The following is a 113066-nucleotide window of genomic DNA, read 5'->3' as shown; positions in this document are numbered from 1 at the left end:
TGACCACGATCGCACGTCTCTATCAGGTACCCACCGACGAGGCCCTGGTACAGGCCACCGCTCTGCGCGACCTGTTCATGGACCTGTTTCTCCGTCTGCAGGAACGTCTGCTGCCGCGCGTGAGTAGCCCAACACGGCACTACATCGAAAACCTTGGCTTCGGAATCCGGGGCGATCTGGAGTGGGGAGCCCGTTCCGCTCGCTACGCCGTGCTCACCCCGCGCGACCAACCCCCACCCGCAGAGTTCACGCCGATCACGCTGAACTTCGCCGAACGACCCGCGCCCGCAATTGTGGATCATCGCAGCCTGCCGTCGTTGTCGTGGTGGTGGAACCACCTTACTCCCCAATGACTTTGTCCAGCAGCTATGACACCATCCATCGCGATACCCCGGAGAGAGAGGGGCCGGAGTCCCCGGTAGAAGAACGCTCGCCAAAGTGATCTTCGCCCGAACGACTCCACGTGATCGCCTTTCGTGCCACGCTCGACGTGCCGCGCGCACTTGCCCAGTACCTCAGCCGGCTGCTGAACGCCGAGCGTCGCGGGCGCGGCACCCGCAGGGACAGCAGGGTGTTGACCTGCTTTCGGCAGGCAGTGTTCGCGCTGGCGCGGGACTGCGGCATCCGGAAATCCGGATGCGTGCGACGCGGACGCATCGCTAGGGTCGCCAGCATGACATTCTTCTTCCGACTCTGACGCGACCGCTGGCGGGTTGTGGACATCCCCTCGCCGGCGATGCGGAGCGGCTGCCTGCCGCCCGGGTCGCGACGTGGGAGAAGATCGGTGGTTCTTCCGGTATCGGCGCGTTCGCGCGCCGAGGATGCCTTACGTCCTGATGCCGTCCGTGCACCGTGAGGGCCGCGCGCCTCATGGCGCGGACGGTGCGGGGCATCGAGCCTCTGGTGGTACAGGAAATCCAGGAGAAGGGGCTCGGCCAGGTTGTTCACATCGGCCACCGCGAGGTGTGGTTCCGATGTGCCGAGCCGGGGCCTGCGCTGCTCGGCCTGCGTTGCGCGGACGACGTGTTCGTCATCGGTGCGGTGGTCACGGGTGTCGGGCGTGAGCGGGCGAGTCTGCATCGGCTGGCGCGGGCGGCGATGGACGTGCCGTTGCGGTCATTGCTCTCCGTGCGGCAACGCTGCGGCGCCACCGGCACCGTGAGCGCGGTGGAGGTCTCGGCGTCGTTTCTCGGTCGCCGCAACTACAACCGCTATGACATCGAGGACGCCGTCGGTGAGCCGCTCGCCGCGGCGCTCGGTGTTCCGTACCACTCGCGCAGAGGTGATGCCGCGCCACTTCCCGGCGGGCTCGGCTGGCGTGTCACGGTGGAGTCCGGTCGCGCGGTCCTCGCACTGCGTCTTGGTGAGTGTCCCCTTCATCGCCGAACGTATCGCCGCTTGACGCGCCCAGGGAGCCTGCATCCGCCGCTGGCCGCCGCGCTGGTGCGGCTGGCCCGGCCCGCCGTGGGTGCGACGCTGCTCGATCCCTGCTGCGGATCGGGCACGGTGCCGATCGAGGCGGCGCTGTCGTCTCCCGCGGTGTCCGTCGTGGGCTGTGACCGCGATCCGCACGCGATCCAGGTCGCGGTGATCAACGGCGAGGTGGCCCCGGTGCGCTGGACGGTTGCCGACGCGGGCGAGCTGCCCCTGCGTAGCGCAGGCGTGGACGTGATCGTGAGCAACCCGCCCTGGGGGCGGCAGGTCCGCCCCCAGGGCACTCTCGCGAATGGTGCGCTGCCGCTGTGGCGGGAGCTGCACCGCGTGCTGCGTCCCGGCGGTCGCGCGGTTCTGTTGTTACCGGCGGCCGAGGTAGCACAGGCTCTTGCGGCTGGGCTGGCGCTGCGGGATCGGCGTCCGGTCAGCATCGCGGGAACCCACGCCGAGGTCATCACCCTTCAGCGCAGTTGAGACCGGTCAGCCCATGCTCTTGGCGCCGTCCAGTGACTCGCGGATGATGTCGGCGTGGCCCGCGTGCTGGGCGGTCTCGGCGATGATGTGTAGCAGCACCCGCCGGGCCGACCAGTGCGAGTCGGCCTCGAACCAGGGGGCCTTCGGCAACGGCTGGGTCGCGTCGAGGTCGGGCAGGGTGGCGACCAGCTCGTCGGTCCGGCGGGCCACATCGGCGTAGTCGGCGAGCACACCGGCCAACGTCTCACCGGGCAGCAACCGGAGCTCGTCGGCCCGCCGGGCCCAGTCGTCCTCCGTCATGGCGGTGAAGTCACCCATGGTGGAAGGGCCGCTCAGGATGAAGTCCATCCAGTTCCGCTCGGCTGATGTGACGTGCTTGATCAGGCCGCCAAGGCACAGCTCGCTCACGGTGGTCCGCCGCGCGGCCTGCTCGTCGGTGAGGTCGCGGGTGGTGAAGCGCAGGAAGTACCTGTGCTTGGCCAGCATCGCCAGCAGGTCGGCACGTTCGCCGGTGGCAACCGGTGCAGCCACTTCGTTGGTGGTCATGGTTTTCGCTTCCTGTTGTGGTGATCTGTCGGCTATCACCAACGCTAGGAGGCTTACCGGTCACTTCCTGACCTGAATTGCGCGAACTGCGTACGAGCTGGCCGCCGAGACCTAGCGGCTGACCGAGTACGAGTGTGCGCCGGTGCCGGCGAGGGCGCCTGCGTCGATGATGAGGTACTCGTCGCGGATCGGCGTGCCGGCGAGCCACGATTCGAGGATCTCCCGCGTGCCGGCGGCGTAGCGGGCCTGCGCCGACAGCGAGCTGCCGGAAATGTGCGGGGTCATGCCGTGGTGCGGCATCGCGCGCCACGGGTGGTCGGCAGGCGCGGGCTGCGGGAACCACACGTCACCGGCGTATCCGGCCAGCTGACCGGTCTCCAGTGCGCGGACCACGGCGTCGCGGTCGCAGATCCGCGCCCGTGCCGTGTTGATCAGGTAGGCACCGCGCTTCATGGTGGCGATCAGCTGATCGTCGAACAGCCCCTCCGTCTCCGGATGCAGTGGGGCGTTGATGGTCACCACGTCGCAGGCAGGCACCATGTCCGCCGCGCTCGGGTGGTAGGTCAGGTTCAGCTCCCGTTCGACGGCCTCGGGCAGCCGGTGCCGGTCGGTGTAGTGCAGGTGCACATCGAACGGCGCGAGGCGGCGCAGCACGGCGAGGCCGATCCGCCCGGCAGCGACAGTGCCGACGTGCATCCCCTCCACGTCGTAGGAGCGCATGACGCTGTCGGCGATGTTCCAACCCCCGTCGAGCACCCATCGGTGCGCCGGCAGATAGTTGCGGACCAGTGACAAGATCATCATTACCACGTGCTCGGCGACGCTGATGCTGTTGCAGTAGGTCACCTCCGCCACCGTGACGCCATGGTCGATCGCGGCGTCGAGGTCGACATGGTCCGAACCGATACCCGCGGTGATGGCCAGCTTCAGCTTGGGGGCGGCCGCGAACCGTTCCGCGGAGAGGTACGCGGGCCAGAACGGTTGCGAGATCACCACATCCGCATCGGCCAGCTCGCGGTCGAACGTCGAGCCGGCGCGGTCCTTGTCCGAGGTGACCACCAGCGTGTGCCCGCCGGCTTCGAGGAACCGGCGCAGTCCGAGCTCACCGGACACACTGCCGAGCAGCTGTCCCGGCGTGAAGTCGGTGGCGCTCGGTGTCGGCAGGAGCTGACCGTCCGGATAACGCTCGATGTGGGGCAGGTCATCGCGTGCGTAGGAAGTCGGGTAGCCGTCGCGGGGATCGTCGTACAGCACACACAGCACCTTTGCCATGGCAGTCTCCCGAAAGTTGTTGCCAGCAGGTGCCTTTGACGATGCTCCCCGCGAGTGCGCGAGGCAAAGCGAAAGTTCCTATCCCGCGATAGCCGGTTCCTATCGGGTGTCCAGGTGATCGTGCAGCACGCGATCCAGAGTGCTCCGCACATCGAGGTCCCGGGTGAGATCCAGCAACGCGCGCGCGAGAATCGGCTGGGGTTCACGATCGGCGATCACCAGGCCGATCTGTGGTGCACGTGCGGGATTCTCCAGGCGTACCACCCGCATCCCTTCTGGCGTACCGAACATGTGCAGCCAGGCATGTGCGACCACACTGGACCACCGGTGGGTCGCGACGTGCGCGTAGAGTGCGGACACGGTGTCCGTCTCGATCGCGGGCACCGCGGTGACACCCGCCGCCGCGAAGATCTCGTCGAGAATGCGGCGATGACGCATCCGCTGAGCCAGCAGGCAGAGCGGCAACGTGGCGACCTCCGCCCAGCGCACGACAGCACGCTCGGCGAACTCGCCGTCGTTCGGGGTCAGCAGCAGATAGCGCTCCTCGTACAGGGGCGTCACGCGAACCTCGCCGAGCTCGTCATCGTCCACATAGGTCATTGCGACGTCGAGCTCGAAATCTCCGAGCTTGCGCATGATCTCGCGTGAGGACAACGACTCCAGTGAGATCCTGGTGTGCGGGTGCCGCTCGCAGAACGGTGTCGTCAGCAACGGCGCCGCGGTGAGCGCCGTCGGGATCGCACCGACTCGCAGCACACCCGACAGGCTTGCCCGCATCGTCGACAGATCATGGCGCAGGGCGTCGCATTCGGCGAGGATTCGGTGTGCCCACAGCAGCACCCGTTCCCCCTCCGGCGTCAACCCGGCGAACCGGTTGCCCCGCCGGACGATCGGCACGCCCAGTTCCCGCTCCAGCTTGCGGATGGCCGCCGACAACGACGGCTGGGACACGTGGCATGCCTCGGCCGCGCGTGCGAAATGCCGTTCGCGAGCCAGCGCGGCGAGGTACTCCAACTGACGCAACAGCACGGCACGACCTCCGTTACGGCCGGGCGCGCGCTGGGGAAGGCCGCGAGCCCGGCGGGGCTCATCAGCCACAGTAACTGGTCGATACCGCCGTCGAGCAGGGCTTCAGTTGGTTCCGAGTGCCTTGCGCAGGTCGTGGACGGCGTACTCGATGGCGGCCGTCGTGGCCGCGGTACCGCGGACCGGGTTGAGCATCATGAAGTCGTGGAGGATGCCGTTGTAGCGGACGCTCGTGGTACGGACGCCTGCCGCGGTGAGTTTTCTGGCGTAGGCCTCGCCCTCGTCGCGGAGCACGTCATTCTCGTCCACGATCACCAAAGCCTCGGGCAGTCCAGCCAGAGCCGCGACGTCCGCACGCAGCGGAGACGCTGTGATGTCGGCTCGCCTTGCGGTGTCGGGCAGGTAGGCGTCCCAGAACCAGGCCATCGCCTTGGCGGTAAGGTACGGGCCGTCGGCGAACTCGCGGTAGCTGGCGGTGTCCTGCGCGGCGTCGGTCACCGGGTAGTAGAGCGACTGGTGCACGAAGGTGACGTCGCCGCGCCGCTTCGCGAGGATGGCGAGGACGGCGGACATGTTGCCACCGACCGAATCGCCGGCGACAGCGAGACGTGAGCTGTCGAGCCCCTCGGTGACGCCGTGTTGTGTGATCCACTGTGCGGTGGCGTAGGCCTGCTCGATCGCGACCGGGTACTGGGCTTCGGGGGAGCGGTCGTACTCCACGAACGCCACGGCGGCGCCGACCCCGACGGCGAGTTCGCGGACGAGCCGGTCATGTGTGCCGGCGTTGCCGAGAATCCAGCCTCCGCCGTGTACGTAGAGGATCGCCGGAAGTGTGCCCGTCGCCCCTACCGGTTTGACGATGCGGACTCCGACGTCACCGACCTCCGCCGGCACGGTGATCCACTTGTCGTCGACGTCGGGCTTGTCGATGGGCGCTGCCTGGATGTCGTCGAGTACTTTGCGAGCGCCGTCAGCGCCCAGCTGGTAGAGGAACGGTGGCTTGGCCGTCGCGTTCGCGATCTCCTGTGCGGCCGGTTCGAGGATGTGATCGGTCATCGGATTTCCTTTTCATGCGCGACCTGATCCGGCACCTACAACTCGACTATGGCACGAAGCCGCCTCTGGTCAAGCCGGAGCAAGGAGGCCTTTCGCCTCTAGCTCGCAGGCTGGGATGCCGGACGCTGAAGGTGTAGGCGCGACAAGGAGGTCGTCATGGCTGGTCTGACCAAGATGAGCATGGACTCGCCGGACGAGGTGCGTCCGTTCGAACACAACTCCGGGCAGCTCGAGGTGGTGAATCTCCCAGGCGGTGCGGTCGGCCGCGCCACCTTCCGCCCCGGCTGGCAATGGTCCAAGGACGTCAAGCCCATCGCGGGAACCGAGAGCTGCCAGGCGGCACACACCGGTTACGTCCTTTCTGGACGGATGGTCATCCGCATGGACGACGGCGAGGAAACCCAGTTCGGTCCTGGCGATGTCATGGTCTGCCCGCCGGGGCACGACGCATGGATCGTCGGCGACGAGCCCTGCGTGGTGATCGACTGGCAGGGCTTCACCGACTACGCGAAGCGATGAGGTGCCAACATGGCGAAGTATGCGGTGTTTTTCAGTTACACGCCCGAGTCGTGGGCGCGCATGATCGCGAACCCCAGCGACAGGATGGCGGCGGTCAAGGCGTCGACGGAGTCCGTCGGCGGTTCCGTCGAGACGATGTACTTCATGTTCGGTGAGCGGGACGGCTTCGTGGTGGTCGACCTGCCCGACAGTGAAGCCGCGGCGGCCATGTCGGTGGCGGTCAGCAGCACCGGTGCCTTCCGTTCGGTACAGACACATGAGCTGATCGCGCCGGCCCACCTTCCTCAGGTGCTCGAAAGGGCGCGCACGACGGCGGCGAGCTACCGCCCGCCGGGAACCTAGTGGTGGGCTACGGCTTGCTCTCCGCTTGCTGACCCTCCTTGGCGCCGCGGATCAGGTTCCTGACATCGCTCTGGGCCAACCGCTCGGCGACGTAGGTGCCCGCGCCGATCACGATCGCGACCGGCCACTCGATCACCTCGAACGCGGCCAGCACGGCCAGGCCACCCAGCCACAGCAGCCGTTTCGGCTCCACCGGGCCCAGTCCTGGCACGCGCACGGGGCCTGGCCTGCCTGCCCGCTCCTTGGGCTGTGCCTCTTTCTGTTCGGCCGCAGCACGACCGGTCTCCTTCGGCTTCGTCTTCGAGGCCGAAGGCCTGCTAGCAGTCATGGCTCCTCCATCCGCGGATCAGCCGGGCATACCCGGGCTCGTAGCTGCTCAAACAGCGTCGGCTGGTTTCGCCACGTGCGTGGTGGCAACCCTTCCGACGGGTTCGTCGTCAGGAGGTGGGTGCGTATGGTGAGGCTCCTGGACCGCGTGCACATGGGCGGGCAGCAGATTGAGCTACCGGCACTCGGGACCGTGCACGTGCCGGCACCCGAGCACATCGTCTACTACGCCGGACTGGGGTTGCTGGCGGCGCTGGGCTTCATCGAATGGCCGGTCGCTGTCGTGATCGGCGCAGGCCACCTGCTGGCTGACCAGCATTGGTCCCACGTCGTCACCGGGATCGGTGAGGTACTGGAGGAGGCGTAACCGCACCGGCCTTGACTCTGCTCGGGCTCGCACTCGTACTCGCGGTCGGACTGGCCGGCCCGTTACTCGCGGCGCCCGCGCACGCCCGGATCCCGGTGGTTGTCGGCGAGGTACTGGCCGGGGTGGTGATTGGCCGAACCGGTCTGGGGTGGGTGAACCCGGACGAACCCGTGCTGTCCTTTCTCGCTTCGGCGGGGTTCGCGCTCGTGATGCTGGTCGCGGGCAGTCACGTGCCGCTGCGCCGCATAGCCATGGGCACCGGTCTTCGGCGTGGGGCGTTGCTGGCCGCGGCAGCCGGGTTGCTCGCGGTTCCTGTCGGGCTGGGTGTCGCCGCGCTGGTCGGTAGCGGCCACGGCGCGCTCTACGCCGTGCTGATGGCGTCGAGCTCGGCGGCCCTGGTGATGCCGGTGATCGACGAGGCCGGTCTGCGCGCGGCGCCTGTGGTCGCGACGATCGTGCAGGTCGCCATCGCGGACATCGTCTGCATCGTCGCGCTGCCGCTGGTGCTGGACCCGCGCAAGGCGGGCACGGCGGCGATCGGCGCGCTGGTGGTCGTGGCCGCGGGCGCTGCGATTTTCCTGGTAGTGCGGTGGTTCCGCGGCCGGGGCCTGCTCGACCGCATGCGCAGGGTCAGCGTCGCCCGCGGTTTCGGGCTCGAACTGCGTACCCAGCTGATCCTGCTCTTCGCCTTGGCGGGGCTGGCTCAGGTCGTCGGAATCTCGGTGCTGCTCGCCGGGTTCGTCAGCGGGCTCGCGCTGGCGGCCGAGGGAGAGCCGAGGCGGCTGGCCGGTCAGCTGTTCGCCGTGACAGACGGGTTCCTCGGCCCGGTGTTCTTCGTGTGGCTGGGCGCATCGCTCGACCTGCGCGCGCTGGTCACGCAGCCGAGCCTGCTGGTGCTGGCTGCGTTGCTGGCGCTGGGCGCGATCGCAGTGCACGCCGCCGCGTGGTTGCTGCGTCAGCCGCTTGCGCTGGCAGTGCTGGCGAGCGCCCAGCTCGGCGTGCCGATCGCGGCCGTCACCATCGGGACTCGCGAGCAGCTCCTGCGCCCTGGCGAAGGCGGAGCCATCATCGGCGCCGCACTGATCAGCGTGGTGGTGACCGGGCTGGCCGCACGAGCGGCTCAGCGTTCGCAGACCTGGTCCGAAAAACCGTGACCTCATAGGGAACGCGGCATGGGGGATGGGCGTCCTACGAGCCGGCGCCCGTCAGCGGTGCCTTGCTCATAACGGAAAGGCACAGTCGATGACCTATCCACCGCAACCGGGACAGCAGCCCTACGGCCAGCAGCCGGGCGCCTTCGGCCATGGCTATCCGCAGCCGTACGGCCAGTACCCAGCGAGCGGCGGGTACCCCCAGCACGGTCCCTACGCGCAGGGCGGGCAGTACCCACCTGGCGCGCCGTACGGTGGCGGCTTCGCGCCGCAACCGCCGAAGAAGAGGACCGGTCTGTGGGTCGGCATCGGCGCCGCCGTGGTCGTCGTCGCCACCTTCGCCGTCGCGGCCTTCGTCGCGCCGGGGTTCCTGCTCCGTGAGGAGCAGAACACCACCGCTGGTGGCGACAGCGACGCGGCCGGGCTGGCGCAGCAGATCGCGCAGGGGTTCACCGACCACGATGAAGCGGGCCTGAACCAGTTCGTCTGTGCCGGCGCCGGACCCGCCACCGGCGGCTACATCGAGGAGGCGTCGGTGGTCCGGGAGTTCACGATCCAGGGCGAGGTCACGGAGAGCGGCGACACGGCGACGGCGACTGCGCACGTCGTCGTCGAGCAGCGGGGCGAGACGGTGCAGGGCGGGCTTTCCCTCGAATTCGCCAACGAGGGCGGCCGCTGGTGCTGGAAGGACGTCGAACAGGTGGGCTGACCTCACGCGGTGAGCTGCACGATGCCCTGGACCGTCATGACGGCACCGACGGCGAAGAACAGCAGCGCGGCGCCGATCTGGATGGCCCGCTCGGGCAGCCTCTTGCCCAGCAGCCTGCCGAGCAGCACCGCGATACCGTCGGCGAGGACCATGCCCAGCGTGGAACCGACCCACACCGCCAGCCAGCCCAGCTGGGCGTTCGCGTAGTTCGTGCCCACGGTGATGGTCGCGAGCATCGTCTTGTCGCCCAGTTCGGCGAGGAAGAAGATCGTGGCCACGGTCATGAACGCCGACCGGTTGCGCCGCGCGCCGGCACGCTGCTCGTCCTGATCGGTCAGCGTGTCACCGCGCAGCGTCCAGGCGCCGAAGAACAGGAACGCCACACCTGCGATGAGCGTGATCCAGTCGGTCGGAATGGCCAGGCCCAGCACCTCGGCGATGAGCACGCTCACGCCGTGCACTGCGACGGTCGCCGCTGTGATACCGGCCATGACGGTGAGTGCACGGTAGCGGGTCGCCAGTGACAGGGCGACGAGCTGCGTCTTGTCGCCCATCTCGGCCACGAAAATGGCGCCCGTGCTGACGGCGAAAGCGGTGAGCAACTCCACGAAAGAATCTGCCTCTCGGTCAGGTCTTTCGGGCAAAAGAAAGGCGAACGCTTCACTTCGGCCCGTGTCCGGAAATACGAGCCGAAGGTCTCGTCCGCCTGCTGCAGGCTCGCGGGGCCGGGCTACCACAAGATGCTGTGGAATCCAGTATGTCGACCCCGCGGATTGAGGACTACTCCCCTCCGGGCAAGACTGAGAATAGCAGACCTGGTTCGAATTGCAATTATTTGCCATACCGCGCGACAATTCGCTGGGCGTTCACAAAAAATGATTCGGCGCATCGAAAACAATGGTGTGGGTGCTCGTAATGCCGGCTACGGTGATGCGATCATGAAGCCATGGATGAGATCGGGCTGATCAGGTCACCGCGTGCGCAGCGGTTCTTCCGTCCCGAGCCGGTGAGCGCGGCCGACATCGAGGCGATCATCGAGGTGGCTCGCCGGACCGGCTCCGCACGCAACCGGCAGCCGTGGCGTTTCGTGTGCGTGACCGATCCCGCGCGCAGGCGCGAACTGGCGGCGCTCGGGCAGTACGCCCAGGTGCTGGCCGGCGCGCCTGCCGTGCTGCTTCTGCTCTCCGACCCCGATGCCGGGCGGGACACCGAGTTCGACCTCGGCCGGGTGTGCCAGTCGATCCTGCTCGCCGCGCACGCCAGGGACCTCGGCAGCTGTCCGGTCTCGCTCTACCCGCACGAGCACGCGGTCACGGCGGCGAGGCTGGCGGGCTCGCCGTGGCCGTGGCCTGCCCACCACGCCGTCGCGCTGGGACGGCCTGCCGAGACGCCGGCGGGCCGGTCGGCGATCCCGGCCGGACGCAAGGCCGTGTCCGAACTGTTGTGGCACGCCGACGGTTAACTACGCGCGCGAATGCCGACTCGGTCGTGCGCCAGCCGTTCCCGGCGCAATTCAGTCACTTCGGGTAGCTCCAGTGGACGCGGCGGCGTGCCGAGCACCCAGCTCAGCAACAGGTCCGCCAGCGCCGGGTTGCGCGCGAGCACCGGGCCGTGCAGGTAGGTGCCGATGACCCGCCCGGACAGGGCTCCCTCGGTGCCGTCACCGTTGCCGACGCCACGGGTGACCCTGCCCAGCGGCCGGCCATCGGGGCCCAGCTCGGTATGCCCCTGGTGGTTCTCGAACCCGGTGAGCGGCTGACCGCCGAGGGTGGCATCGACATGTGCGACCACCTCACCGACCGCGCGCCGCGTTCCCGGCACGGTCGCGGCGTCCAGTAGCTCCAGCCCGGTGTGCTCGACCCGGTCGGAGGTGGTGAACCGGCGGCCGAGGATCTGGAACCCGGCGCAGATACCGAGCACCACACTGCCCCGCGCGGTCGCCTTCCGCAGACCGGGGGAGGCGCGTAGCCGCGCTGCCGCGAGCGCCTGCGCGTCGTCCTCGCCACCGCCGAGCATGTACAGGTCCAGGGACGCGGGGACCGGCTCGCCGAGCCGCACCGGTACGACGGTGGTCGCGACACCGCGCCATTCCAGTCGTTTGGCCAGCACCGTCGCGTTGCCCGAATCGCTGTAGGTGCCGAGCACATCGGGCAGCAGCAGGCCGATACGGACGGCGGAGGTGTCAGAGCGCGTCTGAGAACCATCGCGTACCGGCTGCGCGGCGCCCAGATGGCGCCTCGCTGCGTTGTCGTCAGTCACCATGACTCCGTCATGCCTCCCCCGCCGCCTTGCTGATCCCGGGTGCGGGTGTCCCGCAAGACACATCCATCTGGATCACCGCTCGCACGGAGGACGGTCCCAGACGCGCTCTCAGGCATCGCGCAGCCTTCCGATGACGTCACGGAACGCGGTGTAGTTGCCGACCAGGTCCACCGACTCCGTGTCGAGTTCCCTGACCGCGCGCAGCGGATCGTGCTCGATCGTGTGCTCGACCTCCGCGTAGGACAGCCGGACCGCGAGGTCGGTTGCCCGCTCACCGGCAGCCACGACATGCCGCCCGCGTAGCACCTCGAACGGCACATCCCACAGCCAGGACATGTCCCTGCCGTCGGGTTCCCGGCTGTTGACGGCGATCACCACCGCGCGATTTCCGTTGAGCAGCGGCAAAGTCTCACCCCACCCGGCCGGGTTCTTGGCCAGCAGCACGCGCACCGTGTGCCCGGCATAGCTCACCTCGCGGTAGCGTCCCCCGACGTTGTCGATGGCGCGCAACGTTCCCGCGGCGAGGGTGGGTGACACCCCGAGCTGTGCTGCGGCGGCCACCGCGATCGCCGCGTTGGCCGCATTCGCCCTGCCGGGCAGTCGCAGGTCCAGCGGCACCTGGAGATTTCCCGGCCCGGCCAGCGTGCGGTCGTTCAGCGTCCATTCCGGCTCAGGGCGCGCCAGTCCGCAGACGCAGCTCCAGGAGTCGCTGTCGCGCCGGATCGCCTGGCCGCAGCGGGCACAGGCGGTGCCGTCGTCGTGCCAGAGCTGGCCGGCACCCACCCAAACCGGTTGTGCCGCATCGCGTGCGGCGGAGGTGACCAGTGGGTCGTCGCAGTTGGCCACGACGAACGTGTCGGGCAGCGTGCTGACCGCGGCACGCAGGTCGCGTTCGGTCATGCGCACCTCACCGGCCCTGTCGAGCTGGTCCCGGCTCAGGTTGAGCAGCACGATCCCCGCGGGGCGGACCCGTTCTGCCACCAGCGGAACGTAGTACTCGTCGACCTCGAGCACAGCGTGCTCCGCGTGCGGCGCCGCCATCAGCGCGGCCAGTACCCCATCCGGCATGTTCGCACCGTCGCCGTTGGCGGCGACCGGGCCGAGCGTGCTGAGAATCCGGCTCAACATCAAGGAAGTCGTGGTCTTGCCGTTGGTTCCGGTGACGATCACGACCGTGCGGTTCGTGCCGAGGTGGCGCAACGCCTCCGGTGCCAACGCAAGCGCCGTGCGGCCGCCGATCATGCCGCCGCCACCGCGACCGGTACGGCGAGAAGCCGCGGCCGCGAACCTGCCCGCGGCGATGGCTGCCCTGGTGCGCAACGGCAACGACCGTGCGCCGGGATGGAGACTCCTGTCGACAGAGCCCTGCCTCGCCGCGTGATGGTTCACCATATCGGGGCACGCTCCTTCGTTCTCGCCGACGGCGGACCCCACCCGAGAGCTGTGAACGCTGTGCGCACCGCCCGGAGGGTGTGGTCGTTTCGCGTTCCTCATTGACTTTGCCGGCCACTGTCGCATTGAGACACTCGCGCCTCGATGCGGTTACGGCCGGCGCTTTTCAGAGTGCGCTGCGCCGTTGCCCATGTCCAGACCCCAGCGACCTCGCCCAGGTAGAACGGCTTAACGAGTCTTGGGAAGTTCTTTGCGTGGCTTGAAATACTGCCGCTAGTGCAGTGTGCTCGCGGCAGCCTCCCGTACGGCGTCGGCGACCAGGTCGAGGCTCGGCGAGCGCAACCGCCACTGCTGCCAGAACAGCTGTACGTCAACGTATCTGCGCGGGTCAAGCTCCACCAGTTCGCCCGTGCGCAGGTGCCGGGTCTGCAGGTCCGGCAGCATGCCCCAGCCGAGACCGAGGCAGACCGCCTCCACGAAGGCCGCTGAACCGGGTACGTACTGCCGGGGCGGGTCGAGGTGGCGGCGTGTGCGGCGCCGCGCATAGTCATCCTGTAAGCGGTCGTTCCGGTCGAAGACCACCATTGGGGCGCGGCTGAACTGCTCTGTCACCGTTCCGTCCGCGAACCAGCGTGCCGCGAAACCGGGAGAGGCCATCGGGCGGTAACGCATGGAACCGAGTCGGTCGACCGTACAGCCGGGTACGGCCTCGCCTGCCGCCGTCACCGCGGCCATGACGGTGCCGTGCCGCAACAGGTCGGCCGTCCGGTCCTGGTCGTCGCTGTGGAGGTCGAAGACCAGCGACGGCCCTGCCGCCACGAGAGCGGGCAGCAGCCAGGTGGCGAGGCTGTCGGCGTTGACGGCCAAGGGGATCACCGCTGGCTCTCGCGTCGCGTCCACGCCCCCGATCTCGCGTGCCACGTCGTCGGTGAGTGTGCCGATCTGCCGCGCAAGGCGCAGCAGCGCCTGCCCGGATTCGGTCGGCTGAACCGGTTTGGTGCGCGTCAACAGGACGCGGCCCACCGCGTTCTCCAGCGCCTTCACCCGCTGGCTGATCGCCGAGGGGGTGACGTGCAGAGTCTTCGCCGCGGCGTCGAACGTGCCCTCCGTGACCGCGGCGGCGAGCGCCTCCAGTTGCGCCAGATCGAGGTTCATCATCAGCAATACTAATGCAACTGAAGAATCTTTAGCTGGACGATCCGGGACGCGTGCGCTTAGCGTCGCGAACGTGTTGCTCTCCGCCGCCGGGACCGCGTTGCTTTCCGGCCTCGTGTTCGGCTTCTCGCTCATCGTCGCCATCGGAGCACAGAACGCTTACGTGCTGCGCCAGGGACTGCGCCGGGAGCACGTGCTGGTCGTCGTGGCGATCTGCGCCGTGTCCGACGTCGTTCTCATCGCCGCCGGTGTGGCGGGCACCGGGCTGCTCCTCGACGGGCGTCCCTGGCTCGTGTGGGCGGCGCGGATCGCAGGGGCTGTGTTCCTGTTCGGTTACGGCGTGCTCGCCGCGCGGCGGGCATTTCGCCCCGCTGCTCTGAGTATCGGCGCCGAGATGGCACCGGTGGCCCGGACCTCGGTAGCGGCGACGAGCCTCGCCTTCACGTGGCTGAATCCCGCCGTATATCTCGATACCGTCGTCCTGCTCGGGTCCGTGGCGAACACCCGGCCAGGACACGAATGGTGGTTCGGTGCCGGCGCCGCGGTCGCCAGCCTCGCGTGGTTCGCCGCGCTGGGTTTCGGTGCGCGGCTGCTCGCGCCGGTATTCGTCCGTCCCCGCGCGTGGCAGGTGCTCGATCTCGTCATCGCCGTCGTCATGGTGGCAATGGGTTTGCGGTTGCTGTTGCCGGTTCTCGCCTGACGCGGCTCGTCACCGCAGCAGCTCTTCCGGTCGGAGCGCTCCCCGGGCCAGCCGCTCGGCGACGACGCTGAGCCGCTGGCCGTGGTTGCGGCTGTAGCGGCGAAGCCGGTTGAACGCCTCGTCCATGGGCAGGCGCCCGGCATGCGCGAGTACACCCTTGGCCTGCTCGATGCTGATCCGGCTGTGCAGTGCGTACTGCAGTTGCTCGGTGAGGACCTCACCTCGGCGGATCGCGCGTTCCTGCAGGATGCCGATCGTGGCCGTGTCGGCCAGCGCTCGCGCGATCAGCAGGTTCTGCGGGGTGAGCGGCGCGCGGTGCTGGCCGAACAGGTCGAGCGCACCGATGACGTCCTCGCGCAGGCGCAGCGGCACGGCCTGCACGGACCGGTACCCTTCCCGCATCGCCTCGGCGGCGAAGGCAGGCCAGCGAGCCTGGTCCGCATTCAGGTTCTCGACTTCGACGGTCGTGCCGGAGCGGTAGGCCTCCAGGCAGGGGCCCGAGTTGTTCTGCAGCTGTAGCAACTCCAGCAGTCGAGTGCGCTCGTCGGACGTGGCCACCACCTGCAGGCCGCCGCGCTGGTCGGCCAGCAGGATGCCGGCGGCGGTGGCCCCGAGCAGCGTGACGCAGTACGTGCACAGTCGTTGTAACAGATCGACGACGTCGTAGTCGTCGACCAGTGTGTCCGCCATGTCCACGAACGCGCCGATCAGTTCTTCGTCGCTAACCGCAGCGGTAGGGGACGAATCATTCATAGCCGCCTCATCTGTCGCCTGCAGACGACAAATGCCACGTTTCGCCCCCTGCGAAACGTGATGCGTGTCCTGTCCCAAGGCCGTCACCAGCTGAGAACGTTCGGGTGCAGGCGGCCACCGACCATGTCCGTTGCGATGTCGTCCAGCCGCCGTCCGGAGCTGAAGGCGTAGCCCCGAAGCCGTGCCAGCGCCTGGTCGACCGGAATGCGGAACTCGGCGATGACCATCCCGGTGGCCTGGTGTACCACCGCGTGGTTGTGGATGAGGCCGTCGAGTGATGGCGGGTCGCCGTGGCCCGAGGCGGTGCTCAGTAGCACCGCGGTCGCGATGTCCGCGATTCGCACAGCGGTGGCGATGTCGCGTGTGGACAGCCAGCCGGGTCTGCGCCGGTACATGTCCAACCCGCCGAGCCGGGCCGCGCCTCTTCGCAGTGGGAATGCGAACAGCGCCCCGATGGGCTCCGTATGGATCTCCGCGGCGAACACCGGCCAGGCCGGGCTCGCATCCTGAGCCAGGTCCGGGACCAGAACCGGCCTGCCCGTGTCGAAGGCCTCGTAGCACGGACCCTCGCCGAGGCTGAACTGAACATCATCCGCGTGCGCGATCACCTTGTCCGTGGCGCAGAAGGTTTCCCGGCGACCAGGACTCGGTATCACCGACAGCGACGTGCCGTCCACCGGAAGCAAGGACACGCAGGCCTGGCACATCCGGTGCATCGGCTCGGCTGTGGTTCTGTTTTCCCGCAAGGCATCCAGCGCCGCCACCACCAGGCCGGACAGCGATTCCGGTTCGGGTTCGTCCACCGTGTCACCGCCTCCCACACCACCACGATGACCCCTCTGACGGCGAAGGGGTAGGACGGTGCTGGCGGCTGGAGTCAGCTGCGCCTGTCGGGGAACTCTGGTGAGCACGTCAGCGAGCGTGGAGGTGACGATGAGCGCACGACCCGACACGATGCCGGAGACCGACGTCATCGAACTGTTGTTGCACCAGCACCGGGAGATCCGGCGGCTGTTCACCCGCGTGCAGAAGGCCACGCCGCAGGATCGTGGCGAGGCTTTCGACCGGCTCCGCCGCTTTCTCGCCCTGCACGAGACGGCCGAGGAGATGGTCCTGCATCCGGACGCCAGAAAGGCTCTGGCCGACGGCGACCGGGTGATCGACGCCCGGCTGGCGGAGGAGAAGCACGCCGGAGAGATGGTGGCCGAGCTGGAGCAGCTCGGGCCGGACGACGAGGGTTTCCTGCCCGCTCTCGCCCAGCTGAAGAAGGCCCTGTTCGAACATGCAGGGCGTGAGGAGCGTACGGAGTTCCCCGAGATGCGCAAGGCACACGAAAAGGCGCGGTTGACGGAGCTGGGCAGGACGGTCAAGGCGGCCGAGGCCACCCCGCTGACCGGGTCGTATGCGGCAATGGTCGACCGGTCACGGGACGTCCTGCGGCAGGCGGCGCAACAGTTCTCGGACGGCGACTAGCACACTGGGCGACTGTTTCGATACTCTGGGTGATGTTGCTGATCCATCGTCTGGAGGTATTTCCGTCGTGCAGATGTCCTTGCGTGCCAAGGTTGTTCTCGTCTGTGCCGGTGTGGCCGGTGCGTTACTGTCGTCACCGGCGGTGAGTGCGGCGGAGCTGGAGCCGGCGCTCGTGCGCGCATCGGAGCAGAACGAGTGCAGGCTGAACGTCCGCACCGGCCCCGAGGTCAGCTCGCCAATACTCACCACACTGAGCTGTGTCAACTACACGACGTGCGTCAACGCGGAGTCGACGGACCTACCGTGCGGGCCCTATGTCGAGGGCGGGGAGTACAGCTGCGTCGGCGCGGACGGTGAACAGGTCACGGACAACCGCTGGGCCGACGTGGCCTGGCGTGCACCGCAACCGTCCTATGTGGCCGTTTCCTGCGCGACCTTCCGGTTCTGACGCCGGTTCACAGACCGAGGTGCAGGCGCAGCGCCTGGTCCAGCGCGTGGACGAGCTTCGGTGGCAGGCGCCCGAGCCGGGTGCCGAGGCGTTCGACGGCGATCGAGCGCACCTGCTCGGCCTGTGCCTTCGAGGGGCGGTCGAGTCCGGCTTCGCCGGCGGGCAGGAGCAGCTGGAAGGGGTACACCCTGGTGACGTTCGAGGTGACGGGCACGATCGTGACGACGCCGCGGCCGAGCCGGGAGGCGGTCGTGTTCGCGCCGTCATTGCTGACGATCACGACAGGTCGGCGCTTGTTGGTCTCGGCGCCTCTGGCCGGGTCCAGATCGGCGAGGTAGACGTCGCCGCGACGCATCAGTGCGTCAGGCCATCGGCAGTGGTGGGCTCCCAGTCGAGCGCGGCACCGGACTCGTTCCACTCGCGCCACGCATCGGCGTAGGCGTCGCCGAGCTCGCTGGTGCGCAGGAGTTCGACGGCCCGTTGCACGGCGGCCGAGCGGGAGCCGATGTCGTGGTCACGCGCGTAGGTGTCGAGGAACTCCACGTCCTCGACCGGCAGGCTGACGCTCATCTTCATACCTCGATACTACCCCCAGTGGGACTGCGGTAGTACCCCGTCGGAGAAGCCCATTGGTTACGTGCCCGTGGCCGCCGGTACGACGTGGCGGCCACGGGCACGAACTGCAGGTGAGCTCAGGAGGTCCAGACCACTGGGTCGCTGCGGTAGTCGTCCTCGTTGAACCTGGCTCCGCTGATGTCGGCACCTTCACGCCCGCCCTGCAGCTGGCACACCTCGTAGCTGGCGCCAGGCGTGGTGAAGTCCTCGGGTGTGCGGGAGTTCTCGCAGTCGGGCAGATCGCCGGTGAGCACCACTCCGGTCGTGCGACCCTCCGAGGTGATGGCGCTGAGGCGTGGCGGCAGCGTGTCCGCCAGGTCCGCGCCGTCGACGTTCTCCAGCGTGTAACGGATGTAGTACGGCACGACCCCGGCCCCGCGCTCGCCGTACTGGGCGTCGAACGCCGCCTGGTCGCCCTGCTCGACGGCGGTCACCGTGATGGCGACCGTGCCCGAGGCGCTGTAGCCCTCGAACGGGACGACGGCCCGCTCGCCGACCTTCAGCGTCGTTCCCGGCGGCGTCAGGCCGGCATCACCTGCCGGGCCTGTGTCGGCGGAACTGGTGTCCGCGGAACTGGTGGCGGAGGTGTCTGTCGCGTCGGCCGCCGTCGTCGCTGCCGCCGAGGAGGTCGGCTCGGCGGCGGCGTTTCCCGGCTCGGTACTACTGCAGGCGGCCGCCGTCACGGTCACAGCCCCCAGCAGACCCAGCACTGTGATGCGTGTGCGGTTGATGGGTCGGCTCCCTTCAGTATCTGAGTCTGACGCGGCAGCGTATCCCGGATCGACCGTTCCCGCTGGTGGGCCATGAATACGACAATGGGCCGTACCGGCAAAACGGTACGGCCCACCGCCGACAACCGATGCGCACGGTCGCCTCTCGGCGAATGGCGCGACGCGGCTCCAGCCGAACGGTATTCCGCGAGGGCGAATAGAGATGAGGCCCGGGGGACACTGTGCGCATCGGCAATCAATACAACAGCGGTCCGCCCGCCGATGTTCCCATGAGCCGGCTCACCCGTCCTCAGGCCGCATGCGGTTCGGCGGACCTGGTGTGGCGCCTGCGCACGAGCTCACGGCGCTCACGTTCCGTCATGCCACCGAAGATCCCGTGGTCGAGCCCATTGTCCAGTGCGTACCGCAGGCACTGCTCCCGTACCGGGCAGCGGGCGCAGACGGCCTTTGCCCGCGCCGTCTGCTGCGCACCGGGACCCAGATCGGTGACCGGGAAGAACAGCTCCGGATCCTCGTCACGGCAGGCGGCACGATGCCGCCAGTCGAACCTTTCCATCACGTGCCGCCTCCTTTCTGGCAGGATCGTTTATCGCCTCGGCACCAGGCAACCGAATTAAGAACGCCGACCGGCTCGGCGATATTCCATTCGCCGTCGAATACCTCGGCTACTTCGGTACGAAACCCTTCCGGTTCGGTGTGGCGGACCGCCGGTGCCGCTGGCCAGGGCGGCCGCTGGAGCACATACTGAAGCCGTGTCCACCCCGTCTACATCGGACTGGATCCTGCATGTGGATCTGGACCAGTTCATCGCCGCGGTCGAGATCGCACGGCATCCCGAGCTGCGGGGCAAGCCGGTGATCGTCGGTGGCCAGGGTGACCCGACGCAGCGCGCGGTGGTGGCGACGGCGTCCTACGAGGCGCGCGAGTTCGGCGTCCACTCGGGCATGCCGCTGCGCACAGCGGCAAAACGTTGCCCGGATGCCGTGTTCCTGCCCTCCGATGCACCCGCCTACGAGGCGGTGTCGGAGCAGGTGATGGCAACCCTGCGCGAGCTGCCCGTCGTCGTGGAGGTCATGGGCTGGGACGAGGCATTCCTCGGCGCCAGTACCGCCGATGCCGAGGCGCTCGCGGCGGAGGTCCGGCGGGCGGTGCTGGAGCGGACCGGCCTGTCGTGCTCGGTGGGGATCGGTGACAACAAGGCCCGCGCCAAGATCGCCACCGGCTTCGCCAAGCCGGCCGGCATCTACCGGCTCACCAGGCAGAACTGGGTGCCGGTGATGGCGCACCGCCCGCCGGATGCGTTGTGGGGCATCGGTGGCCGGACCACGAAGAAGCTCGCCGAGCTGGGCATCACCACCGTCGAGGAGCTGGCCGCTGCCGATCCCGAGCAGCTCGCCGAGCGGTTCGGCCCCACGATGGGACCGTACTTTCGCGCGCTCGCGCACGGGCTCGGCGACCGGGAGGTGACGGCCACCCCGTACGTGCCCCGCTCACGCAGCCGCGAGACGACCTTCCAGCAGAACCTCACCGACCGCGCCGACATCGAGGCGCAGGTCCGCGAGCTCGCCCGCCGGGTGAGCGACGACGTCGTCGCCGAGGGCAGGCCCGCCGTGCGGGTGGCGGTCAAGGTCCGCTTCGCGCCGTTCATCACGCAGACCAGGAGCGCTACCCTGGAGGCTCCGACGAGCGAAGCCACCGTGCTCGAACAGGCCGCACTGAGCGTGCTGGATCGCTTCGACCTGGGACGTCCTGTGCGGTTGCTCGGTGTCCGGGCCGAGTTCGACCGAGCGTGAGGCAGGTCACCGCGGGGCCGGTGCGACGCGAACGACGGACGTCACGCCGAAATGTCGGGACGGCCGGATACCCTGCACTACGGTGACTCGCTGGTCGAGCGGCGCATCGGCGCCGCCGTGCAGCACGATCCGGCTTGTTGAGATCTGGGAGAGAGCGACCCTGTGACTGCTTCTGCTGAGACCCTCTACGGGGCTGACGACCTGACCCATCTCGAGGGCCTGGAAGCGGTTCGTAAGCGGCCCGGCATGTACATCGGGTCGACTGACAGCCGCGGCGTCAACCACCTCTTCACCGAGATTGTCGACAACTCGACCGACGAGGGAGTGGCCGGTCACGCCGGCAGGGTCGTCGTGACCCTGCATGCCGACGGCAGCGTCGAGGTCGAGGACGACGGCCGCGGCATCCCGACCGGCGTGCACGCCAAGTCCGGCCTGTCCGGCGTCGAGCTCGTGCTCACCCGGCTGCACGCGGGTGGAAAGTTCGGCGGCTCGGGATACAAGACCTCCGGCGGTCTGCACGGGGTCGGCGCCTCGGCGGTCAACGCGCTGTCGCTTCGACTCGACGTGCTGGTGAAGCGTGCGGGCAAGGTGCACGAGATGTCGTTCGCGCGTGGCGTGCCCGGCGTCTTCGACGGCGCGGGCCCGAAAGCCAAGTTCACCTCGCAGTCGGGGCTGCGCCTTGTCCGCAAGATGAAGCGGGGCGAGTCCACCGGCACCACGATCCGCTACTGGTACGACGCCCGCTACTTCGAGACCGGCGCCGCGCTCGACGTGGAAGCGGTGCGCATGAAGCTGCGCAACACGGCGTTCCTGGTTCCCGGGGTCACCTACGTGCTCCGCACGGCAACGGGCGGCGCCATTGCCGAGGAGTCGTTCCACTACCCGAACGGCCTCACCGACATGGTCGAGTTCCTCGCCCCCGCCGGTGACAGGCCGGTGTGCGGGACGCTCGTGGTGAACGGCGCGGGTACCTACAAGGAGAACGCCGCCGACGAGAACGGCGTGATGAAGTCCAATGTGGAGCGCCATGCCGAGGTGGAGGTGGCGCTGCGCTGGGGCACCGGCTACGAGCGCACCGTCGAGTGCTTCACCAACACCATCCGCAATGTCCACGGTGGAACGCACCGGAGGGGCTTCGACCGCGCGCTGGTGAAAGCCTTGCAGGAAGCCATTTCCAAGACCCGTGGGCTGCTCAAGCCCAAGGAGGACCCGCCGGTTCTCGACGACGTCCTCGAGGGGATGACCGCCGTGATCCACGTGCGGATCCCGGAGCCGCAGTTCACGTCGCAGACCAAGGACGAGCTGTCCACCGCCGGCATCACCAGGGTGCTGCAGGGCATCATCGAGCAGCACGTCAGGGCGTGGGCCGACAACCGTAAGACCAAGGCCGAGGCCAAGGTCGTGCTCCAGAAGATCGTGGATGCCGGGCGTGTGCGGCTGGCGCAGAAGCAGCAGAAGGACGCGGCGCGGCGCAAGACCGCGCTCGAGGGCGCGGCGATGCCGCCGAAGCTCGTCGACTGCCGCAGCACCGGTGTGGCTCGCAGCGAGCTGTTCCTCGTCGAGGGTGACAGCGCGCTGGGTTCGGCTCGCATGGCGCGGGTCTCGGAGTACCAGGCGCTGCTTCCGTTGCGGGGCAAGATCCTCAACGTCCAGAAGGCCGGGCTCGGCGACGCGCTGAAGAACGCCGAGATCTCCTCGATCGTGCAGGTGCTCGGCGCAGGTACCGGCCGTACCTTCGATCTGTCGACCATGCGCTACGGCCGGGTCATTCTGATGGCCGACGCCGACGTGGACGGCTCGCACATCCGCACGCTGCTCATCACGTTGTTCGCGCGCTACATGCGCCCGGTGATCGAGGACGGCAGGCTCTACGCGGCCATGCCGCCTCTGCACAAGATCACCACCAGGGGCCGCAACCAGGAGACCTTCTACACCTTCAGCGCGCGCGAGATGGAGGCCAAGGTCGCCGAGCTGGAAACGGCGGGCAGGCAGGTCGTCAAGCCGGTGCCCCGGTTCAAGGGCCTCGGCGAGATGGACGCCGACGAGCTGTGGGAGACCACGATGAACCCGGCGACACGTTCGGTCCGGCGCATCACGATCGACGACGCCGAGGCCGCGGAGGCAGCGCTGGAACTGCTCATGGGCGAGAAGGTCGAGCCGCGCCGCAACTGGCTGGTCGCCTCCGCCGCGCGGGTGGACCAGGCCGCGATCGACATCTAGGGAGTTGGGTTAAGTCATGGCACGCCGCAAAGCCCCGAAGACGCGGGTCGATCCGGCCGCGTTCGACCAGGCCGGCGCCAACGTCTTCGACAACTCGGTGAAGACCGAGATCGAGGATTCCTACCTGGAGTACGCCTACTCCGTCATCCACTCGCGCGCGCTCCCGGACGCGCGCGACGGCCTCAAGCCGGTGCACCGCCGGATCCTGTTCTCGATGAACGAGAACGGCTACCGGCCGAGCCACGCGTATGTGAAGTCCTCCCGCGTCGTCGGTGATGTGATGGGCCGCTACCACCCGCACGGTGACACCGCCATCTACGACGCGATGGTGCGGCTGGCGCAGGACTTCTCGATGAACGTGCCGCTCATCGACGGGCACGGCAACTTCGGTTCGCCGGACGACGGGCCCGCCGCGTCCCGCTACACCGAGGCGCGCATGTCGCCGGAGGCCATGCTGCTGGTCGGTGAGCTCGGCGAGGAGACCGTCGACTTCCGGCTCAACTACGACGGTTCGCTGCAGGAGCCGTCGGTGCTGCCGGCGGCGTTCCCGAACCTGCTCGTCAACGGGACGTCCGGGATCGCGGTCGGTATGGCGACGAACATGATCCCGCACAACCTGCGCGAGGTCATCACCGCGGCGCGCTGGCTCATCAACCACCCGAACGCCACGCTCGACAAGCTCATGGAGTTCGTGCCGGGGCCGGACCTGCCGACCGGCGGTCTGCTGCTGGGCCTTGACGAGGTGCGCAAGGCGTACGAGACCGGGCGCGGTGTCGTACGGATGCGCGCGAAGGTCGAGACCGGCCCCATCGAGGGCAGCAGGCGCCAGGGCATCACGGTGACCGAACTGCCCTACGGTGTCGGGCCGGAGAAGGTGATCGAGCGCATCACCGACGAGGTCAACAAGTCCAAGCGCCTCACCGGAATCGCCGACGTCAAGGACCTCACCGACCGGGAGAACGGCACCCGGCTGGTCATCGAGTGCAAGGTGGGCGTCAACCCGCAGGCGCTGCTCGCCGACCTGTACCGGCTGACGCCGCTGGAGCAGTCGTTCGGCATCAACAACCTCGTGCTGGTGGACGGTCAGCCGCGCACTCTGGGGCTCAAGGCGCTGCTGGAGGTGTTCCTCGCGCACCGGTACGAGGTGGTGACGCGGCGGACGCGGTACCGCAAGCGCAAGCGGGAGGAGCGGCTGCACCTGGTCGAGGGCCTGCTGAAGGCCCTGCTCGACATCGACAAGGTGATCCGCCTGATCCGGCAGAGCGACAACGCGCAGGCCGCCAAGGACGGTTTGATGACGCGCTTCAAGCTCTCCGAGATCCAGGCGACCTACATCCTCGACACGCCGCTGCGCAGGCTCACCAAGTACGACAAGATCGAGCTGGAGGAGGAGCAGGACCGGCTGCGTGCGGAGATCGCGGAGCTGTCCACGATCCTCGACGACGACTCGGTGCTGAAGAAGCTCGTCTCCCAGGAGCTCGCCAAGATCGCCAAGGACTTCCCGACCGAACGGCGCACAGCACTGATCGACGGCGACCTCAAGGAGGTGCTCGCCGCGTCGAAGCCGGCGGGGCCGCTCGAGGTCGCCGACGACCCGTGCCAGGTGATCCTCTCGGCGACCGGGCTGGTCGCCAGGACCGCCGCCGAGTCGGAGGAGGTCACCGAGGGCAGGCGGCGCAGCGGGCGGGTGAAGCATGACGCCGTTGCCGCAATGGTTCACAGCACGGCGCGTGGTCAGGTGTTGCTGGTGACCAGTGCCGGGCGGGCGTTCAAAGTGGACGTTCTGCCGCTGCCGGTACTTCCCGAGCAGGCCGGGACGGTGTCGCTGCGTGGCGGGATGGCCGCGCGCGAGCTCGTGTCGCTCGCCAAGGGGGAGCGGGTGGTCGGCATCGCGCCGCTCGGCGAGCAGGGAGCCGGTTCGCCGGGGCTGGCGCTCGGTACCCGGCGTGGCGTGGTGAAGGTGGTCGCGCCGGAGTGGCCGGTGCGCGCGGAGGAGTTCGAGGTGATCACCCTCAAGGACGGGGACGAGGTGGTCGGCGCGACCTGGCTGGCGGATGGCGAGGAGGCGCTGGCGTTCGTGTCGTCGGCCGCGGCGTTGCTGCGGTTCCCGGTGTCGCTGGTGCGGCCGCAGGGCCTCAGGGGCGGCGGCATGGCGGGTGTCAACCTCGGTGCCGATGCCGAGGTGGTGTTCTTCGGCGCGATCCGGACCGACGATGTGGAACACGGCGAGCCGATGGTCGTCACTGCGACCGGTGCGACGGTGAAGATGACGCCGTTCGCGGAGTACCCAGCGAAGGGCCGGGCGACCGCGGGTGTCCGGGTGCACCGGTTCCTCAAGGGGGAGCAGGCGGTTGCCGTGGCGTGGATCGGTCCGCGGCCTGCGGCCGCCATGCGCAACGGTGACCCGGTCGAACTGCCGGAGCCGGATCCCCGCCGAGACGGCTCCGGAGCCGCCCACCCAGGACCAGACGTGGTAGGCCACAGAATCGAACGAGGCTAACGACACCCCGCCCGCCCGGGCGCGGGGGTGGGCCGGGGCGCGCGAGTCCCCCGCTCAGGCGCGTGAGTTGCCCGCTGGGGCGCGCGAGTCCCGCGCTCGGGCACACGAGTCCTGCACTCGGGCTGGCGAGTTGCCCGCTCGGGCGCGCGAGTCCCGCGCTCGGGCGCGCGAGTTGCGCGCTCGGGCACACGAGTCCTGCACTCGGGCTGGCGAGTCCCACGCTCGGGCGCGTGAGTTGCCCGCTGGGGCGCGCGAGTCCCTCGCTCGGGCTGGCGAGTTGCCCGCTGGGGCTGGCGAGTTGCGCGCTCAGGTGCGCGAGTCCCGCGCTCGGGCACGCGAGTTGCGCGCTTGGGCACGCGAGTTGCGCGCTCGGGCCGGCGAGTCCCGCGCTCGGGCACGCGAGTTGCGCGCTCGGGCACGCGAGTTGCGCGCTTGGGCACGCGAGTTGCGCGTTCCCGGTTCGGCGACTTCTTGACTGGGAGGTCTCGGCGGCCAGCCACACGATGCGTCCGCGCGGAAGGGGAGTCGTGCACCAGACCGGGGGACTCGCCGACCGGGGCGGGGGACTCGCGGACCGGGGCGGGGGACTCGCGGACCGGGGCGGGGGACTCGCGGACCGGTGCGGGGGACTCGCGGACCGGTGCGGGGGACTCGCGGACCGGTGCGGGGGACTCGCGCGGGGGTCAGGGGGCGGCAGCCCAGGTTTCGTAGGACGTCCAGGCTTGGAGGGTTGCCTTGCTCTCGAAACGGCGCCGTTCCCCGGAGATCGGGTCGGTGAACTCCAGCACCTTGGCTACCAGCTGGAGCGGCCGGCTGAAGTCGTCCAGCGCGGTTTCGGTCAGCACGGGATAGAACCGGTCGCCCAGAATCGGGACACCGAGCGTGGACATGTGCAGCCGGAGCTGGTGCGTCCGCCCGGTGGACGGCAGCAGCCGGTACCTGCCCAGCCCGTCGCGGTGCTCGACCAGCTCGACCCGCGTCTCGGCGTTCGCCTCGCCGGGCACCTCCTGCGCGGTCATGATGCCGCGTTCCTTGACGATGCGGCTGCGTACCGTCCGCGGTAGCGCCAGTTCCGGATCGTGGGGCGCGATCGCCTGGTACTCCTTGTGCACGAGGCGATCCCGGAACAACGTCTGGTAAGCACCGCGCAGCTGCCGGCTCGCCGTGAACATCACCAGGCCGGCGGTGACGCGGTCGAGCCGGTGCGCCGGGCTGAGTTCCGGCAGCCCGAGATCACGCCGCAGGCGCACCAGCGCGGTCTCGACCACGTGCTTGCCACGCGGGATGGTCGCCAGGAAATGCGGCTTGTCCACGACCACCAGACCCTCGTCGCGGTGCACGATGCCGATCTCGAACGGGACAGGCACCTCATCCGGCAGGTCGCGGTGGAACCAGATGAACGTCCCCGGCAGGTACGGGGTCTCCACGGTGATCGGTCCGTCGAGCCCGACGATCCGCTCCTCACGCAGCATGGCGTCGATGTAGGCCGGCTCGAGCCGGTGCAGCCGCTCGACGAGGTGATCCCGGACCGTCGCCCACGTCCCCTCCACCGGAAGCCGCAGCCGGGCGGCATCCAGACCGTGCCGCTGTGGCAGCGGGGACAGGGGACGCTTCATCGCCTCACACTGTAGCCGCCGGTTGCGTCAGTCCTGGTCGAGTAGCCGATGCAGGACGTCAGTGGCGGTTCTGATGCCCTCGCCGTCGAGCACCCGTCGGCCCCAGTCCAGCAGGGGCTGTCGCGTCGTGCGGATGTCGTGTGCGAGGCGGCGGCCCTTGGGCGTCAGGCCGACATGGACCTGGCGCCGATCGTCGGGCACCGCGTGGCGGCGGACCAGGCCGGAGGCGGTGAGGCGGTCGACCAGCCGGCTGGGGTTGCCTGCCTCGGCGACGACATGGGCGCCGAGGTCCTTGAGGCTGAGTGGTCCGGACTCGGCCAGCACGAGGAGGGCCTCGGCCTGCACGACCGTGACTCCCAACGGGCGCAGTGCCTCGCTGAACCTGCGGTTGATCTCCCGATGGGCCGCTTTGACCGCCAGCACGAATTCCAGCACCTCATCCACGGGCTCAGCCTAGATGATTCGATGACATGTCATGAATAATGTACGTCATGACATCAAACGACATGACACGCAACTCGACGGACGAGTCGATTCAGCACCGCGAGCTCACCGTCGAGAACTTCGGTGGGCCTGAGCGGCTGTGCCTCATCAGCACGGCCACGCCACCGGCGCCTGCGGGGCACGCGCGCGTCAGGGTCCTCGCGGTGGGCGTCGGTTTCACCGACTGCATGGCGCGTGGCGGCGACTATCTCCTGCAGCGCAAGCGGCCGTTCGTCCCCGGCTACGAGCTGGTCGGCGAGATCGTGGACTACTGCGCCGACCCGGGGCAGCCCGAACCGGCCTGGCTCGCCCCGGGCGTGCGGGTCGCCGCCTGCCTGCCCAAGATGGGCGCCTACACCGAGTACCGCGTGCTGCCGATCGGCATGCTGGTGCCGGTGCCCGATGGTCTCGACACCCGTACCGCCGCGGCGATCCCGCTGGACTACCTGACAGCGCTCAGCCTGCTCGAACGTCACGGTCACGTCCGGCCCGGTGACGCCGTGCTCATCCACGGCGCCACGGGCGGTGTCGGCGACGCGTTGTGCCAGCTCGGCACGTTGGCGCGTTTGCAGATGTACGGCACCGCCTCCGAGCGCAGCATTGCCCGGCTGGATCGCTACCCCATCACCCCGATCAACTACCGCACGCACGACATCGAGCACGTCGTCCGCGAGCACAAACCTGGTGGGGTGCAAGCCGTGTTCGACCATCTCGGCACCGGCATGCGCGCCAACCACCGCCTGCTCGCCGTCGGCGGCGTACTGGTCAGCTACGCGTTCGTCGGTCGGCCTGGGCGCATCCGAACCGGCACGGTGCTCGGTGCCGCCCGCAATCGGTTACTCGGCCTGTGGCCTGGTAGGCGCACGGCGATCTGTTCGCTGCCTCACGAGATCAGGACCGATCCGGCTTGGTATCGGGACAGCCTCGCCCGTCTGCTCGACCTCGCGGTCCGGCGCGCCATCGAGCCGACCGTCGGCGAGACCTATCCCCTCGCCGACGCGTCGGCCGCTCATGCGGCACTGGAAAGCCGCACCAGCAAAGGAAAGCTGCTCATGGTCACGGACTAGAAGGTGGCGGGTCGTGGAGGGGTTCGGCGTGGCTGGTGTAGGTGGCGCCGGAAGGTGTGGTGACGGTGACGGCGGCGGTATCGGGGTGCAGGTGGTAAGTCCACCCGGGCCGGTCTTTCAATCGGTGGTGCCGACGACAGTAAGTTGACCAAATTGGACGGTTCCGTTGATCCGTTGTGCTGCCAGGGAGTGTGGTGGTCGTTGTCGCCGAAAGGCGCGGGGCGGTGGCACGAGGGGAACCGGCATTCGCGATCCCGGACCCGCACGAAGTCGTCGGTGACGGCGGGCGGCTTGTACCTGCGCCGTCCCACGTCGATCGGAGCCCCGGTAAGCGGGTCGGTGACGATACGCCGCCAGGTCGAGGACCGCTGGTACGCGATCTGCCGGGCCACCGACGCCGCTATGAGCCCATATCCGGCCAATTGCGCGGGGTCGTTGTTCAGCCCGGTGAGGGTGTTCAGATCGACGTAGACGTGCACGTCGGCCTTCACCCCCGAACCGGCAGTGTTCGAACCGAGCAACAGCTCGGCCAGGACATCCGCCCGAAGTTGGTCGAGGGTACGGGATTCGTTGGTGCCGCGCAGGGTGCGGGCCACCCGATCCACCCGAGCGTAGCTCGCCGAGGCGACCTCGGCGAGCAGGGTGGACATCCCGTCCTCACCGTGCAGCAACTGCACTTTCCGCTCGGTTCGGCGTACCTCGGTCTGGCGGGCCGCTGCCTCGGGATCGATTTTGGTTGCCCAGTATTGCGCTACGTCATCGACAGCACCAAAGCCACCTCAGCCGGCACATCCGAGGCGCGCCCCCGAGCCTCGGCCAGCGCGTCGGCTTTCCGATGCATCAAGGCCTCAATACGCGCTTTCTGCCGAGCCGGGATCTCGAGCTGACTCAGAAGTTGTTGGTGTAACGAGGAATCCCTCATAACTCAATCATACCAAAAGGTGTAGCGCACTACAGGCAATCTGACCACGATACCCGAACCGTGGGGAACTGTCGCTAGTAGACAGTGAGACCAAGCCAACCCGAGGAGCGACAGTTTCACACGGCGCGCCGAAGGCGTGCTTGAAACCCAACAACACCAACAAAATCGCCTACTCCCGAGCAGCAGCAAGCTCCAGCGTTGCCGCCGCCGTCAAGGCATCGGTGATGAGGGTCGAAACCATGCCGGAGCGCAGCACGGCATCGATCGCCTCCGCCTTCGGCGTGGTGTAGCCGAGTGCGATCACCTCCGGTATCCCGCGCAGCTCCTCGTGGTTGATCGCGAGGACGTGATGAGCCAGTCCGGTGGACAACGCGTTGCCGTCGGCGTCGAACAACCGCGCGGCGACCTCGGCTTTCGCGCCGCGCTTACTGATGGCGTCGCGCTCCGCCGGCGTCAGCGAGTCGTAGACGGTCGACTCGCCGGGCTGCCATGCGCCGATGCTCACCACGGCCTTGGTGAGCTGACGGAACTGGCCGAACGTCTCGGCGATCCCCGGCTGGCGGCGCAGCGTCTCCGTGGTGCGCCGATCGGGTAGCACCAGCGGCGCGAAGATCGGGTACGCCTCCCCGCCGGACACCTGGGCGAGCCTGCTGACGGTCTCCACCGAGCGATCCCGCATGTCCATGCCTGCCTGCACGCCGCACAGTTGGACGATCGGACAACGCGGCAGCGAGTCGATCTGTTCGGTCATCACGTTCACCGACCTGGCCCACGCCAGCCCGATGACATCGTCTCTGGTCGCGGTCTCCGCCAGCAGCTGTGCCGCGATCGCCCCGATACGCCTACGGAGTTCGGAACGTGTCCCGCTGCTCTTCGCTCGTTCGAGCACGAGCACCCGATTCAGGTCGTAGGCCGAACGCAGCTCCTCGGACAGTCCGGGTTCGATCGGCGCCGGCAGCTCGAACTCCACCCTGACCAGGCCGGTCTCCCGTGCGGCATCGAGAATCCTGGCCACCTTGAAGCGGCTCAGCCCGAGGGCGTCCGCGATCTCCAGTTTGGACTCTCCCTGGACGTAGAACCGATGGGCGATCGCCGCGGCCTGTGCCGCGTCAGCCAATCCCCAAGGACGCCGCTGCCTGCTCATATGAGCACTCTAGCGCGAAATGCGGGCGAAAGGTTGACGTAACAGCCAGGTAAGTCCTTCAATGCCAGGCACGTGAGCAAAGCTGATAAGGCAATAAGTGCTCATGTGAGCACAATGCAGTGGAAGGTGGAGTTGCATGCGCGCCGCGATCGTCGACCGCCCTGGGGTCATCAGAGTCGGTGACGTACCCGACCCCACCCCCGGTGCCCGGCAGGTCGTGGTCAAGGTGGGGGCGTGCGGCATCTGCGGCACTGACCTGCACATCGCCGATGGGCACTTCCCACCGACGCCGTACCCGATCGTGCCAGGTCACGAGTTCGCCGGTGAGATCGTCGAGCTCGGCGCCGAGGTGCCGGGCGGCTGGCGGGTCGGCGACCGGGTGGCGGTCGATCCCTCGCTGTTCTGCGGATACTGCACCCCATGCCGCTCCGGCCATGGCAACCTCTGCGCGAACTGGGGCGCCACCGGGGACACCGTCGACGGCGCCTTCGCCGAGTACGTCGCCGTGCCGGCGGCGAACTGTTACCGGCTTCCCGACGAGCTGACCTGGCAACAGGGCGCGCTCGTGGAGCCCGTGTCGTGTGCGGTGCACGGTGTGCGTCGCATCGGGGTCGAGGCGGGGGAGCGGTTCCTGGTGATGGGTGCGGGCACGATGGGCCTCATCATGCAGCAGTTGCTGCAGCGTGCGGGCGCGTCCGTGACCGTCGTCGACCGCAACACCACCCGCCTGACCAGGGCCAAACAGCTCGGCGCTGTCGCCGTCGCCGGTTCCGCCGCCGAGCTGGACGGTGAGACGTTCGACGCCGCGGCCGACTGCACCGGTGCCGCACCCGCCATCGAAGCCGCGTTCGACGCGCTGCGCAGGGGCGGCAGGCTGCTGGTCTTCGGGGTCGCGCCCGAGCAGGCGCGCGTCGCGCTGTCGCCGTTTCGCATCTACAACGACGAGATCACCATCGTGGGCTCGATGGCGGTGCTGAACAGCTTCGGCGCGGCGCTGGCTCTGGTCGCCGCCGGGGCCGTCGACACCGACGCGCTGCTCACCGACACGCTGCCGCTCGAACGGTATCCCGACGCGCTCGCGCTCATGCGCAGCGGTGCCGGGCTGAAGGTCCAGGTGATTCCGGGAGGCGCCGACGATGCGTAAACCCTCCGGCAGCCGGCGGCATGGCCGGCTGCCCCTGCTCCTGCTCGCTGCACTGCTGACGCTCACCGGTTGCGCCGGCGCCGGTGCGCTCGGGGCCGGTGGGCAGACCCTGGTCATCGCGATCGTGGCGAACCCTCAGATGAACGACGCGATCGCGCTGTCCGACCGGTTCGAGCAGGAACACCCCGGTATCCAGCTCAAGTTCGTGTCGCTGCCGGAAAACCAGGCCCGCGCCAAGATCACGGCCTCGACCGCCACCCAGGGTGGCGAGTTCGACGTCGTCATGATCAGTAACTACGAGACGCCGCAGTGGGCGGCCAACGGCTGGCTGGAGAACCTGCAGCCCTACCTCGATGCCGATCCCGGCTATGACAGCGCCGACTTCATCCCCAGCATCCGTGAGTCGTTGTCCTATCAGGACTCGATGTATGCGGTGCCGTTCTACGGCGAATCGTCGTTCCTGGCCTACCGCAAGGATCTTTTCGACCAGGCAGGCCTGACCATGCCGGAACGTCCTACCTGGCAACAGATCGCCGAGTTCGCGGCCACATTGGATGACAAGGCGAACGGGGTGTCCGGGATCTGCCTGCGCGGTAAGCCGGGCTGGGGTGAGAGCCTCGCGCCGTTCACCACCGTCGTGAACACCTTCGGCGGCCGGTGGTTCGATCGGGACTGGAACGCGCAGCTGACCTCGCCGGAGTTCCGTGCCGCGGCCGAGTTCTACGTCCGCCTGGTGCGTGAGCACGGCGAGACGGGCGCCTCCAGCGCCGGGTTCTCCGAATGCGGCACTCGCTACGGGCAGGGGCAGGCCGCGATGTGGTACGACGCGACGGTTATGGCAGGCACCAATGAGGACCCGGACAGCAGCAAGGTCGTCGGCAAATCCGGTTACGTTGCCGCGCCGGTGGCCGAGACCCCCGCGAGTGGCTGGCTCTACACGTGGTCGCTGGCGATGCCCAAGGTCACCGAGCACAAACAGGCGGCATGGGACTTCATGAGCTGGATGACCGGTAAGGAGTTCGTGCAGACGGTCGGTGCGGAGTTCGGCTGGAACCGCGTACCGCCGGGCTGCCGTCAGTCCACTTACGACATCCCCGAGTACGCCCAAGCGGCGGCGGCCTACGCACAGCCGACGCTCGACGGGATCCGGCAGGCCGACCAGCAGCAGACGATGACCGAACCGGTGCCGTACCCGGGCATCCAGTTCGTCGGCATTCCCGAGTTCCAGGACCTGGGCACCCGGGTGAGTCAGCAGCTCTCCGCCGCCATCGCGGGCCAGATCACGGTCGATGAGGCATTGCGGCAGTCGCAGGAGTACGCCGAAACGGTCGGCAGGGCCTACCGGGAGACGCGATGACCACAACCACACGGCCCGCCCCGCCGGCCGGCACCACCGCGGCCGGGCCCGCGCGGCGCGCGATGACAGGCGCCTGGAAGCGGCGGGCGCCCCTGCTGCCCGCACTCGTGTTCACGATCGCGGTGACGCAGGTTCCCTTCCTGCTCACGGTGTTCTACTCGTTCCAGTCGTGGAACCTGGTGCGGCCCGGTTCGCAGCATTTCGTCGGCCTGAGCAACTACGTCGATGTGTTCGCCGACAGCGTGTTCCGCGGCGCGATGCTCAACACCGTGGTGCTCACGGTCGTGTGCGTGTTCGTCTCGATGCTGCTGGGGCTCGGTTTCGCGCTGCTGCTCGACCGCAAGTTCACCGGCCGCGGGGTGGTTCGCACACTGATCATCACGCCGTTCCTCATCCTTCCCGCAGCCGGGGCGTTGCTGTGGAAGACGACGATTTTCGACCCGGTGTACGGGCTACTCAACTTCGTTCTCGGCACGGACATCGACTGGCTGTCGGAGTTCCCCCTGACGTCGGTGATGACACAGGTGGTCTGGCAGTGGACGCCGTTCATGACACTGCTGATCCTCGCCGGGCTGCAGGCACAGTCCAAAGAGGTCCTCGAGGCCGCGCAGGTAGACGGTGCGGGGCGGTGGCGCACGTTCGCGTCCATCACACTGCCTCAGCTCACGAGGTACCTGCAGCTCGCGGCGCTGCTCGGCGCGATCTACATCGTGAACTCGTTCGACGCGATCTACCTGATGACGCAGGGCGGACCGGGCACCGCAAGCACCAACCTGCCGTTCTACATCTATCAGCGCGCGTTCGAGGGTTTCGACATCGGCCAGTCCTCCGCGATGGGGGTGGTGGTCGTCGTGCTGACGCTGATCGTGGCGACGTTCACGCTGCGCCTGATGTTCCGGGCCTTCGACGTGACCGGAGGTGTGAGATGAGGCTGGGCCGCATCGGGCTGACCGCCTTCACCTGGCTGGTCGCCATGCTGTTCGTGTTCCCGCTGGTGTGGATGGTGCTGACGGCCTTCAAACAGGAGGCCGACGCCTACACCGACCCTCCGCGGCTGTTCTTCACGCCGACGCTGGAGCAGTTCGCCGGCGTGTTCGAGCGCGGTTTCCTGCCGTACCTGGCCAACTCGGCGTTCGTGACGGTGATCTCGACGCTGGCCGTGCTGGTACTGGCGATCCCCGCGGCCTATGCGCTGTCGCTGGCGCCGGTGCGGGGCACGAGCAACGCGCTGGGCTTCTTCCTGTCCACGAAGATGCTGCCGATCGTCGCGGCGATCATCCCGCTCTACGTCATCTCGCAGAACGTGCAGCTACTGGACAACGTGTGGGCACTCAACATCCTTTACACCGCAATGAATCTGCCACTCGCGGTGTGGATGCTGCGCTCGTTCCTCCTCGAGGTGCCCAAGGAGATGATCGAGGCGGCGAGGGTGGACGGCGCCGGTCTGCCGACCCTGCTCTACCGCATCGTGTTGCCCGTCGTGGCGCCCGGCATCGCGGCGACCGCGCTGATCTGCGTGATCTTCTCCTGGACCGAGTTCTTCTACGCCGTCAACCTCACGGCAGCGCGGGCGGGCACGGTGCCGGTGTTCCTTTCCGGGTTCATCACCAGTGAGGGCCTGTACTGGGCCCAGCTCTCTGCGGCCGCGCTGCTCGCCTCGCTACCGGTCATGATCATCGGCTGGTTCGCGCAGAACCACTTGGTCCGTGGTCTGTCGATGGGTGCGGTGAAATAGCGTCCGAAGGGGTCACGCGCGGCGTTCGGCCACGGTGACCACGACCGCCCGCGCCGCCGCCAGCACCGGCACGGCGAAGAGCACACCCGCGATGCCGCCCTCGGCGCCGCCGATGACCAAGGCGATGAGGACGGCGGCGGGATGCAGGCGGGAGATGTTGCCCTGCAACACCGGTTGCAGCACGTGACCCTCCAGTTGCCCGACAGCCAGCACGACGCCGAGGATGATGAGCGCAGCGGCCAGGCCGTTGCTGACGAGCGTCACGGCCACCGCGAGAACCCCGGACACGATCGCGCCCGCATACGGTATGAAGCCGCCGAGGAACACCAAAGCGGCCAGCGGCACTGCGAGTGGCACCCCGACCAAGGCGAGACCGAGGCCGATGGCGAGCGCGTCGATGAAGGCCACCAGCGCCGTCACCCACACGTATACGACGACGCTGCGGAAGGCACGGCGGCCGGCCGTGTCCAGGAGGTCCCGGGTGCCGGTGCGGAACGGCCGGATCAGGAACTGCCACATTCGCGGGCCGTCATAGAGGAAAATCACCAGCAGCACAATGGACAGCAGCACGCCGACCACGATGCTCGTGACCGTGCCGAACGCGCCGAGGACGTCGGAGACCACCCGCTGCTGGTTGGCCCGCAGCCACGCGGAGGCCCGGTCGATCAACCCGCCGTGAAACTGCAGTGGGCTGCCGGCGAGCCAGCGTTGCAGCTGGTCGACGCTCTGGGACACCTGGGAGCGCAGCGCGTCGAAGTTGTTGATGACGGCCAACACCACGAACGTCACAATCCCGCCCGCCACCCCGATGCCCGCGACGAGCGCGGCCAGCACGGCTAGTGCCCGTGGCCACCGGTGCTTGGTCAGCCAGGCCACGAGCGGCTGCAGCAGGGCGGTGAGCAGGAGCGCGATCGCGACGGGGATCAGCACATAACTCAGGTGCTGGACGACACTGCGCAGCGCCCACAGTGCCAGGAACACCAGGAGGAGCTGCGCCGACACGATCGCAGCCCGGCTGAGGACGCCCGCGTTGAGCCGGACGCGCGGGTTGGCCATGTCGTGCGGGTATCCACTGGCAGCCGACTGAAACTGCCTGTTCGCGGGCTCGCGGCGGACTGGACCGCGGCTCCTACGCCGTGGTGGACTGCCAGGTGGTGCCGGTGATGCGCTCGTAGACCTCGGTGTAGCGGGCGCGGGTGGCCGCCACGATGTCGGGCGGGACGGCCGGTCCCGGCGGTGTCTTGTCCCAGCCGGTGCTGGACGCCCAGTCGCGCACGAACTGCTTGTCGAAGGCGTACTGCGGCCTGCCCGGCTCCCACTGGTCGGCGGGCCAGAACCGCGACGAGTCCGACGTCAGAACCTCGTCACCGAGCGTGAGCGTGCCATCGGCGTCCCAGCCGAACTCGAACTTCGTGTCGGCGACGATGATGCCCTGTTCGGCGGCATGCTCGGCGCCCTCGCGGTAGATCTCGATCGTGAGATCGCGCAGCCGCTCCGCGGTCTCCCGGCCCTCCTGCTTCACCACGTCGTCGAAGGTGATGAACTCGTCGTGGCCGGCGTCGGCCTTCGTGGTCGGCGTGAAGATCGGTTCCGGAAGCCTGCTGCCCTCCACGAGGCCCGGCGGCAGCGGAACACCCGAGACGGTGCCGTACTTCTGGTACTCGCGCAGGCCGAGCCCGGCGAGGTAGCCGCGCGCGATGCACTCCACCTTCACCATGGTGAGCGGCTTGCAGCGGATGGCGCGGCGCGCGAACTCGGCAGGCACATCGGTCGCGGACACCACGTGGTTGGGGACGAGGTCGCCGAAACGCTCGAACCACCACATCGAGAGCTGTGTGAGCAGAGCGCCCTTCTCCGGGATCGGCGTGGGCAGTGTCACGTCGTAGACGGAGATGCGGTCGGACGCGACCAGCAGGATGTCTCCGCCGTCCTCGTAGAGATCCCTGACCTTGCCCGCGTGGATGTGCTTCACGGTGGCCATCGTACGGATGGGCCGGTAGCGCCTGGTTCTAGTGGGCATGGGGAGCGGCGGTAGCGTGTCACCAACGCTGTCTGACGCGGCATAGCGCGTTACATTGTGGACAGACGCGAAGAGCTTGTTGTGTTGGTATTTCTCGAAAAACTTCGCCGACGTGCCGAGAGATTGCTGGCCCCTGATCGTCCGCTGAGCCCCCATTCGCAGTAGGATTTGGTCCCCTGTGTGGCGGAAGATCGTCAGGTTCGGCCGGTTCGTGAGCTGAGGAGGCGCACCCGAGTGGCTCTTCCTGTGGAAACCGAGGGGCGAAGCATGTCAGACCAGCCCAGCATCGCGCGCATTCGCGACTACTGGATGGGCGGTACACACCACAACACCGTTGATCGCGAGCTTGGCGAGCAGATCACGGTGTGCGCCCCGCACCTCCCTTATCTGGTGCGTGCCCAGCGTGCCTGGATGGCCCGGCTTGTGCAGTACCTCGTCGAGCAGGGCGTCCGGCAGTTTCTCGACCTGGGTTCCGGTGTCCCAGTCGAGGGCCACGTCCACGAGATCGCGCAGGATGCCGCGCCGGAGTCGCGGGTCGTGTACGTGGACATCGACCCGGCCATTGTGGGCGAGGCCCGCGAGATCCTCGTCGGTAACGTGGGGACCGCTTATGTCAATGCGGACATCCGTGACGTGTCCACGGTCCTCGCCGCACCCGCGCTGACGAACCTGCTCGACCTGAGTCAGCCGGTCGCGGTGCTGTTCATCGACACACTCATTCATGTGAACGACGTCCATGATCCGGCCGGCATCGTCGCGAAGTACATGGAGGCGATGAGCCGGGGTAGCTTCGTCGCTGTGTCGCACTTCAGCGAGAGCGACCAACTGAACGAGGGCCTTGGCATGTTCTCCCGGATCTACGGCACGCCGCCGACCGTGACGTTGCGAGAACCCGATCGGATCGAGACGTTCTTCGCCGGGGTCGAACTCGTCGAGCCGGGAGTGGTGCCGGTTCCGCTCTGGCGGCCCACCTCCGAACACGACCTCGGTCGCAACCCCGAGCTGGCGCAGGTGCATGCTGGCCTTGGCCTCAAGGCCTGATTCAGGCTGCGAGTGGCACGACCACGAGCGCGACCTCGCCCAGCATGACGACGGGCAGGCCGCGTTTCAGTAGTACCGTCGCGCTCGGGAACCGCCCACGGCGGGCCAGGACGAACTGGCCAGCCACCCCGGTGAGGAAACCGAGGTGCACCACGGTTCCCACGATGGCCCAAAGGGGACCGAAACTCCACCACAGACCCCAACCGAGCAAGAGGAGCCCGGCCAGCAAGACCACGCAGGCCATCGCCAGCGTGCCGGCGTGGCCGTAGCGGACCGACGGCGTGGTGATGCCGGTGGCCATGTCGGCCGCGCGGTCGGGAACCGACCACCACACCGTCCGTCCGGCGGTCAGCAGTGCGACGCCTGCGGCCACCGGCCAGATCCATGCCTCAACATCCGGTCGCGCGGCAGTGTAGGAGAGCAGGCACGGCATTCCGACCAGAGCGACCCCGAATACCAGTGGACCGGCGAGACCGTGGCGCTTCAGCCGGATCGGTTCGAGGTTGTAGAGCAGCGTCGCCGTGATGGTAACCACGGCGATGGCTACGGGAGCCCAACGCCCCGCCGTGTATCCGATCGCGACGCACAGTCCGATTGCGACGGTGAGTTCGTGCCAGGCCCAGCGCAGGGCCCGCCTGACGCCGACGCGGTTTGTCGCGGTCGCCAGGTATTGCTTCTCGCTGTGCCGCTGGTCGGTGCGGACATCGACGACGTTGTTGAGTACGAGCCCACCCACGATCAAGAGCAGGTTGGCCATGATCGCCGCGAGCACCCTGAGATCGGCCAGGCCGGCCGCCTCGGGGACGGCGAAGCACGCCCCCCACGCCGCGTAACAGACGTAGGTGACCGGCAGCGGAAACTGGAGCCGGTGCAGCACCAGCAGGTCGTGCGCGCTGACCGCGTGGCCGGCTACCCGCGGCACGCGGTCACCTCGACCCGCCACCGGTCGGCCGGTGCCATGGTGTGGCCGCGCAGTTGGGGCACGCCGCGCCGGGGGTTGACGCTGTGCAGGTCCCGGCGCCGGAGTAGGGCGGCGACGATCATCCGCACCTCGACCTGGCTGAGCTGGCTGCCGAGGCAGTAGCGGGTGCCGCCGCCGAACGGCAGATACCGGCTCGCCTGGGCCCTGGTGCTGAGGAAGCGGTGTGGGTCGAACCGCATCGGCCGGGAGAAGTAGTCCGGCTGCCGGTGGGCCAGGTACACGCTCGGGGAGAGCGTGGTCCCCGCACGAACTCGCCGGCCGAACAGCTCGGCGTCCTCGACCAGCACGCGGTTTCCTGCGGCTGGCACGGGCGGGGTCAACCGTAGGGCTTCCTGAACCACAGCCTGGAGCAGAGGCACGCGGGTCGCGTCGGACCCGTCGTCCGAGGTCGCCGCGAGCTCGTCGGCGACGTCGCGCCGGATGCCGGGGTTGCGATCGAGCCAGTACAGCGTCCAGGCTGTCGCCGACGCCGTTGTCTCGTGACCGGCGAAGAGCAGTGAGACGAGCTGGTCGCGCAGCTCGGCGTCCGAGATCCTGGCCAGCGGTCCGCCGTAGGCCAGCAGCAGGCCGACCAGAGTGTGTGGGTGTGTGGCGGCAGCGTCCCGCGCCGTCCGCACCAGCATCGCTTCGAGCCGGTCGCCCGACGACGGAAGGCCACCCCTGAGGAACCGGTAGGCGAGAGTGCGTGAGCGGGAGCCCAGGGCGTGGTCGATCCATGCAGCGAACGGCCCCAGCACGGTGGTGCCCTGCGGGCCGAGCATGATGCGCGCAATGATGCGCAGGGCCAGTTCGCGCGTCCACGCGGTCAGGGGCAGCACGGTGCCCGGCGTGAGCCGGTCTATCGCGGCGTCGACTGTGTCGGCGATGACGGCGCGGTAGCCCAGCACTGCGCGGCCACGCAGCGCGGGACCGAGCACTCGGCGATACGCGGCGTGCTGTGAGCCATCGCCCCACAGCATGGATGTCTTGCCCAGCAATGGAATCAGCGACCGGCTGCCCGGGTGACGCAGGTCCGTGTCCGAGCGGAAGAGCCACTCGATCACCTCCGGATGCCACACCAGGAGCTTCGGCGCCGGTTCCCGTGTCAGCTCCACATAGCGCCCCGGCAGGTGGGCATGCGCGTCCAGGAAGTGCAGTGGACGCAATGCCAGGTGCAGTCCGGCGTGCTTCATCGCGCGTCGACCCGTGCGACCTGGTCGGCGACCAGCGAAGCCAGGCGCGGGTTGGTGTCGGCCAGGTACCTGGCCACCAGCACCTCGGTCTCGACGATCCGCAGTGGTGTGTAGAGGTCCTTGTCGTGCCACAGCGGCGGATGCTCGGCACCATCAGCGGCTGCCAGATAGGCGCTGCCGCGGGCGGCGGCCAGGTCGGCCGCCTCGCTCGGCGCGGATACGGTGGCGCGCAGCAGGGTTCGCACGGCGTAGGCGGTTTCCTCCACTGTGCTCTGCCAGTGCCCCCACGAGCCGTCCGCCCGCTGCGTTGCCAATAGCCAGTCGACAGCGCGGTGCACTGCCCGCGCTCCGTGCTCGCCGCCGTACTCGGCCAGCGCGGTCGCGCAACACGCGGTGGCGTAGTAGGGCGAGGCATGCCACTTGTCGCGCCAGCTGCCATCGGGTTCCTGTTGCCCGGCAAGCCAGCCGGCGATGATCCCGGCGTAGCGGGTCCTGTCCGGCAGATCTGGTGCGAGCGAGGCGCCGATCGCCTGCAGCACATGGGCATTGGTGCTCGTCGACGGTGTTCGCTCCTCGGGGAAGCAGCTGAAGTGATCCCCGGTGAAGTAGTCCCGCAGGCACTCCGGTGACCGCGGGCTGCCCAGCAACGCCAGCGCGTGCAGTGCGGTGCCGGTGTCGTCGGCATCCGGCGGCAGGCCGTGGCCACCGGCCGCACCGTCCGCGCCGAACGCCGCGTGCAGGCTGTTCACCAGCTCCCGCGGCACCCGCACATCGATGCCGGCACTGGCGAGTGTGGACAGTACCCACGCCCGCTCGAACAGCGCGAGCGGTGCGGCGACGGGGATTCCGCCACCGGAGCCCTGCACCGCGAGGAGGTAACGCACACTTGGCTGCTGCTCATCGCGTACGCCCTCGTCGCCGAGCCAGGCGGCGGTGGCAGCGGGGGAGCAGCCGACGATGCCGCCGTGCACCGGCCGCACGAACGACGCTGCCCGCGCGGGCTCACCGATCACTTCCAGCGAGTGCAGCAGTTTCTCCGGCAGTGCGTGGCCCTGTGCGACCGCGGTGCGCAGGTGCGCAAGCAGGTCGTCGTAGCAGCCCGCGGGCGTGGGCAACGGGGACCTGCCATGCCGCTCCAGGTGGGCGTTGAGGTCGGCGACGAGGCCGGGGACCATGATCTCCACCGCGACGGTGTCGGGCAGGGAACCGTTGGGGCGCAAGCGTTTCGCGAGCGCCTGTAGCCCGCGCTCGGCTGCGACGGCGGCCCCTGGGTCGCCGCCGGGCCTGCGCGATTCCCTCATAAGGGCCTCGGTGGCGGACAGGGTTGGGACGATGTCGTAGTTACCGGGGCCACCCCATCTGCCGTCAGGTTGTTGCTGCCGGAGCAGGAACGTGACGCGCTCCGTGTGACCTGACAGCGACGGGGTGAACGAGACGAGCCGGCCGGTCTCGTAGACCGATGGTGAGAACTGACCCCAGGGATCAGCCGCCATCTCCGAGACCAGCGCGGTTGCCTTCCCCAGCAAGGCATCCTGCGAGCCCATGTGTACTCCTTGACGGCCAAGCGCGGTTGCTCCGCCCGGGTAACGCGAGGAATACTCACGGTAGCACTCGTGATCAGCGTAAACAGTAGGTTTGGTCCAAATGGAGCAACTGTGGCGTTGGTCAACTGGACGCGGTGAACTGATTGGTTGTACCGGTGTCCCCAAGGGCCCCTTGGTTGCATTGAACGCGACCAAGGTGGCCTTGGGGGACACTTGTCAGCGGGTGTGGAGGTACTCCAACAGCAGTGCGGTCAGGGTTTCCGGTACCTCCTCGGGCACCCAGTGCGTCACGTCCTCCAGCATCTGGAACTCGTACGGTCCGGTCACCCAGTTCTCGGTGTCGAGTGCCGCCGTGGATCCGAACGCGACGTCCTCTGTGCTCCAGATGTAGAGCACCGGCACACTGACCGTGCCGATCCGGTCGCTGGGCCTGCCGGCGCGGTACCAGTTCAGCGCCGCGGTCAGCGCACCCGGCTCCGACAGCCGCCGCACGTACTCCTCGACCCGGCTCGGCGGCACCTTCCACTCGTACATGCGCCGCAACGCCTCGGCGTTGTTCGCAAGCATCCGCTGCTCGGTGGTACCGGACTGGCGCCAGTCCCGCATGTACTGCGAGCGCATGGCCTGGTCCTCATCGGTGCGGATGGCCTCGCCCAGCGCACCGGGGTGTGGTGTCGAGACGACGGCGAGCGACCGCAGGCGCTCCGGGTGCCGGTCGGCGGTCCACCACGCCACCGCGCCGCCCCAGTCGTGACCCACCAGGTCGAACCGCTGCCACCCCAGTGCATCGGCGATGGCGACGACATCGCCGGCCAGTTGGTCCAGTCCATACTCGGCGACGTCCACTGGGCGCACGCCGGGGGAGTAGCCCCGCTGGTCCGGCGCGACGGCACGGAAGCCGGCCCGGCCGAGCGCGGCGACCTGGTGCTCCCACTCGATGGCAGCCTCGGGGAAACCGTGCAGCAGCAGGATCGGGCGGCCGTCCGTGGGACCAGCCGCGATCGCGTCGAACGAACCGGCCGGGGTGGGGATGCTCAGATGCTCGGTCACGCCACGAACACTACTGCGCGGTTCACACACCCCAGTCGGGTCGCAGCGGCATCGCCGCGTTGCCCGCGGCGTCGACTTTGACGCCGAGCACCTGCTGCAGCTCGATCTTGTGCCGTTCGAACCCCAGCCTGGAGGCCGTCATGTAGAGCGCCCACACCCGCGCCCTGCGGACCCCCGCCTCGGCTACCGCGGCCGTCCAGTTCGACTCCAGGTTGGCGCACCAGCCTGCGAGGGTGCGTGCGTAGTGCTCCCGGAGGTTCTCCGAGTGCCGGACCTCGAAACCGTTGTCCTGCATGGCGGAGACGATCGAGCCGACGCCCTCGAGCTCCCCGTCCGGGAAGACGTAGCGGTCGATGAACGGCCCGGTGTGGTTGGTCTCCTTTGTGGTCGGCCGGGTGATGCAGTGGTTCAGCAGGCGCCCGTTGTCCCGCAGTTTCGAGGCGAGGAACTGGAAGTAGAACGGCAGGTTGCGCGCTCCGATGTGCTCGGTGAGCCCGATCGAGGAGATCGCGTCGAAGCCGGTCTCGGCGACGTCCCGGTAGTCGAGGTGGCGCACCTCCGCCCGGTCGGCGAGTCCCCTGGCGGCGATGTCCTGTTGCGCCCACGCCGCCTGCTCCCTGGACAGCGTGACGCCCAGTGCGCGCACGCCGTAGTGCTCGGCGGCGTGCGCGACCATCCCGCCCCAGCCGCACCCGACGTCCAGCAGCCGCATGCCCGGCGCGAGGCCGAGCTTGCGGCACACCAGGTCGAACTTGTGGAACTGCGCTTGTTCGAGCGTGGCGTCGGGTTCGGGGAAGCAGGCACAGGTGTAGGCCATCGAAGGGCCGAGCACCAGCTCGTAGAACCGGTTGGACACGTCGTAGTGCTGGGAGATCGCCGCGCTGTCGCGGGCCTTCGAGTGCCGCAGCCCGAGCAGACCGCGGCGCACCCGGCTGGGGGCTTCTTCGGGGGGCACGGGCACCGGGCGCAGGTACCGCGTGCCGAGCCTGCGCATGATCCACATCTTGTCGGCGACGCTGAGACCGTCGATGACGGCGGTCAGCGCGCGCAGCACGGTGTAGAGGTCGCCGGTGACGCCGAGATGCCCGGTGACGTAGGCACGCGCGAGGCCGAGCTCGCCGGGTGCGGAGAACACGTAGCTCATTGCCAGGGGCGTGCGCACGTCGATGCGGTTCGGGGCGTCGGCATCGCCTGCGACGCTGCCGTCGTAGGCGGTGACCGCCACCGGTGCGTCCGCGTCGATGAACCGGCCGAAGACGTGGCCCAGTTCGCCTTGTGCTGGAAGGGTACGTAGTGCCATGGATGCCATCACCTCGCTTTGACGCACTTGTCGTACAGGTCGAGCAGCCTCCGCTCGCGGTCGTAGGAGTCCTTCAGCCCGCGGTACGTGGGTCCGTTGTAGAGCCGCCAGAACGTGTCCTCGTCGTAGAAGCTCTCCGAGTACAGGGACTTGCGGCCGCCGAGTTCGGTCACCGTCCGCTCGATCAGCCGGTTGCGGGTGCCGTCCGGTTCGCCCTGAGCCAGCGGAACAGTCGACCAGAACCCGAAGTTGACGTAGAGCGTGTCCGGGTCCAGCTCGTACAACGGCCAGTGGCGGCGGTCCCGCTGCTGGATGGGGCACACCCAGATCGGGCTGATCGGGATCTCCCGCTGGAAGAAGTGCAGGAACTTCGCGGCCTGGTCCACCCCGACCTCGATGTCCTGGACCACCGACTCCCGCGGCGGCCTGCCCAGTGTGCCTTCTACCCTGGCGAGTAACCGGTGCTTGCGCTCGAAGGCCACGACCTTCCAGTACACATCGGAGCGCAGCCGGCGCGGCCCCACCAGCAGTCGTGCCAACCGGTTCTGCACGCCGAGCGCGCGGGAACACCAGAACCAGTCGGTGTCCCAGCGCCATAGGTAGTCGCGCACCGGCAGGTAGTCGACAGTGCGTGTGCGGATGGACTTGTAGTAGATGTCCAGCCAGGTGTAGTCGCTCGTCTGTGGCGCGTCACCGGTGAAGGTGGCCAGCGTCAGGTACATCTCGTGGGGGCCGAAGATCGTGCCGTCGACGAAGTCGGCCGCGCGCTCGCGGCAGGCGCGCGCCAGCGCGGCGAAGTAGGTGTCCGGGTCGTTGTAACGCACGTGGTGCAGGCGCACGTAGGGCCGCACCGGCTCCAGCTCGATACGCAGCCGCAGCGCGTAGCCGAGCGTGCCGTAGGAGTTGGGAAAGCCGAAGAAGAGGTCGCGATGCTCGTTGTCGGGGCGCGCCAGCACGATGTCGCCGTTGCCGGTCAGCACGTCCATGTCCAGCACCGACTCGTGCGGCATGCCGTTGCGGAACGACGAGGACTCGATGCCGAGTCCGGTCACCGCGCCGCCGAGTGTGATGGTCTTGAGCTGCGGGACGACCAGCGGCATCAGACGGTGCGGAAGGGTGGCGTCGACGAGCTGCTCGTAGGTGACCATGCCCTCGACGTCGGCGGTCCTCGCGTCCGGGTCGACGTGCAGCACGTGGGTGAAGCGGGAGACGTCGAGGCCTGGCGAGCCCGTGCTCGCACGCGGCCGGAACAGGTTCGACGTGCGTTTGGCCAGGCGTACCGGTTCGCCCGGCGGTTGTGCGGCGAGCTGGGCTCGCAGTGCCGCAACGCGCGTGTCGTACCCCCCATGACCAAGCGCCATACATCCATGATCGCTCGATCAGGCCGGCTCTGCCAGCGACAAACGACCCTTCCGGGCCAGTTTTGTCCGTTCAGTCCGGAAAACGGCTCGTTGTCGACTCGAACATGCCTTGTCCCGGGGTCAGCACGCCGGCGGGATCGTAGCGCCGCTTCGCCGACTCCAGCGTGTCCCAGGCGTCGCCGAAGTGGTCCTGCCAATCCTTCACCGTCATGGGCAGCGCGTTGACGGGATACACCGTGCCGCCGCTCGCCTTGACGCGGGCGAAGAGGTCGGCGTTGAGCTGCATCATCCGTGCGACGCCTGCCGGGTCGTAGGGCTTGCCGGTGCGCAGGATGGCGAACAGCCACACGATGTCGCCCGCGGGCAGCCGCAGCAGTGGCGTCGTCATCCGGTCACGCCGCAGGGGGTACAGCATCACGAGCCCGGAGTCGCCGAGGTCTGCACCAGTGACCCCGGCCAGCGCCTCGGCGACAACGGATTCGACCTCCTCGTCGGGCACGAACACGTTCAGCCACGGGTGTGGGTGGAACCAGCTGCCCGCTTCCCGCAACACCGTCTCGCCCTCGGCCATCCGGTCGAGGAACCCGTGATAGGTGGTGTCCTCGGTCTCGACGGTGTCCTGGTCGAACGACAGATCGCCGAGCAGGGCCTGCTCGTCCGGTTCGTCGGGCAGCGAGAAGTACGTCGTGGCTTCCAGCAGGTACCGCCACTTCCCGGTCTCGTCGTCCAGGACGAGCTGGCCCTCCAGGTAGTCGAAGCGGCCCTCGGTGACGGCGCTGCGCTGGTCGGTGAGGAAGTCACCGAGCGCGTCGTAGTACAGCTTCCAGCGGCGCGCGCGCTGCCGCGCGGGCTGCAGCCGCACCGTGGCGCGCGTGACGATGCCGCACTGGCCGAGACCGGCACGGACGGCGTCGAACAGCTCGCGGTTGTCCTCGGTGGAGCAACGGACCAGCTCGCCGGTGCCGGTGACGACTTCCAGTTCGGTGACGGTGTCGGTCTGCGCGCCGTGGTGGTGGCTGGCGCCGCCGACACCGCCGACGGCGAGCGTGCCGCCCACGGTCAGTTCCAGGTAGTCGGTCAGCACGGGCGGGGTCAGCCCGTGCGGGAGCGTCGCGGCGAGCACCTGCTGCCACCGCGCCCCCGCGTCGACCACCAGCGCGTTGCCGCTGCCCGCGTGCACGTGAGCCAGCGAGGTCATGTCGAGCACGATGCCGCCTGCCGCCTGCCCCTGCCCGAACGGGGAATGGCCCGCACCGCGTGCGGTCACCGGAATGTCGTGTTCCGCCGCGAACGACACGACGGCCGCGACGTCGGCCGCGCTCGCGGGCCGCACCACGGCGACCGGCCGTGCCTGCACGATGTGGCCCCAGTCCTGCGCCGCGGCCGCGAGGTGGGCCTCGCTGGTGAGTACCTCGCCGTCGATGGCGGGCAGGGCGGCGGCAAACAGCGACTGCGGCATCTGCGGGACTCTAGCGGCTACCCTGAACGACATGGCAGCGGATGTGCTACCGGCTGCGGGTACTCCCTTCGGTGACCGGGTCCGCCGCAGGCTGCGTGAGGAGCAGGTCCTGTGGTTCACCACCGTTGGCGCCGACGGAACCCCCCAGCCCAACCCCGTGTGGTTCCTCTGGGATGACGGGAGCCTGCTCATCTACAACCGGGCACAGGCGAACCGGCTCGTCCATGTTCGTCACCGGCCCCACGTGTCCCTGCACTTCGACGGTGACGGTCACGGCGGGGACATCGTGGTGTTCACCGGTGTCGCGAGCCTCGCCGAGGACGAGCCGGCGCCCGCGGACCACCCGGCGTACCTGAAGAAGTACGCCGAGGGCATTCGTCAGGTGGTCGGCAGCGTTGAGCGTTTCAGCGAGGAGTATCCGGTGGCGCTGCGGGTGCGGCTGGAGCGCGTACGGGGCTACTGATCACCACGTGGCCCGCAGCCCCGTCAGTAGTGCGCGGATGACGGGCTCGGGGTCGAAAGCCGGGTCGGGCGTGGTGCACTCGTGTACCAGCAGACCGTCGAGCAACGCCAGCACCGCCCGCAGGTCCTGCACTGGCCGGGGCGAGCCGAGCCGGCCGAACCAGCCGGCGCCCCACGACTCGATCTCCGCGCGGCGCTTGGAGATCTGCCGGCGCAACTCGTCGTGAACGGAGGCCTCGGCGAAGATCGCATGCCGGGCGAGTGTGACCGTCCGGCCTCCGTCGGCCAGTTCGCGGGCGAAGCGCCCCACAGCGTGGGCGAAGGTCTCGACGGTGGGGTCGGTCAGCTGTGCGGTGAGGTGCTGCCAGCTCGCCCGTTCCAGCTCGCTCAGCCGTTGTAGTACGCCCGCGAGAAGGGCTTCGCGCGTGCGGAAGTGGTTCGACGTCGACCCGGCTGGTAAGCCCGCCTCGGTGTCGACCGCGCGGTGGGTGAGCGCGCGCGATCCGTGCGTGCCGAGCACCCGGATCGCCGCGTCCAGTGCCTGTTCTCGCCGTGTCCCCACGCCGTGACACTACTGTCGTGGCCCCTCCGCGCTCGCGTGCGGCGCCGCCGGGTTCGCGGCACGGCGCATGGGTACCCGACCTGGCGTACGTGGTCGACCTACGCGGGCCGGCAGGAGGTGTGTCCCGTGTCGAAACGGATCGTGATCATCGGCGGCGGCTATGTCGGCCTGTACGCCGCCCTGCGGCTCCAGCGGCGGCTTCGCCGGGGGGAGGCCGTGGTGACCATGGTCAATCCGGAGAACTTCATGGTGTACCGGCCGTTGCTGCCCGAGGTGGCCTCCGGGAGCCTCGAACCCCGGCATGCCGTCGTACCGCTGCGCGCCGTGCTGCGTCGTACCCGGTTCGTCGCGGGCAGGCTGACCGGCCTCGACCTCGAGCGCCGGGTCGCGGTCGTCGAGCCGGAAGCGGGCCCGTCGCTGGAGCTTCCCTATGACCAGCTCGTACTCGGGCTCGGCGCCGTGGCGCGCATCCTGCCCGTTCCCGGGCTCGCCGAATACGGCATCGGGTTCAACTCACTCGCCGAGGCCGCGCACCTGCGCGACCAGGTACTACGCCAGCTGGAGATCGCCTCGGCCAACACCGATCCCGAGCTGCGCCGGTACGCGCTGACGTTCGTGTTCGTCGGCGGCGGCTACACCGGCGTCGAGGCGATGGCCGAACTGCAGGACATGGCCATCGACGTGCTCGCCGGCTATCCCGGCGTGGACCCCGCGGAAATGCGCTGGGTGCTCATCGAGGCGACGGACCACATCCTCACCATGGTCAGCAGGGAACTGTCCGCGTGGGCGGTCACCGAGCTGACCGCTCGCGGCATCGACATCCGGCTCGGCACCCTGCTGGAGTCCGCCGAGGACGGGTTGCTGAAGCTTTCGGACGGCTCGAAGTTCCGCGCGGGAACCCTGGTCTGGGTGGCGGGTACGAGACCGCCGCCGCTGCTCGCCGAGCTGGGCCTGCCGGTGGATCAACGCGGCAGCCTTGTCGTGGACGAGACCCTGAGCGTCGAGGGCCACCCCGGCATCTGGGCGGCGGGTGACAGCGCGGCGGTGCCCGATCTGGTGCAGGGTGGGCTGTGCCCGCCGACCGCGCAGTACGCGGTGCACCAGGGGCGCCGGATCGGCGACAACATCCTGGCCCGGTTGCGTGGCGGTCCACCGCAGGCGTTCCGCTACCGCAACCGCGGTGAGTTCGTGACGCTCGGCAAGAACAAGGCACTCGGCAACGTGTTCGGCTTCAAGATCGACGGTTTTGCGGCGTGGCTGCTCCGCCGCACCTACTACGCGACCCAGATTCCGACGTTGAACCGCAAGATCCGGGTACTCGGCGACTGGCTCGTCGGCATGCCGTTCGGGCATGACGTGGTCAACCTGGATTCACGCGAGGAGCCACGTGGCGCCTTCGAGGAGGCGGCGGAGGGACTTAGTTCTACAAAACATTGACGAAGGTGCGATGCTGCGTCGAAAATCGGTGAGGTGACCGCCATCGACGCCGTGGACACCGAGCACGCGAGGACGACCGTGTCGTTCGACCGCCACCCCCGTGCGTACCGGCACTGGCGGTTGCGGGTCGAGGAGCCGATCGCGTGGCTCGAGCTGGACGTCGACCCCGACGGCGGGCTGCTGCCCGGCTATGAGCTCAAGCTCAACTCCTACGACATCGGCGTGGACATCGAGCTGTACGACGCCACGCAGCGGTTGCGGTTCGAGCATCCCGGTGTGCGGGCGGTCGTTGTGACCAGCGCGAAGGACGATGTCTTCTGCGCCGGTGCGAACATCCGGATGCTCGCCGGCTCGTCGCACGAGTGGAAGGTGAACTTCTGCAAGTTCACCAACGAGACCCGCAACGGCATGGAGGACGCGACCGAGCACTCCGGGCAGGTCTACCTCGCCGCGGTCAACGGCTCCTGCGCCGGTGGCGGGTACGAGCTGGCGCTGGCGTGCGAGCACATCGTCCTGATCGACGACAACTCCTCCACCGTCGCGCTGCCCGAGGTGCCGCTGCTCGGGGTACTCCCGGGAACCGGTGGGCTGACGAGGATGGTGGACAAGCGGCGGGTGCGCAAGGACCGCGCGGATGTGTTCGCCACCCGCAGCGACGGCGTGAAAGGCAAGACGGCGGTGGAGTGGCGGCTGGTCGACGAGCTGGCTCCACGCCGGGAGTTCGCCGAGGTGGTGGCGGGCCGTGCGCGGGAGCTGGCCACTCGGAGCAGGCGACCCGCCGGCGTCGAGGGTATCGAGCTGACGCCGTTGGCCCGGACGGAATCCGCTGACGGGCTCACCTACGACCACCTCACCGTCCACTGTGACCGGACAGCAGGCATCGTCGAGCTGACCGTGCGCGGACCGGATACGTTGACACCCTCCGATGTGCACGCGCAGGGCGCGCGGTTCTGGCTGCTGGCCGTGACGCGGGAGCTGGACGATGCGATCCTGCGGTTGCGTACCAATGAACCCGAGCTGGGAACCTGGGTGTTCCGCACGGTCGGCGATCCCGCGGCGGTGCTGGCTCATGAGCGGCTCGTGCTCGCCAATGCCGCCGAGGACTGGCTGTGCAACGAGATCGTGCACTACTACAAGCGCACGCTGAAGCGGCTGGATGTGACCAGCCGTAGCCTGATCGCGCTGATCGAGCCCGGCAGCTGCTTCGCGGGTCTGCTGCTGGAGCTGGCGCTGGCCTGCGACCGGCAGTACATCTTGGACGGTCCGCCGATCGACGACGAGGACAGTGCTGAGCGTGCCTCGATCACGTTGTCCCAGGCCAATTTCGGATCGTTCCCGATGGGTAACGGTCTGTCCAGGATGGACTCCCGGTTCTACGGTGACGCCGGTCACGTGGCGCGGCTTGCCGGGGAACGGGACCGGGAGATCTCCGCGGCAGAGGCCGCTGAGCTGGGACTGGTCACCGACGCACCGGATGACATCGACTGGGAGGACGAGATCCGCCTGGTGATCGAGGGCCGCCGATCGCTGTCACCGGACGCACTCACCGGCATGGAGGCCAATCACCGTTTCGTCGGCGCGGAGACGATCGAGACCAAGATCTTCGGGCGGTTGTCCGCCTGGCAGAACTGGATCTTCAACCGGCCGAACGCCGCCGGCCAGGACGGTGCGTTGCGCCGCTATGGCACGGGTCGCAAGCCCGTGTACGACAGGAAGCGAGTCTGAAGCGATGCCGACCACAATCGACTACGACGCCAAGATCCCCAACAACGTCGAGCTGTCGTCGAACCGCAGGCTGCAGCGTGCGCTCGAAGGCTGGCAACCGCGGTTCATGAACTGGTGGGCCGAAATGGGGCCCACACTGGAAACGCATGGCGTCTACCTGCGCACTGCGGTGAGTGTCGGCCGCGAGGGCTGGGCGCATTTCGACCAGGTCGTCCCGGAGGACTACCGGTGGGGGATCTTCCTCGCCGAACGCGATCCCGACCGCACCATCGGTTTCGGTGAGCACAAAGGACAGTCGGTGTGGCAGCAGGTACCCGGTGAGTACCGGGCAGAGCTGCAACGCCTGATCGTGATCCAGGGTGATACGGAACCGGCGTCGGTCGAGCAACAACGTCTGCTGGGGCTGACCGCGCCGAGCCTGTACGACCTGCGCAACCTCTTCCAGGTCAATGTGGAGGAAGGCAGGCACCTGTGGGCGATGGTGTACCTGCTGCATGCCTACTTCGGCAAGGAGGGCAGGGAGGAGGCCGAGGCACTGCTCTACCGCAACTCCGGCAGCCCCGACTCACCGCGCATTCTCGGCGCGTTCAACGAGGAGACCGCCGACTGGCTGGCGTTCTACATGTTCACCTACTTCACCGACCGCGACGGCAAGTACCAGCTCGGCACGCTCAAGGAAAGCGCGTTCGATCCGCTGTCCCGTACCTGCGAGTTCATGCTCAAGGAGGAGGCGCACCACATGTTCGTCGGCACCACGGGTGTCGACCGGGTGGTGGCCCGCAGCGCCGAGCTGGTGCGCGAGCACGACACCCTCGACATCGGCGCGCACGGCGGGATTCCGCTGGATGTCATCCAGCGTTACATCAACTTCCACTACAGCGTCTCGCTGGACCTCTTCGGCAGCGAGACGTCCACCAACGCCGCCAACTACTACACGGCAGGGTTGAAGGGCAGGTGGCTGGAGACCCGCCGCCGGGACGACCACAAGCTCACCGACGACAGCGCCGTGCTGCAGCGCCCGCGGGACGACGGCACCTGGAGCCAGGACGAGCGGCAGGCCATCCTGCTGCTCAACCTGGACCTGCGCGGCGAGTACATCGCCGACTGCGGCAGTGGTGTCAAGCGCTGGAACAAGATCCTCGCCGAACGCGGCATCGGCTACCGGCTCCGCCTGCCGCATCCGGCGTTCAACCGCAGGGTGGGGATCAACGCGGGCTACCACGTCACCCCCGACGGCACTATCGTCGACGAGCAGACCTGGGAGGCCGGGATGAGGAAATGGTTGCCGACCACCGAAGATCTGACGTTCGTGCGTTCGTTGATGAAACCGGTCTACGAACGTGGCAAGATCGCGAGCTGGGTGGCACCCCCGGCCAATGGCATCAACGGCAAGCCCTTCGACTACGAATACGTCTACCTGACCTAAGGCGGGGCCCATGTCCGGCATCAGCACCTTCAACGCGGCCGAGTACCTGGTGGGCAGGCATGTCACCGCCGGAGACGGCGGGCGCACCGCCGTCGTGTCCAACACCCGGACCCTGTCGTATGCGGAGCTGGACGAGGAGGTCCGCCGGGTCGCAGGCGGGTTGCGCGCGCTCGGTGTGCGTCCCGAGGAGCGCGTCGTGATGTGCATGACCGACGAGGTCGAGCTCTTCACGGCGATCCTGGGCACGATGTACCTCGGTGCCGTGGCTGTGCCGTGTTCGACCATGCTCACCGGCGGTGAGCTGGGCACGCTGATCGCCGACTGCCGCACGCGCGTCGTGCTCGGCTCCAGCGAGTTCGCTGCGGTGGTGCGCGAGGCGGCTCCCGATGTCGAAACCGTGGTGCTCACCGATGACTGGCAGCGGCTGAGTGGCTGGCCCCCGGCCGCGCAGCCGTACCCGACCTGGGCGGACTCGCCCGCACTGTGGCTCTACACCTCGGGAACCACGGGCGCTCCCAAGGCGGCCATGCACCGGCACGCCGACGTTCGCTTCGTCGCCGAGAACTACGGGCAGCGGGTACTCGGCATCACCCGTGCGGACCGGTGCCTTTCGGTGGCGAAGCTGTTCTTCGCCTACGGCATCGGCAACTCCATGTTCTTCCCGCTGTCGGTCGGCGCTACCGCGCTGCTCGAAGCGGCGCGGCCGACTCCTCAGCTCATTGCGGCCCGGGCGAGGACCGACCGCGCGACGCTGTTGTTCGGCACGCCGAGCTTCTGGGGGCCGCTGCTCGCCGGCGACGTGCCGCGCGATGCGTTTTCCTCGGTGCGGCAAGGTGTTTCGGCCGGTGAGGCATTGCCGGCACGGATGTTCCACGGCATGCACGACGAGTTCGGCGTTGAGGTTCTCGACGGCATCGGCTCCACCGAGATGCTGCACATCTTCATCTCCAACAGGCCGGGCGAGGTCCGTCCCGCGTCATCCGGTACGCCGGTGCCAGGCTACGAGGTGGAGATCCGCGACGAGTGCGGCCGGGCGGTGGAGACCACCGCTACGGCGGGGGAGCTGTACGTCAAGGGGGACAGCGCGGCGACCGGCTACTGGTGCCGTGCGGCGACGTCGCGGATGGTGTTCCTGGGGGAGTGGATGCGCACGGGCGACACGTACGTGCGCAACGACGACGGTACGTTCTCCTGCCTCGGCCGGTTCAACGACATGATCAAGGCGGGCGGTATCTGGGTGACGCCGGGCGAGGTGGAGGAGCGGTTGCTCGAACACCCCGACGTCGCTGAGGCCGTGGTGGTCGCGGTGCCCGACTCCGACGAGCTCGACAAGCCGGTCGCGTGCGTCGTGCCCATGCCCGGGAAGCACGTGGACGCCGACGAGCTGATCCAGTGGTGCCGTGCGGGGCTCGCGGCGTTCAAACGGCCGCGTGCCGTGGTGGAGCTGAGCGAGCTGCCCAAGACCGCGACCGGCAAGATCCGCCGCAACGTCCTGCGGGACCTGGTGCGCACGGTGCACCCGGCAGCCCGGGCCACGGACGCCGTGGTGCCGCAGTGATCGACGGCTACCCGGTTGTCGATGCGCCCAGGCGCGAGTCCCCCGCCCAGCCCGGCGAGTCCCCCGCTCAGGCGCGCGAGTTGCCCGCTCAGGTCGGCGAGTTGCCCGCTCGGGTGTGCGAGTTGCCCGCTCGGGTGTGCGAGTTGCCCGCTCGGGCGCACGAAACCTGCGTCGTGGCAGACGAGTTGCGCGCTCCAGCGTTTGGCGCCCGCGTTCCGAAGTGTTGCCGAGCCACCTGCATTGAGGCACCTTCATCTGACTGGTGCGGGGGACTCGCGGGCTGGAGCGGGCAACTCGCCGACCGGAGCGGGGGACTCGCCGACCGGAATGGGGGACTCGCGGACCCGGGCGGGGGACTCGCGCTTTGTCAGGCCGCTTCCTGATCGGCTACGCGCTCATCCCAGCGCTGCTGGGCAGCCGGGCGCCATTCGGCATGCCTGCGGTGGAACAGTTCCGCCGCCTTGGCTCCTCTCCAGTTGGCCGGCAGCAGCGGTGCAGGCAGCTGGGGATCCAGAAACGGGAACCGGCGCCACTCGTGTACCAGCCGGGTCTGCGCGTCCAGTACCGCGTCGCCGCCGGCCGGCTCCAGCGCGCCGAACTCCGTGACGAACTCCTCGTACCGCTGCTCCAGGTCCCGCAGGTCCCATGCCCGCGCGACCATGGTGCCCTCCTCGCCGATCGCGCCGTACCGGCCGACGAACGACACCGCGTCAGCCAGGTCCAGTCCGGCGAGGATGGTCAGCGCCTCACTCTCCCGCGAGGCATGTGGTGTGATCCACACGCCCGGATCCGGCGAGCCGAAACCCGCCCACGTCAGCTTGGTCCGCAGCTGGTGCCGCAGATCCCGTTTCGCCTCCGGCACCGATACCAGCACCACCAGCCACGTCCCGTCCCAGGACCGTTCCGTGCTACCGAAGTCGTAGATCCGCTGCGCGCCCTCAGTCAGCAACGTCCGCCCCGGCGGCGTCAACGACCAGCGCACCCGCCTGCCCAGCCGTTCCGACTCCAGCCAGCCCTCGGCCGCGGTGCGGGCGAGCGCCTGGCGCGCCGATTTCTCCTCGACGTCGAACCGGGCCAGCGCGTCCACCAGCACGGAAGTCCACACGGGACGGTCACGCGGAAGCACGAACTCGCCGAGCAGCGTCATCAGCAGTGATCGCGCGCTCCTGTGGCTGACCTCGCGGCGCCGGCTGACCACCGGACCACCCTGCCGCCCATCCGCTGCTGTCATCGCGCCACCACCTCCGCCGCCGATCGTGCCTGTTCTGGCAGGGTAGCGTCACCGCGTGAGCCAGCCGCGTACGGCGGTGACCAGCGCATCGGCCCACGTCGCCAGCAGCGCCTCGCCCTCCTCTGCACTCGCACCGGACGGATCGCCGAGCACGCCGTTATCACTCACCGCTCGCACACCGCCGCGCACCAACTGCTCCATCAGGTCCGGCAGCGGCGTCGTGTTGCCTGCTTCGGCAGCGGTCAGCTCGACGTCGGCCGGGCGCAGCCGCAGCATGACCGACGTCTCCGTGCGCCCGGCGTGTGCGTCATCGGCACGGCCGCTCGGTGCCCACGCGAACACGGGCCTGCCCTCGGCACGCAGGAGCCGGACCGCGCGGCGCAGCGGCGCGAGATTGCCGCCGTGCCCGTTGACGAACACGATCCCGTCGAACTCCTCGGCCGAGCGAGCCAGCTCGACCACGACACGCTCGAATGCCTCCTGCCCGATGGAGAGGGTGCCGGGAAAACCCGCGTGCTCACCGCTGGAACCGAACGGCAGTGCGGGCGCCACGAGCACACCCGGAAGGCGTTCGGCGAGCCTGCGGCACAGCTCGGTTGCGACCGCCGTGTCCGTGTCGAGTGGCAGGTGCGGACCGTGCTGTTCGGTCGCGCCGAGTGGGACAGCGAGCACTGCCGGGCCGATCTCCGGCCACCGGCAGCGACCCAGGGAGGTCACCGCAACCCGCCCTCGGTGAACTGCGGCAGCAGCGGCGCCACGGTGCGCTCACGCACGCAGCCCGCCCAGACGCCCGCGCCGTAGGCGAGATCGTCGGCCACGCGCAGCGCGAACCACGCGGGGGAGTGGCCCAGTGACTCGGCCACGCACGGCACGAGCGCGACGAGGAGCACCCGGCGGCCACGTCTGGTCAGCAGCGCCAGTGGCCACCACGCACGTCGCACGGCCTCGGCGAGCAGCCGTCCCGCGCCGAGCTGGCCCAAAGCGGCCAGCCGGAGCGACTCGCCGACCGGCACACCACGTCCACGCAGCCTGCGCGGCAGCAATGCCGTGCTCGCAACGGCAACTGCCAGCGCCGACCGGGGCTTCCCTGCCGCCAGTAACGCCCACGCGGCGGCGCTCCACACCGACAGCCGGGCACAGCTGAGCCGCCCCCGGTGCCGTGCCGACAGCGGTGCCGCCGACGTGCCGTACTCGAAGCGCTGGCGCAGCCAGCGCCGCAAATCCGCACGCGGCTCATGGGCCACGACCGACGCCGGTTCGTAGCGCACGGCGCCGATGTCGAGCAGGCGCCACACCAGGTCGACGTCCTCACCGAACCGCAGCGTCGTGTCGAAGCCACCGACCGCCGCCAGCGCGGAGCGGCGCACCACGAGCGCCGCGCTCGGCACGTAGCTCACCCGGCTCATCGGCCGCACCGGTGCCGGATGCGGGCCGAGATCGAGACTCGACCGGTCCGCCTCGTAGCGGGCGAGCACGCTGTTGCCGGGCAGGCTGCGAATCCGGGGTGCCACGGCGACCACAGCCGGATCGGAGAACTGCGACAGCAGCGCATCCAGCCAGCCCGGTTCGGGAACCGTGTCGGAGTCGAGGAATGCCACCAGTTCCGTGCGCGCCAGACGCCAGCCGGCGTTCCGCGCCGCCGCGGGACCGGCCGGCTGGTCGTGCCGCACCCGGGCTCCGGGCAGCGGTTGCGGTGAGCCGTCGTCGACCACGATCCGCTCACGCAGACCGCCCGTTGCGGCCAGCACCCTTGCCGCGCCAGCGGCATTGTCCTTGACCGGCAACACAAGCGTGACGTCGGCGGGTGTCAGCTCAATGGGCGGGGCCGGGTGAACGAGCCCCGCATCGACCAGCCTCCGTGCGAGCCGCTGCTCGGGCGGGCCCGCACCGAGCGGTTCCCCCGCGAGCCAGCGGTCCAGCAGCCGGTCACCGGCCGTGCCAAGCCGCACCAGGCGCAGTGGTGAGCCACCGATCAGTAGCCTGCCCCGGCGGCGTACGGAGTCGTCGAGGGTGAGCCTGGTTCCTGGCTTCATGGCAGGAAACCACCATCGGCCTGCACGACGCTGCCCGTGATGGCCGAAGACTCCGGCGAGCACAGGAAGCAGACCACCGCTGCGATCTCGTCGGGTTCCAGCAGCCGTTCGACGAGCTGGTGCCGCGCGAACGCCGCCACGTCGGGTAGCTCGTACAGCTGCGCGGTCGCGGCGAGCAGGTCGGTGCGTGTCGACCCCGGTGACACGGCGCTCGCGCAGATGCCGGTGCCGCGTAGGTCCGCTGCGAGTCCCTTGATCAGCCCGACCACGGCGTGCTTGGCGGCGTTGTAGCCCGCGAGGTGCCAGAGTCCGTGGTGCGCGGCCGAGGAGGCCAGCGCGACGAACCGGCCGTGCCGGGGCTCGGGTCGGCGTAGCAGCGCCGGTATCGCGGCGCGGGCGAGGTTCGCCACGCCCACCACGCCGACGGAGAACAGGGCGTCCCATTCCTTGTCGCTGGTTTCCCACAGCGGCTGGCCGCCCGCCATGAGCGCAGCGCCGGCGACCGCGGCGTCGAGACCGCCGAAACGGTTCTCCGCCACCGCGACGGCATCCCGCAGCGCCGCGAGGTCCTGCACGTCGGCGACGACGTCGACCACCGAGTCCGGGTGTTCGGCGGCCAGTGCGGCCAGCTGCTCGCGGGAGGCCAGAGCGTACTGCACCCGCGGATCGTCGGCGCAGACGTCCACCGCCACGACCCGCCAGCCGCTGCCTGCGAGGCGGCGCACGACGGCGGCACCGATGCCACGCGCGGCGCCGGTGACGATCGCCGTGCCCGCGCTCATGTCAGGTGCCGCGGCGCGTCACGGGCGGAAACCCGCGAGCGGACTGGTGTCGCAGGCGCGGTCAGGAAGCTGGTCCGGCGCGGGTGGTCCCCAGCTGATGGCGACCGGGACCCGCTTGCGCCCCCGATGCGAATGGTCCTTGTCCGGCTTGGGTTTCTCGGCGCCGACGAGCGCGAGTGCACGTTCTCCGTTGCCTTTCACGCATTCCGGGTCCGGTCCATCGAGTGGGAGCCCGGTGAAGAACTTCGCGGCCATGCAACCGCCCTGACACGAGTCGTATGCCGAACACGACGTGCACGCGCCGCCGGTCTGCGGCGTCCGCAGCCGCGCGAACAGCTCCGACGTCCGCCACACCGAGGTGAACCCGCCCTCGTCGCGAACGTTGCCTGCCAGGAACTCGTCGTGGATCGCGAACGGGCACGCGTAGACGTCGCCGATCGGGTCGATCAGGCACACCACCCGGCCCGCGCCGCACAGGTTCAACCCCGGCAGTGGTGTGGAGCCAAGCGCGTTGAGATGGAAGAAGGAGTCGCCGGTGAGCACGTTGTCGCCATTGTCGAGCAGCCACTCGTAGAGCCGGAGCTGTTGGTCGGCCGTGGGATGCAGCTCGTCCCACGTGTCCGCGCCCCTGCCGGACGGCCGCAGTCGTGTGATCCGCAGCTGCGCACCATAGGTGTTGGCGATGCGCTTGAAGTCGTCCAGCTGGCCCACGTTGTGGCGGGTCATCACGACGCTGATCTTGAAGTCTCTGAAGCCCGCGTCCCGCAGGTTCTCCATGGCACGCATGGTGGTCTCGAACGAGCCAGGACCGCGCACGTGGTCGTTGACCTCGGCGGTGGCGCCGTCGAGTGAGAGCTGCACGTCGACGTAGTCGGTCCCGGCGAGCCAGCGGGCGCGTTCCGGTGTGATGCGCACGCCGTTGGTGGAGAACTTCACGCCGACCTGGTGGCGCACCGCGTACTCGACGAGCTCCCAGAAGTCCGGGCGGATCGTGGGCTCACCACCGCCGATGTTGACGTAGAAGACCTGCAGGCGCTGCATTTCGTCGATCACGGCCTTGCATTCCTCTGTGGACAGTTCCCGCGGGTCGCGGCGTCCGGAGGAGGAAAGGCAGTGCACGCACGACAGGTTGCAGGCGTAGGTCAGCTCCCAGGTGAGGCAGATCGGCGCATCGAGCCCGTGCTGGAAGTGCTCGGTCAGCTTGGTCATGCTTCCCCTCGTGCTTCGATCGTGCCCGCGGACTCCAGGCCCGCGAGCGCGTCGAGATAGCGCGCACGCTCGTGCTCGGGCACGTTGGCGGCGCTCAGGGCGGAGTGTGCGTCGGGCTGGTTCTCCAGCTCGCGGACGACGTCGACGAGCAGTTGTGTCTTGAGGAAGGAGAGTTTCCTCGTGGTGAAGTCGTAGGCCAGCGCCCCGAATGGTTCCGGCCGTAGGGCGACGCTGGAGCGGAGCCGGTACGGCCGGCCCGGTTCGAACCGGCGGCTAGTAGACACCGCACATGCCGTCGATCGAGACTTCCTCGACGAGCAGGTCTTCCTCGACGGTGACTTCCGTGGCTGTGGCCTCGTCCATGGCAAGCTACTCCTCGCTGAGCAGTTGTGTGATCGTGGACGAGAGATTAATGGCACCGGGTGTCAAATGGAAGGGCTGATGGCGGACAAGGCGGCAGAGCTACCCGTTCGGCCGGGTCGGCGCCGGTCGACCAGTCAGTACGAGCTGGAGCGGGTTGCCTTCGAGTTGTTCGAACGCGACGGCTTCGACGCGACCACGGTCGACGAGATCGCCAAGGGCGCCGGCATCGGCAGGCGGACCTTCTTCCGGTACTTCGAGTCGAAGAACGACGTGGTGTGGGGTTCGTTCACCGAGCAGCTCGACCAGATGCGCGAGCAGTTCCGCGGCAGGCTTGCGGACGAACCGCTGATGCAGGCCGTGCGCGCGGTGGTGGTCGAGTTCAACAAGGTGGAGCCCGCGGAGGTCGACCGGCACCGCAGGCGGATGGACCTGATCCTGCGGGTCCCCGCGTTGCAGGCCCACTCGACGCTGCGTTACGGCGACTGGCGTGCGGTGGTGGCCGAGTTCGCCGCTGAGCGGCTCGGCGAGGAGCCGGGCGCCCTGCGACCGCAGGCCATCGCGCATGCAGCGCTCGGCGTCGCGCTCGCCGCGTACGAGTACTGGCTCGAACACCCGGACGTACCGTTGTGCGATGTGCTCGACGAGGGACTGGCCGAGCTGGCACACGGCTTCGCGTGACCGTCGAAAAGCACCCAAGGCCACCATAGTTGCGTTGAACGCAACCAAGGTGGCCTTGGGGGAACGACGCAGTGAGGGCTGCGCTGACCGCGTTCGGCATCACCCCATCGCGGCGGAACGGGCAACTCGCGCGCCTGGGCGGGCAACTCGCGGGCCGGAACGGGCAACTCGCGGGCCTGGGCGGGGGACTCGCGGGCTTGGGCGGGGACTCGCGCGGGTTCAGGCCGGCGGCTTCAGTTGGACGATCTCCGCGGACGTCTCACCGGCCGGGGTGCGGTAGGTGATGGTGTCGCCCTTCTGACGTCCCGCGATGGCGCGGCCGAGTGGGCTGTCGGCGGTCAGCGTGGACGCGTCCTCCTCGGCCTCCTCGGCGATACCGACGACGACCATCTCCTCCACGCTGCCGTCGCTGAACCGCAGCGTGACCTGCGTACCCGACCGCAGCGACGACACCTGCTCGGTCATGGGACCGCCGTGCAGCAGGTCGTACACCTCGGCGATCCGGCGGTCGAGCCGTGACACGACCTCGGCCCGCTCCAGCAGGTCGGCCTGGTCCGCACTGTCACCAAGCGGGTCCTCCCCGAGCCGTGGCGCCAGGGACTCACGCTGCTCACGCAGCTGTTCGAGCTCACGCTCCAGCCGCCCACGGGTAGCCGGGCTCAAGCCTCCGGTCGACGTCATTGCACTATTGTCGGCCTTGGCTGCCCGGCTCGCCACGTCATCGCTGGGTGAAGCTTTACCTGCGGTAGCCGGCCTTTCGGAGCGCATCGGCCATCGCGCCGCCGGCCGGGGCACCGCGCTCGCGCTGCTGCCGGCCACCCTGCTGCCGCCCGCTGTTCTTGCGCTGGCCGCCACCACGGGCGCCCTGCGCCCGCTGGTCACCACCACTCGGCTTGGCCTCGTCGTCCAGCCGCAGGGTCAGCGAGATCCGCTTGCGCGGCACGTCGACGTCGAGCACCTTCACCCTGACGACGTCACCCGGCTTGACGACCTCACGCGGGTCCTTGACGAAGTTGTGCGACATCGCCGACACGTGCACCAATCCGTCCTGGTGCACACCGATGTCGACGAACGCGCCGAACGCCGCGACGTTGGTGACAACGCCCTCCAGCCGCATTCCCGGCTCGAGGTCGGCCATCGTCTCCACACCGTCGGCGAAGGTGGCGGTCTTGAACTCCGGGCGCGGGTCCCGGCCCGGCTTCTCGAGCTCGGCGATGATGTCGGTGACGGTCGGCAGGCCGAAGGTGTCGTCCACGAACGCATCCGGTCGCAGACCGCGCAGGGCCCGGGTGGCACCGATCAGCTCACGGATGCCGAGCTTCGTCTCGTCCAGGATGCGGCGCACCACCGGGTAGGACTCGGGGTGAACGCTGGAGGCGTCCAGCGGGTCGTCGCCGTCCGGGATGCGCAGGAAGCCGGCGCACTGCTCGAACGCCTTCGGGCCCAGTCGCGCCACCTCCTTGAGCGCGGTCCGGCTGCGGAACGGTCCGTTGCCGTCGCGGTGGGCGACGATGTTCTCGGCCAGTCCCGTTCCGATACCCGACACCCGGCTCAGCAGCGGAACCGACGCGGTGTTGAGGTCCACACCGACGGCGTTCACGCAGTCCTCGACCACGGCGTCGAGCGAGCGCGACAGTTTCGACTCCGCGAGGTCGTGCTGATACTGGCCGACACCGATCGACTTCGGGTCGATCTTGACCAGCTCAGCCAGCGGGTCCTGCAGCCGCCGCGCGATGGACACCGCACCGCGCAGGGACACGTCCAGCTCGGGCAGTTCCTGCGCCCCGTAGGCGGATGCCGAGTACACCGATGCGCCGGCCTCCGACACCACGATCTTGGTGAGCTCGGGACGCAGCTTCACCAGCTCGGCGGCGAGCTTGTCGGTCTCGCGTGAGGCCGTGCCATTGCCGATGGCGACGAGCTGCACCTCGTGCTCGCGGGCGAGCTTCTCCAGCTTGACGAGCGCGTCGTTCCACCGGCCGTGCGGCTTGTGCGGGTAGATGGTGTCGGTGGCGACGACCTTGCCTGTGCTGTCGACAACAGCCACCTTCACCCCGGTGCGGTAGCCGGGGTCGAGGCCCATCGTCGGCCGGGTTCCGGCAGGCGCGGCCAGCAGCAGGTCACGCAGGTTCGCGGCGAACACTCGCACGGCCTCGTCCTCGGCGGCCTGCCGTAGCCGCATCCGCAGGTCGATACCGAGGTGCAGCAGGATCTTGGTACGCCAGGCCCAGCGCACGGTGTCGGTGAGCCACTTGTCCGCCGGCCTGCCCTGGTCGGACACGCCGAAGCGCTCCGCGATGCGGGTCTCGTACTCGGTGGGGCCCGGCCGCGGCTCGTCCGTGGGCTCCGCCGGCTCGGTGGCCAGGTCGAGGATCTCCTCTTTTTCACCGCGGAACAACGCCAGGATGCGGTGCGATGGCAGCTTCGTGAAGGGTTCGGAGAAGTCGAAGTAGTCGGCGAACTTCGCGCCGTCGGTCTCCTTGCCCTGGCGGACCTTCGAGGTCACCCAGCCCTGTGACCACATGCGCTCGCGCAGCTCACCGATCAGGTCGGCGTCCTCGGCGAAACGCTCGACCAGGATGGCCCGCGCGCCGTCCAGTGCGGCGGCGGCGTCGGGCACGCCCTTGTCCGCGTCGACGAACAGCGCCGCGGCGGCCTGCGGGTCCTTCGCCGGGTCGCCCAGTAACCCGTCGGCCAGCGGTTCGAGCCCTGCCTCGCGCGCGATCTGGGCCTTGGTGCGCCGCTTCGGCTTGTACGGCAGGTAGATGTCCTCGAGCCGGGCCTTCGAATCCGCGGCCATGATGCGGGCTTCGAGCTCGTCGTCGAGCTTGCCCTGTGTCCGGACCGAGTCGAGGATCGCCGCGCGCCGCTCCTCCAGCTCACGCAGGTAGCGCAGGCGCTCCTCGAGCGTGCGCAGCTGCGTGTCGTCCAGCTCGCCGGTCACCTCCTTGCGGTACCGGGCGATGAACGGCACGGTCGCGCCGCCGTCGAGCAGCCCGACAGCGGCCTGTACCTGTCCGGGGCGGACGCCGAGCTCGTCGGCGATCTTCTGATCAATGGACACCATCTCAACCACGAAGGGCATTGTGCCTTGCGGTATCAGCTCGGATGATCGGGCCATGGCCGAACACAACCTGAAGCCCCGCAGCCGCGAGGTGACCGATGGGATCGAGCGCGCTGCCGCGCGCGGCATGCTCAGGGCGCTCGGCATGGGCGACGAGGACTTCGTCAAACCGCAGATCGGCATCGCGTCGTCGTGGAACGAGATCACGCCGTGCAACCTGTCGCTGCAGCGGCTTGCCGAGGCCAGTAAGCAGGGTGTGCACGCCGGCGGCGGGTTTCCCATGGAGTTCGGCACGATCTCGGTGAGCGACGGCATCTCGATGGGGCATGAGGGCATGCATTTCTCGCTGGTGTCGCGGGAGGTCATCGCCGACTCGGTGGAAACCGTCATGGAGGCCGAACGACTGGACGGCGCCGTGCTGCTGGCCGGCTGTGACAAGAGCCTGCCCGGAATGCTGATGGCCGCCGCGCGCATCGACGTGGCCGCCGTGTTCCTGTACGCGGGAACGATCCTGCCCGGCACGGTCGACGGCAGGGAGGTCACGATCATCGACGCGTTCGAGGCCGTCGGCGCCTGCGCCCGTGGCCTCATCGGCCGCGATGAGGTCGACCGGATCGAGCGGGCCATCTGCCCTGGTGAGGGGGCCTGCGGTGGGATGTACACGGCGAACACCATGGCCTGCGCCGCGGAGGCGCTCGGCATGTCACTGCCCGGTTCGGCCAGCCCACCGTCGGTGGACCGCCGCCGCGACCGGTTCGCCCGCGCCAGTGGGGAGGCGGTGGTCGGCATGCTCGCCAAGGGCAGCACGGCCCGTGACGTCCTCACCCGCGAGGCGTTCGAGAACGCGATCGCGGTGGTCATGGCACTGGGCGGCTCGACCAATGCGGTACTGCACCTGCTCGCGATCGCCCACGAGGCCGAGGTCGAGCTGACCCTCGACGACTTCGCCCGCATCGGTGACCGGGTGCCGCATCTGGCCGACGTCAAACCGTTCGGCAGACACGTGATGACGGCAGTCGACCGGGTCGGTGGCGTGCCGGTGGTGATGCAGGCCCTGCTCGACGCCGGGCTCCTGCACGGCGACTGCCTCACGGTCACCGGCAAGACCGTCGCCGAGAACCTCGCCGAGCTCGCCCCACCGCAGCTGGACGGTGAGGTGCTCCGCACGCTCGCCGACCCCATCCACCCGACGGGCGGGCTGACGATCCTGCACGGCAGCCTGGCTCCGGAGGGCGCGGTGGTGAAGAGCGCCGGTTTCGACTCCACCCGGTTCGAGGGGCGGGCGCGGGTCTTCGACGGGGAGCAGGCCGCCATGGCCGCGCTCGGCGAGCTCACGGCGGGCGACGTCGTGGTGATCCGCAACGAGGGCCCGCGCGGTGGGCCGGGCATGCGCGAGATGCTCGCGGTCACCGGTGCGATCAAGGGCGCCGGGCTCGGCAAGGACGTCCTGCTGCTCACCGACGGACGGTTCTCCGGCGGCACCACCGGACTGTGCATTGGGCACGTGGCACCGGAGGCCGCCCACGGCGGGCCGATCGCGTTCGTGCGCGACGGCGACCCGATCGTGCTCGACATGGTCGAGCGCACGCTCGATCTGGGCATCGACGAGGCCGAGCTGGCCCGCCGCAAGGAGGGGTGGCGGCAACCCGAGGTGCCGCGCCGGCACGGCGTGCTGGCCAAGTACGCGAGGCTGGTCGGTTCGGCGGCGCACGGGGCGGTGTGCTCATGAACAGGACAGCGCTCGTGACGGGCGGTACCGGTGGCCTCGGGGTCGCCGTCACCACGGCGTTGCTGGCCGAGGGCTGGCGTGTGGTCGTGCCATGGGTCGTCGAGGCGGAACGCGCGCGGCTCGAGCCCGCCGCGGGGCTGGAACTGCTGCGAGCCGACCTGTTCGAGCCCGCCGATGCCGCGCGCGCTGCCGGACAGGCCGCCGGTGAGCCGTCGGCTCCGCTGCGGGCGGTGGTGAACCTGGTCGGCGGGTTCGCGATGGGGGAGCGGGTGGCCGACACGCCGGTCGAGGAGTTCGAGCAGCAGCTGCGCCTGAACCTGCGGCCGACGTATCTGGTGTCGCAGGCGGCGATCCCGCACCTGCTCGCGGCCGGTGGCGGCGCCATCGTGTGCATGTCGAGCCGGGCGGCGTTGCATCCGTTTCCTGGCGCGGCCGGCTATGTGACATCGAAGGCGGCGGTGCTGGGTCTGGTGGGTGCGCTGGACGCCGAGTACTCACGGCGCGGAATCCGGGTCAACGCCGTGTTGCCCAACGTCATTGACACCCCGGCGAACCGCGCCAGCCAGCCCGACGCCGACCGCAGCGGCTGGGTGGCGCCGGAGGACATCGCCAGGGTGATCGCCTTCCTGTGTGGCGACGCTTCAGGCATCGTCAGCGGCGCTCAGGTGCCCGTTTACGGCTAGATTGGCTAGATTGTCGCGATGGGGCTCACCGTGGTGCGCAGCATTGCTGCTGAACGCGAAGTGGTGTGGGCAGCGTTGACCGATGTCGAACGCTGGCCCGACTGGTCGGACTCGATGACGTCGGTGCGCAGGCCGGACAGTGGTCCGTTTCAGGTCGGCAGCCGGGCGCGGGTCAAGCAGCCGAAGCTGGCGGCGCAGGTCTGGCAGGTCACCGAACTGACCGAAGGGTCGGGTTTCACCTGGGAGGCCAGGAGCCCCGGCAGCGCCGTGATTGCCGGGCACAGCCTCGATCCGGGGGAGAACGGCACGACGACGCTGACCCTGTCGCTGGAGCAGCGCGGCCCGCTCGGCGCGGTGCTCGGTGTCGTTCTGAGCGGGCTGACCCGGCGCTACGTCACGATGGAAGCCGACGGGCTCAAACGTTTCGTCGAGAAGGTGTGAGTGCGGGCAGACCGTCGATGCTGTGTGTGTTCTTGCGTTCCCGGTAGCGGTCGAGGTCGGCGTCGTTCTTGCGTTCGGTCCACCGCTGCAGCAGGTCGCGGTCGCCGGCGTACTCCAGCAACGGCACCGCGAAACCGCAGGAATCGCTCACCCGCTCCACCTGCACATCGATGATCGCCCGCACTCCACGCGGCAGTTCGTCCCCGAAATGACCCAGCAACACGCCGAAATCCGGGTCGCTGGGCAGCACCACGCGACCGTGGCCGTGTAGCCGCACGATGTTCGGCGGGCCGGCGAAGGCGCAGAACATCAGCACGATGCGGCCGTTGTCCCGCAGGTGCGCAATCGTTTCCGCGCCGCTGCCGGTGAAGTCGAGGTAGGCGACCCGATGCCCACCGAGCACCGCGAAAGTGCCTGCCATCCCCTTCGGCGACACGTTGACGTGCCCGTCCGCGGACGCGGGTGCCGTACCGACGAAGAACACCGGCTGGGTGAGGAGGAACTCACGCAGCCGCTCGTCGATCCGCTCGTGCAGCTTCATGGCTACTCGCCTTCGAGGTCACCTTCGATGCGCAGGTACACCTCACGCATCCGGTCGACCAGCTCCGGATCCGGTTCGGCCCACAGTCCGCGATCGGCGGCCTCGGTGAGCCGTTCGATGATGCCGCGCAGCGCCCACGGGTTGGCCTGCGCCAGGAACTCCTGGTTCTCCTTGTCCAGCACGTAGGACTCGGTGAGCTTGGCGTACATCCAGTCGTCTACCACGCCGGCGGTGGCGTCGAAACCAAACAGGTAGTCCACGGTGGCGGCCAGCTCGAACGCCCCCTTGTACCCGTGCCTGCGCATGGCTGCCAGCCAGCGCGGGTTCACCACGCGAGCCCGGAATACCCGTGCGGTCTCCTCGCCCAGCGTGCGGGTGCGTACGGCGTCCGGGCTGGTGCTGTCACCGACATACGACACCGGTGCCTGGCCGGTGAGCGCGCGCACGGTCGCGATCATGCCGCCGTGGTACTGGAAGTAGTCGTCGGAGTCGGCGATGTCGTGCTCGCGCGTGTCCGTGTTCTTCGCCGCCACGACGATCCGTCGGTACGAGCTCTCCATCTCCGCCCGCGCCGGTGCCCCGTCGAGGTCGCGGCCGTAGGCGTAACCACCCCACACCGCGTAGACCTCGGCGAGGTCGGAATCGTCGCGCCAGTTGCCGGAGTCGATGAGCTGCAGCAGCCCGGCGCCGTAGGTACCCGGCTTCGAACCGAAGATCCGGGTCGTGGCGCGCCGTTCGTCGCCGTGCGTGGCGAGATCGGCACGCACGTGTGCCCGCACGAAGTTCTCCGACTCGGGTTCGTCGAGCGCGGCGACCAGGCGCACGGCATCGTCCAACAGGTCGATCACATGCGGGAAGGCATCCCGGAAGAAGCCACTGATACGCACGGTCACGTCGATGCGCGGCCTGCCCAGCTCGGCCGGCGGGATCGCCTCCAGCCCGGTGACGCGCCGGGACGCCTCGTCCCACACCGGTTGCACACCGAGCAGCGCCAGCACCTCTGCCGCATCGTCACCGGAGGTGCGCATGGCGGAGGTGCCCCATACCGAGAGGCCCACCGAGCGCGGCCAGTCGCCGTTGTCCTCCCGGTAGCGCCGCACCAGCGACTCGGCCAGTGCCTGCCCGGTCTCCCACGCGAGCCTGCTCGGGATGGCCTTGGGGTCGACGGTGTAGAAGTTGCGCCCGGTCGGCAGGACGTTGACCAGCCCGCGCAACGGCGAGCCGCTCGGGCCGGCAGGGATGTAACCGCCGTCGAGGGCGTGCAAGACGGCGTCGAGCTCCCCGCTCGTTCCCGCCAGCCGCGGCACGATCTCCGTCGCGGCGAACCGGAGCACCTCGGCGACAGAACTGCCCCCAAGGTGGCCTTGGGGTAACTCTGCGCACACGGTGTCGACTGCGGCAACGGACCATTCGCGTTCCTCCATGGCCTCCACGAGTGCGCGGGCGGTGCGCTCCACCGCGTCCACCTCGGCGGTCGGCGCACCCTCGGCAAGGCCCAGCGCGGCCCGAAGTCCGGGCACCGCGCCCTGCTTGCCGCCCCACATCTGCTGCGCCCGCAGGATCGCCAGCACGAGGTTCACCCGCGCCGCGCCGGTCGGAGCCGCGCCGAGGATGTGCAGGCCATCGCGAATCTGCGCGTCCTTCACCTCGCACAGCCAGCCGTCGATATGCAGCAGGAAGTCGTCGAACTCCGCGTCGTGCGGGCGTTCCTCGATGCCGAGGTCGTGGTCGAGCTTCGCGGCCTGGATGAGCGTCCAGATCTGCTGCCGGATCGCAGGCAGCTTCGCCGGGTCCATCGCGGCGATGTTGGCGTGCTCGTCGAGCAGCTGCTCCAGCCGTGCCATGTCGCCGTAGCTCTCGGCCCGCGCCATCGGCGGGATCAGGTGGTCGACGATCGTCGCGTGCGCGCGGCGCTTGGCCTGCGCGCCCTCACCCGGATCGTTGATGAGGAACGGGTAGACCAGCGGCAGGTTCCCGAGCACGGCGTCCGGTGCACACGAGGCCGACAGCCCGGCCGTCTTGCCGGGCAGCCACTCCAGCGAACCGTGCTTGCCGAGGTGCACCACGGCGTGCGCACCGAACTCCTCCTCCAGCCAGCGATACGCGGCGAGGTAGTGATGACTGGGCGGCAGGTCCGGATTGTGGTAGATCGCCACCGGGTTCTCCCCGAACCCGCGAGGCGGCTGGATCATCAGCACCACGTTGCCGGCCTGCAGTGACGCGAGCACGATGTCGCCGCCCTCGACATAGAGCTCGCCCGGCGGCGGTCCCCAATGCTCCGCCATGGCCGCGCGCAGGTCGTCAGGCAGCGTGTCGAACCACTCCTGGTAACGCGCCGCTGGCACCCGGATCGGATTGCCCGAGAGCTGTTCCTCGGTCAGCCACTCCGGATCCTGACCGCCCGCGGCGATCAGCGCGTGGATCAGCGCGTCGCCGTCCGGCTGGTCGGTGCCGGTGGGCTCGACACCGGGGAAGGCGTCCGGGCCGAGGTCGTAACCGCGCTCGCGCATGCGCCGCAGCAGCTCCACCGCCGAAGCCGGGGTGTCCAGGCCGACAGCGTTGCCCACGCGCGAATGTTTGGTCGGGTATGCCGAGAGCACGATGGCGATCCGCCGCTCGGCGGGTGGCGTGTGGCGCAGCCGGGCGTGGGCGAGCGCGATCCGCGCCACCCGCGACGCCCGTTCGGTGTCGGCGACGTAGCGCGGCAGGCCGTCGGGATCGAGCTCCTTGAACGAGAACGGCACCGTGATGAGCCTGCCGTCGAACTCCGGCACCGCCATCTGGTTACCGGCGTCGAGCGGCGACAGCCCTTCGTCGTTGTCCTGCCACGTGGCGCGGTCGCTGGTGAGGCACAGCGCCTGCAGCGTCGGTACGTCCAGCGCGGCCAGTTCGGCCACGTCCCACGCCTCGTCATCGCCGCCCGCGCCTGCCTCGGCGGGCCGGGTACCACCGGCGGCGAGCACGGTGACCAGCAGCGCGTCTGCTTTGCGCAGCTCGGCCATCAGCTCCGGCGGGCGCGAGCGCAACGACGAACAGTAGATGGGCAGCGCCTGCCCGCCAGCCAGCTCGATCTGCTCGGCGAGTGCCTCCACGAACGCCGTGTTGCCGGCCAGGTGATGTGCGCGGTAATAGAGGATCGCCACGACAGGGCCCCCAGGGTGGCCTTGGGGGCCGTTACCCAGGACACCCCACGACGGCTGCTCGGCGGGTGGTTCGAACCCCTCACCCGACAACAGCAGCGTGTCCGACAGGAACCGCTGCAGTTCGGCGAGGTTCGCGGGTCCGCCGTGCGCGAGGTAGGCGTGCGCGTCGGTGGCGATGCCTGCAGGCACCGTCGACAACGCCATCAGCTCGGCGTCCGGTGCCTGCTCGCCGCCGAGCACCACGACGTGCGCACCGCTTTCCCGCACCTGGCGTAGCCCCTCCGCCCAGGTGCGTTCGGTGCCGAGGATGCGCACCACGACGATCGGCACGCCCTCCAGCAGCCCGGGCAACTCGGCGAGGTCGAGCCGGGCGGGGTTGGCAAGGCGGTAGTCGGCGCCGCTGGCGCGCGCGCTCAGCAGGTCGGTGTCCGACGTGGACAGCAGCAAGATCACAAGAAGCCTCCCGGTCCCACTCTCCGGGCCGCGCGGCAGCGGAGTCAAGGTGATCTGAGGCTTGCTCACTACAGTGATGGAGTGCCACCCATGACCCGCATGCGCGCTGATGCCTGCCCCGGCGCCGTCGCGACCCATGACGCCGCCGACGGCGCACTCGCCAGGGTCCGGTTGCCCGGTGGCGCCCTGAGCAGCGCGCAGGCACGGGTGGTCGCCGAGTGCGCGGACGAGCTCGGCGACGGCATGATCCATCTCACGTCGCGCGCGAACCTGCAGCTGCGGGCGGTGACCGATGTCGATGAGCTCGTCACCCGGCTGGCGAATGCCGGACTGCTGCCCGCGCCGACCCACGAACGCGTGCGGAACATCCTTGGCTCACCGCTTTCGGGGCTACACGGCGGGCTGGTGGACGCCCGGCCGCTGGTCACCGCGCTGGACCGGGCGGTGTGCGCCCGCCCCGAACTGGCCCGGCTGCCGGGCCGGTTCCTGTTCGCGCTGGACGACGGGCGCGGCGATGTGGCCGGCGAGGGAGCCGATGTGTGCTGGCGTGCACTGGACTCCGGCACCGGGGCGCTACTCCTGGACGGCGCGGACACCGGCCTGCGGATACCGGCGCGGGACGCGGTGACGGGACTGGTCGAGGCGGCCGTCGCGTTCGAGCGCAGCCGCGGCGCGGCCTGGCGCATCCGGGAAGCCGATCCAGCCCCGGTGCTCGACGGCGTGCGCCGCTGGGCCCACGCGGTGACGCCGGACGACCGGCTGGTCCGTGCCACGTCGGCCATCCAGGTTGGTCCGGTCGGCAACGGTGTGGTCGTGGCGGCGCCGGTGTTCGGGCAGCTGAGGGCGGATGTGCTTGCCACACTGGGCGATCTGGTCGTGACGCCGTGGCGGACGCTCGTGCTGACCGGCGCTGTGCCGGAGGGTGCCGGGCTGGTCACCGACCCCGCGGCACCCGAGCTCGGGATCAGCGCCTGCATTGGCAGGCCCGGCTGTGCCAAGGCGCGAGCGGATGTCCGGGCCGACGCACCGACCGCCATGATCAGCGGCGTCCGCGCGCACTTCTCCGGCTGCGAACGCCGTTGCGGCAGGCCGCGGGGAGCGCATGCCGACGTCGTCGCCGAGAACGCTGGTTACCGCGTGGACGGCACCCTGGTTTCCCCGGCCCAGTTGCTCGACACTCTGAGAGGACGCCAGTGATCGATTACATCCGCGACGGTGCGGAGATCTACCGCCACTCCTTCGCCACGATCCGCGACGAGGCCGACCTCGGGATACTGCCCGACGACATCGCGGGCGTTGCAGTGCGGATGATCCACTCCTGCGGGATGGTCGATCTCGTGGCCGATCTCGCCTACTCGCTCGAGGTCGTCGAGGCCGGGCGCGCGGCACTGGAAGCCGGCGCCCCCGTGCTGTGTGATGCCAACATGATCGCCAGCGGCGTCACCCGCAAACGCTTGCCAGCGCGCAACGACGTCCTGTGCACCCTCTCCGACGACCGCGTGCCCGCACTCGCGGAGCGGCTCGGCACCACCCGCTCGGCAGCCGCGCTCGAGCTGTGGCGGGACAGGCTCGCGGGTTCGGTCGTGGCGATCGGCAACGCACCGACGGCACTGTTCCGGCTGCTGGAACTGATCGACGAGGGTGCCGGCGTGCCCGCGGCGATCATCGGCGTACCGGTGGGCTTCGTGGGTGCCGCGGAATCCAAGGAGTTGCTGATCGAACGCGCACCCGCGCCGTACCTGGTGGTGCGGGGTCGCCGGGGCGGCAGCGCGCTGGCCGTCGGCGCGGTGAACGCGATCGCCTCGAAGGAGGAGGTGTGAGCACCGGCGTGCTGTACGGGGTCGGACTCGGCCCCGGCGACCCCGAGCTGCTCACCGTGCGCGCGGCCAGGCTGATCAGCGCGGCCGACGTGATCGCCTACCACTGCGCCCGGCACGGCCGCAGCATCGCGCGCTCGGTCGCCGAACCGTACCTGCACGAGGGGCAGCTCGAAGAACGCCTGATGTACCCGGTCACCACGGAGACCACGAACCACCCCGGCGGGTACGAAGGGGCGATCGCCGAGTTCTACGAGGTGTCGGCGAAACGGCTCGCCGAGCATCTCGACGCCGGGCGCGACGTGGTGCTGCTGTGCGAGGGCGATCCGTTCTTCTACGGCTCCTACATGTACATGCACGAACGCCTCGCCGATCGCTACGAGGCGCACGTCGTGCCAGGCGTGACCTCCGTGAGCGCCGCGGCGGCGGTGCTGGGCAGGCCGCTGGTGCAGCGCGACGAGGTGCTGACCGTGTTGCCGGGTACCTTGCCAGGGCCCGAACTGGCGCGCCGCCTCGCCGACACCGATGCGGCTGCGGTGGTCAAGCTCGGCCGCACGTTCGGCACGGTACGCGAGGCGCTCGCCGAGTCCGGCAAGCTCGACGAGGCGTTCTACGTCGAGCGCGCCACCTGGCAAACGCAGCGCGTGGAGCCGTTCGCCGAGGTCGATCCTTCGACCGTGCCGTACTTCTCGGTCGCCGTCGTGCCGAGCCCGGCCTACGCGGCACGCAAATCCGGCGCCGCAGAGCCCCCCGAACCGGTGGAGCCCGCACGCGGGGGAGAGGTGGTCGTGGTGGGTCTCGGCCCGGCGGGTCCACAGTGGCTCACCCCCGAGGCCGAGCAGGCGCTCGCCGAGGCCGAGCACCTCGTCGGCTACGGCCCGTACCTGGCGAAGGTCCCGCAGCGCGCCGGGCAGCGCAGGCACGCATCCGGTAACCGGGTCGAGGCCGACCGGGCCGCGGAGGCACTCGAATTGGCCAGCCACGGAGCGCGGGTCGCCGTCGTGTCCTCCGGTGACCCCGGGGTGTTCGCGATGGCCTCGGCCGTGCTGGAGCAGGCCGAGCGTCCGGAGTGGACGGACGTGTCGGTGCGGGTGCTGCCAGGGGTGACGGCCGCGCAGGCGGCGGCTTCCCGAGTGGGTGCCCCGCTGGGGCACGACTACTGCGTGCTGTCGTTGTCGGATCGGCTCAAGCCGTGGGAGATCATCGAAGCGAGGCTGGACGCCGCGGGAGCGGCCGACCTCGTCGTCGCCGTCTACAACCCGGCATCCCGCAGCCGCACCACGCAGCTCGCCACCGCGCGGGAGGTGCTGCTGCGGCACCGGGCGCCGGAGACGCCGGTGGTGATCGCACGGGACGTCGGCGGTCCCGAGGAGTCACTGCGCGTCGACACGCTCGGCACGTTCGACCCCGCGGTCGTCGACATGCGGTGCCTGCTCATCATCGGCTCGTCCCGCACCAGGGTCCGGCAACAGCCGGACGGAACCCGCCTGGTCTGGACCCCGCGCCGGTACGACTGAGAACACGTCAGCGGGTGGGTTGCTCGCCGTCGGGCTGCTGCGGGCCGGGACCCGGTGACCACCAGCCGGGGCGGACCTCCCTGCCGTGGATGACGGTCGGCTCGTTGCCGTCGCTGTACGGCTCCACCTGCTCGAGGGTGCCCCACACCTGGCCGGGCCCGCGCCGCAGGTAGCTCGGCACCTCCGGCTGGTCGGCGAGCTCCTCCAGGATGCCGTTGGGGCCGCCGGACCGGCTCTCCGCCCAGTCGCCCTCGGTCGCCAGCGAGCTGGCCGTGAGGTGGTAGGTGGGGACCTCGAAGACGCCGTCGCGCACCTTCATCGGGTTCAGGCAGGGGAACACCAGCGAGGTCGGCCAGTCGAGGTAGACCGGTGCGTCGCCGATCCGGTCGGTGAGGGTGGCGAACGTCGGCACCCTTGGCGCGGTCACGGCGACCCAGCCTTCCCTGGTGAGGTCATCGTCCACAGCGGACACCCGGACCATCTTGGCCGCTGCGGGAACGTCGTCGAGGTTGATCCGCACGTCGATCCACTCGTCCTCGCCGCCGGCCGACAGCAGTGCCGGCTTCTCCGCGATGACCTTGATGCCCTCGGGGCCCGGCTCGCCGAACTGGACCGCGACGCTGGTGGCCTTCTCGCTCGGTGCGTACACCGCGACCACCACCTGGCTCCTCTCGGACCGGAAGCTCAGGTCGTACCACACGGTGCGCAGCCGTCCTGTCGGGTTGGCCCTTTCGTTGTAGCTGCTCCACATCGGCACGGTGCTGGGGGTGAAGCCGTGCGGCGGCTGGGCCAGCGGGTCGCCTGCGGACAACGGCTCCTGGTGGAAGCCGGCCTGCGTCTGCCCGACGCCCTCCTCAGCGGAGGGCAACCCGCCGGGCCTCGCGACCTGTCCCTCGCTGGGTACGGTGTGCTGCTGGTCGGCGGGCAGGGGCGAAAGAACACTGGACACCGGATCGCGCTCGACCATCACGTAGTCGCCGAGGCCGCAGCTCGAGCCGGACAGGGCCGCGAAGTTGGCCGCGCCGAGGCTGTAGGTGTCCCGCTGCTTGTGGATGGCCTTGGCCATGCTGCCGAACTCGGCCATCGCGACCAGGCCACACACCACCACGAACGCCAGCGATCCTCGCCACAGCGCCAGCCCGCGCCGCTCCGGCAGCGGTGGTGGCAGACCCGGCCGCTGGGCACGGATGTTCTCGATGAACGCGATCACAGCGGCCACCGCCGCGGCGAGCAACAGCAGTGTCGACAAGGAAATGCCGAACAGCTCCGGTGGCATGTCCCACCACGGAACGCCCATCTGCGACACGTACCAGTAGGCGTTGGAGCCGGTCACGGCGAGCGCGGCGACCACGAGCAGTCCGGAGACGAAGGCGGCACGGTTGCGTTTGGAGCGAAGTACCGAGGAACTGGCAGCCAGCGCCGTCAACGCGGCCATTGCCGCGCCGACGGCGGCGAACGCTCCGAAGTGGTGGGTCCACTTCGTCGGCGTCAGTGCCATCATCGGGAAGAACAGGGCAACGGTGCCGATGAGCCTTCGGCTGGGGCCGAGTGCCGCGCCGGGGATCCGGCCGCGTCGCAGCAGCACCGCCAGGCAGGTTACGGTGCACAGCAACAGAAGCAGCACCGGGAACCGGCGCGATGCCGAACCGTCCACTGTGGAGCTGAACAGCTGCTGGTAGCGCAGCAGCTCCTGGAACCACGACAGGCTCGGGCCGACCTCGTTGCGCAGCCGGGTCGCCTCCATGACGGTGGCGTAGGTCTGGTCGGCGAACACCACGAACAGCACCAGCACACCGGAGGCCACGATGGGTGCGAGCACCTGCCACCAGCTGGACTCCCGCGCGCGCTGGCGCAGCAGCTGGAACAGCGGCCGGGCTGCCACCAGGAACGGAGCGACCGCGATCAGCCCGGTCGGCGTCGCGGCCAGTGTGAAGGCCGCGGCAAGCAATCCGAGGCACACGGGCAGCAGGCGGCGCGTCACCAGCGCGCGCTCGACAGCGCACAGGGCCAGCAGCGAGCCCACAGCCGCCACCGGCTCGGGCCGGGTGCCGTTGTTATAGGGCATCCACCAGACCAGGAACACCGTGGCGGCGGCCCAGCCCGCGGCCCGGCTGGACCGTACCGCCTTGCCGAGCCGGGGCATCACCTCGCGGCTGATGAGCAGCCAGCTGAGCACACCGAGCAGGAACGACGGCAGCCGTATCCACGGTGCGGCGACGCTGATGTGCGACATCAGCTCGTAGACGTGGTAGAACCAGCCGAACGGCGCCTCCGCCACCCCGAACCACCGGTGGTAGTTCGTCAGGTAGCCGGCGTCCTCGGTGACCCGCGCCATGGACAGGATGTAGCCGTCATCGGAGGTCAGCGGTCCAATGAAGACCCACGCCCCGAGCGCGATGATCACCGTGAGGTCGCGGCCGGTCAGTCGCCACCAGCCCACCGGTGCCCAGCGCGGGGCGCGGCGGGCGACACCGGTGTCGAGGCGGCTCACTGCGATGAGGCAGCCGATCAGCGCGAGCACACCGATGACGCCGATGGTGACCTTCAGCCCGGTCGGCGAGGACTGGTAGCGGGTGTCCGGCGTGATGGAGACGTTCAGCCCGTGGACAGGGTCCTGTGCGCCCTCGATCGCCGTGTAGATGCCGATGACGCGGGGACGTACGTCCCCGTCCTGGTCGTAGACCGGCGTGCCGCCCACCGACAACGTGGTCCGTGTGCCGTCGGAGGAGAACCGGACGTCGCAGCCCGGCTGGGGCAGCGGCTGGCGGGCCACCTGCTCGCCGCGGTTGTTGGCGATGAGTACCCCGTCGTCGATCCGCAGCTGCATGCCTGCGCCGTTGCCGATGCGGGCGGCGGGCACGGTGGAGAACAGCAGGGCGTCACCGGGTATGCGCGCGTCAACCGACCGCACGGTCTCGCACGGCAGGTCCACCTGCAGGTCCTGCGCCCAGTAGCCGGAAAGCGGTGCGTTGACCTGCGTCGTGTCGCCGGCGACGGGCCACACGATGCGCGCGGTGTCCTGCACGATCGGCAGAAACGGGAAGGCGAGCGCACACGCGGCGGAGATCAGGCCGAGCACGATGGCGAGCCGGCGCCAGAGGCGCGCACGGGCAGCCGGGGGTGCCTCGGGGGTGGTGGAGGCTTCCGGTTCCCTGGTAGGGGCTTGTGTGCGAACAGAAGTGGCGGGTCGCATCGGACGCCACGCTAGCGGGCAGCTCAGAGTAGGGACGCGTGGGGCTGGTGATCAGCTTTCTGTCACCCAGCCGAGTGTCCAGTCCACGGCGGTGGCCACCTCGGTCACTGTCGGCACAGCGGGCCGCGCCGGTCTGCGGATCACCACGACCGGTAGGCCGAGTCGCCTGGCGGCGATCAGCTTGGCCTCGGTCATCGAGCCACCGCTGTCCTTCGTGACGAGCACGTCGATCCGGTGCTCGCGCAGCAGCGCGGTCTCCTCCTCGACGTGGTATGGACCGCGGCTCAGCACCACCTCCAGCCGGGGCGGCAACGGTGGCGTCGGCGGGTCAACGCAGCGGGCCAGGAACCACAGGTCGCGCAGGCCGGCGAACGCGGCGAGCCCCTGCCGTCCGCTGGTGAGGAAAACCCTGGTGCCGAGCCGGGGCAGGACCGCCGCCGCATCGTCGAGTGTGTCCACCCAGTGCCAGCGGTCGCCGGGTGACTCCTGCCAGCCGGGGCGGTGCAGCCGCAGCAGCGGCACACCGGCGCGGGCAGTACCGGCAGCGGCCGAGGCGCTGATCCGTTGCGCGAACGGGTGTGTGGCGTCGACCACGGCGATGATGCCGTGCCGAGTGAGCCAGTCGGCGAGTCCGTCCGCACCGCCGAACCCGCCGATGCGGACCTCGCCCTCGGGTAGCCGCGGCGCGCTGACCCGCCCGGCGAGCGAGGACACCACCGGCACCCCGTGCGTCACGAGCTCCGCGGCCAGCGCGCGGGCCTCGGACGTGCCACCGAGGATCAACACGCGCGGGGCCATACTGCTCATGAACAGTGAGTGTGCCGCAGCAGCGAGAGCAGGACGACGGTGGCAGCCGAGCTTCGTTATGGGTGGACCACCGGCGCCTGCGCGACGGCGGCGACCACTGCTGCCTACACCGCGTTGCTGACCGGCCGGTTCCCCGATCCCGTCGAGGTCGTGCTGCCGAAGGACAAGCGGCCCGCCTTCGCGCTCGCCACCGAGGAGCTCGGCGACGGTTTCGCACGGGCCGGTGTGATCAAGGATGCCGGCGATGATCCGGATGTGACCCACGGTGCGCTCATCGTGTCCACGGTCACCGCGGGCGAGCCCGGCACCGGCGTGACGTTCCGCGCGGGGCCCGGCGTCGGCACGGTCACCCTTCCCGGTCTGCCACTGCCCGTTGGTGAGCCGGCGATCAACCCGGTGCCGCGGCGGCTGATGACCGAGGCGGTGCGACGGGTGGCGGACGCCTGTCGCACCCCTGGCGATGTCGTGGTGGAGATCTCCATCCCGCATGGCGAGGAGATGGCGCGGCACACCTGGAACCCGCGACTCGGCATCGTCGGCGGGCTGTCGGTGCTCGGCACGACCGGTGTGGTGGTGCCGTACTCGTGCTCGGCGTGGATCGACAGCATCCGGCGCGGGGTCGACGTCGCGAGGGCGCTGGGCCACCGGCACGTGGCGGGTGCGGTCGGCAGCACGTCGGAGCGGGTCGTCGCCGAGCTGTACGGCCTGCCGGATACGGCGCTGCTCGACATGGGCGACTTCGCCGGCGCCGTCCTCAAGTACCTGCGGAGCCATCCGGTGCCACGGCTGACGCTGGCCGGCGGGTTCGCGAAGCTGTCCAAACTCGCGGCCGGGCATCTCGACCTGCACTCGAAGCGGTCCCAGGTCGACCTCGCCCTGCTCGCCGAGCTGGTGGCCGAGGCTGGTCACTCCCAGCTCGCCGACCCGATCCGCGAGGCCAACACCGCACTGCACGCGCTCGAACTGTCCCGTGCTGAAGGCGTGGCGCTGGGTGAGCTGGTTGCCGAGCGCGCACGGCAGGTGGCCGCCGGGGTGCTCGCGGATGCCCCGGTGGCGGTCGACGTCGTCGCGGTCGACCGGGCCGGAACCATCGTCGGCAGGGCCGGTCCCTGACCTATTCGGCTCGGCGGGCTCGGCCGGTGGAGTACAGGAAGCTGTCCGGGAAGCTCTCCGCCGCAAGCACTTTGCCGACGAAGATGATCGCCGCGCGCGTGATGCCTGCCGCGCGCACCTGCGCGGCGATGTCGGCGAGCGTGCCACGCAGCACCCGCTCCTCCGGCTGGCTGGCCTGCGCGACCACCGCGACCGGGCAGTCGTTGCCATAGTGCGGCACCAGCTCGGCGACGACCTGCTCGATGCGGTTGATCGCCAGGTGCAGTGCCAATGTCGTACCGGAGGCGGCGAGCGTGGCCAGCTCCTCGCCCTCGGGCATCGCCGTCGACCGCGCCTGCGCCCGCGTGAGGATCAGACTCTGGCCCACCGTCGGCACGGTGAGCTCCCGGTTGAGCACCGCGGCCGCCGCGGCGAACGCGGGCACACCCGGCGTCACGTCGTAGGGGATGCCCACCGCGTCGAGCCGCCGCATCTGCTCAGCCACCGCGCTGTACACCGCCGGATCGCCGGAGCACAGCCGTGCGACATCGGCGCCCGCGTCGTGCGCGGCGACGAGCTCCGCCACGATCTCCTCGAGCGTCAGGTTCGCGGTGTCCACGAGCCGGGCGCCGGGCGGACAGTGGGCGAGCAGGTCGGTCGGCGTCAGGCTGCCCGGGTATAGGCAGACCGCGCAGCGGGCGAGCAATTGCTGGCCCCGCACGGTGATCAGGTCCGCGGCGCCCGGCCCGGCGCCGATGAAGTGCACGGTCATCGCGTCAAACTCCACTGGGTCACGGTGCGGGCCGGCGTCCAGCCGGTGAAACCACCGAGTGCCGCGGCATGCTCGACCGACAGCCTGGTCAGCTCACCGCCGTGTTCGGCGTAGGCCCGCGCGAGGGTCTGCTCGGCGTCCAGGGTGACGCCGTTGGCGACGAGCCTGCCGCCGGGACGCAACGCGGCAAGGCACGTCGCGAGGACCCCGGGCACGCTGAGGCCGCCGCCGACGAACACCGCGTCCGGCTCCGCAAGGCCCGCGAGCGCGTCCGGCGCCGACCCGGTGACGACCAGGACGTCCGGCACGCCGAGCCGTTCGGCGTTGCGGCCGATCCGCTCCGCCCGTTCCGGCCGGGACTCGATCGCGATCGCCCGGTTGGCCGGATGCGCCCGGCACCACTCGATCGCGATGCTGCCCGCACCTGCCCCCATGTCCCACAGCAGCTCGCCGGGTGCGGGCGCGAGCCGCGCCAGGCTGCTGGCCCGGATGTCCCGTTTGGTGAGCTGGCCGTCGTGCTCGAAGGCGTCGTCGGGCAGACCGGCCAGCAGCGGTAACGCACGCGGTCCGGCACCCTCGATCGCGAGCACGTTCAGCGCCGCGCCCTGTGGATGGGACCACTCCTGCGCGATGCCGTCGAGCCGCCGTTCGGCGGCCCCGCCCAGCTCCTCCAGGACCGTGAGCCTGCTCGCCCCGTAGCCGCGTTCGGTGAGCACCGCCGCCACCGCGGCCGGTGTCGTGGCGTCGGAGCTCAGCACCAGCACCCGCCTGCCGGGGCCGATGGCGCGCAGCACGCGGTGCACACTGCGCCCGACAGTGCTCACCACCTCGGTCTCCTCGGCGGGCCAGCCGAGCCGCGCCCTGGCCAACGCCACCGACGACACGCCAGGAAGGATGCGCACGCGCCCGGCGCCGAAGCGGCGCACCAGCGTGCTGCCGATGCCGGACAGCAGCGGGTCGCCACTGGCCAGTACACAGACCCGGCGATGCGACTGCCCCGCGAGCAGTGCGTCGAGTGCGGGCAGCAGCGGACTCGGCCACGGTGTCTTGGTGAAGTCCCCGTCCGGCACCAGATCCAGCTGTCGCCGGCCGCCGAACAACACGTCACAGCCGGCGATCTCGGCGCGGTACGGCTCGGGCAGGCCGGCCCAGCCGTCGGCGCCGATTCCCACCACGACGATCGTCACGATCGCCAACCGTAACTCCGCCTTGCGGGACACCCGCACCCGGTCGGGCGTCCTGATCTGGGCTTCGCAATTGTGATTCAGGACTCCCTCCGGCGAAGTATGCGATGATCGGCGGTGCGGTCGTTGTGGAACCCGGTGCGAATCCGGGACGGTCCCGCCACTGTGACTGGTCGCCAGCGGCCAGGAGTCAGAGCTTCGGCGCCCGCCTTTGTCGTACTGACGCTGTGGGCGAGGACACCCACCCGGTGCAAGGGAGTCTTGATGCGGCCGTACCCGTTCACCGCTGTCGTCGGCATGGAGCAGCTACGGCTGGCGCTGGTGCTGTCCGCGATCTCACCCGCCATCGGTGGCGTGCTGGTGCGCGGCGAGAAGGGCACCGCGAAGTCGACGATGGTGCGGGCGCTCGCGGGCCTGCTGCCCGATGTCGAGGTGGTGGACGGCTGCCGCTTCTCGTGCGATCCGGGCCGTCCGGACACGGCGTGCCCGGACGGCCCGCATCCCAGCGAGGAGGCCCGGCACCGGCGCCCCGCGCGTCTGGTCGAGCTGCCGGTCGGGGCCGCCGAGGACCGCGTGGTGGGTTCGCTGGACCTCGAACGCGCGCTACGCGACGGCGTCACCGACTACCAGCCCGGGCTGCTGGCCGGAGCGCATCGTGGGCTGCTCTACGTCGATGAGGTCAACCTGCTGCACGACCACCTCGTTGACACCCTGCTGGACGCCGCCGCGATGGGCAGGGTCACCGTCGAACGGGAAGGTGTCTCGGTCTCGCATGCCGCGCGGTTCGTGCTGATCGGCACCATGAACCCGGAGGAGGGCGAGCTCCGGCCGCAGCTACTCGACCGCTTCGGCCTGACCGTCGAGGTGGCATCCAGCCGTGAGGCCGCGCAGCGTGCCGAGGTGGTGCGCAGGCGACTGGCCTACGAGACCGATCCGGACGGCTTCGCCACAGGCTATGTCGATGCGGAGGCCCGGCTGGCCGCCGACATCGCGGCGGCGAGGGGACTCGTGGCGGCGGTGCGGCTGACCGACGACGCGCTGCTGCAGATCGCCGAGGTCTGCGCGGCGTTCGAGGTCGACGGGATGCGCGCCGATATCGTCACCGCGCGCACCGCGGCCGCGCACGCCGCGTGGTGCGGGCGCGCTGAAGTGTCCACTGAGGACATCCGGGTCGCCGCCCGGCTCGCCCTGCCGCATCGGCGGAGGCGTAACCCGTTCGACGCGCCGGGCATCGAGGAGGAGCAGCTCGAACAGGCTTTGCGGGACGCGGAGCCGCCGGAGGGCGGGCCGCCGGACGACGACGGCCCTGGTGCCGGCAGCGAGCCGCCCGGCGGGGACGGCGAACACGCCCCGGCCGACGATACGAGCGGCGACGCGGGTGGCAACGGCGGGCAGCACGGCAATGGTGAGCGCCAGGTCGGTGCCGGGACGCCGTACCGGGCACGGCTGTTCACCGTCGGCGGCACCGGAGCCGGGGCGCACGGACGGCGGTCGCGGGCGGTGACCGACAGCGGGCGCACGGTCGGTGTACGGCCGCCCGGCGTCCGCGAGGGCGGGCCGCACCTGCTGGCGACCGTCCGGGCAGCGGCACCACACCAGCGCGCACGGGGCCGCGTGGGCACGGGTCTTGTCCTGCGGGCGCACGATCTCCGCTATGCGTTGCGCGAGGGCAAGGAAGGCAACCTCGTACTGTTCTGTGTGGACGCATCGGGGTCGATGGGTGCCCGGTCGCGGATGGGGGAGGTGAAGGCGGCGGTGTTGTCGCTGCTGCTGGATGCCTACCAGCGGCGGGACAAGGTCGGCCTGGTGACGTTCCGCGCAGGCGTCGCCGAGCTGGCGTTGCCGCCGACGATCAGCGTCGAGGCCGCCGCGGCCAGGCTCGAAGCGTTGCCCACCGGCGGTCGCACCCCCCTCGCCGAGGGCCTGCTGCGCGCCGCCGAGGTGCTGCGGGTGGAGGCGCTGCGTGACCCGCGGCGGCGGCCACTGCTGGTCGTGGTGACCGATGGACGCGCCACGAGTGGGCAGGACGCGCTCGCCCGCGCACACGCGGCCGCCGCGCTGGTTGCCGGAACCGGCGTGACGAGTGTCGTGCTGGACTGCGAAAGCGGCCGGATGCGGCTCGGTCTCGCCGCCGAGCTGGCCACCCGGCTCGGCGCGGACCATGTGCCGCTGGGTGAGGTCGCGGCGGAAGCGCTGACCCGCGAGGTGAAACGGAGGGCGGCCTGATGCCGAAGGGCAAACCGGAGGTCGTACCCGACGACGGACTCAGCACGCGACAACGCCGCAACCGCCCGCTCCTGGCCGTCCACACGGGTGCGATGAAAGGTAAGTCGACGGCCGCATTCGGGATGGCGTTGCGGGCGTGGAACCAGGGCTGGTCGATCGGGGTGTTCCAGTTCGTCAAGTCCGCCAAATGGCGTGTCGGCGAGGAGACCGCGTTCCGCGCGCTCGGCGAGCTGCACGAGCAGAGCGGCCAGGGCGGGCCGGTCGAGTGGCACAAGATGGGCGCGGGCTGGAGCTGGTCGCGCAAGCAGGGCAGCGAGGAGGACCACGCGGCCAACGCACGTGAGGGCTGGGCGGAGATCGCGCGCCGGCTCGCCGTCGAGCAGCACGACTTCTACGTCCTGGACGAGTTCACCTATCCGCTGCACTGGGGCTGGCTCGACGTCGACGAGGTCGTGCGCACACTGCGGGAACGGCCGGGGCGCCAGCACGTCGTGATCACCGGTCGCAACGCGCCTGCCGCGCTGGTCGAGGCCGCCGATCTGGTGGCCGAGATGACTAAGGTGAAGCATCCGATGGACGCGGGGCAAAAGGGTCAGCGGGGCATCGAGTGGTAGCCAGGCTCGTCATCGCCGCACCCGGCTCCGGTCACGGCAAGACGACTGTCGCAACCGGACTGATGGCCGCGCTGCGGGCACGGGGCATCCGGGTGTCGGGCCACAAGGTCGGCCCTGACTTCATCGATCCGAGCTACCACGCGCTGGCCACCGGTCTGCCGCCACGTAACCTCGACCCGTTCCTGCAGGGCGAGGAGCGCGTCGTTCCGTTGCTGCTACACGGTTCCGCGACGGCGGAGATCGCCGTCATCGAGGGCGTGATGGGGCTCTTCGACGGTGCACTCGGCACCGAGGGGTACGCCTCCACCGCACACGTCGCGCGGTTGCTGCGCGCGCCCGTGGTGCTGGTGGTGGATGCGAGCGCGGCGAGCCGCAGCGTCGCGGCGACGGTGCTCGGTTTCGCTCACTACGACCCGCGGCTGGAGCTCGCCGGGGTGATCCTGAACAAGCTCGGCTCGCAGCGGCATGAGGACGAGATCCGCGCGGCGCTGGCGCCGACCGGTATCCCGGTGCTCGGCGCGTTGCGCCGCACCGACGACATCCACGCGCCCAGCAGGCACCTCGGTCTCGTACCGGCCACGGAGCGGGCCGCGGAGTCACAGCGCCTGCTGCCCCGGCTGGCGGACTGGATCACCGCGGGCGTCGACCTCGACGCCGTCCTGCGGGTGGGGCGCGGCGCGCCGCCGCTGGCCGGGACACCGTGGTCGCCGGGCGCCGCGCACAGCGGTCCACGTGCGGTGGTGGCCGCGGCGGCGGGCCAGGCGTTCACGTTCCGCTACACCGAGACCGTGGAGCTGCTGGCCGCGCACGGCGTCGACCTTGTCGAGGTGGATCCGTTGCGGGACAAGGCATTGCCCGACGGCTGCGCCGGGCTGTACTTCGGCGGCGGGTTCCCCGAGGTGCATGCCGGGGAGCTCTCGGCCAACGCACCACTGCGCGAGGAGCTGGCGCTGGTGGTGCGGCAGGGCATGCCCGTCGTCGCCGAGTGTGCCGGGCTGCTGTACCTGTGCCGGGAGCTGGACGGGTTGCCGATGGTCGGTGCACTGGACGCGACGGCGCGGATGACCCGGCGAGGTGCCCTCGGCTACCGCACGGCGACGGCTGGTCCGGCGAACCTGCTCGCCTCCGCGGGGCAGCGGGTCACCGGGCACGAGTTCCATCGCACGGTCGTCGAGCCCCGGTACGGAACGACTCCCGCGTGGCACTGGGACGACGAGCCTGAGGGGTTCGCGACGTCCACATTGCACGCCTCCTATTTGCACGTCCACTGGGCTGGGCATCCTGAGCTGGCACGGCGGTTCGCCGCGGCGGTCCACAATGGATGATCAGTACGATCTGCTCCACCATGGCGACCGCGAGGTGGGTGACGGCCTGGTCGACCTCGCCGTCAACGTGCGGGTGCCCGCGCCGCCGGACTGGCTGCGTCACGAGCTGGCCGCCTGCCTCGGCGAGCTGGCCGCGTACCCCGATGTGCGCGCGGCCACCGAGGCGATCGCCGCCCGCCACGGCAGGGAACCCGCCGACGTGCTGCCCACCGCGGGCGCTGCCGAAGCCTTCACCCTGCTCGCCGGCGCGTTCGGCGGGGGCGGTGCCGTCGTGGTGCACCCGCAGTTCACCGAGCCGGAGGCGGCGCTGCGGGCGGCAGGGCGGCCGGTACGCCGCGCGGTGTTGCGGGCCGCCGACGATTTCGTGCTGGACCCGGCTGCCGTGCCCGCCGACGCGGAACTGGTGTTCGTCGGCAACCCGACGAACCCGACCTCGGTGCTGCACCCGGCGGCGACACTGCGGCGGTTGTGCCGCCCCGGCAGGCTGGTCGTCGTCGACGAGGCGTTCCTCGACGCCGTGCCCGGTGAGCCGGAAAGCCTTGCCGGACAACGGTTGCCGGGCGTGGTGGTGGTGCGGAGCCTGACGAAGACGTGGGGGATCGCCGGGCTGCGCGCGGGGTACGTCCTCGCCGAGCCCGCGGTGGTCGAGCGGCTGCGGGCGCTGCAGCCCCCCTGGTCGGTGTCGACACCTGCCGCGGTCGCGATGGTGGCGTGCAGTCGTCCCGTGGCGCTGGCCGAGGCCGAGGCGCTCGCCGGGTCGGCCGAGCGGGACCGGGAGGTGCTGGTCGCCGGGCTGCGGGCACTGGGTGTCGACGTGGCCGGCACGCCGCGGGCGCCGTTCGTGCTGGTCCGGATTCCCGGGGCTGACCGGGTGCGGTTGGCCCTGCGGGAGGTGGGGTACGCGGTGCGCCGCGGCGACACCTTCCCCGGCCTCGGCCCGGACTGGCTGCGCATCGCGGTCCGTGCGGAGCTGGACGGCTTCCTCGACGCGCTCGGCACGGTACTGGCGCGCTGCGCCTGAACGGGCAACTCGCGTGCCTGAACGGGCAACTCGCGTGCAGGAGCGGGGGACTCGCGCGGTGTTAGGCGCTCAGCACCAGTAGTGCCGCTGCGGTGGCGGTCTCGACGCAGGCGCCCAGCACGTCGCCGGTAATCCCGCCGAGCCGGCGCACGCAGCGCGCCAGCAGCAGCGCGGCTGCGGCGTACCCGGCAAGCACCGCGAGCGGACCCTGCCACCACGGCACTCCCGGTGCCAGCACGGCCAACCCCATGAGTACCAGCGCCACGGGTACCGCCGCGGCGAGCGGCACCGCCCCGGCGACCGCCGCGCCCAGCCCCTCCGGGCGGGCCGCGGGAACCCCACGCACACAGCACAGCGGCAGCACCGCGCGTCCGGCTACCACCCCCACCACCGCAGCCGTCGCGCCCTGCCCCGCCGCGACCGCACCGGCCAGCGCCGCGCACTGCACGATCAACACGAGCACCAGGGTCGCGATGCCAGTGGGGCCCGAGTCGCCCTTGCGCATGATCGTCAGCGCCCGGTCGCGGTCGTAGGACGCACCGAGCCCGTCGGCGGTGTCCGCGAGCCCGTCCAGGTGCAGGCCCCGGCTCGCCAGCGCCACCGCACCCAGTGCGAGCGCCGCCACCGCCAGCGCGGGCAGGTTCGCCAGCTCGCCCAGCAGGACCACGCCGAGCGCGAGCGCGGCAAGCGGCAGCGCGGCCAGCGGCGCGAGCAGCATCGCGCGGCCGGCCACGCGCGGGCCGATCGTGCGCGGCGCGGGCACCGGCAACGCGGTCAGCGTGCCCAGTGCCATCCGCACGGCATCACGCAAGGTCGGCGAGCCGTCCCATCTCGGTGAGCATCGCCCGCGCGCCACGCAACACCGGTACCGCCTGCACCGCGCCGCTGCCCTCGCCGAGCCGAAGGCCCAGATCCAGAATCGGCTCCAGGCCGAGCGCCTTGAGCGCGAACGCCTGCGAGGGCTCTGTCGAGCGATGTCCCGCCAGCCACCACTGCGCGGCCTCAGGTGCGATCTCCCGCGCGACCAGCGCGGCCGCACCCGAGAACACGCCGTCGAGCAGCACCGGCACACCACGCACGGCCGCCTGCACGAGGAAACCGGCCGTCGCCGCGGCGCAGGCGCTGCCGATCGCTGTGAGCAGGGAGAACGGCTCCGCCACCCGCGCGCCGGCACGGTCGAGCGCGGACTGGACCACCGCGATCTTGCGCGCCCAGCCGTCCTCGTCCACACCGGTGCCCGTGCCCACCACCTCCGGTACCGGTAGCCCCAGCATCGCGGCGACGAGTGCGGCGGCGACAGTTGTGTTGCCGATGCCCATATCGCCGGGGATGAGCAGGTCCGCACCCGCGTCGATCTCCTCGTCGGCGATTGCGCGGCCCGCGGCGAAGGCGCGCTCGGCCTCGCCGCGGTCGAGAGCATCGGTCACGTCGATCGCGCCCGAGCCACGCCGGATCTTGAACGCGCGTACCTCGTCGGGCACCTCGGCGAGGTCGCCGTCCACTGCGATGTCGACCACCCGCACCCGGGCGCCGACCTGCCGGGCCAGCACGTTGACCCCGCTGGTGCCGGACAGGAACACCCGCACCATGGCTGCGGTGACCTCGCGCGGATAGGCCGACACCGCCGCCGCCGACACCCCGTGGTCACCGGCGAACACGATGACCCGCACGTCGTCCAGCGGTCGGGGTGGCACGCTGCCGTGCGCGGCGCACAGCCAGGCGGCCAGCTCCTCGAGCCTCCCGAGCGCGCCGAGTGGCTTGACGAGCCCGTCGATCTGCTCGCGTGCCTCGCGGCGGGCCCCCTCGTCGAGTGCGGGGATGTCGAACGTCACCGTGTCTCCTTACCTCAGGTCCAGCATCCGCCCGGCCACGACGAGCCGGACGGTGTCCGAGTTCGCGGCCACCGCCGTGTTCAGCGAACCGAGCACGTCCCGGAAGATCCGGCCGGACACCGTACCCGGCACCACACCGCTGCCCACCTCGTTGGTCACGGCCACCGCGGGTACCGTCGTGGCCTGCCAGGTGTCGACGAATGCCTGCAACCGTTCGTCGACCCGCTGCTGCCAGCCGTCTTCCTGTTGCCACGCGCCGACCTCGTCGAGTACGCGGCTCACCCACGTCCCGAGACAGTCGATGAGCACCGGCGCCCTGGCCTCGCGCAGTGCCCCGGTGAGATCGGCGGTCTCCACAGTGCGCCAGTACGGCGGCCGGCGGGCGCGGTGCGCGGCGATCCGCGAGGCCCACTCGGGATCATCAGCGCTTGGCGGCAGCCCGGTGGCCAGGTAGAGCACGTGGCGGTGGCCGGCCATGAGCTCTTCAGCGTGCCGGGACTTGCCGGAGCGGACGCCGCCGAGCACGAGCGTCCTGCCGTTGCCCTGGACGCGCCTGCCGTAGCGGCGCAGCAGCGCGGCGCCGGCCTCCAGGCGCCCGGCCGCGAGATCGGTGAGCCGCCTCCGCAGATCGGCGGTGGCCGCCCGCCGCCAGGGAGTCGGGGAAGACACAGTCATGGTCGGCATTCTTTCCCACCGGTTAGGGTTCGCGCTGTGATCCGTTCCCAATGCGTAACCGCGGCCGGAATCGTCGCAGGTTACGCGGCTGACACGGTCTTCGGTGATCCGCGTCGGGGCCATCCGGTCGCGCTGTTCGGCCGTGCGGTGGGTGCACTGGAACGGCGCATGTGGGCCGATTCCCCGCGGCGCGGAGTGGTCTTCGCGGGCACGTGCGTCGGCGCCGTCGCGGGTGCGGGTGCCGCACTGGATGTGATGACGCGGAACCGGCCGGTGGCGCGGTTCGCGCTCACCGCCGCCGCGACCTGGACCGTGCTCGGCGGCCGCGGGCTCGCCGAGGAGGGCGAGGCGATGGCGCGCCTGATCGAGGGGGGCGACCTGCCGGCCGCCCGGAAGCGACTCGGGCATCTGTGCGGGCGGGATGCGACGGGGCTCGACGGTGCCGGGCTCGCCCGCGCCGCGACAGAGTCCATTGCCGAGAACACCTCCGATGCCGTCGTCGCGCCGCTGGTGTGGGGTGGTCTGGCAGGGGTTCCGGGCCTGCTGGCCTACCGCGCGGTGAACACGCTCGATGCGATGGTCGGGCACCGCTCGCCCCGGTATGCCCGCTTCGGTTGGGCGGCGGCCCGCGCCGACGACGTTGCCAACGTCGTTCCGGCCCGGCTCAGCGCGGCGTTCGCGGTGGCCGCCGCGCCGTTCGTCGGCGGGCAGCCGGCGCGGGCGCTGCGGGCGTGGCGGCGTGATGCGGCACAGCACCCGAGCCCCAACGCCGGGCCGGTCGAGGCCGCGTTCGCCGGTGCGCTCGGTGTGCGGCTGGGCGGTACCAACAGCTACGGCGGCCGCATCGAGCATCGCGGAACGCTCGGTGACGGACCCGCGCCGGGGCCCGTCGCCCTGCGCAGGTCGGTACGGTTGTCGCGCCTGGTGGGCCTTGCCGCTGTCGCCTTGGCAGCGGTAACGGCGGCCAGCCCGCGAGTCCCCCGCTCGGGTGCGCGAGTTGCCCGCTCGGGCGCGCGAGTTGCCCGCTCGGGTGCGCGAGTCCCCCGCTCGGGTGCGCGAGTTGCCCGCTCGGGTGCGCGAGTTGCCCGCTCGGGCGCGCGAGTCCCCCGCTCCGGTGCGCGAGTCCCCCGCTCCGGTGCGTGAGTTGTCCGCTCTGGCGTGCTGAGACCGGCGGCCGGCTCGGCGGCTTATCGCTGACCTGCCGCGACGATGGCGGGCACCGGGCGCAGAACGCGCTCGGCGAGTGCGCCGAAGACCAGGCCGAGCGTGGTCCAGAGCACCAGTTGCGTGCCGAGCGCCGCGATGCGGAAGCTCCACAGCGTCGAGCCGGGGAACCCGGCCGGAACCTCGTCGACCACCGGCAGCAGCGCCGCGGCCACCGTCGCGAGCACGACGTAGGTAGCCGCGCCGATCAGCCCGCCCCGCCACGCACCGAGCCTGCCGGCGAGACGGCGGCCCACGGCCACAGCCACGATTCCGGCCACCAGTGACAGGGCGAGGAAACCGAAGTACAGCGCCGTGCGGTCGCCGATGCTCGCAGCGCTGCCCACCGCAGGCGGGTTCGCCGGGTACTTCAGGAACGGTACGACCACAACCACCACGAAAGCCCCCGCGGCGAGCCATGCCGCGCCGGCCAGCGGCCGCAACGTGCCGAGGCGGCCGTAGCCGAGGGCGAACACGATCGCGAACAGCCCACCGATCGCGATCCCATACGCGCCGACGCCCGTGAACAGGCCCACCGTGCTCTGCACAGCGCGGCTGACGAGTGGCTCCTCGCCGCCGTGCCCGGTGTGCTCGAGATCGATTGCCGCGTTCACCGCGCGCTCGCCGACGACGTAGGCGAACACCGTCGCGAGCACACCGGCGGCGAGGCCCGCCAGCATCCCGCGGACCAACAGGGTCCTCATCATGATCGGCTCCCCGTCAGTGACAGGGAAAGGCCAGCAGGTGCCGGCCGTCGTGCAGGAACTCGTGCACGAAACCGTTGCTGGACAACAGTTCCAGTGCCCCGGACTCGGTGCTCACGAAGTACAGGACGACAAGCGCCAGCACACCGGTGAAGATCGCCCACGGCAGGATCTCGCGTAGTGGGATGCGGACAGGATGGGGGACGGCGATACTCGCCTGCGACATGTCACAACCTCCTCGGCTTCACGCGGCCGGTGGAACGGTTGCGATGGCGGTGGGTCTGACTCCCGGCTTCCCTGGTGGAAAGCCGGTTACAGTGGCGCGACCGTGCCGGATTCTCACCGGCTTCCAGCCGCCATCGCGTAACTCGCCCGAGACTAGGTTCGCGCACAGCGCCGTGTCAACGTGATGTCCACAGTGCACACGCCGCAGCCCCGTTCATCGCGCGGTGAGGAACTCCTTCGGCCGCAATGCCCGCGCGACGATTCGCGTGTCGCCGATCCAGCCGTAGAAAGCCTGACCGTAGCGCTCGGCGGACTGGGTGCCGCCGATCGCGAACGGCTTGCCCAGCGTCGAGATGCCGCGTGAGGGCTCGGCGGCGTTGCGAGCAATGCGGGAACCGTCGACGTAGATCACCGTCTGCCTGCTGTCGTTGACGACCGCGAGGTGCATCCACCGCCCGACCGGCAGCGCGTGGCTCCACGAGGTCGGGTCCGCATCGCCCGGCACCGGGTAGACCACGAACTGCAGGAACCGCTCGCCGGACAGGTTGAGGCTGCAGGTCGCTTCGTCCGGCGACCAGCCGCTGTGCTTGCCGGCGTCACCGGCGCGGCCCTCCCAGCTGAGGATGCCCATCCACGCGTGATCGCCCTGGAACGGTTCCGGCAGCTTGATGAACGTCTCGATCGTGTAGCCGGATTCGAACTTGTGGCTGTTGATCGGCGCGCCCGGCGCCGCGCGCAGCACGGCTCCGCGGTTGGGGTTCTTGCCGCCGTCGAAGCGCAGGCTCGCGTGCGCGGGCTGTGCCGGGTGATGCTCGGCCGACCACCTGAGGACCTCGGGGGCGCTCGCGTGCAGGCGCTCTGCGGTGAGATCGTTGCCGTTGCCGGTGAGGTCACGCGCGACCGTGCCCGCGGCGACCGTGCTGCCATCGGTGCCCGCACCCGGCAGCCCGGAGGTGTCGAAGCGCCAGTACGCCACGGTGCCACGGGTCAGCGCCGCTGCCGGCGGCAGCGCGGGCGCAACGGCGGGCGGGGCGAACCCGGCGAAGCGCTCCGCGAAGTCGATCTCCACGCTGAACCGGTCGACGTCGCCGGTCAGCTCGACCGTCTCCGCTTCCAGCTGGGTACGGTCCTCGGGCTTGCGGCCGAGTAGCCACGGCGAGAACGTCTCGACGTCGATGTGGCCCCGCGCCAGGTCGAACGAGTACAGCCGCAGCATGCCCGCGCCGCCGTAGTACCGGTCCTGGTAGTTGGCGATGTGCAGGTGCACCGGGTTGCCCGCGTCGTTGGTGAGCGTGGTGCGACCACACGGCCAGTAGTGGCCGCTGAGCGTGAGGAAGATCTGGTCGTTGCGGCGGATCAGCCGATCCCACAGGCGCTCGCCGTGCGACGACAGCTGCGCGGTGCCGTCGTCCTCGCCCCACACCAGGTCGTGCGTCGTCAGGATCGTCGGCAAAGTCGGGTTGGCGTCGAGCACCTGCTGTGCCCAGGCGAGGCTGGCGTCGGAGACGCGCCAGTCGAGTGCGAGCAGCAGCCAGTCGCGGCCGCCGGCCGTGATGACGTGGGAGGTGTTGTAACCACTGGGTGAGGCGCCGCGGTAGGTCGACATCCCGGCGAACCGGCTCGGCCCGAACGTCCGCAGGTACGGGGTGTCGCCGCGGTCGTCGGTGCCGCTGACGTCGTGGTTGCCGCCGAGCACGCTGTAGGGCAGCTTGCCGTGGATGGCCCGGAAGGTGCGGTCGGCCACCTGCATCTCGGTGACGGTGCCGTGTTCGGTGACGTCACCGAGATGGGCGAGGAAGACGATGTTGCGGTCCTTGCGTGCTTGCACTGCGTAACGCAGCGCGTCGCGAACCGGCTCGGGGTCCGAACCACCGTCGTCGATGAGGTACTGCGTGTCCGGCAGCGCGGCGATGCTGAAGCGGGGGGAGTCCTGGTCGGCGGGACCCGTGGCGGTGGCGGCGGTAGCGGGGGTCGCGCCGAGAGCGGTGGTCGCGGCCAGCGCGACAGGGGTGCCGACGGCGGCCTGCAGCAGCAGGCGACGCGAGACGTCGGTGGGCTTCGGGGTGTCGTTCATGGGCAGAGCCTCGTTCCGTGACCTGGCGGCACGGTGACGCGTGCCGGAACGGTCCGCCACGAACGAGTGATCATCAGGCGCCCAGGAACCGGGACACGGTCGCGGACGACCTGCTCTGCGTCGGATCACGCCGGGCCGGTCCGCCGGCAAGGGCCCACCGGCCCGGCGTCACCCGGCAACCTCACCAACACCGTCGTAAGGAGGCCCGATGGCCCTGCACCACGTCGTCACGTTCTGCGGCAACTGCAACTGCGGCTGCCCCGAGCTGTACCTCGATCACGAGGCGCCGGAGGACAAACGCGTCGTCATCACCGACGACTTCGGCCAGCGCATCCAGATGAGCGTGGAGCAGTGGCACGTACTCGCCGCCGAGGTCAAGTCGGGCACCCTCGACACCCTGCCCGCCCCGGCCTGACAATCCAGCGGACCTAGGCGATCGGCCGGTCGGTGGGGGCGATGGGTGCGGGGAGAACGTCACGGCCGGTCAGGTAGGCGTCCACACCTGCCGCGGCGGAGCGGCCCTCGGCAATGGCCCACACGATGAGCGACTGGCCGCGGCCCATGTCGCCCGCGACGAACACCTTGTCCACACTGGACTTGAACGACGCGTCCCGCACGACGTTGCCCCGCTGGTCCAGCTCGACGCCGAGCTCGTCCAGCAGGCCCGCACGTTGCGGACCGACGAAGCCCATCGCCAGCAGCACCAGCTGCGCAGGCAGTTCGCGCTCGGTGCCCTCGACCGGTACGAACCTGCCGTCCTCGCTGCGTACCTCCACCAGCCGCAGCGCGCGCAGGTTGCCCTCGTCGTCGGCGAGGAACTCCTGCGTGTTCACCGAGTACAGCCGCTCGCCGCCCTCCTCGTGTGCCGAGGAGACCCGGTAGATCATCGGGTACATCGGCCACGGGTGAGCGTCCGACCGTGACTTCGGCGGCTCGGGCATGATCTCCAGCTGCGTCACCGACTTCGCGCCCTGCCGGTGCGCAGTGCCGACACAGTCGGCGCCGGTGTCACCGCCCCCGATCACGACGACGTCCTTGCCCGCAGCGTCGATCGGTGAGATGGCCAGCTCGCCACGGGCGACCCGGTTGGCGTGGGGCAGGTACTCCATCGCCTGGTACACCCCGGGCAGTTCGCGACCCGGCGCAGGCAGGTCCCGCCACGCGGTGGCGCCACCGGCCAGCACGACCGCGTCGTACTCGGCCAGCAACTGCTGCGCGGTGATGTCCACACCGACGTCGGCACCGGCGCGGAACTCGGTGCCCTCCGCGCGCATCTGCTCGAGCCGCCGGTCGAGCCGGTGCTTCTCCATCTTGAACTCGGGGATGCCGTAACGCAGCAGCCCACCGATCGCGTCGGCCCGCTCGAACACCACCACGCTGTGCCCGGCCCTGGTGAGCTGCTGCGCGGTGGCGAGCCCTGCGGGGCCGGAACCGACGACGGCGACCTTCCTGCCGGTAAGGGCGGGCGGCACCTGGGGTGTCACCCAGCCCTCGTCCCAGGCCCGGTCGATGATCGAGATCTCGACCCGCTTGATCGTCACCGGGTCGTCGTTGATCCCGAGCACGCAGGCGGTCTCACACGGCGCCGGGCACAGGGTGCCCGTGAACTCCGGGAAGTTGTTGGTCGCGTGCAGCCGCTCGATCGCATCGCGCCAATCGTCACCCCAGGTCAACGTGTTCCACTCGGGGATCAGGTTGCCGAGCGGGCAGCCCTGGTGACAGAACGGGATGCCGCAGTCCATGCACCGGCCTGCCTGGTCCTTGAGCTTGGTGCGCTCGAAGTCGTCGTAGACCTCCCGCCAGTCCTTGAGCCGGATGTCCACCGGACGCGAGCGCGGCGTCTCCCGCTTGGTGGTGAGGAAACCCTTGGGGTCAGCCATGCGCCGCCTCCATGATCGCAACGTTGACGTCCCTGCCATCGCGCTCCGCGGCCGCCCGCGCCCGCAGAACACGCTTGTAGTCCTTGGGCATGACCTTCGAGAACCGGGCCAGTGCCGGCTCCCAGTCGGTGAGCAGCCCGTGTGCCACGGCCGAGGAGGTCTCGGCGTAGTGCCGTTCGACGACCTCGCGGAGGAACTCGCCGTCCGCATCGTCCAGCCGGTCGAGATCGACCATCTCGAGGTTGACCCGGCCGAGCCGAAGATCCAGCACGTAGGCGACGCCGCCCGACATGCCGGCCGCGAAGTTGCGTCCGGTCGGGCCGAGCACCACGACCTGGCCGCCTGTCATGTACTCGCAGCCGTGGTCGCCGACGCCCTCGACGACGGCCAGCGCGCCCGAGTTACGCACGCAGAACCGCTCGCCGACCTTGCCACGCAAGAAGATCTCGCCGCTCGTGGCGCCGTAGCCGATCACGTTGCCGGCGATGATCTGCTCCTCGGCGACGAACCGCGCCTCTGCCGGAGGCCGGATGACGATCCGCCCACCGGACAACCCTTTGCCGACGTAGTCGTTGCCGTCACCGACCAGCCGCAGCGTGACCCCGCGCGGGATGAAGGCGCCGAACGACTGCCCCGCGGTGCCGGTGAAGGTGATGTCGACGGTGTCGTCGGGCAGACCCTCGCCGCCCCAGCGTTTCGTCACCTCCGAGCCGAGCATCGTGCCGACCGTGCGGTTGACGTTGCGTACCGGCAGTTCCAGCCGCACCCTGTCGCCTGAGCTGAGCGCGCCCTCGGCGAGCTGGATCAACGTGTTGTCGAGTGCCCTGTCCAGGCCGTGGTCCTGCGTGACGACCTGGTGCCGCGCGGCCCGCGGCTGCAGTTCGGGCACGTGGAAAATGGGCGAAAGATCCAGCCCGGCGGCCTTCCAGTGCTCGACGGCCCTGCGCGTGTCGAGCAGCTCCGCGTGGCCGACGGCCTCGGCGATCGAGCGGAAACCCAGCTGTGCCAGGTACTCCCGCACCTCCTGCGCGATGAACTCGAAGAAGTTCACGACGTACTCGGCCTTGCCGCTGAACTTCGCCCGCAGCTGCGGGTTCTGCGTGGCCACACCAACCGGGCAGGTGTCGAGGTGGCAGACCCGCATCATGATGCAGCCCGACACCACGAGCGGAGCGGTCGCGAAGCCGAACTCCTCGGCGCCGAGCAGCGCGGCGATCACGACATCGCGGCCGGTCTTGAGCTGCCCGTCGGTCTGCACCACGATGCGGTCGCGCAGCCGGTTGGCCAGCAGCGTCTGCTGCGTCTCGGCCAGTCCGAGCTCCCACGGCCCGCCCGCGTGCTTGATCGACGACAGCGGCGAGGCGCCGGTGCCTCCGTCGTGGCCGGAGATCAGCACGACGTCGGCGTGCGCTTTGGACACACCCGCGGCCACCGTGCCGACGCCGACCTCGGACACCAGCTTCACGTGGATGCGTGCTGCCGGGTTGGCGTTCTTCAGGTCGTGGATCAGCTGCGCGAGGTCCTCAATGGAGTAGATGTCGTGGTGCGGCGGCGGGGAGATCAGCCCCACGCCCGGCGTCGAGTGCCGGGTCTTGGCGATCCAGGGATACACCTTGCCGCCGGGCAGCTGGCCACCCTCACCCGGCTTGGCGCCCTGTGCCATCTTGATCTGGATGTCGTCGGCGTTGACGAGGTACTCGCTGGTCACCCCGAACCGTCCACTTGCGACCTGCTTGACGGCCGACCTGCGCTCTGCGTCGTAGAGGCGCTCCGGGTCCTCGCCGCCCTCGCCGGTGTTGGACTTGCCGCCGAGGCGGTTCATCGCGATCGCCAGTGTCTGGTGCATCTCCTGTGAGATCGAGCCGTAGGAGATGGCGCCGGTGGCGAACCGCTTGACGATCTCGGCGACCGGCTCGACCTCCTCGATGGGCACCGGCGGGCGGGCGCCCTCCTTGAAGGCGAACAGGCCGCGCAGTGTCATCAGCCGCGCGGACTGGTCGTCGACGGCCTCGGTGTACTCCTTGAAGATCTCGTAGCGTCCGCTCCGCGTCGAGTGCTGCAGCTTGAACACCGTCTGCGGGTTGAACAGGTGCGGCTCGCCCTCGCGCCGCCACTGGTAGTCACCGCCGGTCGCCAGCTCGCGGTGGTCGGCGTGCACGCCGTCGCTGGGGAAGGCGCGTCGGTGCCGCTCGGCGACCTCACGGGCCAGCAGATCGAAGCCGACCCCGCCGAGCCGTGACGTCGTGCCGGCGAAGCAGGTTTCGACGACCTCGTCACCGAGTCCGATCGCCTCGAAGATCTGCGCGCCGGTGTAGGACGCGACGGTCGAGACGCCCATTTTGGACATCGTCTTGCGCACACCCTTGCCCAGCGCCTTGATCAGGTTGCGGGTGGCCTCCTTCGCGGTGACACCGGGGATCTTGCCCTGCTCGGCCAGTTCCTCCACAGTGGCCATTGCCAGATAGGGGTTCACCGCCGCCGCGCCGTAGCCGATCAGCAGCGCGATGTGGTGCACCTCGCGGGCGTCACCGGATTCGACGACCAGACCCACCTGTGTGCGGGTCTTCTCCCGTACCAGGTGGTGGTGCACCGCACCGGTCAGCAGCAGCGAGGGGATCGCCGCGTGCTCGGCGTCGACACCGCGATCGGACAGCACGATCAGCCGGGCCCCGCCTGCAATGGCGACGGAGACCTCGCTGCGGATCTCGTTGAGCCTGCGTACCAGCGCTTCGCCGCCGCCTGCCACGTCGTAGGTGCCGTGCACTGTGTACGCCTGGAACTCCGGCAGGTCGCCGTCATCGTTGACGTGCACCAGCTTGGCCAGTTCGTCGTTGTCCAGCACGGGAAACGGCAGGGCGATCTTGCGGCAGTGCTCCGGCCCGGCGGCCAGCAGGTTCGGCTCCGAACCGAGCTGGGTGCCCAGTGCCGTGACGAGTTCCTCGCGGATCGCGTCCAGCGGTGGGTTGGTGACCTGCGCGAAAAGCTGCGTGAAGTAGTCGAAGAGCAGCCGTGGCTTGCTGGAGAACGGCGCGAGTGGCGAGTCGTTGCCCATCGAGCCGATGGGCTCGGCACCGGTGCGAGCCATCGGTTCGAGCAGGACGCTCAGCTCCTCCTCGGTGTAGCCGAACGACTGCTGGCGGCGCACGAGCGATGCGTGCGTCGGCACCTCGCGTTCGCGTTCGGGCAGCTCCTCCAGGCGAAGCAGGCCCGCCGCGATCCAGTCGCCGTAGGGCTGCTCTGCCGCCAGTTCGCCCTTGATCTCGTCGTCGTCGATGATCCGGCCCCGTGCGGTGTCGACGAGGAACATGCGACCAGGTTCGAGCCTGCCCTTGCGGATGATCGTGGCCGGGTCGATCTCCAGCACACCGACCTCGCTGGCCAGCACCACGAGACCGTCCTCGGTGACCCAGTAACGGGCAGGCCGCAGGCCGTTGCGGTCGAGCACGGCGCCGATCTGCGTGCCGTCGGTGAACGACACGAGCGCGGGCCCGTCCCATGGCTCCATGAGCGTGGAGTGGAACTCGTAGAACGCCCGCCTGGCGGGGTCCATCTCCTCGTGGTTCTCCCAGGCCTCCGGGATCATCATCAGCACCGCGTGTGGCAGTGAGCGGCCGCCGAGGTGCAGCAGTTCCAGCACCTCGTCGAAGGATGCCGAGTCGCTCGCGCCGCGGGTGATGATCGGGTAGATCCGCTTCAGGTCACCGGGAATCAGGTCGGCGGACAGTTGCGACTCGCGGGCGTCCATCCAGTTGCGGTTGCCACGGAGCGTGTTGATCTCGCCGTTGTGCGCGACGTAGCGGTACGGGTGCGCCAGTGGCCAGGACGGGAACGTGTTCGTGGAGAACCGTGAGTGCACAAGGCCGATCGCGCTGGTCACGCGCTCGTCGGCGAGGTCGGGGAAGAACTTCTCGACCTGCGGCTCGGTGAGCATTCCTTTGTAGACGATCGTGCGCGCGGACAGGCTGGGGAAGTAGACGCCCTGCTCGGTCAGCGCATGCTCGGCGCGCTTGCGCACGCAGAAGGCGGCTCGTTCGAGCGCCAGCCCGGTCACTTCCTCACGGCGCGGGGCGAGGAACAGTTGCGCGAAATGCGGCATGGTCGTCCTGGCCGTCGGCCCGACGTGGTCGGTGTCGACGGGCAGCTCACGCCAGCCGAGGATGTGCATGTCCTCCTCGGCCGCGATGCGTTCGATGGTCGACATCGCCTTGCCCCGCACCGCATCGTCGACGGGGAGGAACGCGGTGCCGACGGCGTAGCCGCCTGCCTCGGGCAGTGGGAAGTCCACGACCTCGCGGAAGAAGGCGTCCGGGACCTGGATGAGGATGCCCGCGCCGTCGCCGGTCTCGGGTTCGGCTCCTCTGGCACCGCGATGTTCCAGGTTGCGCAGGGCAACGAGCGCTTTCCGGACGATCTCGTGGTCTTTGCGACCTGACAGATCGGCGACGAAGGCGACGCCGCAGGCATCGTGCTCGTACTGCGGGTCGTACAAGCCCTCGGCCGGCTGGTGCGGTGCGTGGCGGGTCACGGCTTGCCGTCCTCCTCGGCTCGGCGCGATCAGGCTGGGCTGTCAGCCGTACGAGTGATACCGCGTGGCTAACGGTCCGGCCCGATGGTGCGATGGTCAGTAGGGAGTGGGCGATGACGTTCAAGCCGAAATGGGCTCACGTATCGCCGGTCGCCACACGCCGTTGTGCAGCACGCATTGAGCACGGCGCGCAGTGGTTCAGCCCATCAGGGTCAAGGGCTGATGCAGCGCGCGCCGATTACTCCCGGGTTCGCCGGTCTAATGACAGTAGTGTGAAATCGCCGTTATCGGGATAGGCCAGACGTCGCACGTGGGAAACAACACTGGAGGATTGACGCGAGGCTCAGATCGATGTTGTTCTGGCCCGCGACGTGCGGACTTGCGGCGATGTCTACGCGGCGAGGACGGGGCGAAGGCCCAGTGCCGCGCGGCCGGCGTCGGTCAGCACGGCAGGCACGCGCTGGCCGCGGCGTGCGATACGGGCGGGAGCGATCAGCCCGCGGCGCGCGAGACCGCGCGCGGTCAGTTGGTCGCAGCAGGCCAGACCGTCGATGAAGAGGTCAGGTGCGCAGCTGCTGGTGAGTTCGGCGCTACCGTGTGCGACGGCCCGGAGGGTGGCACGCTCGCGATGGTTCAGGTCGGCGTCGTTGCTTTCACAAGGCATGGTGCGTCCTTGATGTAGCGTTCCCAGGCCTATACCGGTTCTTTGCCTGCGATTCAACCCGACGATAGGGTGATGCGGCGAACGAGTGTGACCTACATCTCACTCGAATGGCTTGAAATTTGCCGTTACGCTGCCCAGTTCGGCCATCGTCGCCACCACGGTATCGCCGGGTTCGACCGGAAAAGCCCTGGTCATCGACCCGGGGAGCACGACGTGGCCCGGTTCGAGCGAAATGCCGAGCGGCCCGAGCGTGTTCGCCAGCCAGACGAGCGCGTTGAGTGGCGAACCGAGCACGGCGCCGCCGGCTCCGGTCGCCATCAAAGTGCCGTTGCGGTGCAGCAGACAGCCGGTGAGCCGCAGGTCGACCGCGGAGAGTGAGGTCGGCCTGCTGCCCAGCACGACGCCGCCGGAGGAGGCGTTGTCGGCGATGGTGTCGACGATGGAGATGTTCCAGTCCCGGATGCGCGAGTCGACGATCTCCAGCGCGGGAAGCACGAACTCGACTGCCCGAGCGGCGTCGGCGACGGTCACGCCTGGCCCGGCCAGCGGCCGGCCGAGCACGAAGGCGATCTCCGGTTCGATGCGCGGCTGTAGGAAACCGGTCGTCGGGATCGGTTGGTGCTCGAGGTGAAACATGCCGCCGAGCAGGTGCCCGTAGTCGGGTTGGTCCACGCCCATCTGCTGTTGCATGGCCGCTGAGGTCAGGCCGACCTTGTGGCCCTTGATCACTTCACCGCCCGCGGTCCAGAGCCGGACCTGTTCCTGCTGTATGCGGTAGGCGTCCGTCAGCGTCGCGCCCGGGTGGCTTTCGATCACGGGGGCCACCGGTTTGCCGGTTTCGTAGGCCTGCAGTAGCTGCTGGGCGACGGCTTGCGTCGCATGCGCCTCCATGGCGTGAACTCTCGCGGCCGGAACGGTTCGCGGCAAGCCGCCCGTTCCGCTGATCGGGACGGTGGGGAGGCGCGCTACCGGTGCCGGCCACCGGTGATGGCCTGGTCGAGTACCTCGGCCAGGTGCAGCGCCCGCCTGCCGGTCAGCTCGCCGATCTGGGTTCGGCAGCTGAACCCGTCTGCGAGGACGAGTGTCTCCGGGCTCGCGGTGGTGACCGCGGGGACCAGCACCCGGTTCGCCGCCGCGACCGAGACGTCGTAGTGCCCGCGCTCGACCCCGAAGTTGCCCGCCAGCCCGCAGCAGCCGGAATCGAGCGTGCGGTTACCGACCCCCACCGCGCGCAGGAGCCTTTCGTCGGCGGCGTTGCCAAACACCGCGTGCTGGTGGCAGTGCTGTTGCGTGATCGCCGTCGCGTCGAGCCGGGGGAACTCCACCTCGTGCTGCTCGAGCAGTTCCGCGAGAGTGGTGGCGTGCAGGGCCGGCGTGTCGAGCAGGTCATGCAGGTCGTGCCGGAGCACCGCGAGGCAGCTCGGTTCGAGCCCGACGATCGGGGTGCCCGCCGCGATTTCCGGCTCCAGTACGCGCAGGGTCCGGCGCAGGACCCTGCGCGCGATGCCGAGCTGCCCGGTGGAGATCCAGGTCAGCCCGCAGCACACCGACGCCCGCGGCAGCACGACGTCGAACCCGGCGTAGTCGAGTACGCGCACGGCGGCGAGGCCGATCTCGGGGGAGAAGTAGTTGGTGAACGTGTCCGGCCACAGCACGACCCGCGGCCTTGGCGCACCGGAGCGGGCAACTCGCGCGCCTGGGCGGGGAACTCGCGCACCGGAGCGGGGGACTCGCGCGCCTGGGCGGGGGACTCGCGTGCTGGAGCGAGGGACTCGCGTGCCTGGGCGGGGGACTCGCAGTGTGCGGCGCAGCGTGGCCGGGGCGAACTCCGGAAGCGAGCGCTCGGGTGCGATCCCGCCGAGTCGTTTCACCACGGGTGCGAGGCGTCCGCCCAGCAGGCCGTTGACCACGCGCGGTGCCACCGCGGCGAGCCGGGCCCACAGCGGCAGGAACCCGAGCGAGTAGTGGCTCACCGGGCGTAGCCGTCGGGAGTAGTGCTGGTACAGGAACTCCGCCTTGTAGGCAGCCATGTCCACATTGACCGGACAATCGGTGAGGCAGCCTTTGCAGGCCAGGCACAGATCCAGAGCGTCCCGCACCTCGGTGGAGCGCCATCCGTCCACAATGGTCTCGCCGCGCAGCATCTCGAACAGCAGGTGCGCCCGGCCCCGCGTCGAATGTTCCTCGCGCCGGGTCACCATGTAGCTGGGGCACATCACCCCGCTGGCGGTGTCGACACACTTGCCGACACCGACACAGCGCCGGGTCGCGGTGGCGAGGCTGCCGCCGTCGTGTGGGTACCGCAGCGTGATGGGCAGGGTTCGCTGTGGACCGGCGAACCGCAGATCCGCGTCGAGCTTCCGGGGCTGGACCAGGTTGCCGGGATTGAGCAGGTTGTCCGGGTCCCAGATCGCCTTGAACGCCTCGAACAGGCGCAGGATCTCCGGGCTGTACATCCGCGGCAGCAGCTCGGCCCGCGCCTGGCCGTCCCCGTGTTCGCCGGACAGCGAGCCACCGTGCGCCACGACGAGATCGGCGGCGTCCTCCATGAAGGCCCGGAACGCGCGCCGTCCCTCGGCCGTGGTGAGCGCGAAGTCGATCCGCACGTGTACGCACCCCTCGCCGAAATGGCCGTAGGGGATACCGCGCAGACCATGTTGGTCCAGCAGCGTCCGGAACGCACGCAGGTACGCGCCCAGACGTTGCGGCGGTACCGCCGCGTCCTCCCAGCCGGGCCATGCCTCCGAACCTCCGCCAGGCCGGGAGGTGTCCTCCGGTATCCGGGTCGCGATACCGGCCGCGGCCTCCCGGATGGACCACAGCTGACGCATCTCGGCGGGATCGTCGGCGAGTGTGGTCGTCGCGCCGGTGTCCCGGCGCAGCGTCCGCGCCAGCTCCTCCGCCCTGCCGAGCGCGTCGGTGCTGTCGTCGCCGCCGACCTCGATGAACAACCAGCCACCACCGTCCGGCAGCCGGTCGAGCGCCGCGGGCCGCCTGCCCCTGGCCAGCAGCGCCTCGATGAGGTCGGCACCCATGCCTTCGGCGGTCAGCGGGCGCAGTGGCAGCACGTGCGGCACGGCGTCGGCAGCGGCGATGTCGTCGGCGTAGCCCGCGATCACCAACACCCGCGCGGCAGGCGCAGGCACCAGCCGCACGGTGGCCTCGGTGAGCAGCGCGCAGGTTCCCTCCGAGCCGACAAGCGCGCGTGTGACATCCATGCCGTGTTCGGGCAGCAGGCGATCCAGTGCGTAGCCGGACACCCGGCGCGGCAGTGCGGGAAAACCCTGACGCAGCAAAGCCAGGTTGCCGTGTGCGAGTTCGGCCAGCTGCCGGTGGATCTCACCGGCCCTGCCGGTCCGGCCCGCCATGGACGGGCCGGTGGTGAACCGTGCTCCATCAGCGGTGAGCACGTCCAGCGCGACGACGTTGTCGGCAGTCCGGCCCCAGGCCACCGAATGCGAACCGCACGCGTCGTTGCCGATCATGCCGCCGATGGTGCACCGGCTGTGGGTGGACGGGTCGGGGCCGAAGGTCAGCCCGTGCTCGGCGGCCGCCGCACGCAGCCGGTCGAGCACCACCCCCGGCTGCACCCTGGCGGTCCGCTCCACCGGGTCGAGCTCGATGATCTGGTTGAGGTGGCGGCTGTAGTCGATGACCACGCCGTTGCCGAGCGCCTGCCCGCCGATGCTGGTGCCGGCACCGCGGGCAGTGATCGGGACGCCGTGCTCCCGGCACAGCCGCACGGTCGTCTCCAGATCGGCGGTCGTGCGCGGGAACACCACGGCCAGCGGGACATGCCGGTAGTTGGAGGCGTCCATGCTGAACACCGCGCGGGCCGAGCGCCCACTCTCCACCTCGCCGGCGATGGCCCTGCCGAGTACATCGGGGAAGTCCGTCATCGACCGCTGCTCACCAGTTCTCGATCGACTCGGCCAGTATCGCGGCGACGTCCTCCTCACGCACCGCCCGCGGCGCCACGGCCAGCAGCCGCTGCTGCTGCATCGTGCCGTCCACCAGTGCGGGGATGTCGCCCTCGTCGTAGCCGACGCCGCCGAGGCCGTTCGGGATGCCGATGTCGCGCATCAGCGCGGACAGCACCGACGGCAGCTGGTCGCGATCGTGGGCCTGCGTCGGCGCGCGTGGGTCGAGGATCCTGGCGGCCCGCATGTGCTTGCCAGGGTCGGTGGGGAAGGTGAACCGGAACGCCGCGGGTGCGGTCAACGACACCGATTCGCCGTGCGGCACCAGCGGCTCGTCCTGCGGGTAGTTCCTCGGCCGGTACTCCCGCACCCGCCCGGCGATCGGGTAGGCACACGCATGCGGGATGTGCACCCCGGCATTGCCGAAGCCCATCCCGGCGAAGGTCGCCGCGAGCATCACGTCGGTGCGTGCGGCGAGGTCGCCGCCGTTGAGGACCGCCTTGCGGAACGAGCGGGCGAGTAACCGCAGCGCCTGCTCGGTCCATGCGTCGGAGATGGGGTTGGAGCCGTTGTAGGCCACCCGGTTCTGCGGTGCGTGCCTGGCGAAGGAGTGGAACGGTTTGGCGGTGTAGGACTCCAGCGCGTGGCAGAGCACGTCCATCCCGCTCGCGGCGGTCACCTCGGGCGGCATCGACAGGGTCAGCAGCGGATCGATCACCGCGAGGCTGGGCCGCAGCCGCGGGTGACTGATCCCGGACTTCACCTCGAGCCCGAGGAAGTCCATGACGCAGACGGGCGTGGTCTCCGAGCCGGTGCCCGCGGTGGTGGGCACGGCCACGAGTGGCTTGAGCGGCCCCGCCGGTGCCCTGCCCTGGCCGATCGGCTTGTTGACGTAGTCGAAGAGGTCGGCGGGGTAGGTGGTCAGCAGGTTGACGGCCTTGGCGGTGTCGATGGCGGATCCGCCGCCGACGCCGATGAAACCGTCCCATGTGGACTGTTGCGCGAACTCGACGGCCGCTGTGATGCTGGCGTCGGTGGGTTCGATGTGCACCTGGTCGTACACCTCGACGGTGAGCCCGCCCGCCTTGGCGGCGTGGGCGACGCGCTGCGGCACCCCGGTGGCCGCGACGCCCGGGTCGGTGACGATCAGCACGCGCTCGGCACCCAGCTGTGCGAGGTCCCAGCCGATCTCGTCAACGGCGCCCGCACCGAACTTCAGCGGGGTCGCGGCCCAGGTGAACACCGTCTCGTTCAGGTACTCAGTCATGGCACCTCCTCGTTGATGGCGCGCTGCTGCCGTATCCGGTCATTCTCCCACGGGTCACGGGCCGAAACCCGCATGCAACCGGACGGCCTGTGGTGTCCGTCTAGCGCTGCATGAGACGAGCTGTGGGTGTGCTGGTGGCGGTGGTGACGCTCATTGTTGCGGGCTCCGCGGCCGAGGTGCGTGACACAAGCACCCGGCTGGTGGCGTTCGCCTCGTGCGACGAGATGGTGCGGGAAGTGCGCGCGGCCGCGGTACCGATCCGGGTGGGTGGCGGACCTGGCGAGGTGGCGTTGCCGGCTGCGACTTCCGACGCCGCGGTGGCCGCCGCATCGCGCGAGGGAGCCGGGCACTCCAGCACGAACCACTCCGGCACGAACAACCACGAAGCCGGTGTCGAGGAGCCTGACCTGGTACAGACCGATGGCCGCAGGGTGGTCACCGTCGCCGACGGGCGGCTGCGTGTCATCGACGCCGCGACCAGGACTGTGACGTCCACAGTGGACGTTCCCGGTGGCCCGCTGAGTGACCTGCTGCTCGACGGGAACCGTGTGCTGCTCGTCGCGCAGTCCGAGCTCACCATGATCGACATCAGCGGCCCGGCGAGGGCTGTCGGGAGCCTCGCCGTCTCCGGCCGCTACCTCGATGCCAGGCTCGTCGACGGCAGGGTCCGCATCGTCGTGCACTCGACACCGCCGCCGTTTCCGGTGTACCCGCACGACGCGCTGCCGCGGTACACGTACAGCACGGGTGGGGTCGTGCACGAGCAGGGCCCGCTCGTCGACTGCGGGCGTATCTACCGCTCGAGTCGCCCGGCAGGCGCGATCCTCACCGTGCTGACCGTCGACATGGCCGGTGAGCTGCGCACCGGGGAACCGGTGGCGATCGCCGCCGACGGCAACACCGTGTACGGCACCGAGCGCAACCTCTATGTGGCATCGACCGGCGCCGACCGCACCGAGATCCACCAGTTCGACATTGCGGGGCCCGGCCCCGCGCGCTACGTCGCGTCGGGCTCGGTGCCCGGTGCGCTGCTGAACCAGTACTCCATGTCCGAGTACGACGGCCGGCTGCGGGTCGCCACGACCACCGGTGCCGACAACACGGTGACGGTCCTGGAGCGCAGGGAAACCGTGCTGGCACCCGTCGGCTCGCTCGGTGGACTGGGGAAGGGGGAACGGATCTACGCCGTGCGCTTCCTCGGCCCGACGGGGTACGTGGTGACGTTCCGGGAGACCGATCCGCTGTACACCCTCGATCTCGGTGACCCGGCCGCGCCGCGAGCCACCGGCGAGCTGAAGATCACCGGCTACTCGGCCTACCTGCACAGCGTGGGCCCGGACCGGTTGCTCGGCGTCGGCCAGGAAGCCGATCAGCAGGGCCGGGTCCTCGGCCTGCAGGTATCGCTGTTCGACGTCGGTGATGCCGCCCGCCCGGCGCGCCTCACGCAGTACCGGATCGCCGGGGACATGGCACAGGTCGAGTCCGATTCGCATGCCTTCCTGTACTGGCAGCCGAGCGGCCTGCTCGTGTTGCCAACGCACACCGACGCGCTCGTGCTCCGCCTCGCCGGTGACGCGTTCACCGAAGTCGGCACCATCGGGCACAGCACGCCGGTGCTGCGCTCGCTGGTCATCGGGAGTGCACTGTGGACGGTGTCGCAGGACGGGATCCAGATCCACGACGCCACCCGGCTCACACCACTGGGCTCGATCGTGTTCGGTTAGCCGCGGTTGCCCGCGAACACGCCGTGCTCGGTGACCACGGCCGTGATCAGCTCCACCGGGGTGACGTCGAAGGCCGGGTTGAACACGGCGGCGCCCTCCGGGGCTACGGCGGTGCCGGCGACATGCGTGATCTCCGTTGCGGCGCGTTCCTCGATGACGATCGCGCTGCCGTCGGCCAGCGTTGTGTCCACTGTGGATGACGGCGCGACGACGATGAACGGCACCCCGTGCCGCGCGGCAGCCAGCGCCAGCCCGTAGGTGCCGATCTTGTTGGCCACGTCACCGTTCGCGGCAATGCGGTCGGCGCCTACGACGGCGCAGTCGACGAGCCCGCGGGCGAGGGCAGCCGCGGCGGCCGAGTCCGGTAGCAACCGGTAGGGCACGCCAGCCTCCGCGAGCTCCCATGCGGTGAGCCGGGCGCCCTGCAACAGTGGCCGGGTCTCGTCGGCCAGCACGTACTCGACCTGTCCCGCGGCGTGCAGGTGCCAGACGACGCCGAGCGCCGTTCCCCAGTCGACCGCGGCGAGCCGGCCGGTGTTGCAGTGCGTGAGCAGGCGCAGTGGCCGCCTGGCGCACAGCTCCAGCAGGAGGTCGGCGGCGTGCCGGGACGCGATGCGGTTGACGCGCTCGTCCTCGGTGAGCATCGCCTGCGCCTCGGCCAGCACGGCGTCGGCGCCGCCGGGTAGTGCCGCGAGCGCGCGCTCGACGCCCCAGCGCAGGTTGGCCGCGGTCGGTCGTGCCGTGGCGAGCCGCTCGGCGTCGGCGCGGATGGCTTCCGTCGCCGTGCCCCGCGTCCGGGCCGACAGCGCGACGCCGAGCGCGCCCGCCGCGCCGAGTGCGGGGGCCCCGCGCACCGCGAGCCGCTGGATCGCGCCTATCAGCTCGTCGACCGTGCGCAGCCGTAGCAGGCGATACTCCGCGGGCAGGGCGCACTGGTCGACGATCACGATCGCGTCGGTGTCCCAGTCGATCGTCCGAGTCACACCGCCCATTGTCCACCCCACCGGGTCTTCATTACCGTCTTCCGATAACAGAGCTGTCGTGCTCACCGGAGGTGTGTGATGGCAGGTCGTACGAAGTACCTGTTGGACGAGGCGGACATGCCGACGCGGTGGTACAACATCGTGCCCGACCTGCCGGAGCCGCCGCCCCCGCCGCTGCACCCGGCAACGCGCGAGCCGGTCGGCCCCGCCGACCTCGCCCCGCTGTTCCCGCAGGCGCTCATCGCGCAGGAGGTCAGCGGCGAGCGCTATATCGACATTCCCGGCGAGGTGCTCGACGTCTACGGGCTGTGGCGGCCCTCGCCGCTGTTCCGTGCGCGCCGCCTCGAGCAGGCGCTCGGCACCCCGGCCCGCATCTACTACAAGTACGAGGGCGTGAGCCCGGTCGGCTCGCACAAACCCAACACCGCGGTGCCGCAGGCGTTCTACAACGCGGCCGAGGGCGTGACCCGGCTGACCACCGAGACCGGCGCCGGGCAGTGGGGCAGCGCGCTGGCCTTCGCCTGCGCCACCTTCGGCCTCGACTGCGAGGTGTGGCAGGTGCGCGCCTCCTACGACCAGAAGCCGTACCGCAAGATCATGATGGAGACGTTCGGGGCGACCGTGCACCCGAGCCCTTCCGACCTCACCGAATCCGGGCGCAAGGTGCTCGCCGTGGACCCGGACTCCACCGGCAGCCTCGGGATCGCCATCAGTGAGGCCGTCGAGCAGGCCGCGGCCGACCCCAGCGCGCGGTATGCGCTCGGCAGCGTGCTCAACCACGTTCTGCTGCACCAGACGGTGATCGGCGAGGAGGCGCTGCAGCAGTTCCGGCTCGCCGAGGACACGCCCGATGTCATCGTCGGCTGCACCGGAGGCGGTTCCAACTTCGCTGGCCTGATGTTCCCGTTCCTGCGGGAGAAGCTGGCAGGCCGGATGTCCCCGGAGATCCGCGCCGTCGAACCCGCCGCCTGCCCCACACTGACCCGCGGCCGCTACGCCTACGATTTCGGCGACACCGCCGGGCTGACCCCGTTGCTGAAGATGCACACACTGGGGCACGAGTTCATCCCCGCGCCCATTCACGCCGGTGGCCTGCGCTACCACGGCATGTCGCCGCTGCTGTCGCACATCTACGAGCTCGGGCTGCTGGAGGCCGTCGCCGTGCCACAGCAGGAATGTTTCGCCGCCGGGGTGCGGTTCGCCCGTGCCGAGGGCATCATCGCCGCGCCGGAGCCGACGCACGCGCTCGCAGTCTGTATCCGGGAAGCGTTGCGGTGCAAGGAAACCGGCGAGGAGAAGGTGATACTGACGGCGTTGTGCGGGCACGCGCACCTCGACCTGCCCGCCTACCAGGCCTACCTCAGCGGACAGCTGGTGGACAACGAGCTGTCCGCGGAGACGCTGGCCGCCTCGCTGGCCGGTCTTCCCTGACCAACCGTGATCTCTCGATTCGGTGAGACGATCGAGGGCATGGGTGAGGTGCCTGACGAGGATCGAGTGTTTCCGGTGCGGTTCGTGCCCTATGGGGTGGCGGGGTGGACCGGGTCGCGGCGGCTGGATTTCTGGCAGCGCAGCTCTGATCAGTCCCGCGCCAATCAGGTGTGGCTTGGGCACGGTTCGAAGTCCGGGAGCGTGGTGGTCGGTACGTTCGACCCGCGAGATCGGTTGGCCGGCAGTCGTGATCTCGCTGAGGAGTTGGTGATCAAGCTGGTGAATATCGGTCTTCCGGGGCCGGACGTGCCGAGACCCGCCGGTTTCGGGCGGCGGCTGGTGCGGCATGCCATGGACCTGGTTGCCCAGCGCGAGAATTGGCCAACTGTGCCGGTCACCGTTGACGGCGGGCCGGCGCACCTGCGGTACCAACGGTTCGCGGCCGGCTGGGCCGGCACGGTCGAGGGTTACTCGCTCGGCGCTTTCGGCACAGGCGACCGGCCGGCCCAGCTGGCGCTCGTGCGGGTGGCGGACACCTCGGCCTACGGGTTCGATGTGGCGGCGGGCGTACGGCTCGCCGACCTGACGGCGGATGAGGACTGGGTCTGCCCGGGCGACTGGCATCCCGACCATCAGCCGCTGCTCTGAGGTGTGTGGTCTTCCCTGACCAACTGGACCTCCAGCGCGGTGGAGGTTGCACCGTGGTCGCATGACACAGACGCAGGCCCGTGGGCGGGTGTTGTGGACGCCCGAGCATCGATCCACCACCGCGGGCCTGCTCCTGACCGTCACGCTCATCGCCTTCGAGAACATGGGCGTTGCCACGGCGATGCCGACGCTGGTCGCCGATCTCGACGGCGAGCGCCTCTATTCGTGGCCGTTCACCGCGTTCCTCGTCGCCAGCGTTGTCGCCACGGTGGTCTCCGGCCGCGTATGCGACCGGCGTGGGCCCGCGCCGTCCCTGCTCGCCGGTCCGGCCGTCTTCCTCGCCGGACTGCTCGTCGCCGGTTTCGCCCCGGCCATGGGTGTGCTGCTGCTCGGCCGGTTCCTGCAGGGCCTCGGCACCGGGACGCTGCTGGTGGCCACCTCGGTGCTCATCGCCGCCGTCTACACCGACAGGGAGCGGCCCGTCGTCTACGGCGCCAACGCCGCCGCCTGGGTGCTGCCCGCGGTCATCGGGCCGTCGGTTGCAGGGGTCGTCACGGAGCGGTTCGGCTGGCGCTGGGTCTTCCTCGGCCTCGTACCGCTGGTGGTGCTCGGCGTCGCGCTGCTCGTGCCGGTGACCCGCAGGCTCGCGCGGCACGTACCGGGCGAGCGGCAGCGCCGTGCCGGTGTCCCCGCCGCGGTCACCGTCGCGCTCGGCATCGCGGCGCTCACCTGGGCCGCGCAGCACCCGTCCGGCGCGGCGCCGGTCTACGGCGTGATGGGCCTGGCCGCCATCGGTCTTGGGCTGCGCAGGCTGCTGCCCGCAGGCACGCTGACCGCCCGGCCCGGCCTGCCCGCCGTGGTAGCCGCGCGCGGGCTGCTCGCCGGCGCCTTCGCCGGGATGGAGGCGTACCTGCCGCTGACCATGATCGGCGTGCACGGATACAGCCTCGCGCTCGCCGGGCTGCCGCTCACCGTCGTCGCGGTCAGCTGGTCGATCGCCTCCGCCATACAGGGCCGTCATCCGGACTGGCGGCGGGAGATGCTGCTCCGCACCGGGTTCGTGCTGGTCGCGGTCGGCCTACTGCTGCTGACGGCTGTGTCCCAGCCATGGTGCCCTGCCTGGGTGGCGTTCGCCGGCGCCGCGGTGGGCGGGGGCGGCATGGGCATCGCGCTGCCGTCGGTCTCGGTCCTGCTGCTGCGCCTGTCACCGGTCGCCGAGCGTGGCTTCAACACCTCCGCCATGCAGCTCGGTGACTGGGTCACCTCCGCGCTGGCGATCGGCTTCGGGGGTGTACTGCTGGGCCTGCTCGCCTCGGCGGAGCAACCCGGTCCCGCTGTCGCCGTACTCGGTCTGACCCTGGCCGCCATGGCCGTGACCGGCGCCCTGCTGACCGGTAGGGAGGCGAGGTGAGCAGTGCCCCAGCCGACGCGAGCGGCGTCCGACTACCCTGGACAGGCGATGACCTACCTCGACCATGCGGCAACGACCCCCATGTTGCCCGACGCCGTCGCGGCGATGACCGAAGCGCTGTCCACCGTGGGCAATGCTTCCTCGCTGCATTCCTCGGGCCGCCGGGCCCGGCGGATGGTGGAGGAGGCTCGTGAGGTCGTCGCCGAGGCGCTCGGGGCGCGCCCGTCGGAGGTGATCTTCACCGGCGGGGGCACCGAGAGTGACAACCTCGCCGTCAAGGGGATCTACTGGGCCCGCCACACTGCCCACCCGTCCCGGCGCCGCGTGCTGGTCAGCGCGGTGGAACACCATGCGGTGCTCGACGCCGTCGGCTGGCTCGCCGAGCATGCCGGTGCCGAGGTCACCTGGCTTGCCGTGGACCGTTATGGCCGGGTACTGCCCGAGACGCTGCGGGCGGCGATCGAGTCCGACCCCACCGACATCGCGCTGGCCACCATCATGTGGGCCAACAACGAGGTCGGGACCATGAACCCGTTGCCCGAGCTCACCGCGCTCTGCGCCGAGCACGGCATCCCGCTGCACACCGATGCCGTGCAGGCGGTCGGCGCCGTCGAGGTGGACTTCGCCGCGAGCGGCGCGAACGCACTGACCGTGACCGGGCACAAGCTCGGCGGCCCCTACGGTGTCGGCGCGCTGCTGCTGGACCGTGACACCGCGTGCGTGCCGTTGCTGCACGGTGGCGGGCAGGAGCGCGAGGTGCGCTCGGGCACCCTCGACGTGCCGGCCATCCACGCCTTCGCGACCGCCGTACGGACGAGCGTGCGGCACCAGCCCGCGACGTTCGACAAGCTCGGCAAGCTGCGCGACGACCTGATCGCCGCCGTGCTGCACGCGGTGCCCGACGCCATTCTCAACGGCGCACCGACCGACGGCTCGGTCCCAAGGCTGCCCGGGATCGCCCACTTCACGTTCCCCGGCTGCGCCGGAGACAGCCTGCTGATGCTGCTCGACGCCAAGGGCATCGAGTGCTCGACCGGATCGGCGTGCACCGCTGGCGTGGCGGAACCGAGCCACGTGCTGCTGGCGATGGGCGCCGATGCGGCATCGGCACGCGGTTCGTTGCGGTTCTCCCTCGGGCACACCTCGACGCCCGACGACGTCGACGCGCTCGCCCGCGAGGTGCGCGCGGTGGTGGACAGGGCCCGGCAAGCCGGCCTGGCCGGCATGCGCAAGCAGAAGCAGGAGGTGTAGGCAATGCGCGTTCTGGCCGCGATGAGCGGGGGAGTGGACTCTGCGGTGGCCGCCGCACGTGCCGTCGCTGCCGGGCACGACGTGACCGGCGTGCATCTCGCGCTGTCGGCCAAACCCGGCACACTGCGCACCGGTTCGCGAGGCTGCTGCACCATCGAGGACGCGCACGACGCGCGCCGCGCGGCGGACATCCTCGGCATCCCGTTCTACGTCTGGGACTTCGCCGAGCGGTTCACCGAGGAGGTGGTGGAAACCTTCGTCGGGGAGTACGCCGCCGGCCGCACGCCCAACCCCTGCGTCACGTGCAACGAGAAGATCAAGTTCGAGGCGTTGCTGGACAAGGCGATGGCGCTCGGCTTCGACGCCGTGTGCACGGGCCACTATGCGCGGCTGTCCGTTGTGGACGGAGTACCGCAGTTGCGGCGCAGTGCCGATGCGGACAAGGACCAGTCCTACGTGCTCGCCTCGCTCACGCCGGAGCAGCTGCGGCACGCCATGTTCCCCCTCGGCGGCGACCGCAAGCCGGACGTGCGTGTCGAGGCAGCCGAGCGCGGCCTCGCCGTCGCGGCCAAGCCCGACAGCCACGACATCTGCTTCATTCCGGATGGCGACACCCGGAAGTTCCTCGAGTCCCGGCTCGGCGAGCGGCCTGGTGACCTCGTCGACGCCGAGTCCGGTGCCGTGCTCGGCAAGCACACCGGCGTGCACGGGTTCACGATCGGCCAGCGCAAGGGCCTCGGCATCGATGCGCCCGCCGCGGACGGCAGGCCACGGTACGTGCTCGCGCTGGAGCCGGTGTCGGGCACGGTGAAGGTCGGTCCGTCACGGGACCTGGCGGTGCAGCGCATCGAGGCCGACCGGCCGATCTGGCCGAGTGGGCGGCCACTGGCTGGGCCGAC

102 protein-coding genes, 1 pseudogene and 2 riboswitches (2 of these 105 only partly in view) are annotated in these 113066 nt (G+C 69.8%); of the genes and pseudogenes, 46 read left to right on the top strand and 57 right to left on the bottom strand.

Annotated elements, in window-relative coordinates; genetic code table 11:
- The 3 genes and pseudogenes from ABZ863_RS08335 to ABZ863_RS08325 all read left to right on the top strand — a co-directional run.
- A protein-coding gene (locus ABZ863_RS08335; protein ID WP_358532387.1) for a terpene synthase family protein crosses the window boundary here: on the top strand, positions 1–353 show its final stretch. Its footprint begins 745 nt before the window's first position; only the last 353 of its 1098 coding nucleotides appear in the window; its start codon lies off the left edge, out of view; it ends in the stop codon at positions 351–353.
- A 110-nt stretch (positions 354–463) separates the two neighbouring features.
- Positions 464–556 (top strand): annotated as a pseudogene (locus tag ABZ863_RS08330) (IS5/IS1182 family transposase); the annotation flags it as partial.
- 347 nt (positions 557–903) lie between these two features.
- Complete coding sequence (locus tag ABZ863_RS08325; protein ID WP_358532386.1) at positions 904–1908, top strand: methyltransferase domain-containing protein; 1005 nt, start codon at positions 904–906, stop codon at positions 1906–1908.
- A 6-nt stretch (positions 1909–1914) separates the two neighbouring features.
- On the opposite strand, the gene ABZ863_RS08320 is transcribed toward ABZ863_RS08325, so the two are convergent.
- From ABZ863_RS08320 to ABZ863_RS08305, 4 genes are all read right to left on the bottom strand, one after another.
- A complete protein-coding gene (locus tag ABZ863_RS08320; protein ID WP_358532384.1) occupies positions 1915–2454 on the bottom strand; it encodes a DinB family protein in 540 nt (179 codons plus the stop codon).
- Between the two features lie 111 nt (positions 2455–2565).
- A complete protein-coding gene (locus ABZ863_RS08315; RefSeq protein ID WP_358532382.1) occupies positions 2566–3726 on the bottom strand; it encodes an NAD-dependent formate dehydrogenase in 1161 nt (386 codons plus the stop codon).
- A 99-nt stretch (positions 3727–3825) separates the two neighbouring features.
- Positions 3826–4755 (bottom strand): LysR family transcriptional regulator, encoded by a 930-nt coding sequence (locus ABZ863_RS08310; protein WP_358532380.1) that lies wholly within the window; start codon positions 4753–4755, stop codon positions 3826–3828.
- A 102-nt stretch (positions 4756–4857) separates the two neighbouring features.
- A complete protein-coding gene (locus ABZ863_RS08305) occupies positions 4858–5808 on the bottom strand; it encodes an alpha/beta hydrolase (RefSeq protein ID WP_358532378.1) in 951 nt (316 codons plus the stop codon).
- Between the two features lie 156 nt (positions 5809–5964).
- Here ABZ863_RS08305 and ABZ863_RS08300 point away from each other — a divergent pair, with 156 nt between their 5' ends.
- The gene (locus ABZ863_RS08300) at positions 5965–6327 is read left to right on the top strand and encodes a cupin domain-containing protein (RefSeq protein ID WP_358532376.1); all 363 of its coding nucleotides are present in this window, start codon (positions 5965–5967) and stop codon (positions 6325–6327) included.
- A gap of 9 nt (positions 6328–6336) precedes the next feature.
- Positions 6337–6669 (top strand): GYD domain-containing protein, encoded by a 333-nt coding sequence (locus ABZ863_RS08295; protein WP_358532374.1) that lies wholly within the window; start codon positions 6337–6339, stop codon positions 6667–6669.
- Between the two features lie 7 nt (positions 6670–6676).
- On the opposite strand, the gene ABZ863_RS08290 is transcribed toward ABZ863_RS08295, so the two are convergent.
- On the bottom strand, positions 6677–6997 hold the full coding sequence (locus ABZ863_RS08290; protein WP_358532372.1) for a hypothetical protein: 321 nt from the start codon (positions 6995–6997) through the stop codon (positions 6677–6679).
- Positions 6998–7123: 126 nt separating this feature from the next.
- Between ABZ863_RS08290 and ABZ863_RS08285 the strand changes: the two genes are divergently transcribed.
- The 3 genes from ABZ863_RS08285 to ABZ863_RS08275 all read left to right on the top strand — a co-directional run bounded on the left by ABZ863_RS08285 (position 7124) and on the right by ABZ863_RS08275 (position 9223).
- On the top strand, positions 7124–7363 hold the full coding sequence (locus tag ABZ863_RS08285; RefSeq protein ID WP_358532370.1) for a hypothetical protein: 240 nt from the start codon (positions 7124–7126) through the stop codon (positions 7361–7363).
- An 11-nt stretch (positions 7364–7374) separates the two neighbouring features.
- Positions 7375–8517, top strand: a complete 1143-nt coding sequence (locus ABZ863_RS08280) for a cation:proton antiporter (RefSeq protein ID WP_358532368.1) — start codon at positions 7375–7377, stop codon at positions 8515–8517.
- 88 nt (positions 8518–8605) lie between these two features.
- A complete protein-coding gene (locus ABZ863_RS08275; RefSeq protein ID WP_358532367.1) occupies positions 8606–9223 on the top strand; it encodes a hypothetical protein in 618 nt (205 codons plus the stop codon).
- A 2-nt stretch (positions 9224–9225) separates the two neighbouring features.
- Here ABZ863_RS08275 and ABZ863_RS08270 read toward each other — a convergent pair whose 3' ends face one another.
- Complete coding sequence (locus ABZ863_RS08270) at positions 9226–9831, bottom strand: TMEM165/GDT1 family protein (protein WP_358532365.1); 606 nt, start codon at positions 9829–9831, stop codon at positions 9226–9228.
- Positions 9832–10169: 338 nt separating this feature from the next.
- On the opposite strand from ABZ863_RS08270, the gene ABZ863_RS08265 reads away from it, so the two are divergent.
- Positions 10170–10685: a nitroreductase family protein gene (locus ABZ863_RS08265; protein ID WP_358532363.1), complete on the top strand. Its 516-nt coding sequence runs from the start codon at positions 10170–10172 to the stop codon at positions 10683–10685.
- Here ABZ863_RS08265 and ABZ863_RS08260 read toward each other — a convergent pair.
- The 3 genes from ABZ863_RS08260 to ABZ863_RS08250 all read right to left on the bottom strand — a co-directional run bounded on the left by ABZ863_RS08260 (position 10682) and on the right by ABZ863_RS08250 (position 14032).
- Positions 10682–11452 (bottom strand): glutamine amidotransferase, encoded by a 771-nt coding sequence (locus ABZ863_RS08260; RefSeq protein WP_358532416.1) that lies wholly within the window; start codon positions 11450–11452, stop codon positions 10682–10684. The genes ABZ863_RS08265 and ABZ863_RS08260 overlap by 4 nt on opposite strands.
- A gap of 141 nt (positions 11453–11593) precedes the next feature.
- Positions 11594–12877: a MurT ligase domain-containing protein gene (locus tag ABZ863_RS08255; protein ID WP_358532361.1), complete on the bottom strand. Its 1284-nt coding sequence runs from the start codon at positions 12875–12877 to the stop codon at positions 11594–11596.
- Positions 12878–13150: 273 nt separating this feature from the next.
- The gene (locus ABZ863_RS08250; RefSeq protein WP_358532359.1) at positions 13151–14032 is read right to left on the bottom strand and encodes a LysR family transcriptional regulator ArgP; all 882 of its coding nucleotides are present in this window, start codon (positions 14030–14032) and stop codon (positions 13151–13153) included.
- 73 nt (positions 14033–14105) lie between these two features.
- Between ABZ863_RS08250 and ABZ863_RS08245 the strand changes: the two genes are divergently transcribed.
- On the top strand, positions 14106–14732 hold the full coding sequence (locus ABZ863_RS08245) for a LysE/ArgO family amino acid transporter (RefSeq protein WP_358532357.1): 627 nt from the start codon (positions 14106–14108) through the stop codon (positions 14730–14732).
- Positions 14733–14741: 9 nt separating this feature from the next.
- On the opposite strand, the gene ABZ863_RS08240 is transcribed toward ABZ863_RS08245, so the two are convergent.
- Positions 14742–15485 carry a GAF and ANTAR domain-containing protein gene (locus ABZ863_RS08240; protein ID WP_358532355.1) on the bottom strand — a complete coding sequence of 248 codons (744 nt, stop codon included), beginning with the start codon at positions 15483–15485 and terminating at the stop codon, positions 14742–14744.
- A gap of 83 nt (positions 15486–15568) precedes the next feature.
- Complete coding sequence (locus tag ABZ863_RS08235; RefSeq protein ID WP_358532353.1) at positions 15569–16288, bottom strand: GAF and ANTAR domain-containing protein; 720 nt, start codon at positions 16286–16288, stop codon at positions 15569–15571.
- Between the two features lie 130 nt (positions 16289–16418).
- Here ABZ863_RS08235 and ABZ863_RS08230 point away from each other — a divergent pair, with 130 nt between their 5' ends.
- On the top strand, positions 16419–16958 hold the full coding sequence (locus tag ABZ863_RS08230; protein WP_358532351.1) for a hemerythrin domain-containing protein: 540 nt from the start codon (positions 16419–16421) through the stop codon (positions 16956–16958).
- Between the two features lie 73 nt (positions 16959–17031).
- Positions 17032–17406 (top strand): hypothetical protein, encoded by a 375-nt coding sequence (locus ABZ863_RS08225; protein ID WP_358532349.1) that lies wholly within the window; start codon positions 17032–17034, stop codon positions 17404–17406.
- A gap of 7 nt (positions 17407–17413) precedes the next feature.
- Here the strand turns inward: ABZ863_RS08225 and ABZ863_RS08220 are convergent, their stop codons facing one another.
- The 4 genes from ABZ863_RS08220 to ABZ863_RS08205 all read right to left on the bottom strand — a co-directional run bounded on the left by ABZ863_RS08220 (position 17414) and on the right by ABZ863_RS08205 (position 19308).
- Positions 17414–17761 (bottom strand): type II toxin-antitoxin system PemK/MazF family toxin, encoded by a 348-nt coding sequence (locus ABZ863_RS08220; RefSeq protein WP_358532347.1) that lies wholly within the window; start codon positions 17759–17761, stop codon positions 17414–17416.
- Entirely contained in the window at positions 17761–17982 is a 222-nt protein-coding gene (locus tag ABZ863_RS08215; protein WP_358532345.1) for a ribbon-helix-helix domain-containing protein, read from the bottom strand. Before ABZ863_RS08215 ends, ABZ863_RS08220 begins: the two co-directional genes overlap by 1 nt.
- Positions 17983–18098: 116 nt before the next feature.
- Positions 18099–18710, bottom strand: coding sequence for a hypothetical protein (locus ABZ863_RS08210; protein ID WP_358532343.1), 612 nt, complete (start codon positions 18708–18710; stop codon positions 18099–18101).
- 331 nt (positions 18711–19041) lie between these two features.
- On the bottom strand, positions 19042–19308 hold the full coding sequence (locus ABZ863_RS08205) for a WhiB family transcriptional regulator (RefSeq protein WP_358532341.1): 267 nt from the start codon (positions 19306–19308) through the stop codon (positions 19042–19044).
- A 196-nt stretch (positions 19309–19504) separates the two neighbouring features.
- On the opposite strand from ABZ863_RS08205, the gene ABZ863_RS08200 reads away from it, so the two are divergent.
- From ABZ863_RS08200 to ABZ863_RS08190, 3 genes are all read left to right on the top strand, one after another.
- Positions 19505–20545, top strand: coding sequence for a DNA polymerase IV (locus tag ABZ863_RS08200; RefSeq protein ID WP_358532339.1), 1041 nt, complete (start codon positions 19505–19507; stop codon positions 20543–20545).
- Positions 20546–20707: 162 nt separating this feature from the next.
- Positions 20708–22765 (top strand): DNA topoisomerase IV subunit B, encoded by a 2058-nt coding sequence (locus ABZ863_RS08195; protein WP_358532337.1) that lies wholly within the window; start codon positions 20708–20710, stop codon positions 22763–22765.
- A 16-nt stretch (positions 22766–22781) separates the two neighbouring features.
- Positions 22782–25265, top strand: coding sequence for a DNA topoisomerase IV subunit A (locus ABZ863_RS08190; RefSeq protein WP_358532335.1), 2484 nt, complete (start codon positions 22782–22784; stop codon positions 25263–25265).
- A gap of 683 nt (positions 25266–25948) precedes the next feature.
- Here the strand turns inward: ABZ863_RS08190 and ABZ863_RS08185 are convergent.
- Both ABZ863_RS08185 and ABZ863_RS08180 read right to left on the bottom strand, forming a co-directional pair.
- Entirely contained in the window at positions 25949–26881 is a 933-nt protein-coding gene (locus ABZ863_RS08185; protein ID WP_358532333.1) for an RluA family pseudouridine synthase, read from the bottom strand.
- Between the two features lie 27 nt (positions 26882–26908).
- Complete coding sequence (locus ABZ863_RS08180) at positions 26909–27325, bottom strand: MarR family transcriptional regulator (protein WP_358532331.1); 417 nt, start codon at positions 27323–27325, stop codon at positions 26909–26911.
- Positions 27326–27372: 47 nt separating this feature from the next.
- On the opposite strand from ABZ863_RS08180, the gene ABZ863_RS08175 reads away from it, so the two are divergent.
- Positions 27373–28431 carry a zinc-binding dehydrogenase gene (locus ABZ863_RS08175; protein ID WP_358532329.1) on the top strand — a complete coding sequence of 353 codons (1059 nt, stop codon included), beginning with the start codon at positions 27373–27375 and terminating at the stop codon, positions 28429–28431.
- Here the strand turns inward: ABZ863_RS08175 and ABZ863_RS08170 are convergent.
- Complete coding sequence (locus ABZ863_RS08170; RefSeq protein ID WP_358532414.1) at positions 28428–29162, bottom strand: DUF222 domain-containing protein; 735 nt, start codon at positions 29160–29162, stop codon at positions 28428–28430. The genes ABZ863_RS08175 and ABZ863_RS08170 overlap by 4 nt on opposite strands.
- Positions 29163–29522: 360 nt before the next feature.
- Positions 29523–30497, bottom strand: a complete 975-nt coding sequence (locus tag ABZ863_RS08165) for a sugar-binding domain-containing protein (protein ID WP_358532327.1) — start codon at positions 30495–30497, stop codon at positions 29523–29525.
- A 136-nt stretch (positions 30498–30633) separates the two neighbouring features.
- Between ABZ863_RS08165 and ABZ863_RS08160 the strand changes: the two genes are divergently transcribed.
- Genes ABZ863_RS08160 through ABZ863_RS08145 form a run of 4 tightly spaced genes read left to right on the top strand, consistent with a single transcriptional unit; the run spans position 30634 to position 34733 of the window.
- Positions 30634–31641, top strand: a complete 1008-nt coding sequence (locus tag ABZ863_RS08160) for a zinc-dependent alcohol dehydrogenase family protein (RefSeq protein WP_358532325.1) — start codon at positions 30634–30636, stop codon at positions 31639–31641.
- Positions 31634–32998, top strand: a complete 1365-nt coding sequence (locus ABZ863_RS08155) for a sugar ABC transporter substrate-binding protein (protein WP_358532323.1) — start codon at positions 31634–31636, stop codon at positions 32996–32998. The genes ABZ863_RS08160 and ABZ863_RS08155 overlap by 8 nt, the downstream gene beginning before the upstream one ends.
- On the top strand, positions 32995–33927 hold the full coding sequence (locus tag ABZ863_RS08150; protein ID WP_358532321.1) for a sugar ABC transporter permease: 933 nt from the start codon (positions 32995–32997) through the stop codon (positions 33925–33927). Before ABZ863_RS08155 ends, ABZ863_RS08150 begins: the two co-directional genes overlap by 4 nt.
- Positions 33924–34733, top strand: a complete 810-nt coding sequence (locus tag ABZ863_RS08145) for a carbohydrate ABC transporter permease (protein WP_358532319.1) — start codon at positions 33924–33926, stop codon at positions 34731–34733. Before ABZ863_RS08150 ends, ABZ863_RS08145 begins: the two co-directional genes overlap by 4 nt.
- Positions 34734–34745: 12 nt before the next feature.
- Here the strand turns inward: ABZ863_RS08145 and ABZ863_RS08140 are convergent, their stop codons facing one another.
- Positions 34746–35789: an AI-2E family transporter gene (locus tag ABZ863_RS08140; RefSeq protein WP_358532317.1), complete on the bottom strand. Its 1044-nt coding sequence runs from the start codon at positions 35787–35789 to the stop codon at positions 34746–34748.
- A gap of 73 nt (positions 35790–35862) precedes the next feature.
- Complete coding sequence (locus ABZ863_RS08135; protein WP_358532315.1) at positions 35863–36714, bottom strand: phosphoribosylaminoimidazolesuccinocarboxamide synthase; 852 nt, start codon at positions 36712–36714, stop codon at positions 35863–35865.
- 306 nt (positions 36715–37020) lie between these two features.
- Between ABZ863_RS08135 and ABZ863_RS08130 the strand changes: the two genes are divergently transcribed.
- Positions 37021–37794 carry an SAM-dependent methyltransferase gene (locus ABZ863_RS08130; RefSeq protein ID WP_358532313.1) on the top strand — a complete coding sequence of 258 codons (774 nt, stop codon included), beginning with the start codon at positions 37021–37023 and terminating at the stop codon, positions 37792–37794.
- A 1-nt stretch (position 37795) separates the two neighbouring features.
- Here the strand turns inward: ABZ863_RS08130 and ABZ863_RS08125 are convergent, their stop codons facing one another.
- The 7 genes from ABZ863_RS08125 to ABZ863_RS08095 form a co-directional block, all read right to left on the bottom strand.
- Positions 37796–38716 (bottom strand): UbiA family prenyltransferase, encoded by a 921-nt coding sequence (locus ABZ863_RS08125; RefSeq protein WP_358532311.1) that lies wholly within the window; start codon positions 38714–38716, stop codon positions 37796–37798.
- A complete protein-coding gene (locus tag ABZ863_RS08120) occupies positions 38704–39948 on the bottom strand; it encodes a cytochrome P450 (RefSeq protein ID WP_358532309.1) in 1245 nt (414 codons plus the stop codon). Before ABZ863_RS08120 ends, ABZ863_RS08125 begins: the two co-directional genes overlap by 13 nt.
- Positions 39945–41492 carry a prenyltransferase/squalene oxidase repeat-containing protein gene (locus ABZ863_RS08115; RefSeq protein ID WP_358532307.1) on the bottom strand — a complete coding sequence of 516 codons (1548 nt, stop codon included), beginning with the start codon at positions 41490–41492 and terminating at the stop codon, positions 39945–39947. The genes ABZ863_RS08120 and ABZ863_RS08115 overlap by 4 nt, the downstream gene beginning before the upstream one ends.
- A 216-nt stretch (positions 41493–41708) precedes the next feature.
- Complete coding sequence (locus ABZ863_RS08110) at positions 41709–42542, bottom strand: alpha/beta hydrolase (RefSeq protein ID WP_358532305.1); 834 nt, start codon at positions 42540–42542, stop codon at positions 41709–41711.
- 22 nt (positions 42543–42564) lie between these two features.
- Positions 42565–43842: a cyclopropane-fatty-acyl-phospholipid synthase family protein gene (locus ABZ863_RS08105; protein ID WP_358532303.1), complete on the bottom strand. Its 1278-nt coding sequence runs from the start codon at positions 43840–43842 to the stop codon at positions 42565–42567.
- Positions 43843–43850: 8 nt separating this feature from the next.
- On the bottom strand, positions 43851–45203 hold the full coding sequence (locus ABZ863_RS08100) for an FAD-binding oxidoreductase (protein ID WP_358532302.1): 1353 nt from the start codon (positions 45201–45203) through the stop codon (positions 43851–43853).
- 70 nt (positions 45204–45273) lie between these two features.
- Positions 45274–46662 carry an FAD-binding protein gene (locus tag ABZ863_RS08095; protein WP_358532301.1) on the bottom strand — a complete coding sequence of 463 codons (1389 nt, stop codon included), beginning with the start codon at positions 46660–46662 and terminating at the stop codon, positions 45274–45276.
- 31 nt (positions 46663–46693) lie between these two features.
- Between ABZ863_RS08095 and ABZ863_RS08090 the strand changes: the two genes are divergently transcribed.
- Entirely contained in the window at positions 46694–47125 is a 432-nt protein-coding gene (locus ABZ863_RS08090; RefSeq protein WP_358532299.1) for a TIGR03667 family PPOX class F420-dependent oxidoreductase, read from the top strand.
- Here the strand turns inward: ABZ863_RS08090 and ABZ863_RS08085 are convergent, their stop codons facing one another.
- Positions 47126–47686 carry a TetR family transcriptional regulator gene (locus ABZ863_RS08085; protein ID WP_358532297.1) on the bottom strand — a complete coding sequence of 187 codons (561 nt, stop codon included), beginning with the start codon at positions 47684–47686 and terminating at the stop codon, positions 47126–47128.
- A 126-nt stretch (positions 47687–47812) separates the two neighbouring features.
- Here ABZ863_RS08085 and ABZ863_RS08080 point away from each other — a divergent pair, with 126 nt between their 5' ends.
- Genes ABZ863_RS08080 through ABZ863_RS08065 form a run of 4 tightly spaced genes read left to right on the top strand, consistent with a single transcriptional unit; the run spans position 47813 to position 53832 of the window.
- A complete protein-coding gene (locus ABZ863_RS08080; protein ID WP_358532295.1) occupies positions 47813–49123 on the top strand; it encodes an NAD(P)/FAD-dependent oxidoreductase in 1311 nt (436 codons plus the stop codon).
- 33 nt (positions 49124–49156) lie between these two features.
- Positions 49157–50848: a 2,3-epoxybenzoyl-CoA dihydrolase gene (gene boxC / locus ABZ863_RS08075; protein ID WP_358532293.1), complete on the top strand. Its 1692-nt coding sequence runs from the start codon at positions 49157–49159 to the stop codon at positions 50846–50848.
- Positions 50849–50852: 4 nt separating this feature from the next.
- On the top strand, positions 50853–52274 hold the full coding sequence (boxB, locus tag ABZ863_RS08070) for a benzoyl-CoA 2,3-epoxidase subunit BoxB (protein WP_358532291.1): 1422 nt from the start codon (positions 50853–50855) through the stop codon (positions 52272–52274).
- A 10-nt stretch (positions 52275–52284) separates the two neighbouring features.
- Entirely contained in the window at positions 52285–53832 is a 1548-nt protein-coding gene (locus ABZ863_RS08065) for a benzoate-CoA ligase family protein (protein ID WP_358532290.1), read from the top strand.
- Between the two features lie 367 nt (positions 53833–54199).
- Here ABZ863_RS08065 and ABZ863_RS08060 read toward each other — a convergent pair whose 3' ends face one another.
- From ABZ863_RS08060 to mftA, 7 genes are read right to left on the bottom strand one after another with little or no spacing between them, the layout of a single operon-like run.
- Positions 54200–55063 (bottom strand): PaaX family transcriptional regulator C-terminal domain-containing protein, encoded by an 864-nt coding sequence (locus ABZ863_RS08060; RefSeq protein ID WP_358532288.1) that lies wholly within the window; start codon positions 55061–55063, stop codon positions 54200–54202.
- A 48-nt stretch (positions 55064–55111) separates the two neighbouring features.
- Positions 55112–55780: a mycofactocin biosynthesis peptidyl-dipeptidase MftE gene (gene mftE, locus ABZ863_RS08055; RefSeq protein ID WP_358532286.1), complete on the bottom strand. Its 669-nt coding sequence runs from the start codon at positions 55778–55780 to the stop codon at positions 55112–55114.
- Complete coding sequence (gene mftF / locus ABZ863_RS08050) at positions 55777–57096, bottom strand: mycofactocin biosynthesis glycosyltransferase MftF (RefSeq protein ID WP_358532285.1); 1320 nt, start codon at positions 57094–57096, stop codon at positions 55777–55779. The genes mftE and mftF overlap by 4 nt, the downstream gene beginning before the upstream one ends.
- Complete coding sequence (locus tag ABZ863_RS08045) at positions 57093–57878, bottom strand: mycofactocin-coupled SDR family oxidoreductase (RefSeq protein WP_358532283.1); 786 nt, start codon at positions 57876–57878, stop codon at positions 57093–57095. The genes mftF and ABZ863_RS08045 overlap by 4 nt, the downstream gene beginning before the upstream one ends.
- An 18-nt stretch (positions 57879–57896) precedes the next feature.
- Positions 57897–59087, bottom strand: a complete 1191-nt coding sequence (mftC, locus tag ABZ863_RS08040; RefSeq protein WP_358532281.1) for a mycofactocin radical SAM maturase — start codon at positions 59085–59087, stop codon at positions 57897–57899.
- On the bottom strand, positions 59084–59371 hold the full coding sequence (mftB, locus tag ABZ863_RS08035; RefSeq protein WP_358532280.1) for a mycofactocin biosynthesis chaperone MftB: 288 nt from the start codon (positions 59369–59371) through the stop codon (positions 59084–59086). Before mftB ends, mftC begins: the two co-directional genes overlap by 4 nt.
- Positions 59361–59450, bottom strand: a complete 90-nt coding sequence (gene mftA / locus ABZ863_RS08030) for a mycofactocin precursor MftA (protein ID WP_358532278.1) — start codon at positions 59448–59450, stop codon at positions 59361–59363. Before mftA ends, mftB begins: the two co-directional genes overlap by 11 nt.
- Positions 59451–59528: 78 nt before the next feature.
- Here mftA and mftR point away from each other — a divergent pair, with 78 nt between their 5' ends.
- Positions 59529–60128 (top strand): mycofactocin system transcriptional regulator, encoded by a 600-nt coding sequence (gene mftR / locus ABZ863_RS08025; RefSeq protein WP_358532276.1) that lies wholly within the window; start codon positions 59529–59531, stop codon positions 60126–60128.
- Between the two features lie 219 nt (positions 60129–60347).
- Here mftR and ABZ863_RS08020 read toward each other — a convergent pair whose 3' ends face one another.
- Both ABZ863_RS08020 and ABZ863_RS08015 read right to left on the bottom strand, forming a co-directional pair.
- Entirely contained in the window at positions 60348–60809 is a 462-nt protein-coding gene (locus ABZ863_RS08020; RefSeq protein WP_358532274.1) for a GreA/GreB family elongation factor, read from the bottom strand.
- Between the two features lie 55 nt (positions 60810–60864).
- On the bottom strand, positions 60865–63213 hold the full coding sequence (locus tag ABZ863_RS08015) for a Tex family protein (RefSeq protein WP_358532272.1): 2349 nt from the start codon (positions 63211–63213) through the stop codon (positions 60865–60867).
- Between the two features lie 34 nt (positions 63214–63247).
- Between ABZ863_RS08015 and ilvD the strand changes: the two genes are divergently transcribed.
- The 3 genes from ilvD to ABZ863_RS08000 are packed head-to-tail and all read left to right on the top strand — an operon-like array spanning position 63248 to position 66045.
- Positions 63248–64921, top strand: coding sequence for a dihydroxy-acid dehydratase (gene ilvD, locus ABZ863_RS08010; protein ID WP_358532270.1), 1674 nt, complete (start codon positions 63248–63250; stop codon positions 64919–64921).
- Positions 64918–65604: an SDR family oxidoreductase gene (locus tag ABZ863_RS08005; RefSeq protein ID WP_358532268.1), complete on the top strand. Its 687-nt coding sequence runs from the start codon at positions 64918–64920 to the stop codon at positions 65602–65604. The genes ilvD and ABZ863_RS08005 overlap by 4 nt, the downstream gene beginning before the upstream one ends.
- A gap of 18 nt (positions 65605–65622) precedes the next feature.
- On the top strand, positions 65623–66045 hold the full coding sequence (locus ABZ863_RS08000; RefSeq protein ID WP_358532267.1) for an SRPBCC family protein: 423 nt from the start codon (positions 65623–65625) through the stop codon (positions 66043–66045).
- Here ABZ863_RS08000 and ABZ863_RS07995 read toward each other — a convergent pair.
- Positions 66020–66586 (bottom strand): pyridoxamine 5'-phosphate oxidase family protein, encoded by a 567-nt coding sequence (locus ABZ863_RS07995; protein WP_358532265.1) that lies wholly within the window; start codon positions 66584–66586, stop codon positions 66020–66022. The two genes, ABZ863_RS08000 and ABZ863_RS07995, sit on opposite strands and share 26 nt — an antisense overlap.
- 2 nt (positions 66587–66588) lie before the next feature.
- The gene (gene cobN / locus ABZ863_RS07990) at positions 66589–70182 is read right to left on the bottom strand and encodes a cobaltochelatase subunit CobN (protein WP_358532263.1); all 3594 of its coding nucleotides are present in this window, start codon (positions 70180–70182) and stop codon (positions 66589–66591) included.
- 90 nt (positions 70183–70272) lie between these two features.
- Between cobN and ABZ863_RS07985 the strand changes: the two genes are divergently transcribed.
- From ABZ863_RS07985 to ABZ863_RS07975, 3 genes are read left to right on the top strand one after another with little or no spacing between them, the layout of a single operon-like run.
- Positions 70273–71379 carry a precorrin-3B synthase gene (locus tag ABZ863_RS07985; RefSeq protein ID WP_358532261.1) on the top strand — a complete coding sequence of 369 codons (1107 nt, stop codon included), beginning with the start codon at positions 70273–70275 and terminating at the stop codon, positions 71377–71379.
- Entirely contained in the window at positions 71376–72002 is a 627-nt protein-coding gene (locus ABZ863_RS07980) for a precorrin-8X methylmutase (RefSeq protein ID WP_358532259.1), read from the top strand. The genes ABZ863_RS07985 and ABZ863_RS07980 overlap by 4 nt, the downstream gene beginning before the upstream one ends.
- Positions 71999–73516, top strand: coding sequence for a precorrin-2 C(20)-methyltransferase (locus ABZ863_RS07975; RefSeq protein ID WP_358532257.1), 1518 nt, complete (start codon positions 71999–72001; stop codon positions 73514–73516). The genes ABZ863_RS07980 and ABZ863_RS07975 overlap by 4 nt, the downstream gene beginning before the upstream one ends.
- Before the next feature lie 7 nt (positions 73517–73523).
- Here ABZ863_RS07975 and ABZ863_RS07970 read toward each other — a convergent pair whose 3' ends face one another.
- Both ABZ863_RS07970 and ABZ863_RS07965 read right to left on the bottom strand, forming a co-directional pair.
- On the bottom strand, positions 73524–76709 hold the full coding sequence (locus ABZ863_RS07970) for an arabinosyltransferase domain-containing protein (RefSeq protein ID WP_358532255.1): 3186 nt from the start codon (positions 76707–76709) through the stop codon (positions 73524–73526).
- 51 nt (positions 76710–76760) lie between these two features.
- Positions 76761–77516, bottom strand: a complete 756-nt coding sequence (locus tag ABZ863_RS07965) for a cobalt-precorrin-6A reductase (protein ID WP_358532253.1) — start codon at positions 77514–77516, stop codon at positions 76761–76763.
- 39 nt (positions 77517–77555) lie between these two features.
- On the opposite strand from ABZ863_RS07965, the gene ABZ863_RS07960 reads away from it, so the two are divergent.
- Positions 77556–78629 carry a cobalt-precorrin-5B (C(1))-methyltransferase gene (locus ABZ863_RS07960; protein ID WP_358532251.1) on the top strand — a complete coding sequence of 358 codons (1074 nt, stop codon included), beginning with the start codon at positions 77556–77558 and terminating at the stop codon, positions 78627–78629.
- A 1-nt stretch (position 78630) separates the two neighbouring features.
- On the opposite strand, the gene cobM is transcribed toward ABZ863_RS07960, so the two are convergent.
- Positions 78631–79380 (bottom strand): precorrin-4 C(11)-methyltransferase, encoded by a 750-nt coding sequence (cobM, locus tag ABZ863_RS07955; protein WP_358532249.1) that lies wholly within the window; start codon positions 79378–79380, stop codon positions 78631–78633.
- Positions 79377–80567, bottom strand: a complete 1191-nt coding sequence (cbiE, locus tag ABZ863_RS07950) for a precorrin-6y C5,15-methyltransferase (decarboxylating) subunit CbiE (protein WP_358532247.1) — start codon at positions 80565–80567, stop codon at positions 79377–79379. The genes cobM and cbiE overlap by 4 nt, the downstream gene beginning before the upstream one ends.
- A 78-nt stretch (positions 80568–80645) precedes the next feature.
- Positions 80646–80780, top strand: a riboswitch (cobalamin riboswitch).
- A 48-nt stretch (positions 80781–80828) separates the two neighbouring features.
- Between cbiE and ABZ863_RS07945 the strand changes: the two genes are divergently transcribed.
- Genes ABZ863_RS07945 through cobC form a run of 4 tightly spaced genes read left to right on the top strand, consistent with a single transcriptional unit; the run spans position 80829 to position 85750 of the window.
- Positions 80829–82790: a magnesium chelatase subunit D family protein gene (locus tag ABZ863_RS07945; protein WP_358532246.1), complete on the top strand. Its 1962-nt coding sequence runs from the start codon at positions 80829–80831 to the stop codon at positions 82788–82790.
- The gene (gene cobO, locus ABZ863_RS07940) at positions 82790–83404 is read left to right on the top strand and encodes a cob(I)yrinic acid a,c-diamide adenosyltransferase (RefSeq protein ID WP_358532245.1); all 615 of its coding nucleotides are present in this window, start codon (positions 82790–82792) and stop codon (positions 83402–83404) included. The genes ABZ863_RS07945 and cobO overlap by 1 nt, the downstream gene beginning before the upstream one ends.
- Positions 83398–84729, top strand: coding sequence for a cobyrinate a,c-diamide synthase (locus ABZ863_RS07935; RefSeq protein ID WP_358532243.1), 1332 nt, complete (start codon positions 83398–83400; stop codon positions 84727–84729). The genes cobO and ABZ863_RS07935 overlap by 7 nt, the downstream gene beginning before the upstream one ends.
- The gene (gene cobC / locus ABZ863_RS07930; RefSeq protein ID WP_358532242.1) at positions 84722–85750 is read left to right on the top strand and encodes an Rv2231c family pyridoxal phosphate-dependent protein CobC; all 1029 of its coding nucleotides are present in this window, start codon (positions 84722–84724) and stop codon (positions 85748–85750) included. Before ABZ863_RS07935 ends, cobC begins: the two co-directional genes overlap by 8 nt.
- Positions 85751–85811: 61 nt before the next feature.
- Here the strand turns inward: cobC and ABZ863_RS07925 are convergent, their stop codons facing one another.
- From ABZ863_RS07925 to ABZ863_RS07915, 3 genes are read right to left on the bottom strand one after another with little or no spacing between them, the layout of a single operon-like run.
- Positions 85812–86543, bottom strand: coding sequence for an adenosylcobinamide-GDP ribazoletransferase (locus tag ABZ863_RS07925; protein WP_358532412.1), 732 nt, complete (start codon positions 86541–86543; stop codon positions 85812–85814).
- 10 nt (positions 86544–86553) lie between these two features.
- Complete coding sequence (gene cobT / locus ABZ863_RS07920) at positions 86554–87582, bottom strand: nicotinate-nucleotide--dimethylbenzimidazole phosphoribosyltransferase (protein WP_358532240.1); 1029 nt, start codon at positions 87580–87582, stop codon at positions 86554–86556.
- Positions 87583–87591: 9 nt separating this feature from the next.
- Entirely contained in the window at positions 87592–88257 is a 666-nt protein-coding gene (locus ABZ863_RS07915) for a bifunctional adenosylcobinamide kinase/adenosylcobinamide-phosphate guanylyltransferase (protein ID WP_358532238.1), read from the bottom strand.
- A gap of 36 nt (positions 88258–88293) precedes the next feature.
- On the opposite strand from ABZ863_RS07915, the gene ABZ863_RS07910 reads away from it, so the two are divergent.
- Positions 88294–89400 (top strand): cobalamin biosynthesis protein, encoded by a 1107-nt coding sequence (locus ABZ863_RS07910; RefSeq protein ID WP_358532236.1) that lies wholly within the window; start codon positions 88294–88296, stop codon positions 89398–89400.
- 44 nt (positions 89401–89444) lie between these two features.
- On the opposite strand, the gene ABZ863_RS07905 is transcribed toward ABZ863_RS07910, so the two are convergent.
- The 3 genes from ABZ863_RS07905 to ABZ863_RS07895 form a co-directional block, all read right to left on the bottom strand.
- Positions 89445–90167 (bottom strand): CbtA family protein, encoded by a 723-nt coding sequence (locus ABZ863_RS07905; protein WP_358532234.1) that lies wholly within the window; start codon positions 90165–90167, stop codon positions 89445–89447.
- Between the two features lie 13 nt (positions 90168–90180).
- Complete coding sequence (locus ABZ863_RS07900) at positions 90181–90390, bottom strand: CbtB-domain containing protein (protein ID WP_358532232.1); 210 nt, start codon at positions 90388–90390, stop codon at positions 90181–90183.
- A 53-nt stretch (positions 90391–90443) separates the two neighbouring features.
- Positions 90444–90515, bottom strand: a riboswitch (cobalamin riboswitch).
- 88 nt (positions 90516–90603) lie between these two features.
- Positions 90604–92463, bottom strand: coding sequence for a LamG-like jellyroll fold domain-containing protein (locus ABZ863_RS07895; protein WP_358532230.1), 1860 nt, complete (start codon positions 92461–92463; stop codon positions 90604–90606).
- A 208-nt stretch (positions 92464–92671) separates the two neighbouring features.
- Here ABZ863_RS07895 and ABZ863_RS07890 point away from each other — a divergent pair, with 208 nt between their 5' ends.
- The gene (locus ABZ863_RS07890) at positions 92672–92878 is read left to right on the top strand and encodes a hypothetical protein (protein ID WP_358532228.1); all 207 of its coding nucleotides are present in this window, start codon (positions 92672–92674) and stop codon (positions 92876–92878) included.
- Positions 92879–92891: 13 nt separating this feature from the next.
- Here the strand turns inward: ABZ863_RS07890 and ABZ863_RS07885 are convergent, their stop codons facing one another.
- From ABZ863_RS07885 to ABZ863_RS07860, 6 genes are all read right to left on the bottom strand, one after another.
- On the bottom strand, positions 92892–94343 hold the full coding sequence (locus tag ABZ863_RS07885; protein ID WP_358532226.1) for a glutamate synthase subunit beta: 1452 nt from the start codon (positions 94341–94343) through the stop codon (positions 92892–92894).
- Positions 94336–98868, bottom strand: a complete 4533-nt coding sequence (gltB, locus tag ABZ863_RS07880) for a glutamate synthase large subunit (protein WP_358532224.1) — start codon at positions 98866–98868, stop codon at positions 94336–94338. Before gltB ends, ABZ863_RS07885 begins: the two co-directional genes overlap by 8 nt.
- Positions 98869–99259: 391 nt before the next feature.
- Complete coding sequence (locus ABZ863_RS07875) at positions 99260–99532, bottom strand: hypothetical protein (protein WP_358532223.1); 273 nt, start codon at positions 99530–99532, stop codon at positions 99260–99262.
- A gap of 99 nt (positions 99533–99631) precedes the next feature.
- A complete protein-coding gene (locus ABZ863_RS07870; RefSeq protein ID WP_358532221.1) occupies positions 99632–100423 on the bottom strand; it encodes a 2-keto-4-pentenoate hydratase in 792 nt (263 codons plus the stop codon).
- A gap of 74 nt (positions 100424–100497) precedes the next feature.
- Positions 100498–103431, bottom strand: a complete 2934-nt coding sequence (locus ABZ863_RS07865) for an FAD-binding and (Fe-S)-binding domain-containing protein (RefSeq protein ID WP_358532219.1) — start codon at positions 103429–103431, stop codon at positions 100498–100500.
- Between the two features lie 10 nt (positions 103432–103441).
- Positions 103442–104719 carry a hydroxyacid-oxoacid transhydrogenase gene (locus tag ABZ863_RS07860; RefSeq protein WP_358532217.1) on the bottom strand — a complete coding sequence of 426 codons (1278 nt, stop codon included), beginning with the start codon at positions 104717–104719 and terminating at the stop codon, positions 103442–103444.
- A gap of 110 nt (positions 104720–104829) precedes the next feature.
- Here ABZ863_RS07860 and ABZ863_RS07855 point away from each other — a divergent pair, with 110 nt between their 5' ends.
- Positions 104830–106443 (top strand): beta-propeller domain-containing protein, encoded by a 1614-nt coding sequence (locus tag ABZ863_RS07855; protein WP_358532215.1) that lies wholly within the window; start codon positions 104830–104832, stop codon positions 106441–106443.
- Here the strand turns inward: ABZ863_RS07855 and mtnA are convergent.
- Positions 106440–107435 carry an S-methyl-5-thioribose-1-phosphate isomerase gene (mtnA, locus tag ABZ863_RS07850; RefSeq protein ID WP_358532213.1) on the bottom strand — a complete coding sequence of 332 codons (996 nt, stop codon included), beginning with the start codon at positions 107433–107435 and terminating at the stop codon, positions 106440–106442. The genes ABZ863_RS07855 and mtnA overlap by 4 nt on opposite strands.
- Before the next feature lie 69 nt (positions 107436–107504).
- On the opposite strand from mtnA, the gene ABZ863_RS07845 reads away from it, so the two are divergent.
- From ABZ863_RS07845 to mnmA, 5 genes are all read left to right on the top strand, one after another.
- Positions 107505–108857, top strand: a complete 1353-nt coding sequence (locus tag ABZ863_RS07845) for a TrpB-like pyridoxal phosphate-dependent enzyme (protein ID WP_358532211.1) — start codon at positions 107505–107507, stop codon at positions 108855–108857.
- A 6-nt stretch (positions 108858–108863) separates the two neighbouring features.
- Positions 108864–109505, top strand: a complete 642-nt coding sequence (locus ABZ863_RS07840) for a hypothetical protein (protein ID WP_358532209.1) — start codon at positions 108864–108866, stop codon at positions 109503–109505.
- A 61-nt stretch (positions 109506–109566) separates the two neighbouring features.
- Positions 109567–110916 (top strand): MFS transporter, encoded by a 1350-nt coding sequence (locus ABZ863_RS07835; protein WP_358532207.1) that lies wholly within the window; start codon positions 109567–109569, stop codon positions 110914–110916.
- A gap of 48 nt (positions 110917–110964) precedes the next feature.
- Positions 110965–112167 carry a cysteine desulfurase family protein gene (locus ABZ863_RS07830; protein ID WP_358532206.1) on the top strand — a complete coding sequence of 401 codons (1203 nt, stop codon included), beginning with the start codon at positions 110965–110967 and terminating at the stop codon, positions 112165–112167.
- Between the two features lie 3 nt (positions 112168–112170).
- Positions 112171–113066 carry the 5' portion of a tRNA 2-thiouridine(34) synthase MnmA gene (gene mnmA / locus ABZ863_RS07825; RefSeq protein WP_358532204.1) on the top strand. It continues 196 nt past the right edge of the window, so only the first 896 of its 1092 coding nucleotides appear in the window; its start codon is at positions 112171–112173; its stop codon lies beyond the right edge, outside the window.

This window comes from Saccharomonospora sp. NPDC046836, assembly GCF_040645195.1.
In the GTDB taxonomy this organism is placed as follows: domain Bacteria; phylum Actinomycetota; class Actinomycetes; order Mycobacteriales; family Pseudonocardiaceae; genus Prauserella_A.
This window is presented reverse-complemented; position numbering and strand designations above follow the sequence as displayed.

Coding starts and splice junctions, on each gene's coding strand:
- ABZ863_RS08320 (WP_358532384.1), bottom strand. CDS start 2,454: ATGACCACCAACGAAGTGGCTGCACCGGTTGCCACCGGCGAACGTGCC.
- ABZ863_RS08315 (WP_358532382.1), bottom strand. CDS start 3,726: ATGGCAAAGGTGCTGTGTGTGCTGTACGACGATCCCCGCGACGGCTAC.
- ABZ863_RS08305 (WP_358532378.1), bottom strand. CDS start 5,808: ATGACCGATCACATCCTCGAACCGGCCGCACAGGAGATCGCGAACGCG.
- ABZ863_RS08300 (WP_358532376.1), top strand. CDS start 5,965: ATGGCTGGTCTGACCAAGATGAGCATGGACTCGCCGGACGAGGTGCGT.
- ABZ863_RS08295 (WP_358532374.1), top strand. CDS start 6,337: ATGGCGAAGTATGCGGTGTTTTTCAGTTACACGCCCGAGTCGTGGGCG.
- ABZ863_RS08290 (WP_358532372.1), bottom strand. CDS start 6,997: ATGACTGCTAGCAGGCCTTCGGCCTCGAAGACGAAGCCGAAGGAGACC.
- ABZ863_RS08285 (WP_358532370.1), top strand. CDS start 7,124: ATGGTGAGGCTCCTGGACCGCGTGCACATGGGCGGGCAGCAGATTGAG.
- ABZ863_RS08275 (WP_358532367.1), top strand. CDS start 8,606: ATGACCTATCCACCGCAACCGGGACAGCAGCCCTACGGCCAGCAGCCG.
- ABZ863_RS08265 (WP_358532363.1), top strand. CDS start 10,170: ATGGATGAGATCGGGCTGATCAGGTCACCGCGTGCGCAGCGGTTCTTC.
- ABZ863_RS08255 (WP_358532361.1), bottom strand. CDS start 12,877: ATGGTGAACCATCACGCGGCGAGGCAGGGCTCTGTCGACAGGAGTCTC.
- ABZ863_RS08250 (WP_358532359.1), bottom strand. CDS start 14,032: ATGAACCTCGATCTGGCGCAACTGGAGGCGCTCGCCGCCGCGGTCACG.
- ABZ863_RS08240 (WP_358532355.1), bottom strand. CDS start 15,485: ATGAATGATTCGTCCCCTACCGCTGCGGTTAGCGACGAAGAACTGATC.
- ABZ863_RS08230 (WP_358532351.1), top strand. CDS start 16,419: ATGAGCGCACGACCCGACACGATGCCGGAGACCGACGTCATCGAACTG.
- ABZ863_RS08225 (WP_358532349.1), top strand. CDS start 17,032: ATGTCCTTGCGTGCCAAGGTTGTTCTCGTCTGTGCCGGTGTGGCCGGT.
- ABZ863_RS08220 (WP_358532347.1), bottom strand. CDS start 17,761: ATGCGTCGCGGCGACGTCTACCTCGCCGATCTGGACCCGGCCAGAGGC.
- ABZ863_RS08215 (WP_358532345.1), bottom strand. CDS start 17,982: ATGAAGATGAGCGTCAGCCTGCCGGTCGAGGACGTGGAGTTCCTCGAC.
- ABZ863_RS08205 (WP_358532341.1), bottom strand. CDS start 19,308: ATGGAAAGGTTCGACTGGCGGCATCGTGCCGCCTGCCGTGACGAGGAT.
- ABZ863_RS08190 (WP_358532335.1), top strand. CDS start 22,782: ATGGCACGCCGCAAAGCCCCGAAGACGCGGGTCGATCCGGCCGCGTTC.
- ABZ863_RS08185 (WP_358532333.1), bottom strand. CDS start 26,881: ATGAAGCGTCCCCTGTCCCCGCTGCCACAGCGGCACGGTCTGGATGCC.
- ABZ863_RS08175 (WP_358532329.1), top strand. CDS start 27,373: ATGACATCAAACGACATGACACGCAACTCGACGGACGAGTCGATTCAG.
- ABZ863_RS08165 (WP_358532327.1), bottom strand. CDS start 30,497: ATGAGCAGGCAGCGGCGTCCTTGGGGATTGGCTGACGCGGCACAGGCC.
- ABZ863_RS08160 (WP_358532325.1), top strand. CDS start 30,634: ATGCGCGCCGCGATCGTCGACCGCCCTGGGGTCATCAGAGTCGGTGAC.
- ABZ863_RS08155 (WP_358532323.1), top strand. CDS start 31,634: ATGCGTAAACCCTCCGGCAGCCGGCGGCATGGCCGGCTGCCCCTGCTC.
- ABZ863_RS08150 (WP_358532321.1), top strand. CDS start 32,995: ATGACCACAACCACACGGCCCGCCCCGCCGGCCGGCACCACCGCGGCC.
- ABZ863_RS08145 (WP_358532319.1), top strand. CDS start 33,924: ATGAGGCTGGGCCGCATCGGGCTGACCGCCTTCACCTGGCTGGTCGCC.
- ABZ863_RS08140 (WP_358532317.1), bottom strand. CDS start 35,789: ATGGCCAACCCGCGCGTCCGGCTCAACGCGGGCGTCCTCAGCCGGGCT.
- ABZ863_RS08135 (WP_358532315.1), bottom strand. CDS start 36,714: ATGGCCACCGTGAAGCACATCCACGCGGGCAAGGTCAGGGATCTCTAC.
- ABZ863_RS08130 (WP_358532313.1), top strand. CDS start 37,021: ATGTCAGACCAGCCCAGCATCGCGCGCATTCGCGACTACTGGATGGGC.
- ABZ863_RS08120 (WP_358532309.1), bottom strand. CDS start 39,948: ATGAAGCACGCCGGACTGCACCTGGCATTGCGTCCACTGCACTTCCTG.
- ABZ863_RS08115 (WP_358532307.1), bottom strand. CDS start 41,492: ATGGGCTCGCAGGATGCCTTGCTGGGGAAGGCAACCGCGCTGGTCTCG.
- ABZ863_RS08105 (WP_358532303.1), bottom strand. CDS start 43,842: ATGGCACTACGTACCCTTCCAGCACAAGGCGAACTGGGCCACGTCTTC.
- ABZ863_RS08100 (WP_358532302.1), bottom strand. CDS start 45,203: ATGGCGCTTGGTCATGGGGGGTACGACACGCGCGTTGCGGCACTGCGA.
- ABZ863_RS08095 (WP_358532301.1), bottom strand. CDS start 46,662: ATGCCGCAGTCGCTGTTTGCCGCCGCCCTGCCCGCCATCGACGGCGAG.
- ABZ863_RS08090 (WP_358532299.1), top strand. CDS start 46,694: ATGGCAGCGGATGTGCTACCGGCTGCGGGTACTCCCTTCGGTGACCGG.
- boxB (WP_358532291.1), top strand. CDS start 50,853: ATGCCGACCACAATCGACTACGACGCCAAGATCCCCAACAACGTCGAG.
- ABZ863_RS08065 (WP_358532290.1), top strand. CDS start 52,285: ATGTCCGGCATCAGCACCTTCAACGCGGCCGAGTACCTGGTGGGCAGG.
- ABZ863_RS08060 (WP_358532288.1), bottom strand. CDS start 55,063: ATGACAGCAGCGGATGGGCGGCAGGGTGGTCCGGTGGTCAGCCGGCGC.
- mftF (WP_358532285.1), bottom strand. CDS start 57,096: ATGAAGCCAGGAACCAGGCTCACCCTCGACGACTCCGTACGCCGCCGG.
- ABZ863_RS08045 (WP_358532283.1), bottom strand. CDS start 57,878: ATGAGCGCGGGCACGGCGATCGTCACCGGCGCCGCGCGTGGCATCGGT.
- mftC (WP_358532281.1), bottom strand. CDS start 59,087: ATGACCAAGCTGACCGAGCACTTCCAGCACGGGCTCGATGCGCCGATC.
- mftA (WP_358532278.1), bottom strand. CDS start 59,450: ATGGACGAGGCCACAGCCACGGAAGTCACCGTCGAGGAAGACCTGCTC.
- mftR (WP_358532276.1), top strand. CDS start 59,529: ATGGCGGACAAGGCGGCAGAGCTACCCGTTCGGCCGGGTCGGCGCCGG.
- ABZ863_RS08020 (WP_358532274.1), bottom strand. CDS start 60,809: ATGACGTCGACCGGAGGCTTGAGCCCGGCTACCCGTGGGCGGCTGGAG.
- ABZ863_RS08015 (WP_358532272.1), bottom strand. CDS start 63,213: ATGCCCTTCGTGGTTGAGATGGTGTCCATTGATCAGAAGATCGCCGAC.
- ilvD (WP_358532270.1), top strand. CDS start 63,248: ATGGCCGAACACAACCTGAAGCCCCGCAGCCGCGAGGTGACCGATGGG.
- ABZ863_RS08005 (WP_358532268.1), top strand. CDS start 64,918: ATGAACAGGACAGCGCTCGTGACGGGCGGTACCGGTGGCCTCGGGGTC.
- ABZ863_RS08000 (WP_358532267.1), top strand. CDS start 65,623: ATGGGGCTCACCGTGGTGCGCAGCATTGCTGCTGAACGCGAAGTGGTG.
- ABZ863_RS07995 (WP_358532265.1), bottom strand. CDS start 66,586: ATGAAGCTGCACGAGCGGATCGACGAGCGGCTGCGTGAGTTCCTCCTC.
- ABZ863_RS07985 (WP_358532261.1), top strand. CDS start 70,273: ATGACCCGCATGCGCGCTGATGCCTGCCCCGGCGCCGTCGCGACCCAT.
- ABZ863_RS07970 (WP_358532255.1), bottom strand. CDS start 76,709: ATGCGACCCGCCACTTCTGTTCGCACACAAGCCCCTACCAGGGAACCG.
- ABZ863_RS07965 (WP_358532253.1), bottom strand. CDS start 77,516: ATGAGCAGTATGGCCCCGCGCGTGTTGATCCTCGGTGGCACGTCCGAG.
- cobM (WP_358532249.1), bottom strand. CDS start 79,380: ATGACCGTGCACTTCATCGGCGCCGGGCCGGGCGCCGCGGACCTGATC.
- ABZ863_RS07945 (WP_358532246.1), top strand. CDS start 80,829: ATGCGGCCGTACCCGTTCACCGCTGTCGTCGGCATGGAGCAGCTACGG.
- cobO (WP_358532245.1), top strand. CDS start 82,790: ATGCCGAAGGGCAAACCGGAGGTCGTACCCGACGACGGACTCAGCACG.
- cobC (WP_358532242.1), top strand. CDS start 84,722: ATGGATGATCAGTACGATCTGCTCCACCATGGCGACCGCGAGGTGGGT.
- ABZ863_RS07925 (WP_358532412.1), bottom strand. CDS start 86,543: ATGGCACTGGGCACGCTGACCGCGTTGCCGGTGCCCGCGCCGCGCACG.
- ABZ863_RS07915 (WP_358532238.1), bottom strand. CDS start 88,257: ATGACTGTGTCTTCCCCGACTCCCTGGCGGCGGGCGGCCACCGCCGAT.
- ABZ863_RS07905 (WP_358532234.1), bottom strand. CDS start 90,167: ATGATGAGGACCCTGTTGGTCCGCGGGATGCTGGCGGGCCTCGCCGCC.
- ABZ863_RS07900 (WP_358532232.1), bottom strand. CDS start 90,390: ATGTCGCAGGCGAGTATCGCCGTCCCCCATCCTGTCCGCATCCCACTA.
- ABZ863_RS07895 (WP_358532230.1), bottom strand. CDS start 92,463: ATGAACGACACCCCGAAGCCCACCGACGTCTCGCGTCGCCTGCTGCTG.
- ABZ863_RS07890 (WP_358532228.1), top strand. CDS start 92,672: ATGGCCCTGCACCACGTCGTCACGTTCTGCGGCAACTGCAACTGCGGC.
- ABZ863_RS07885 (WP_358532226.1), bottom strand. CDS start 94,343: ATGGCTGACCCCAAGGGTTTCCTCACCACCAAGCGGGAGACGCCGCGC.
- ABZ863_RS07875 (WP_358532223.1), bottom strand. CDS start 99,532: ATGCCTTGTGAAAGCAACGACGCCGACCTGAACCATCGCGAGCGTGCC.
- ABZ863_RS07870 (WP_358532221.1), bottom strand. CDS start 100,423: ATGGAGGCGCATGCGACGCAAGCCGTCGCCCAGCAGCTACTGCAGGCC.
- ABZ863_RS07865 (WP_358532219.1), bottom strand. CDS start 103,431: ATGACGGACTTCCCCGATGTACTCGGCAGGGCCATCGCCGGCGAGGTG.
- ABZ863_RS07860 (WP_358532217.1), bottom strand. CDS start 104,719: ATGACTGAGTACCTGAACGAGACGGTGTTCACCTGGGCCGCGACCCCG.
- ABZ863_RS07855 (WP_358532215.1), top strand. CDS start 104,830: ATGAGACGAGCTGTGGGTGTGCTGGTGGCGGTGGTGACGCTCATTGTT.
- mtnA (WP_358532213.1), bottom strand. CDS start 107,435: ATGGGCGGTGTGACTCGGACGATCGACTGGGACACCGACGCGATCGTG.
- ABZ863_RS07845 (WP_358532211.1), top strand. CDS start 107,505: ATGGCAGGTCGTACGAAGTACCTGTTGGACGAGGCGGACATGCCGACG.
- ABZ863_RS07835 (WP_358532207.1), top strand. CDS start 109,567: ATGACACAGACGCAGGCCCGTGGGCGGGTGTTGTGGACGCCCGAGCAT.
- ABZ863_RS07830 (WP_358532206.1), top strand. CDS start 110,965: ATGACCTACCTCGACCATGCGGCAACGACCCCCATGTTGCCCGACGCC.